This window comes from Vicinamibacterales bacterium (assembly GCA_036504215.1).
GTDB lineage: Bacteria > Acidobacteriota > Vicinamibacteria > Vicinamibacterales > Fen-181 > FEN-299.
This window is the reverse complement of the sequence record DASXVO010000046.1, coordinates 1-115,343: the sequence shown is the minus strand read 5'-3', so window position 1 is coordinate 115,343 and position 115,343 is coordinate 1. Positions and strand designations below refer to the sequence as shown.

The 115,343-nt window shown below is 66.8% G+C and carries 82 protein-coding genes (1 of these 82 running past the window's edge); 33 read left to right on the top strand and 49 right to left on the bottom strand.

What is annotated here, in order from left to right:
* Nucleotides 1-966: the 5' portion of an N-6 DNA methylase gene (locus VGK32_13815; GenBank protein HEY3382847.1), read on the bottom strand. 2,484 nt of this gene lie to the left of the window's left edge; the window shows 966 of its 3,450 coding nt (coding positions 1-966); its start codon is at nucleotides 964-966; its stop codon lies off the left edge, out of view.
* Between the two features lie 49 nt (nucleotides 967-1,015).
* Complete coding sequence (locus tag VGK32_13810; GenBank protein ID HEY3382846.1) at nucleotides 1,016-3,559, bottom strand: helicase-related protein; 2,544 nt, start codon at nucleotides 3,557-3,559, stop codon at nucleotides 1,016-1,018.
* 218 nt (nucleotides 3,560-3,777) lie between these two features.
* Here VGK32_13810 and VGK32_13805 point away from each other — a divergent pair, with 218 nt between their 5' ends.
* The 3 genes from VGK32_13805 (at nucleotide 3,778) to VGK32_13795 (ending at nucleotide 8,401) form a co-directional block, all read left to right on the top strand.
* A complete protein-coding gene (locus VGK32_13805) occupies nucleotides 3,778-5,853 on the top strand; it encodes a S9 family peptidase (GenBank protein ID HEY3382845.1) in 2,076 nt (691 codons plus the stop codon).
* A 72-nt stretch (nucleotides 5,854-5,925) separates the two neighbouring features.
* Nucleotides 5,926-6,993, top strand: coding sequence for a low-specificity L-threonine aldolase (ltaE, locus tag VGK32_13800; protein ID HEY3382844.1), 1,068 nt, complete (start codon nucleotides 5,926-5,928; stop codon nucleotides 6,991-6,993).
* A 124-nt stretch (nucleotides 6,994-7,117) separates the two neighbouring features.
* Nucleotides 7,118-8,401: a dipeptidase gene (locus VGK32_13795; protein ID HEY3382843.1), complete on the top strand. Its 1,284-nt coding sequence runs from the start codon at nucleotides 7,118-7,120 to the stop codon at nucleotides 8,399-8,401.
* Nucleotides 8,402-8,412: 11 nt separating this feature from the next.
* Here VGK32_13795 and VGK32_13790 read toward each other — a convergent pair whose 3' ends face one another.
* From VGK32_13790 to VGK32_13765, 6 genes are all read right to left on the bottom strand, one after another.
* Nucleotides 8,413-9,504: a HEAT repeat domain-containing protein gene (locus tag VGK32_13790; GenBank protein HEY3382842.1), complete on the bottom strand. Its 1,092-nt coding sequence runs from the start codon at nucleotides 9,502-9,504 to the stop codon at nucleotides 8,413-8,415.
* On the bottom strand, nucleotides 9,501-11,009 hold the full coding sequence (locus VGK32_13785) for a HEAT repeat domain-containing protein (GenBank protein ID HEY3382841.1): 1,509 nt from the start codon (nucleotides 11,007-11,009) through the stop codon (nucleotides 9,501-9,503). Before VGK32_13785 ends, VGK32_13790 begins: the two co-directional genes overlap by 4 nt.
* Complete coding sequence (locus tag VGK32_13780; protein ID HEY3382840.1) at nucleotides 11,006-11,821, bottom strand: hypothetical protein; 816 nt, start codon at nucleotides 11,819-11,821, stop codon at nucleotides 11,006-11,008. Before VGK32_13780 ends, VGK32_13785 begins: the two co-directional genes overlap by 4 nt.
* A gap of 34 nt (nucleotides 11,822-11,855) precedes the next feature.
* On the bottom strand, nucleotides 11,856-12,434 hold the full coding sequence (locus tag VGK32_13775; GenBank protein ID HEY3382839.1) for a sigma-70 family RNA polymerase sigma factor: 579 nt from the start codon (nucleotides 12,432-12,434) through the stop codon (nucleotides 11,856-11,858).
* Nucleotides 12,435-12,512: 78 nt separating this feature from the next.
* Nucleotides 12,513-15,113 carry a M14 metallopeptidase family protein gene (locus tag VGK32_13770; GenBank protein ID HEY3382838.1) on the bottom strand — a complete coding sequence of 867 codons (2,601 nt, stop codon included), beginning with the start codon at nucleotides 15,111-15,113 and terminating at the stop codon, nucleotides 12,513-12,515.
* Nucleotides 15,114-15,158: 45 nt separating this feature from the next.
* The gene (locus VGK32_13765; GenBank protein ID HEY3382837.1) at nucleotides 15,159-15,431 is read right to left on the bottom strand and encodes a Smr/MutS family protein; all 273 of its coding nucleotides are present in this window, start codon (nucleotides 15,429-15,431) and stop codon (nucleotides 15,159-15,161) included.
* A 244-nt stretch (nucleotides 15,432-15,675) separates the two neighbouring features.
* Here VGK32_13765 and VGK32_13760 point away from each other — a divergent pair, with 244 nt between their 5' ends.
* On the top strand, nucleotides 15,676-17,721 hold the full coding sequence (locus tag VGK32_13760; GenBank protein HEY3382836.1) for a tail fiber domain-containing protein: 2,046 nt from the start codon (nucleotides 15,676-15,678) through the stop codon (nucleotides 17,719-17,721).
* 6 nt (nucleotides 17,722-17,727) lie between these two features.
* On the opposite strand, the gene queF is transcribed toward VGK32_13760, so the two are convergent.
* On the bottom strand, nucleotides 17,728-18,084 hold the full coding sequence (queF, locus tag VGK32_13755; protein HEY3382835.1) for a preQ(1) synthase: 357 nt from the start codon (nucleotides 18,082-18,084) through the stop codon (nucleotides 17,728-17,730).
* 172 nt (nucleotides 18,085-18,256) lie between these two features.
* Here queF and VGK32_13750 point away from each other — a divergent pair, with 172 nt between their 5' ends.
* A complete protein-coding gene (locus tag VGK32_13750; protein ID HEY3382834.1) occupies nucleotides 18,257-18,556 on the top strand; it encodes an HU family DNA-binding protein in 300 nt (99 codons plus the stop codon).
* Between the two features lie 112 nt (nucleotides 18,557-18,668).
* Here the strand turns inward: VGK32_13750 and VGK32_13745 are convergent, their stop codons facing one another.
* On the bottom strand, nucleotides 18,669-20,057 hold the full coding sequence (locus VGK32_13745) for a sigma-54 dependent transcriptional regulator (GenBank protein HEY3382833.1): 1,389 nt from the start codon (nucleotides 20,055-20,057) through the stop codon (nucleotides 18,669-18,671).
* 125 nt (nucleotides 20,058-20,182) lie between these two features.
* Between VGK32_13745 and VGK32_13740 the strand changes: the two genes are divergently transcribed.
* Genes VGK32_13740 through lipB form a run of 4 tightly spaced genes read left to right on the top strand, consistent with a single transcriptional unit; the run spans nucleotide 20,183 to nucleotide 23,829 of the window.
* On the top strand, nucleotides 20,183-20,455 hold the full coding sequence (locus VGK32_13740; protein ID HEY3382832.1) for a hypothetical protein: 273 nt from the start codon (nucleotides 20,183-20,185) through the stop codon (nucleotides 20,453-20,455).
* Nucleotides 20,456-20,493: 38 nt separating this feature from the next.
* Entirely contained in the window at nucleotides 20,494-21,912 is a 1,419-nt protein-coding gene (gene lpdA, locus VGK32_13735) for a dihydrolipoyl dehydrogenase (GenBank protein HEY3382831.1), read from the top strand.
* A 4-nt stretch (nucleotides 21,913-21,916) separates the two neighbouring features.
* Nucleotides 21,917-23,155, top strand: coding sequence for a dihydrolipoamide acetyltransferase family protein (locus VGK32_13730; GenBank protein HEY3382830.1), 1,239 nt, complete (start codon nucleotides 21,917-21,919; stop codon nucleotides 23,153-23,155).
* Nucleotides 23,152-23,829, top strand: coding sequence for a lipoyl(octanoyl) transferase LipB (gene lipB, locus VGK32_13725; GenBank protein ID HEY3382829.1), 678 nt, complete (start codon nucleotides 23,152-23,154; stop codon nucleotides 23,827-23,829). Before VGK32_13730 ends, lipB begins: the two co-directional genes overlap by 4 nt.
* Before the next feature lie 23 nt (nucleotides 23,830-23,852).
* Here lipB and VGK32_13720 read toward each other — a convergent pair whose 3' ends face one another.
* Nucleotides 23,853-24,557, bottom strand: a complete 705-nt coding sequence (locus VGK32_13720) for an HAD-IA family hydrolase (GenBank protein HEY3382828.1) — start codon at nucleotides 24,555-24,557, stop codon at nucleotides 23,853-23,855.
* A gap of 55 nt (nucleotides 24,558-24,612) precedes the next feature.
* On the opposite strand from VGK32_13720, the gene VGK32_13715 reads away from it, so the two are divergent.
* The 4 genes from VGK32_13715 (at nucleotide 24,613) to VGK32_13700 (ending at nucleotide 30,114) form a co-directional block, all read left to right on the top strand.
* Nucleotides 24,613-25,254 (top strand): sigma-70 family RNA polymerase sigma factor, encoded by a 642-nt coding sequence (locus tag VGK32_13715; protein HEY3382827.1) that lies wholly within the window; start codon nucleotides 24,613-24,615, stop codon nucleotides 25,252-25,254.
* 159 nt (nucleotides 25,255-25,413) lie between these two features.
* Nucleotides 25,414-26,322, top strand: coding sequence for a sigma-70 family RNA polymerase sigma factor (locus VGK32_13710; protein HEY3382826.1), 909 nt, complete (start codon nucleotides 25,414-25,416; stop codon nucleotides 26,320-26,322).
* Nucleotides 26,309-27,412, top strand: coding sequence for a zf-HC2 domain-containing protein (locus VGK32_13705; protein HEY3382825.1), 1,104 nt, complete (start codon nucleotides 26,309-26,311; stop codon nucleotides 27,410-27,412). Before VGK32_13710 ends, VGK32_13705 begins: the two co-directional genes overlap by 14 nt.
* A gap of 104 nt (nucleotides 27,413-27,516) precedes the next feature.
* Nucleotides 27,517-30,114, top strand: a complete 2,598-nt coding sequence (locus VGK32_13700; protein ID HEY3382824.1) for a protein kinase — start codon at nucleotides 27,517-27,519, stop codon at nucleotides 30,112-30,114.
* A 30-nt stretch (nucleotides 30,115-30,144) separates the two neighbouring features.
* Here VGK32_13700 and VGK32_13695 read toward each other — a convergent pair whose 3' ends face one another.
* Nucleotides 30,145-31,128 carry a threonine/serine dehydratase gene (locus VGK32_13695; protein HEY3382823.1) on the bottom strand — a complete coding sequence of 328 codons (984 nt, stop codon included), beginning with the start codon at nucleotides 31,126-31,128 and terminating at the stop codon, nucleotides 30,145-30,147.
* Nucleotides 31,129-31,152: 24 nt separating this feature from the next.
* Between VGK32_13695 and VGK32_13690 the strand changes: the two genes are divergently transcribed.
* On the top strand, nucleotides 31,153-31,806 hold the full coding sequence (locus VGK32_13690; GenBank protein ID HEY3382822.1) for an MBL fold metallo-hydrolase: 654 nt from the start codon (nucleotides 31,153-31,155) through the stop codon (nucleotides 31,804-31,806).
* A gap of 1 nt (nucleotide 31,807) precedes the next feature.
* Here VGK32_13690 and VGK32_13685 read toward each other — a convergent pair whose 3' ends face one another.
* Nucleotides 31,808-32,116 (bottom strand): FHA domain-containing protein, encoded by a 309-nt coding sequence (locus VGK32_13685; GenBank protein HEY3382821.1) that lies wholly within the window; start codon nucleotides 32,114-32,116, stop codon nucleotides 31,808-31,810.
* Nucleotides 32,117-32,171: 55 nt separating this feature from the next.
* Nucleotides 32,172-33,830: an alpha/beta fold hydrolase gene (locus VGK32_13680; GenBank protein HEY3382820.1), complete on the bottom strand. Its 1,659-nt coding sequence runs from the start codon at nucleotides 33,828-33,830 to the stop codon at nucleotides 32,172-32,174.
* An 81-nt stretch (nucleotides 33,831-33,911) separates the two neighbouring features.
* Between VGK32_13680 and VGK32_13675 the strand changes: the two genes are divergently transcribed.
* A complete protein-coding gene (locus tag VGK32_13675) occupies nucleotides 33,912-34,943 on the top strand; it encodes a glycine cleavage T C-terminal barrel domain-containing protein (protein ID HEY3382819.1) in 1,032 nt (343 codons plus the stop codon).
* 50 nt (nucleotides 34,944-34,993) lie between these two features.
* Here VGK32_13675 and VGK32_13670 read toward each other — a convergent pair whose 3' ends face one another.
* Together VGK32_13670 and VGK32_13665 are read right to left on the bottom strand one after the other, a co-directional pair.
* Nucleotides 34,994-35,383, bottom strand: a complete 390-nt coding sequence (locus VGK32_13670; protein HEY3382818.1) for a (deoxy)nucleoside triphosphate pyrophosphohydrolase — start codon at nucleotides 35,381-35,383, stop codon at nucleotides 34,994-34,996.
* 13 nt (nucleotides 35,384-35,396) lie between these two features.
* Entirely contained in the window at nucleotides 35,397-36,062 is a 666-nt protein-coding gene (locus VGK32_13665) for an A/G-specific adenine glycosylase (protein ID HEY3382817.1), read from the bottom strand.
* A gap of 163 nt (nucleotides 36,063-36,225) precedes the next feature.
* Between VGK32_13665 and VGK32_13660 the strand changes: the two genes are divergently transcribed.
* From VGK32_13660 to thiI, 5 genes are all read left to right on the top strand, one after another.
* Nucleotides 36,226-36,765 (top strand): cob(I)yrinic acid a,c-diamide adenosyltransferase, encoded by a 540-nt coding sequence (locus VGK32_13660; protein HEY3382816.1) that lies wholly within the window; start codon nucleotides 36,226-36,228, stop codon nucleotides 36,763-36,765.
* The gene (gene hpnC / locus VGK32_13655; protein HEY3382815.1) at nucleotides 36,759-37,673 is read left to right on the top strand and encodes a squalene synthase HpnC; all 915 of its coding nucleotides are present in this window, start codon (nucleotides 36,759-36,761) and stop codon (nucleotides 37,671-37,673) included. The genes VGK32_13660 and hpnC overlap by 7 nt, the downstream gene beginning before the upstream one ends.
* The gene (gene hpnD / locus VGK32_13650; protein ID HEY3382814.1) at nucleotides 37,670-38,506 is read left to right on the top strand and encodes a presqualene diphosphate synthase HpnD; all 837 of its coding nucleotides are present in this window, start codon (nucleotides 37,670-37,672) and stop codon (nucleotides 38,504-38,506) included. Before hpnC ends, hpnD begins: the two co-directional genes overlap by 4 nt.
* A gap of 143 nt (nucleotides 38,507-38,649) precedes the next feature.
* Complete coding sequence (gene hpnE, locus VGK32_13645; GenBank protein ID HEY3382813.1) at nucleotides 38,650-40,005, top strand: hydroxysqualene dehydroxylase HpnE; 1,356 nt, start codon at nucleotides 38,650-38,652, stop codon at nucleotides 40,003-40,005.
* Nucleotides 40,002-41,189 carry a tRNA uracil 4-sulfurtransferase ThiI gene (gene thiI / locus VGK32_13640; protein ID HEY3382812.1) on the top strand — a complete coding sequence of 396 codons (1,188 nt, stop codon included), beginning with the start codon at nucleotides 40,002-40,004 and terminating at the stop codon, nucleotides 41,187-41,189. Before hpnE ends, thiI begins: the two co-directional genes overlap by 4 nt.
* A 30-nt stretch (nucleotides 41,190-41,219) precedes the next feature.
* Here thiI and VGK32_13635 read toward each other — a convergent pair whose 3' ends face one another.
* Complete coding sequence (locus tag VGK32_13635; protein ID HEY3382811.1) at nucleotides 41,220-41,477, bottom strand: NUDIX hydrolase; 258 nt, start codon at nucleotides 41,475-41,477, stop codon at nucleotides 41,220-41,222.
* A 21-nt stretch (nucleotides 41,478-41,498) separates the two neighbouring features.
* On the opposite strand from VGK32_13635, the gene def reads away from it, so the two are divergent.
* The 4 genes from def (at nucleotide 41,499) to VGK32_13615 (ending at nucleotide 46,130) form a co-directional block, all read left to right on the top strand.
* Complete coding sequence (def, locus tag VGK32_13630; protein HEY3382810.1) at nucleotides 41,499-42,029, top strand: peptide deformylase; 531 nt, start codon at nucleotides 41,499-41,501, stop codon at nucleotides 42,027-42,029.
* Nucleotides 42,030-43,232, top strand: coding sequence for an MFS transporter (locus tag VGK32_13625; protein HEY3382809.1), 1,203 nt, complete (start codon nucleotides 42,030-42,032; stop codon nucleotides 43,230-43,232). It begins immediately after the preceding gene.
* A 35-nt stretch (nucleotides 43,233-43,267) separates the two neighbouring features.
* Nucleotides 43,268-43,489, top strand: a complete 222-nt coding sequence (locus tag VGK32_13620; protein HEY3382808.1) for a UXX-star (seleno)protein family 1 — start codon at nucleotides 43,268-43,270, stop codon at nucleotides 43,487-43,489.
* Between the two features lie 154 nt (nucleotides 43,490-43,643).
* Nucleotides 43,644-46,130: a response regulator gene (locus VGK32_13615; protein HEY3382807.1), complete on the top strand. Its 2,487-nt coding sequence runs from the start codon at nucleotides 43,644-43,646 to the stop codon at nucleotides 46,128-46,130.
* Here the strand turns inward: VGK32_13615 and VGK32_13610 are convergent.
* From VGK32_13610 to VGK32_13585, 6 genes are all read right to left on the bottom strand, one after another.
* The gene (locus VGK32_13610) at nucleotides 46,066-47,286 is read right to left on the bottom strand and encodes an ABC transporter permease (protein ID HEY3382806.1); all 1,221 of its coding nucleotides are present in this window, start codon (nucleotides 47,284-47,286) and stop codon (nucleotides 46,066-46,068) included. The two genes, VGK32_13615 and VGK32_13610, sit on opposite strands and share 65 nt — an antisense overlap.
* Entirely contained in the window at nucleotides 47,283-48,473 is a 1,191-nt protein-coding gene (locus VGK32_13605) for an ABC transporter permease (GenBank protein ID HEY3382805.1), read from the bottom strand. The genes VGK32_13610 and VGK32_13605 overlap by 4 nt, the downstream gene beginning before the upstream one ends.
* A gap of 2 nt (nucleotides 48,474-48,475) precedes the next feature.
* Complete coding sequence (locus VGK32_13600) at nucleotides 48,476-49,465, bottom strand: efflux RND transporter periplasmic adaptor subunit (GenBank protein HEY3382804.1); 990 nt, start codon at nucleotides 49,463-49,465, stop codon at nucleotides 48,476-48,478.
* Between the two features lie 74 nt (nucleotides 49,466-49,539).
* Nucleotides 49,540-50,979 carry a TolC family protein gene (locus tag VGK32_13595; GenBank protein ID HEY3382803.1) on the bottom strand — a complete coding sequence of 480 codons (1,440 nt, stop codon included), beginning with the start codon at nucleotides 50,977-50,979 and terminating at the stop codon, nucleotides 49,540-49,542.
* Nucleotides 50,976-51,245 carry an STAS domain-containing protein gene (locus tag VGK32_13590; protein ID HEY3382802.1) on the bottom strand — a complete coding sequence of 90 codons (270 nt, stop codon included), beginning with the start codon at nucleotides 51,243-51,245 and terminating at the stop codon, nucleotides 50,976-50,978. The genes VGK32_13595 and VGK32_13590 overlap by 4 nt, the downstream gene beginning before the upstream one ends.
* Before the next feature lie 328 nt (nucleotides 51,246-51,573).
* The gene (locus tag VGK32_13585) at nucleotides 51,574-53,211 is read right to left on the bottom strand and encodes a sigma 54-interacting transcriptional regulator (GenBank protein HEY3382801.1); all 1,638 of its coding nucleotides are present in this window, start codon (nucleotides 53,209-53,211) and stop codon (nucleotides 51,574-51,576) included.
* Between the two features lie 65 nt (nucleotides 53,212-53,276).
* Here VGK32_13585 and VGK32_13580 point away from each other — a divergent pair, with 65 nt between their 5' ends.
* Nucleotides 53,277-54,533 (top strand): cation:dicarboxylase symporter family transporter, encoded by a 1,257-nt coding sequence (locus tag VGK32_13580; GenBank protein ID HEY3382800.1) that lies wholly within the window; start codon nucleotides 53,277-53,279, stop codon nucleotides 54,531-54,533.
* Between the two features lie 44 nt (nucleotides 54,534-54,577).
* On the top strand, nucleotides 54,578-55,951 hold the full coding sequence (locus VGK32_13575; protein ID HEY3382799.1) for a dipeptidase: 1,374 nt from the start codon (nucleotides 54,578-54,580) through the stop codon (nucleotides 55,949-55,951).
* Between the two features lie 111 nt (nucleotides 55,952-56,062).
* Here VGK32_13575 and VGK32_13570 read toward each other — a convergent pair whose 3' ends face one another.
* From VGK32_13570 to VGK32_13535, 8 genes are all read right to left on the bottom strand, one after another.
* Nucleotides 56,063-59,107 carry a TonB-dependent receptor gene (locus VGK32_13570; GenBank protein ID HEY3382798.1) on the bottom strand — a complete coding sequence of 1,015 codons (3,045 nt, stop codon included), beginning with the start codon at nucleotides 59,105-59,107 and terminating at the stop codon, nucleotides 56,063-56,065.
* A 672-nt stretch (nucleotides 59,108-59,779) separates the two neighbouring features.
* Nucleotides 59,780-62,809, bottom strand: coding sequence for a carboxypeptidase regulatory-like domain-containing protein (locus VGK32_13565; GenBank protein ID HEY3382797.1), 3,030 nt, complete (start codon nucleotides 62,807-62,809; stop codon nucleotides 59,780-59,782).
* 401 nt (nucleotides 62,810-63,210) lie between these two features.
* On the bottom strand, nucleotides 63,211-66,210 hold the full coding sequence (locus VGK32_13560; protein HEY3382796.1) for a prolyl oligopeptidase family serine peptidase: 3,000 nt from the start codon (nucleotides 66,208-66,210) through the stop codon (nucleotides 63,211-63,213).
* Between the two features lie 146 nt (nucleotides 66,211-66,356).
* The gene (locus VGK32_13555) at nucleotides 66,357-67,052 is read right to left on the bottom strand and encodes an HAD family phosphatase (GenBank protein HEY3382795.1); all 696 of its coding nucleotides are present in this window, start codon (nucleotides 67,050-67,052) and stop codon (nucleotides 66,357-66,359) included.
* Between the two features lie 102 nt (nucleotides 67,053-67,154).
* Entirely contained in the window at nucleotides 67,155-67,751 is a 597-nt protein-coding gene (locus VGK32_13550) for a DUF1684 domain-containing protein (GenBank protein HEY3382794.1), read from the bottom strand.
* Nucleotides 67,752-67,876: 125 nt separating this feature from the next.
* Nucleotides 67,877-68,539: an alpha/beta fold hydrolase gene (locus VGK32_13545; protein ID HEY3382793.1), complete on the bottom strand. Its 663-nt coding sequence runs from the start codon at nucleotides 68,537-68,539 to the stop codon at nucleotides 67,877-67,879.
* Between the two features lie 3 nt (nucleotides 68,540-68,542).
* The gene (locus tag VGK32_13540) at nucleotides 68,543-69,325 is read right to left on the bottom strand and encodes an alpha/beta hydrolase (GenBank protein HEY3382792.1); all 783 of its coding nucleotides are present in this window, start codon (nucleotides 69,323-69,325) and stop codon (nucleotides 68,543-68,545) included.
* A 340-nt stretch (nucleotides 69,326-69,665) separates the two neighbouring features.
* Nucleotides 69,666-70,487, bottom strand: a complete 822-nt coding sequence (locus VGK32_13535; protein ID HEY3382791.1) for a hypothetical protein — start codon at nucleotides 70,485-70,487, stop codon at nucleotides 69,666-69,668.
* A gap of 203 nt (nucleotides 70,488-70,690) precedes the next feature.
* Between VGK32_13535 and VGK32_13530 the strand changes: the two genes are divergently transcribed.
* Entirely contained in the window at nucleotides 70,691-72,160 is a 1,470-nt protein-coding gene (locus VGK32_13530) for an ATP-dependent Clp protease ATP-binding subunit (GenBank protein HEY3382790.1), read from the top strand.
* Here the strand turns inward: VGK32_13530 and VGK32_13525 are convergent.
* Nucleotides 72,144-77,897, bottom strand: a complete 5,754-nt coding sequence (locus tag VGK32_13525; GenBank protein ID HEY3382789.1) for a protein kinase — start codon at nucleotides 77,895-77,897, stop codon at nucleotides 72,144-72,146. The genes VGK32_13530 and VGK32_13525 overlap by 17 nt on opposite strands.
* 151 nt (nucleotides 77,898-78,048) lie before the next feature.
* Here VGK32_13525 and VGK32_13520 point away from each other — a divergent pair, with 151 nt between their 5' ends.
* A complete protein-coding gene (locus VGK32_13520) occupies nucleotides 78,049-78,555 on the top strand; it encodes a twin-arginine translocation signal domain-containing protein (protein ID HEY3382788.1) in 507 nt (168 codons plus the stop codon).
* 56 nt (nucleotides 78,556-78,611) lie between these two features.
* On the opposite strand, the gene VGK32_13515 is transcribed toward VGK32_13520, so the two are convergent.
* The 3 genes from VGK32_13515 to VGK32_13505 are packed head-to-tail and all read right to left on the bottom strand — an operon-like array spanning nucleotide 78,612 to nucleotide 81,013.
* On the bottom strand, nucleotides 78,612-78,869 hold the full coding sequence (locus VGK32_13515) for a PqqD family protein (protein ID HEY3382787.1): 258 nt from the start codon (nucleotides 78,867-78,869) through the stop codon (nucleotides 78,612-78,614).
* Complete coding sequence (locus tag VGK32_13510) at nucleotides 78,866-79,984, bottom strand: nucleotidyltransferase family protein (GenBank protein HEY3382786.1); 1,119 nt, start codon at nucleotides 79,982-79,984, stop codon at nucleotides 78,866-78,868. The genes VGK32_13515 and VGK32_13510 overlap by 4 nt, the downstream gene beginning before the upstream one ends.
* A 12-nt stretch (nucleotides 79,985-79,996) precedes the next feature.
* Entirely contained in the window at nucleotides 79,997-81,013 is a 1,017-nt protein-coding gene (locus tag VGK32_13505) for a P1 family peptidase (GenBank protein HEY3382785.1), read from the bottom strand.
* A gap of 455 nt (nucleotides 81,014-81,468) precedes the next feature.
* Here VGK32_13505 and VGK32_13500 point away from each other — a divergent pair, with 455 nt between their 5' ends.
* From VGK32_13500 to VGK32_13490, 3 genes are all read left to right on the top strand, one after another.
* Nucleotides 81,469-84,444 carry a TonB-dependent receptor gene (locus VGK32_13500; protein HEY3382784.1) on the top strand — a complete coding sequence of 992 codons (2,976 nt, stop codon included), beginning with the start codon at nucleotides 81,469-81,471 and terminating at the stop codon, nucleotides 84,442-84,444.
* A gap of 551 nt (nucleotides 84,445-84,995) precedes the next feature.
* Nucleotides 84,996-87,938: a carboxypeptidase regulatory-like domain-containing protein gene (locus VGK32_13495; protein HEY3382783.1), complete on the top strand. Its 2,943-nt coding sequence runs from the start codon at nucleotides 84,996-84,998 to the stop codon at nucleotides 87,936-87,938.
* Nucleotides 87,939-88,142: 204 nt separating this feature from the next.
* Nucleotides 88,143-89,114, top strand: a complete 972-nt coding sequence (locus VGK32_13490) for a carboxypeptidase regulatory-like domain-containing protein (protein HEY3382782.1) — start codon at nucleotides 88,143-88,145, stop codon at nucleotides 89,112-89,114.
* A gap of 72 nt (nucleotides 89,115-89,186) precedes the next feature.
* On the opposite strand, the gene VGK32_13485 is transcribed toward VGK32_13490, so the two are convergent.
* The 8 genes from VGK32_13485 to VGK32_13450 all read right to left on the bottom strand — a co-directional run bounded on the left by VGK32_13485 (nucleotide 89,187) and on the right by VGK32_13450 (nucleotide 104,266).
* Nucleotides 89,187-91,358: a VWA domain-containing protein gene (locus VGK32_13485; protein ID HEY3382781.1), complete on the bottom strand. Its 2,172-nt coding sequence runs from the start codon at nucleotides 91,356-91,358 to the stop codon at nucleotides 89,187-89,189.
* A gap of 23 nt (nucleotides 91,359-91,381) precedes the next feature.
* Entirely contained in the window at nucleotides 91,382-92,137 is a 756-nt protein-coding gene (locus tag VGK32_13480) for a hypothetical protein (GenBank protein ID HEY3382780.1), read from the bottom strand.
* Nucleotides 92,138-92,305: 168 nt separating this feature from the next.
* Complete coding sequence (locus VGK32_13475; GenBank protein ID HEY3382779.1) at nucleotides 92,306-93,091, bottom strand: hypothetical protein; 786 nt, start codon at nucleotides 93,089-93,091, stop codon at nucleotides 92,306-92,308.
* Nucleotides 93,091-95,595, bottom strand: coding sequence for a VWA domain-containing protein (locus VGK32_13470; GenBank protein ID HEY3382778.1), 2,505 nt, complete (start codon nucleotides 95,593-95,595; stop codon nucleotides 93,091-93,093). The genes VGK32_13475 and VGK32_13470 overlap by 1 nt, the downstream gene beginning before the upstream one ends.
* Nucleotides 95,596-95,765: 170 nt before the next feature.
* A complete protein-coding gene (locus VGK32_13465) occupies nucleotides 95,766-98,003 on the bottom strand; it encodes a sulfatase-like hydrolase/transferase (GenBank protein HEY3382777.1) in 2,238 nt (745 codons plus the stop codon).
* A gap of 65 nt (nucleotides 98,004-98,068) precedes the next feature.
* Complete coding sequence (locus VGK32_13460; GenBank protein ID HEY3382776.1) at nucleotides 98,069-100,231, bottom strand: sulfatase-like hydrolase/transferase; 2,163 nt, start codon at nucleotides 100,229-100,231, stop codon at nucleotides 98,069-98,071.
* A 176-nt stretch (nucleotides 100,232-100,407) separates the two neighbouring features.
* On the bottom strand, nucleotides 100,408-102,363 hold the full coding sequence (locus tag VGK32_13455) for a sulfatase-like hydrolase/transferase (GenBank protein HEY3382775.1): 1,956 nt from the start codon (nucleotides 102,361-102,363) through the stop codon (nucleotides 100,408-100,410).
* A gap of 85 nt (nucleotides 102,364-102,448) precedes the next feature.
* The gene (locus VGK32_13450) at nucleotides 102,449-104,266 is read right to left on the bottom strand and encodes a sulfatase-like hydrolase/transferase (GenBank protein ID HEY3382774.1); all 1,818 of its coding nucleotides are present in this window, start codon (nucleotides 104,264-104,266) and stop codon (nucleotides 102,449-102,451) included.
* Nucleotides 104,267-104,343: 77 nt separating this feature from the next.
* Here VGK32_13450 and VGK32_13445 point away from each other — a divergent pair, with 77 nt between their 5' ends.
* Nucleotides 104,344-106,752, top strand: a complete 2,409-nt coding sequence (locus tag VGK32_13445; protein ID HEY3382773.1) for an exo-beta-N-acetylmuramidase NamZ domain-containing protein — start codon at nucleotides 104,344-104,346, stop codon at nucleotides 106,750-106,752.
* Here VGK32_13445 and VGK32_13440 read toward each other — a convergent pair.
* From VGK32_13440 to VGK32_13420, 5 genes are all read right to left on the bottom strand, one after another.
* The gene (locus VGK32_13440; protein ID HEY3382772.1) at nucleotides 106,743-107,156 is read right to left on the bottom strand and encodes a DUF420 domain-containing protein; all 414 of its coding nucleotides are present in this window, start codon (nucleotides 107,154-107,156) and stop codon (nucleotides 106,743-106,745) included. The two genes, VGK32_13445 and VGK32_13440, sit on opposite strands and share 10 nt — an antisense overlap.
* A 37-nt stretch (nucleotides 107,157-107,193) precedes the next feature.
* Complete coding sequence (locus tag VGK32_13435; GenBank protein ID HEY3382771.1) at nucleotides 107,194-107,958, bottom strand: ABC transporter permease; 765 nt, start codon at nucleotides 107,956-107,958, stop codon at nucleotides 107,194-107,196.
* A 32-nt stretch (nucleotides 107,959-107,990) separates the two neighbouring features.
* Complete coding sequence (locus VGK32_13430) at nucleotides 107,991-108,881, bottom strand: ABC transporter ATP-binding protein (GenBank protein ID HEY3382770.1); 891 nt, start codon at nucleotides 108,879-108,881, stop codon at nucleotides 107,991-107,993.
* 116 nt (nucleotides 108,882-108,997) lie between these two features.
* Nucleotides 108,998-109,918: a heme o synthase gene (gene cyoE / locus VGK32_13425; protein HEY3382769.1), complete on the bottom strand. Its 921-nt coding sequence runs from the start codon at nucleotides 109,916-109,918 to the stop codon at nucleotides 108,998-109,000.
* Nucleotides 109,919-109,992: 74 nt separating this feature from the next.
* On the bottom strand, nucleotides 109,993-111,378 hold the full coding sequence (locus VGK32_13420; protein ID HEY3382768.1) for a M23 family metallopeptidase: 1,386 nt from the start codon (nucleotides 111,376-111,378) through the stop codon (nucleotides 109,993-109,995).
* 163 nt (nucleotides 111,379-111,541) lie between these two features.
* Here VGK32_13420 and secA2 point away from each other — a divergent pair, with 163 nt between their 5' ends.
* Complete coding sequence (secA2, locus tag VGK32_13415; protein HEY3382767.1) at nucleotides 111,542-113,968, top strand: accessory Sec system translocase SecA2; 2,427 nt, start codon at nucleotides 111,542-111,544, stop codon at nucleotides 113,966-113,968.
* 80 nt (nucleotides 113,969-114,048) lie between these two features.
* On the opposite strand, the gene VGK32_13410 is transcribed toward secA2, so the two are convergent.
* Entirely contained in the window at nucleotides 114,049-115,164 is a 1,116-nt protein-coding gene (locus VGK32_13410) for a sensor histidine kinase KdpD (GenBank protein ID HEY3382766.1), read from the bottom strand.
* Between the last annotated feature and the right edge of the window lie 179 nt (nucleotides 115,165-115,343).

The window sequence follows — 115,343 nt, the reverse complement described above, 5'->3', positions numbered from 1 at the left end:
AGCGCGGCACCCGTTGTGCGCGAGCCGGGAAATGGCCTGCAGCGTCTCCCACAGACCACGAGCGGGGCCGGGCCGCTCGGCGAGAGTTCGCGCCGCCTCGAGCGAGTAGCTGTCGCGGTACACCGGGTGCCACACCGGAACGAGGCTCCGCGATTCGGCGAACAGGAGGAACAGGATCCGGTAGACGACGGTCAATGCCTGTTCGTGAATGGCGTCGAGATCGGGTCCAGGTGTCGTGTGCGGGTTGCGGGTGCAGCCGGCAAAGTCCGACAGCAGCTCGCCAAGCGCCTCGAGGACCCCGCGTCTCAGCGACCGACAGACGCCAACCGTGTGGCGGGCCGACGCGGCAACGACCTGTTCGATCAGGGAGATGTCGCCGGACGACTCCGCTTCATCGATGCGGCGGTGGTCCGACGCACCGGTCTCCTGGACCAGGAAAGTGTCTGCGCCAAGCAGTGCCCAGAGCGCCGCCATGCTCCGCTCGTCGTCGATCGCAGCGTCGAGGTCGAACTGCACGAAACGGCGCGCGTGGGTGGCGCGCGCGTCAACGAGCCGCAGGCTGCGCCCGTTCGTGCAGACGCACCACCTGGTCCCGGCAGCCAGGCCATGACGAATACTCGTGCGCCAGATCTGTTCCAGGTCCTGTGACCACGCCGCTGTTACGAGCAGCAGGCGGATCGAGTCATCCGCCAGCAGCGGCGCGACGATGAGATCCGCGCGCGGAATCGGCGCTGCGGGGCCCGCGGTAAACCCAAGGGTCGCGGCCACAGGTATGGCGGCCGTGTCGAACACCACGCGTGCGCTGCTGACCGGCCCGAGCAGCCGGCCGCGGTCGCGTTGCCAGCGGACGAGGCTGCGCCAGCCGTGGGCACGCGTGCTCTCACCGAGGCGGCCCGCAAACAGCACGGGCAGGATCTCCTCGAGGAAGTACTCCGATACCAGCGTGCCGGAAACGCCAGGGAGCATAGGGCCACCAAGCCCGCAGAGGCCGCGGAGGTCGGAGGACCTCGGTGGCCTAGGTCACCACGGCCACCAGCAGCACGGCCGGTGGGCCGGCGAGGGAGAGGTCGGTCGCGCGCGTCAGGGCAGACAGCCGGGCGTCGTCGTCGGTTTCGCTCCGCCGGCGCAGCGCCTCATCGCGGTCGGCCGACTTCAGCGCGCGCCGATCGAACAGGCCGGGCTGGAGCGCGACCACCGGCGTCGCATCCGCGACGCGAGCGATCTCGATCTGTCGGGCGCACAACGGCGCGACCGCCAGACGAAGCGATTCACGTCCGGCGTCCAGGTACCGCTCGACCCACGCACGCGCGGCGGCCGACAGCGTGTCGCGCGCCGCATCGAGCAGCGCGCGGAGAGCACCGCGATTGACCGCAACCGTCCGAAGCGCGTCGATCGGAACATCGATACGGATCGGCACGAGGAGTCTTTCCGCGATCCGCCCCGCGCCGTCCACCACCTGCACGCGGTGCAGACAGAGCACACATGGCAGAAGACCCGCGACGAAGTCTCGGCGGCGCAGCACGGTCCACCACGCGCCCGACGGGCCGAGATCGGACAGCACGCCCTCGAGATCCGACACGCGGGACGGTTCGGGGCGCGGTCCTCGAGCCAACTCCCGAACCTGCTTCAGCCTCGCGACCTCGGCGCGTGCTTCGACCCGCAGGTCGAGACGGCGGACGCCGCCATGCGCCGAGGCGGCCCGGTCAGCGAACGGCGAACGAACGGTCGACGTCTCACCGACGTCGAGCCTGTCAGGCGGCGTTCCCGCGCCCGTCATGACGTGCTCGCCCACCTGGAATTCGGTCAGGTGGCCGAGGGGCGAACTTGCGGTGCCGAGCACCTCTCTCGCGCGGTGGAGTCGGACCACCAATCGCGCGAGGACCTGCTCTTCGCTCGTTCCCGCCGCGACCAGGTGCACGGCATGCACCGTCCGCGACTGGCCGATGCGATCGACGCGCCCGATCCGCTGCTCGAGACGTACCGGATTCCACGGCAACTCGAGGTTGACGACGAGCCGACACCGCGTATGGAGGTTCAGGCCGTGCGCCGCCGCGTCGGTTGCGAGGAGCACCCGCACCCGGCCCTCGGCAAATGCCCGCACCGCGTCGTTCCGCGCTCGCGCGTCGAGGCCGCCGTGGAGCACGGCCAAACTCGCGTGCTCCGACAGGACGCGTGCGAGCCGCTCCAGCGTGTCGCGGTACTCGGTGAAGACGACGGCTGGTTCGGTGATGCGCAGGAGGAGGCGGCCGAGCCGGCGTTCCTTGCTGTCGGACCGGACCGCCTCGCGGGCGAGATCGAGCAGCCGCTGGAGCATCCGCTTCTCGGCCTGCCGATCCGACAGCCCCGGCGCCGCGAGCACCGACGTCGGATCCTCGTCGGCCGTGCTGCAGTCTTCGTCCTCCGCCGCAAGAGGGAGGGACGGTTGCCAGCCGGCCGCATCAGGCCCGGACGACAGCGCCTGAAGACGACGATCGAGCGATATCGCGAGCGACGCCGCGCCGGATGATGCCCGCTTGCCGAGAACAATCATTGCCAGTCGCGCGTCGGGGTTGGCGCCTTGCCCGTCCGTCTCCCTCCAGACCTTCGAGCAGTACCGATGGAGAAGTGCATGCATTCGTGTCTCGACCGGCGACAGGCGAACCGACAGGATCCGCACGTGCCTGGCATTTGTGAACCCGAGGTCGAGCCGAGTCCGTCGGAACATCACCATCGGCTGATCGGCGGGCAGGCGGCCGATCTCCGCCAGGGCCTCGAACGCACCAGGCTCGCCGGGGTGTGGTGTCGCGGTCAGCAGCACGACCCGGCGCGCGCGCCGCGCGAGCCAGCGAACGGCGGCGGCCCGCTCCCGTGCCATCGCGGCCAGGTGCGCTTCGTCCACGACGAGCAGATCCCACCGCACGGCCGCGAGCCCGTGAAGCACTTCCGGCTGCTTCACGAAATCAATCGACACGACGGCCAGCGGGATCCGCGCCCACACACTGTCGTCCGGCGCCGCCAGTCGCGAGGCTCGTCGGAGTTCGCCGGCGTCAACGAGCACGGCCGGCAGGCGAAAGCGATCCTGCAGTTCCTCGACCCACTGCTGGCACAGGCCTGCGGGTGCCGCCACGAGTGCACGCGGAGAACTCGTGCGAGCCCAGATGTCGCCCAGGATCAAGCCAGCCTCGATCGTCTTCCCAAGGCCAACCTCATCGGCAATCAGGACGCGCGTGGCGCCGCGGGCGCACGCGAGCGCCGGCTCGAGCTGGTAGTCGATGAGCGTCAGCCGCGCGAACGCCGCACCCCGAAGACCTCCTCGCGCCTCGAAATCCACGCTCAGTGCGCGGAGCGCGAGCATCCAGCGGCGACGGCCGATCCGGCGAAGTCGCGCAGGGCGGTTGCCGGGTCGGAGGCGGTCGAATGGGAGCAGGAGCGACCGCTCGACGCCACGATTGGAGGCGGTCGTGCCCAGCACCCGGCAGACGGCGCAGTCGTCGTACCGATCCACGTCGATCACGCGCCAACGGTCCCCTCGTGCCTCAACTGCGCTGCCAGGCGACGCGTCGTGCAGTTCTTGCCACATCGTTCTCCGCCTCGGACGGCATTTCCAGCCACGCTTTGTCGTCCGCCGTTGGGCGCAAAGGCCCGTCGCGACTGTCAACCCGGTTGGAAAAGGCCAGCATTCTTGCGACGATCGCGCGACACACGTCGTGGACCGGGCGCAGAACCCACCTGCGCTGGCGCATCTCCCGTGCCGACACGCTATACTCCCCGTTTGTCGCCCTTCATCTGGAGGCTTTCATGCGAGTTCGTCCGCTCCTGGCGTCGGCAGTCCTGCTGGCCCTCGGTGCGCCTCTGGTCGCGGCGCAGTCGACCTCCGCGCCGCCCTTCAGCGTCGAGGAGATGTTGAAGCTCAGGCGCGTTTCCGATCCGCGCCTGTCTCCGGACGGCCGTCGCATCGCCTACGTGGTGACCGACGTCAGTCTCGAGAAGAACGCCCGGCGAAATCACATCTGGCTCGTGCCCGTTGCCGGAGGCGAGGCGATCTCGATCGTCCGCTCCGAGCAGGGCGAGGACACGCCGCGCTGGTCACCGGACGGCACGAAACTGGCGTTCATCTCCACGCGCGACGGCGGCTCTCAGATCTGGGTGGTGGACATGGGCCCGATCGGACCTGTCGGCGAGCCGCGCAAGCTGACCAGCCTGGGCACCGAAGCAGGCGGCGTCACGTGGTCGCCGGACGGCAAGTCGATGGCGTTCGGCTCGGACGTCTACCCGGAGTGCACGACCAACGAGTGCAACGCTCAGAAGGTGAAGGAATTCGACAACCGGAAGAGCCGGGCCCGCGTGGCCGACCGCCTGATGTTCCGGCACTGGGTGTCGTGGAAGGAAGGGAAGTTCAGCCATATCTTCCTCATCCCTTCGGATGGATCCGCCGCGCCCCGCGATGTGACGCCGGGCGAGGCGGATGTGCCTCCGTTCTCGCTCGGCGGCCCGGACGACTACGCCTTCTCGCCGGACTCGAAGGAACTGGCCTTCGCCCGCAAGACGGACCCGATGGAGTCGATCAGCACCAACAGCGACCTGTTCCTCCTGGACCTTGCCGATCCGGCGGCGAAGCCGAAGAAGATCACGACCAACCCGGCCGCCGACGGCGGTCCTGCCTACTCGCCTGATGGCCGCTACGTCGCCTACCGGGCTCAACAGCGACCGGGCTTCGAGGCGGACCGCTGGCAGTTGATGCTCTACGACCGCAAGACCGGCGAACACCGGTCGATCACCGCGTCGTGGGACCGATCGGCGGACAGTTACGTGTGGGCGCCGGACTCGAAGACGGTCTACCTGACCGCGGAGAACGAGGGGCGCAGTGACATCTTCCGGCTGGACCTGGCAGGCGGTGAACCCCTGCCGATCCTCCGTTCGGGGTCGAACGGCGACCTCCAGGTGTCGGGCGACGGGCGGACGCTCGTGTTCAGCCAGACGACCCTGGCGGCTCCCGCCGAGGTGTTCAGCGCACCGCTCACGGCCGCCAAAGGACAGGTCCTGCAGGGGGTCCGCCAGGTGACCTCCACCAATCCTGCTCTTGCCGCGTTCAGGCTTCGCCCGGGTGAGAATGTCTGGTTCGAGGGTGCTGGCGGAGCGAAGATCCAGGCGTGGGTGGTGAAGCCGGCCGGCTTCAAGGAGGGGCAGAAGTACCCTCTGCTCTACCTCGTGCACGGCGGGCCGCAGAACTCGTGGCACGACGGCTGGACGTTCCGCTGGAACGCACAGGTCTTTGCCGCCGCCGGCTACGTGGTGTTCATGCCGAACCCGCATGGGTCCACGAGTTTTGGCCAGCAGTTCACCGACGAGATCAGCGGCGACTGGGCGGGCATGGTCTACGAGGACCTGATGAAAGGCGCTGATTTCGCCGAGGCGCTGCCGTACGTCGAGAGGGGTCGGACGGGAGCAGCGGGCGCGTCATTCGGCGGCTACATGATGGACTGGTTCCTTGGTCACACGACACGCTTCAAAGCGATCGTCACGCACGCCGGCGTCTACAATCTGACGAGCATGTACGGCGTCACCGAGGAGCTGTGGTTCCCGGAATGGGATTTGAAAGGCACGCCCTGGACGAACCCGGATCTCTACGCCAGGCTCTCGCCGCACACCTACGCCAGGAACTTCAAGACGCCCACGCTGGTGACGCACGGCGAGCTCGACTTCCGCGTGCCGATCGGCGAGGGACTGCAGTTGTTCACCGCGTTGCAGCGGCAGGGCGTGCCGTCACGGCTCGTCTACCTCCCGGACGAGGGGCACTGGATCAACAGGCCTGCAAACAGCGCGTTGTGGTATCACGAGTTCATCACGTGGATGGACCGGTGGGTCAGGGAATAGTCGGTGGTGCTTGTCAGTCGGTGACGACTGCGGGGCGGTGGTCGTTCTACTTCATACTGCACGGAAAGGTTTATGCCAATCGATCTACGGAGTGATACGGTCACGCTGCCGACGCCGGCCATGCGGCAGGCGATGGCGACGGCGGAGCTTGGCGACGACGTTTTTGGCGAGGATCCGACGGTCAATCGTCTGGAATCCCTGGCGGCCCGGCTCACTGGGATGGAGGCCGGCCTCTTCGTCAGCAGCGGGACGATGGGGAATCTGGGGTCGCTGCTCGCGCACTGCGGTCGCGGCCAGGAAGTGATCCTGGGCGACGAATCGCACATCTACCAGTACGAGAACGGATCCGCGTCGGCACTCGGGGGCATGGTCATGCACCCGGTCCGGACCAACCTCGACGGCACGCTTCCGCTCGACGCCATCGAGGCGGCGATTCACCTGCCGTCGCACCACTACCATTTCTATCACTGGGCACCTCCCGGCGTGATCTGTCTGGAGAACACGCACAACCGATGCGGCGGCGCCATCCTCTCGCCCGAGTACTTCGCGGCCGTGGCGGCGATCGCCCGGCGCCACAACCTGCCCGTCCATCTGGACGGCGCACGCCTGTTCAACGCGGCGGTGGCCAGCGGCCGGCCGGTCTCCGACTGGACGCGTCACGTGTCGTCCGTGCAGCTCTGTGTGTCCAAGGGGCTGGCGGCGCCGGTTGGCTCGCTGATCTGCGGGTCGGCGGCCTTCGTCGATCGCGCGCGCCGGATGCGGAAGATTCTCGGCGGCGGCATGCGGCAGGCCGGTGTCATCGCGGCGCCCGGAATCGTTGCGCTCACCGAGATGGTCGACCGTCTGGCCGAGGACCATCAGAACGCCCGGATTCTGGCCGAAGGCATTGCCTCGCTCCCGGGCATCACGCTCGACCTCTCCACGGTCCAGACCAACATCGTCATCTTCGGGTTGCCCGGTGTGGCTGAAGCGGCGGCGCTGTCGGCGGCGCTGGAGAAGGAGGGAGTGCGCGTGTCGGACTTCGGCGGCGGGAGGCTCCGATTGGTGACGCACTACGGGATCAGCGAAGCCGACTGTTGGAAGGCGGTGGAGGTGATTGGCAGACTCTGGGCGCGATCGAGGGCAGGCATCGCCCAGTAGGCCGTGAGAGGTCGGCGGTAAGCGTTTCTTCGCCTGCCGGCGTATTCCAACTCTTGAAGGCCGTCTCTTGTCCGCGGCGGCCTCTTCTCGTGATATTCACCCAAACCCCCGAGAGTTGGCTGCCATGCAACGCCTCTTCCCAGTCGTTCTTGCCGCGACGTGCCTCGCTGGCGTCGGCCTCGCTGCCCGCCAGGCAGACCCCGACGCTGCCTTCATCAAGAAGGCGAAGGCCATCCACGAACGGATCCTGACCATCGACAGCCACGTCGACATCGGGGGGGCCACCTACGCCACGCCCGCGCTCGATCCCGGCGGGCCCACGTCGCTCAAGTGCGATCTGCCGAAGATGAAAGCCGGCGGCCTCGACGGCGTGTTCCTGGCCGTGTTCGTGGGCCAGAACCCGAACCTCGACGCGGCCGGCTACAAGACCGCCTACGACCAGGCAATTTCGAAGTTCGATGCGATCGCGCGGTTGACGAAGATGCACCCCGAACTCTGCGAACTGGCCCGGACACCCGCCGAGGTCGAGAGGGTTCAGAAGACCGGCAAGCGGATCATCCTCGTCGGGCTGGAGAACGGCTATCCGATCGGCGACGACCCGGCGAACGTGAAGACGTTCTTCGACCTCGGCGCGCGCTACATCACGCTCGTGCACACAGCGCACAACCAGGTGACCGATTCAGCCGGCCCGAGAGAGCCCATGCACAACGGGCTGTCGCCGTTTGGCGCGAGAGTCGTGGCCGAGATGAACCGGCTGGGAATCATGGTGGACGTCTCGCACGCCTCGAAGAAGTCGTTCTGGGATGTGATCAAGGTCTCGAAGGCGCCGATCATCGCGTCGCATTCCGGGTGCTCGGCGGTCAACGACAATCCCCGCAACCTGGACGATGAGCAGTTGAAGGCGCTGGCGAAGAACGGAGGCGTCATCCAGATCGTCGCGCTGGCCGAGTATCTCGAGGCAGCATCACCCGAGCGGCAGAAGGCCGTGCAGGCGTTGCGCGAGGAACTGGGACTTGGACGCCGGGCGGGCGGTCCAGGTGCGCCGGGTGGGCAGGCGGGGCAGGGCGCGCCACAGGTGACGCCCGAACAGCGCGGCGAGATGGAGAAGCGTCGGGACACGTACCGGGAGCGGATGAAGGCGATTGACGCGAAGTACCCCGGCGCCACGCTCAAGGACTTCGCCGATCATATCGACCACGCCGTGCAGGTGGCTGGCATCGACCACGTCGGCGTCGGCACGGATTTCGACGGTGGCGGCGGCATCCCCGGATTCAACGACCACTCGGAAGCCATGAACGTGACCGTCGAATTGTTGCGTCGCGGCTACACCGAGGACCAAATCGCCAAGATCTGGGGCGGCAACCTCATGCGCGTCTGGCGTGAAGTGGACAGGGCAGCCAAACGCTGAGCAGGCGGGGGTCACTTTCCCCGCAGGATCTCCTCGAAGAACGCCGTCGCCCGCGGGTCGCCCGACTGTCCCAGCCAGAACATCGCCTTCTTGCGAACGGCGGGGTTGCGGTTGGTGCGGGCCACCTCGATCAGTCGCGGCACGCCTTCTTCCTTCGGCAGTTGGCTCAGCCCGAAGACCGCGCGCGTCTTCACCTCGGTATCCGGGTCGTTGGCCACGGCGTCGGCCAGCGTGCCGGCCGCCTTGGCGCCCGCTTTCTGCGCAAGCCAGAAGAGCGCCTGGCTCCTGACGCCGCTCTGGCTGTCGTGCGCGAGCTGAATCAAGGCGTCGACGACGCCCGGCTCGTGGCTGATGGAAATCGGGAACACCAGTTCCCTTCGAAAGGCCACGTCGGACTCCACGCGCACGAGCCGCTGCAGTGTCTGGAAACCCTCCCGCCCGCGGGCGGCGGCGAGCCAGAACGCCGCGTGCTTGCGGATGTCCGCAGGCTGGCCCGCTGCGACGAACCGGTCGAGCGCCGCGGTGGCAGAGCCGTCGGCGTGCTGCGCAAGGGCCATCAGCGCCGCGTTGTCCGACGGGCTCGCGTTCGCCCGTTCGACCTTCGTCCTGACGAACGAGGAAAGCAGAGCGACGCTCTCAGCCTGGTTCACATCGGTGAGCCAGCGGACCGGAAGGCCCCCCGCATCCAGCTCGCACTCGGGCGAGAAGACGCGGATCTTCTGAACGGCCCCGTGCTCGACACGGAAGAAGACGTAGGCGACGCGCGGTGCTTCGAGCGCCACCTTGCCGCCGGTCGTGTCGATGGTGACGCCGGGCCTGCGACCCTCGAGGTACGTGCGACCGCAGCCGCCCGAGTCGTAGCAGTTGTCGCACATGTGGTGTTCACCGGGCACGGCCGCGATGCCGTACCCGATCCACGCCGGCGACTGCTGACCGGTCACGATGGTCCCGAACGCCTGTCCGAGCCCGGACGCGACCGCCTGCGTCTGCACCTGCGCGTCGACAAGCCTGGGCTTCGACTGCGCGTTCGCCGCCGGAACGGCGAGGGACAAGGAACAACAGAGGACACCAAGGGCCGAGACGAACGAGTAGGTGGAGTTCATTTCTTCAAGATCTCCATCATGTAGTCTGCCGCGTCCTTGCTCTGCATCAGCGACAGCTTCGAGACGAGGTCTTTCTTCAACTCGAAGTTCGTCTCCTGGCGTGCGAGCTGCACGAGTGCGGCGGCGTTCTGCTGCATGAAGAGACCCTGGATCGCGGTCTTCTTCACCGAGAGGTCCTTGTCCTCTCGATAGATCTGGACGAGCGCGTCGCCGGTCTTTGCGGCGTCGATCAGGCCGAGGTTGCGCACGGCCGTCTTCCGCAGCGCGGCGTCGGTTTCCGCGCGGGCAATCTGGAGGAGGCGGTCGCTGGCGCCTGCCATGAACAGCGATTGGAGCACCTGCTTCTTCACCTCGGCCGAGAGTTCGTTGGTGTAGAGTTCGCCGAGTTCCACGCGGGCGCCCATGATCCCGAGCTGACGAACGGCTTCCATCCGCAGGTCGGCGTTCTTCTCGGTGCGCGCCGCCTGCAGCAGTCTGTCGCGGTCACCGGCCAACATGAATGCCTGCAGCACCTGCCGACGCACGTCGACATCGCTGTTGGCGGTGTAGACGTCAGAGAGGATCTGCCGGCTCTCCTTGCCGCCGAACAGCGCGAGGAACCGAACGGCCTTGAGCTGCAGGTCGGGATTCCCCTGGCCGCGCGCGAGGCGACCGAGGATGTCGCGCGTCTGCGGCGACCCGGTCTGCGCGAGCACGAACAGCGCCCGCTCCTTCACGCGCGGCGATTCGTTGCTCTGGAGCATCTTCTCGAGCGTCGACAGCGCTCGAGAGGGGTCGCTGTGGAGCAGGCCCTGGAGCGCCATCAGTTTCAGCTCCTCGTCGCTCGCGGCGTCTGGCGACACCGACTGGCCGGACGCCTGGCGCACGTCGAGCTGCAACGCCTTTGCGTCGTTCGTCCAGCGGCTCGCCGGAAACTTCTTCAGGAGTTCGTCGATTGTCGCAAGCGCCTCGGTGCGTTTGCCGAGCCGATTCTGCGCATACGCCTTCCAGTACATCGCGCCGTCAACGCGCGTGCCGCCCTTCGCAATGACTCGATCGAAGGCGGTCACGGCCGATTCGTACCGGCCCGCGTCGAGCGCGGTCGTGCCGCGACTGTAGTCACTGTCCTGCGATCGGCCCGATCCGACGCCGAACGACGAGCCCCCGCCGACACCCGTCCCCTGCCACGACCGGACGGCGTCGAGCGCCTCGAGTCCCGCGAGACCCGACAAGCCCTCGAGGCCGGCCCCCCCCCCGCGGATCCCGGCTTCAACCGCGGAACCGATTACCGCATCGAGCCCATCGAGGTGCACATCGAGGTTTCCGATCGCGAAGCCCAAGTCATCGAGTTTCAGGTCGATCTCCGGCGGAATGACCGGCGAGCGGGGCAGCGCCGGCGCAACCGGCAGCTTCGGCGGCAGAGGAGGCTTGGGGCCTGTCTGGGCCGACACGAGGGCCGCCATCAGCACGAACGTCGCCACGAGAGAAGTGTTTCGCCACATGTTCTTGTCCTTGTCTATCGTCATCCGCGGATACTGGCGACCTTTGGGGCGGGCCGAACCTCCCGCTCGCGCACGTTGTCGCCCAACACGCGGACCTTGAAGATGATTCCCTGTGCTTCGATCCGCTCGCGCACCTTCTGGAACTCGGCCGTCGTCAGCGTCGAGGGGCTGTTGGCGACTTCCAGCAGCACGCGCTCGAGATCATCCAGCACGCTCGCCATCCCGTTCTCTCCGGCCGACACGGCCGTTGCCCGATAGAGGCGATTGGCTGACACGAGGTCGCGGGCCCGTATCTGTTCGGCCGAGATGTCGACCTTCGGACCGTCGCCGGTGTTGACGAGCTCGACGAGCGCCATCTGCGACCGCTCGAGGTGATCGCCCACGGCGACGAGGAGGATCCGCTCCCGGACCTGTTCCTGTGTCGCGGCCGGCTGGCCGCCATTCGCTTTCCCGGCGGCCACGGCCGGCGGCCGCGCCGGCTGCGTCGTGCCCGGCGAGAGACGCCCGGCTACGAACGCTGCAACGATCAGCACCGCCACGCCCCCCGCCAAAACGAGACGACGGGGCACGAAGAAGTCGGATGCCGTCTGCCACCACGGGCGGCGGGACGCGGCCAGGCGCGGCTCGATGCGCATCCAGATCTCGGTGCCGTAGCCATCGCCGCGTTCGGGGACGGGCGCCGATTGAACCGTGTCCAGCGTCCGTCGAATCGCCGCGAACTGCACCTGGCATGCCTCACAGCCGTGCAGGTGCTCTTCGATGGCGGCGTTTTCGGCGCGGTCACCAGCATCGCCGTAGTGGTAGAGGACGAGCTGTTCTTCGCTGAGGTGGTTCACGGTTCCTGCCCATGCGGACGTGAAGGTCCGCGCTCTAACTACACCCGACGATCGGCGCGAGCGCCCGCCGCATCTTCTGCACCGCGCGGAAGATGCTGTGCTTCGTCGCGCCGACCCGGAGGCCGAGGGCTTCGCCAATCTCTTCGAGCGAGCGTCCCTCGAAGTGCCGAAGCACGAAGGCGGTCCGCTCGGCCGGCGTCAGCAGGTCCATCGCCGTCCTGACCCGGCTCTGAACCTCGGCGCCAAACGCGAGACGATCCGGCCTGGACGTCTCGTCGGCCTCCGGCTCGATCCCGCCAACGCCGTCGCCCTCGTCCGCATTCAGGGACTCGGCCTTGTGCCGGGGCCGCTGACGCAGCAGGTCGTACGCGCAGTTGACGGTTATCCGGTGGATCCAGGTCCTGAAGCTCGACCGGGCCTCGAACCGCCGAAGCTCACGGTAGGCCTTCAGAAACGCCTCTTGCACGACGTCCTCGGCGTCCGGCTCGCTTCCGGTCAGGCGAAAGGCGAGCTGGAAGACACCCCGGCTGTGCCGCTCGACAAGCCGGCGGAAGGCCGGCTCGTCACCGGCCTGCGCCTGCGTGACATCCTGGGCGTCGTCGTGCACGTCCATCTGTTGGATTAGACGGAAGAGAACCCGGACGGTTAGCGTCGAAAAGGGGGGGGCGGGATCGGCCCCCAATTACACCGACTATCGCGAGGAACTGAGGAACAGGGCGTTCAGCAGCAGCCGGAATGTCGCCAGCGACTGGGCGCGGTGCTGCGGGCGAATCCCGTAGAGCACAACGCGGCCAGTGCCGAGAGCGACCTCCACGACGGCTGGCCGCCCGGCAATGGCCTGCTCCCCCTCCAGCCAGCCGCTCAGCAGCACATTCTTGTCGGCGTAGCGGGCCACGACGCGGACTCGGCCGGCGCCCGATCTGGCCGGATCGGACTCGAACGCAGAACCGCGGGCCATGAACGCCGCCGTCTCCCGTTTCATTCCGTAGGCGAGCGGTCTGGTCGTGTCCACCTGGAGTGCCAGCAGCGAACCCGGGCAGAAGAACTGTTCAGGCGGCACACCGCGCACGACGTCCTTCACGGGGAGACCGAGCGCGTCGATCGCGAGCTGACCCGACCCACCCAGGCACACGAGCGTCCCTCCGGATTCGACGAATGCCTTGAGCGCCGCAATTCCCTTTTCCGTCAGGCCTCCAGCGTACTCCGGCGGGACCGCTGTCGCCGACTGCCCGTTGAGCAGCCGCTGCGCCGACGCGTCGGGCAGGATGATGACGTCGAAGCCCGCCCGCAGGTTCCCCTGCCGGATCTCATCGTCGGCCATGCTGCGGAACGGGATCTTGTATTGCTCGAGCAGATAGCGCGTCCAGCCCTCGTCCGTGTTCTCGAACCAGGGTTTGTAGAGTCCGACGCGCGCTCCGCTGATCGCCGCCACAGCGTTGGCCGGGGGCACGCCCCGCATGCCGTCGGCGCGGAGGCCCAGTTCTCGCGCGAGTGCAGTCACAGCGTCCCGCACGCCAGGGCCGTCGCGGAGGACCAGCGCTCCGGCGGGGTACCAGTAGCCGTTGGTCTCGATGGCTGAGGTCAGCCACTCGGGCTTGAGGGAGAGGTCGACCAGTCGGTTGAGCGCGAGTATGCCGCTGATGCCCGGCGCATCGACCAGGAAGTAACCCGGACGTCGCTCGCCCCAGACCTGAGCAGGTGCGATACCTCCGCGCGCGAGCCGCGTCGTCATCGGTTGTTCGAACTTCGCCTCGATACGATCCACCTTCACGCCGAACTGCCACGGAAGCGTCCAGCCCGCGACGTCGTACGGACGCTCGGGTGTGGCGCCGCGCGCGAGCCGACGCGCCGGGTAATCCTGCTTCTCGAGGAGCGTCTTGGCGTAGGCCCGGTACGGCTGCGCCATCAGGATCAGCGCACTGCCGGCAGGGTACGTCGTGTCGCCAGCCCTGAACGGTTCCTGTGCCTGGCGCACGTCGACAGCGCCATCGATGAGCAGGTTCACCAGTCGAGCCGCAGCGCTCGGATCGGCCTGCTCGGGCGGGATGACGAAGGCGAACGGTCCGCCCGCCAGGCCTTGCTCCACGGCGCGCTTGCCCATGACATAGAAATCTTCGACGAGCTGCGGCCGGTAGAGCGAGGCCGCCTGCAGCAGGCCGTGCACCGCATCGAGTTCGTAGTCGACGATGTCGCGCAGGCGCCAGGTGCCGCCGGGCCATGGATTGGGGAACGTCACCTGCGGCTTGTACTCCGGCAGGCCGGGCGCGGACGACCTCGCGAGTTCCGCCGGCGTCACCGTCGCCGGCGCGGCGAGCCTGGCCGACGCCACCTCGGTGAGCAGGCACACGGTGTTGTGGCCGAGCGGCACCGAATCCTCGTAGCCGGGCCAGTAGTAGTCGTACAGCGCGTTCGAGACAACGCCCGCCCGGTTGTGGCGTTCGAGTTCGAGCGCCATCGCCTGCCCGAGCACTGCCGACTCACGCCAGATCAGCGGGTCGTAGTTCGGATGGACCGGGTCGTAGTTCGGCGGCACGAACATCCGCGCCCCGGTCTGTCCCATCTGATGCATGGCCAGGAAGACCTGCGGGTGCCACTCCGAGTAGAAGAACCGCGCCAGCGCGCGGTTCTCGGCGAGGTTCATCATGAACCCGTCGCGGTTGATGTCGTGGCCGGCGTACTTGTGGTAGAGCCACGGCATCGAGCCGCCCTCATACGCGGTGCCCTTCATCTTCTTGTGCCAATCCACCACCATCACGTGGCCGTCGGGGTTCAGCGACGGGAACAGCACGACCACGACGTCGCGGAGGATCGCGAGCGTGCGCGGATCGCTGGACGTGGCGAGCTCGTACAACAGCTCGTTGGCCATCTGCGTCGCGCCGATCTCCGACGCGTGGATGCTGGCGCCGATGGCGACGACGACCTTGTGACCCGCGAGGAGCGCGGCCGCATCCTGCTCGGTCAGCGCGCGAGGGTCGGCCAGCCGCTGGTTGGCGGCGCGGATCGCGTCGAGACGCTTCACGTTCTCCGGCGCGCTGATAATCGCCGCGATCAGGCGTCGCCCCTCGGTGCTCTTTCCCGCGTCCACGATCTTCACGCGGTCGCTGGCCGCGGCCGCGACCGTCTGGAAGTAACGCTCGATTTCCGGCCAGTCGGCCAGCCGTCCATCGGTGCCCATGCGGAACCCGAAGAAGGACTCGGGCGGCGGCACCTGCGCAAGGGCCGACAGGGGCGCCAGGACGACAACGAGGACAACGAGCGCGAGTCCGATCGAGCGCGGCAATCGTATGGTCATGTGAGTATCAGGGAACGAGGGGATTTTGGTGAATGATAGCACCCACTATCGCTCGCCGGCGTCGAGCCTGGCGATCGTTGCGCCGAGGTGGGCATCGGGAGCGTCCCAGAATTCCTCGACGAGCGGATGGTGCTCGAGCGCGGCCTGGACGAGACCACGCTGCACGCCGCGACCCCGACCGTGAATCAGCCGTACTTCGCGAAGCCCAGCACCATGCGCCGCGCGGAGATACTCGTCCACGACCGACACGACGTCGCGTGGGGCGAACGGATGCAGGTCGAGCGTGTCCTCGATCGGAATGCGAAATTCGTCGTCCATCTCGAGTCGCCGCCTGCCTGTTCCTCGCATCGGCGAGGAGCGGAACCTGCGTTCGGTGGGTATCTTAGCGCAGCCTCCCCGTCGTGCGCAGCCAGCTCGACAGCATGAGCGGGCGCAACCTCTGTCGACCAGGTTGCCGCGCTGCCCCCCTGCCCTCACGGAACTCTTGCGACCTGCCGATACACCACACGATCACCCGAGGTGTCCACTCGGGTGCGGATCAGCCGGATCAAGGAGATTTCTCATGGCTCGCTCACGCGCTCACGTCGCCGCCGTGACGTTGGCTCTTGTCATCGCATTCGCCGCGTCGGGTCGGGCGGCAACCGCCGCCGACCCGCCGGTTCCAGGGGTCATCAGGTTTGCCGGTTCCGTCGCCCCGGCGTCCGGCACGGTCACGGTTGTTTTCAGCCTGTATGCCGGGCAGTCCGACGAGATGCCGCTCTGGCACGAGGTGCAGACGCTCGTCGTGGACGGGGGGGGGCGGTACTCCGTCGCGCTGGGCGCCGCAACCCCAGGCGGCCTTCCAGCAGAGCTGTTCGCACGGGGTGAGGCGCGCTGGCTGGGTGCTCGGGTGGAAGGCCAGCCCGAGCAGCCGCGCGCCATGCTGGTGAGCGTGCCCTACGCCTTCAAGGCAGGCGATGCGGAGACCGTCGCGGGCAGGCCCCTGTCCGCCTTCGTCCTGGCCGGTAACACGACTGGCGTCGGCCCGGATGGCCTGACGTACGTGGACACGCGGGTGCTGAAGAGCGGCCTGGCCGCAGCGGCGCCGAGCCCGCAGGCGGCGACGACGGGGACGCAGAACTACCTCGCCCGGTTCATGGCGGACGGAGTGAGTCTGGGTGATTCGACGGTGTTCCAGGCGGGCGCCAGAGTGGGTGTGGGGACGACGACGCCGGCGGCGACGCTCCACGTGGTGTCGACCGAACCGCCGCTGACGGCGCCAGCGCTATTCTTCGACGTGGTGAACAACAGCCTGGGGGCGCTGCCGGCGATCTACCGGGCCGCGCGCGGCGTGCCTGGCGCGCTGTCGGCCGTGGGGACGGACGACATCCTGGGCGGGCTGGCGGTGCGTGGGTACGCCACAACGAAGTACTCGGATGGCGCTGGCCAGGTCATGTTCCGGGCGGCGCAGAACTGGACCGACACGGCGCAGGGGACGTACCTGCTGTTCTCGACGACCGCGCTCGGCACCGTGGGGTGGGTCGAGCGGCTCCGCGTCGAGCCTGGGGGGAACATCGGGATCGGCACCTCGACGCCGGCACAGAAACTGACTGTCAACGGAGCGGTCTGGAGCATGGCCGGCGGCTTCAGGTTCCCGGACGGGACCACGCAGACCACGGCATTGAGCCGCGATGCGAACACGTTTACGGCCACGCAGACGATCAGCAGCGGCAACCTGGAGCTGCCCGCAACCGGAGGGGCGACCACCGGGGTGCTGAAGATCGGCGGCCAGAGTTTCCTGCACGCCTATGGCGACCCGACGAATACCTTCGCGGGTGGTCAGGCGGGCGGCGGTTTCACGACATCGGGCGGCAGCAACACCGGCGTCGGCTACCAGGCGCTCTACACGAACAGCACCGGAGACTCGAACACGGCTGTCGGGTACGGGAGTCTCCTCCAGACGAGCGTCGGCGCCGGGAACACCGCGATTGGCACGCAGGCAGGGGCGCTGGTCGTCACGGGCTCGAACAACACCTTCGTCGGGTACCATGCGGCAACCGACGGCTACAACAGCGGCATCGTCAACGCGACGGCGATTGGTGCGAACGCGTTGGTCACGCAGAACAACTCATTGGTGCTGGGAGGGACCGGTGCCAACGCGGTGAGCGTCGGCATCGGGACGTCGGCGCCGAACACCACGCTGCAGGTGGTCGGCGACATCAGGGTGGGGACGAGCGGCACGAACGGTTGCCTCATGAACTACGCGGGCGCTGGCATGTTAGGCCTCTGCTCGTCGGATGCGAGGCTGAAGACCAATGTGAACCCCTTTGCGCCGGTGCTCGACCGCCTCGTGCGCCTGCAGCCGGTCCACTTCAACTGGAAGGTGAAGGAGTTTCCCGAGTATCACTTCGGTGAGGCGCTCAACTCCGGCCTCATCGCGCAGGATGTGGAGCGGGTCTTCCCTGAGATGGTCGCGACGGATGTGCGCGGCTACAAGATGGTGAACTACAGCGAGCTTCCCTACCTGACGCTGGCGGGCGTGCGCGAACTGAAGGCGGAAAACGACGCGCTGAAGGCGCGTCTCGAACGTCTCGAGGCGATCGTGGCGCAGTTGCAGAAGCAGAAGTAGTACTCGTCATCCGTTCCCGGCTCTCTCGTACTTCACCGTGACCACGGTCTTGATTCCACCGCGCGGCGTGAAGTCGCCGACGACGGTCATGCGGCGCGGGGAACAGACCGCGACGAGATCGTCGAGAATCTGGTTCGTGACCGATTCGTAGAAAATCCCCTTGTTTCTGAACTCGATCAGGTAATATTTGAGAGCCTTCAGTTCAATGCACCGTTGGTCCGGCACGTAGGTGATGCGGATCTCGCCGAAGTCGGGCAGTCCTGTCTTCGGGCAGACCGACGTGAACTCGGGACATTGGATCGCGATTTCGTAATCGCGGCCGGGGTTCGGGTTGGCGAACGTCTCGATGGATGGTGCGGGCATGCGAGCATTCTACCGCGGCGAAATCCGTGCGTGAACCACGCAATCGGAATTGACAAGCTCTGAAGGTGCGAGCTAGGATACGACGAAATTTAGGCCTGTTTCCGCACAGCCGCCTGCGCGCGCGGTTGGTAGCGGTCGAATGACAAGCGCGCCCAACGTGAGGGGGACGCCGATGGCTGACGCCCGCAGAATGGGCAAATCCGAGCTGTTCGCGCACTTTGCCGATCGCTTCGAAATGAAGCGTGCGCAGGCGCGTGAGTTCTTCGACGAGCTGACAGTGCTTGCCGAGAAAGAGCTCAAGCGGTCGGGCGAGTTCGTGCTGCCCGGTATGGTCAAGCTGGTGGTGCAGAAGCGCAAGGCGCGGATGGGCCGGAACCCGGCCACCGGCGAAGCGATCAAGATTCCCGCCAAGACCGTCGTCAAGGCAAAGATCGCAAAGCAGCTGAAGGACACCGTCCTTCCGCGCAAGTAGCGTCGTTCCTGAGCGCCGCTCGGTCGTCGACGGGCTCAGGGAACACGGCGTCGATCGCACTGAGCCGGCGGGTCGGCCATGCCGACCCGCTGGTGGCTCAACCCTCCTCCCCTCAGACGCCGCGCAGGCGTTTTGCGAGCGGTCGGATCTCCAGCCGATCCATCTTGTGCTTCATCGTGCTGAGCGGAATCCCCAGGTGGCGCGCCGCGCCGGTGACGTTCCAGCCCGTTCGCTCCAGCGCCTTGAGGATGAAGTTGCGCTCGAACGTCTCGCATGCCCGCTGCAGCAGCTTGCCGTCGTTCTGATCTTCGCGCTCGGGCGGCGGCACGGGAAGCTGGTACTCGAATGGCAGGTCCTCGTCCGTGATCCATTCGCCGTCGCTGATCGCGACGACGCGTTCGATGAGGTTCTCGAGCTCTCGAATGTTGCCGGGCCACCAGTGGGCCTGCAGCAGCCTCATGGCCTGCGGGGCCACGCCCTGCACGTTGCGCCGGAAGCGGGTCGCGTAGCGGGCCACGAAGCACGCGACGAGCGCGGGGATATCCTCGACCCGTTCGCGCAGCGGCGGCATGCGCACCGGGATGACGTTGAGCCGGTAGTAGAGATCCTCGCGAAACCGGGCCTCCTTCACGGCCTTCTCGAGATCGACGTTGGTGGCGGCAATCAGGCGGAAGTCGGTGTCGATCGGCCGGCCGCCGCCCACGCGCTCGATCTCGCCCTCCTGGATGGCGCGCAGCAGCTTCCCCTGCAACTCCAGCCCCATGTCGCCAATCTCGTCGAGGAAGAGCGTGCCACCGGAGGCCAGCTCGAACTTGCCGAGCTGCTGGCGAACCGCGCCGGTGAACGCCCCCTTCTCGTGGCCGAACAGCGTGCTCTCGACGAGATCGCGCGGAACAGCGGCAAGGTTCACGGGGATGAACGGACCGAGCGGCCGATCGCTCTGGCGGTGGATCAGCCTGGCGAGAAGCTCCTTGCCGGTGCCGCTCTCGCCGAGGACGAGAATCGTCGCAGACAGTTTCGCGATGCGCTGCACGAGGTCGACGACGCTCTGCATCGCGCGGCTCTCGCCAACCACGAACTCGCGATCGGAATCGGCGACCTGCGCGCTCAGCGCGAGCACCTGGCGGTTCAGGTCCTGATGATCGCTGGCGTTGCGGAGCACCGCCAGCAGTTCGTCGCTGTGGCAGTCCTTCGAAAGGAAGTGGTACGCGCCGAGCTTGATCGCCTGGACCGCAGTGTCCACGCGACCGTCGGCCGACATCATCACGATTTCGGGCAGCGCGTAGTTCTCCTTGACGATGCGGAGGAGATCCAGGCCGCTGATACCGGGCAGTTCGGCGTCGACCAGGAGGATGTCGGCCTCCTCCTGTGACAGTGTCGCGATGGCCGCCTCACCGGCTGCCACGGCCACCACGCGGTACTGGCGCTGGATCAGCGCACTGAACCCGAGGCGCGTTGACGCGTCATCGTCCACGATCAGCACGGTCTTCAGTTTGGTCATCGTCTCCGCCAGCCGGACCGATTGTAATCCCAGCCGGCCGGTAGTGTTGAGTTGACTGTGGCTGAGGCCTGGGCAACGATAGATCTACGCGCGTTTCCTGCCGAGAGTCCAGAGCCGGGAGCCCAATGCCTTGGTGGGTCGTTTCCGTTGTCGCCCTGTTGCTGGCGCTGTTTGCGGCGACATACGTCAGGAGCCTGTCGCGACGTGTGGACCGGCTGACGCAGAGATACTGGGAACTGCGGTACGAGCATGACCGCCTGCAGGCGCGCGTCGAGCCGTCGGCTGGCGCGGTTCGAACGGCCGACGGCGCCGGCGATCCCGGGGTGGCGAGTGCGTTCATCCCGCTGTCGTCTGTCCGCCGCGAGCCGAACACGCAGCGGTCGGGCACCGAGCGGTGATTCGGCAGATTCAGTTGCTTCATCATCGAGGAGTCACTGTGGCGAACGAGTACGACGTTGTCGTGGTGGGTGCGGGAACGGGCGGCTATCCGACGGCGATCCGCGCGGCGCAGCTTGGGCTGCGCGTCGCGGTCGTGGAGAAGCAGAAGGCGCTCGGCGGAACCTGCCTGATCTGGGGCTGCATCCCGACCAAGGCGCTGCTCGAGCACGCGCACGCGCTGAAGGTGGCGCGTGGTGCCAAGGAGTGGGGGCTCTCGATCGACGGCGCGTCGGTGACGATCGACATGAAGCAGGTGCAGGCGCGCAAGGACAAGGTCGTCACGACTCTCACCAAGGGCGTCGAGTTCCTCTTCAAGAAGAACAAGATCGACTGGATCAAGGGAACCGCGCGCCTGGCCGGCAACGGCAACGTGGAGGTGACCGGCGAGCAGCCGCAGATGCTCCACGCCACGAAGGAGATCGTCGTCGCCACCGGGTCGCAGCCGCGCAGCGTGCCGGGCGTCGAGATCGACCGCCGGCGAATCATCACCAGCGATGAGGCGATCGCGCTCCGCGAGGTGCCGAAGTCGATCGCGATTCTCGGCGCCGGCGCGGTGGGCGTCGAGTTCGGCTCGATCTTCAAGAGCTATGGCAGCGACGTGACAATCATCGAGTTGTTGCCGCGCCTCGTGCCGATCGAGGACGAGGCGGTGTCGGCCGAGTTGCAGAAGGCGTTCAAGAAACGCGGCATCAGGACGTACACCGGATCGAAGGTGACGACCGCGCGATCGGCGGAGGACGCCGTCGACCTCGAGGTGCAGCTGCCCGACGGCAAGGTCGAGAAGATCCACGCCGACTACCTGCTGGTCGCCACGGGCCGCGGGCCCGTGACCGAAGGACTTGGCGCTGCCGAAGCCGGGCTCCGCCTCGACCGCGGCTACATCGTCGTGGACGAGTTCTACCGGACCGGCGCCGCCGGCATCTCGGCAGTCGGAGACGTCATCTCCTTCGGGAAGCCGGGGCACCCACAGCTCGCTCACGTGTCCACAGCCGAAGGCATGGCGACCGCAGAGCGGATAGCCGGACAACCGCCGCGCACCGTCGATTACGACCAGGTGCCGGGCTGCACGTTCTGTGACCCGGAAATCGGCAGCATCGGCCTGACCGAGCAGCGTGCGAAGGACGCCGGCTACGATGTCCTCGTCGGTACCTTCCCGTTCATGGCGCTCGGCCGGGCGAAGATTGCCGGTGAGACAGAAGGGTTCGTCAAGATCGTTGCCGAGAAGAAGTACGACGAGGTGCTCGGCGTGCACATCATCGGCCCGCGTGCGACCGATCTGATTGCGGAGGCGTCGGTGGCCCTTCGCCTCGAGTGCACCGGCGAGGAACTGGTCCGGACCATTCACGCGCACCCGACGTTCGCCGAAGCGGTGGGCGAAGCCGCCCATGCCCTGCACGGCGGCGCCATTCACGTCTGAGCCTATGCCAACCAACGTTCTGATGCCGCAGATGGGCGAGTCGATTGCCGAGGGCACGATCGTCCGTTGGGTCAAACGGGTCGGCGACCACGTCGATCGCGACGAGCCGCTGTTCGAGATCTCGACCGACAAGGTGGACGCGGAGATTCCCTCTCCCGCGGCCGGCCTTCTCACCGAGATTCGATCGAAGGAAGGCGAGACCATCCCCGTCAACCAGGTCGTCGCAGTCATCGACGACGCCCCCGGCGCGACGGTGGTGGCGCAGGGCCAGGCGGGCCCGGTGGCCCGGGCCGTGCCGCCGGAGGCGGTGGCAGTCGCATCGGCTCCTGCAGCAAGCGCGGCGACTGCAGGCGCGCCGGCGCCAGACGCGCCGGCGCTGCGACAGAAGTCGTCACCACTCGTGCGCCGCATCGCGGCCGAGCATGGCGTGGACATCTCGCAGCTCCCGGGCTCAGGCATCGGCGGACGCGTGACCAAGCACGACATCCTTGGCTACATCGATAACAAGGAGGAGGCCGCGCCGCCGCCTGCCGTGCCCGGCGTCAGACCAGGCGCGCGAGACGAGGTCGTGCCATTGTCGATCATGCGCCGGCGCATCGCCGAGCACATGATCGCAAGCCGTCGCACGTCCGCGCACGTCCACTCGGTGTTCGAGATCGACTTCACCCGCGTGTCGAAGATCCGCGACGCGAAGAAGGCCGAATTCGAGCAGGCCGGCGCCAAGCTCACGTACCTGCCGTTCATCGTCAAGGCCGTGGTGGACGGCCTGCGCGCGGTACCGGTCATCAACTCGTCGATCGACGGCGAGAACATCATCTACCACAAGGACATCAACATCGGCATCGCGGTCGCGCTCGACTGGGGGCTGATTGTGCCCGTCGTCCGCCAGGCCGACGAGAAGAGCATCCTGGGCCTGAGCCGCGCGATGCACGATCTCGCCAGCCGCGCCCGGAGCAAACAGCTCAAGCCCGAGGAGGTCCAGGGCGGCACCTTCACGATCACGAACCCCGGCGTGTTCGGGGCGCTCTTCGGCACGCCGATCATCAGCCAGCCGCAGGTCGCCATCCTCGGCATCGGCGCGGTCGAGAAACGGCCCGTCGTCGTCGACGACGCGATTGCGATCAGGCCACGGGCGTACCTGGCACTTGGCTACGATCACCGGCTGATCGACGGCGCGGTCGCCGACCAGTTCATGTCGGTGGTGAAACAGCAGATCGAGAACTTCGACGCGGCATCGTTGTGAGGACCTTCGACGTCAGGCGGCTGGGACGCGTGCCGTACGGTGAGGCGCTCGCCCTGCAACGGCAGCTCACCGAGGACCGGCGCGCGGACCGTGTCGGCGATCTGTTGTTGTTGCTCGAGCATCCCCATGTGATCACGCTCGGCGTGCGCAGCGACCCGGCGCGCTCGAACGTGCTCGCCACACCGCAGCGCCTGGAGACGCTCGGCGTCCAACTCGTCGAAACGGGCCGAGGCGGCGACGTCACGTACCACGGTCCCGGCCAGCTCGTCGCCTATCCCATCATCGATCTCCGACCCGACCGGCAGGACGTGCACAGGTACGTCCGCGACCTGGAGGAGGTGATGATCCGGACCACGGCGGCATTCGGGATCGAGGCTGGCCGGATTGAGGGGCTGACCGGTTCGTGGGTCGGCGGAAGCAAGATTGGCGCGATTGGCGTCCGCATCTCGCGCTGGATCACGAGCCACGGCTTCGCCTACAACGTGACCACCAACCTCGACTACTTCAACCTGATTGTCCCCTGCGGCATCCGCGACCACGGCGTGACGTCGCTCGCGCGCCTCCTTCGCCGCGAGATCCCGATGCGCGAGGTCGAGGATGTCGTCGTCGACCAGTTCTGCGAGGTGTTCGGGGCAGTCGAGGATCCCAGTCAGCCGGCGGCTGCCATCGACTGACAAACGTCAGCCCCGACTTCCTCCTACAACTCTCTCAGGTCCGGTATGGAATCGATCCCCTGCATTCCGGTCCATCGTCCATCCCGGTCGAGAAGCAGCGCCTGCATGCCGGCCTCCACGGCGCCGCGGTAATCGTCCTCGAGTTCGTCACCGACAAACAGTGCGTCCGATGCATCCAGGCCATGACGCACAAGGGCGTGCGCGAAAATGGCAGCATCCGGTTTGGATGCACCGACGTCAGCGGGAATCGTGACCGAATCGAGGAGCGGCGACAGGCCAAGCGTGTCGAGCACGGCGTAAACGCGGGCATCGTAATTGGTGATGACGCCGACGATGAGCCCGCGCGCATGCAGACGGGTGAGCGCGGGAATGGCGTCCTGGTACGTCTGCCAGGCCTGTTCGGTTGTGAAGTGAGAGAACAGGTTCTCGAAGAAGAGGTCGAAGGTGGTGCCGGCGAGTGCCGGTGACAGACCGGCGTCGCCGATGACGGCGCGGACGAGTTGCTTCCACCACGCCCGTTCCAAAGCCTCGGCGTCTCGACGGGATCTGCCCGGAAACGCCATCCGCGGCGCGGCCAGCATGGCCCGCCGGAAGGCGGCCTCCAGCCGGTCCGGATCGGCTTCTTCCGCCCCAAACCGCCTCGCCCAGAACGCATACTGTTCCCCGATCGTCGTTCGCCCGTGGATGAGCGTTCCAACAAGGTCGAAGAAGACGCCAAGATTCGCCATGTATTCGCCAGGCAGTGTCGGGAATAATTGTGGACTACGACGGGTTACTAATCTCGTGGCACGAATTCTCGAAGAAACCACCGTTGAAGACACTCTGGTCGAGCGCCTTCGGGCGCGGGACCAGTCAGCGGTCTCGGACCTGGCCGTTCGATACTCGCCCCGAATCCGCCAGCTCGCGCTTCGCTACGTCAGGAACGAGGAAGACGCGGACGAGGTTGTGCAGGACGTGTTGCTCAAGGTATATCAGAAGATCGACGCGTTTCGCGGCGACGCTGCGCTGTCGTCCTGGATCTATCGCATCACCTTCAACACGGCGATGTCGCGGCTGCGCAGCGTAAGGGCCAGCCGGCGCGACACGACCGGGCCCCTGCTCACCGACCTCCAGAACGGCAAGCGCTCGACCTACCCGACCGACATCGCCGACTGGTCCTCGATGGCCGACGATGAGGTGATGCGGGCCGAGTTGCGCGAGAAGCTCGTCCGGGAGCTGTCCGTTCTCCCTTCAATCTACCGCCTGCCGGTCCTCCTGCGCGACGTCCACGGTTTGACGACCGAGGAAGCCAGCGCGGTGCTGCGCGTGAAGGACCAGACGCTCAAGTCACGCCTGCATCGCGGCCGCATGATCCTCCGAGACCGCCTGTCGGAGTTCTCCGGTGGCCTGGCGCTTCACCGGGCCCCGGCCGAATCGCTGAACTAGCCGTCGTGTGACCATCGGCCCGCAGCTTCCGGCGCGCGGCCCGTGGCCAGCACGCTTGCGGAGCAATCTCTCCCGGAGCCATTGTCCGGCGTTCGCGGGAGTGTTCTTCGCGGCGGGGGTCGTTTCTCTGTGCACGGCGTAGAATAGGGCTGGCAAAGGATGCCAGCGCCGCACACCGTCCCATCCCGTCTCGTCGACGAGCCGCTGTTGTCGCGCGCGTTTGCACGGTCGAACGCGCCGAGATGGGGTCTGTCCCGCGAGTCGTTTGCCCGTGCGCTCGAGCGGAGCATTGCCAGCCGTTTTGCCACCGAAGTCAAGACGCCCGTCGTCGTCCAGGAGTATGTGAACTCGCTGAACCTCGAGGAACTTGCGCTCGCGTGCGCCTGCGCCGAAGGCCAGGTGTCGGCGTGGGCGTATTTCATCGAGTGCCATCGCCCCGGGTTGCGTGCCGCGGCGCGTGCGATTGCCGGCGACAGCGACGGCACGGAACTCGCCGATTCGTTGTACGCGGAGCTGTACGGCCTCGAGGAACGCGACGGCTGCCGCCGATCGCTCTTCGACTATTTCCACGGTCGGAGCCGCCTGTCCACGTGGCTTCGCGCGATCCTCGCGCAGCGGAACGTCGATCGCATCCGGATGGCTCGTCGTCTGCGGCCGCTCGATGACGAGGCCGGCATCGCCGACGCCGGGCGCGGGCCGACGCCGCAAAGCGACGAGGGTGTACCCGATCCGGACCGGCGGCACTTCGCGATGCTCGCACAGCGTGCGGTGGCTGGCGCGATCGGCCGCCTCGAGGCGCACGACCGCCTGCGGCTGGCCTCCTACTACGTGCAGCGTCTGACGCTCGCGCAGATCGGTCGGCTGATGGGCGAGCACGAAGCGACGGTGTCGCGCAAGCTGGAGCGCATCCGGCGGCGCCTGAAGTCCGAAGTCGAGCGGACACTGCGCACGGACCATCACTTCGACGACCGCCAGGTGGCGGCGTGTCTCGACTACGCGTTGGACGATGTCGGCGTCGACCTCGAGCGGGCGATGGGACAGCAAGAAACGCCCGATGGATCGTTCTGAGAGAAGGAGCGAGGATGTGACGTCCACCGCCGGAGATCGGGAGCCCGCGTTCGACCGACTGGTCGCGGACAGCCTCGCGCGGCAGACCGCCGCGCCGGGGAACGCGTGTCCCGACACCGACCTGCTCGCCGCGTGGTTCGACCGGTCGCTGGTCCCGGTGGAGGCCGGGCGGATCGAGGCGCACGCCGCCGGGTGCGGCGAGTGCCAGCGGATTCTCGCCGACCTCGCACGGTCGGAGCCGGAGGTCACGCGGGCGGCACCTCTGCCATTGCCGCCGCGCCCCCTGTTCTGGCACTGGCGCTGGCTGGTGCCTGTGGCGGCCGCCGTCGTGCTCCTGGTGGTGGGGGGGCGGACGCTCGTCGCGCCCACACGCCCGCCGGAGTTGATCGCGACTGAAGGCCAGATGGCACAGTCCAAACCGGCACCCGCCGACGTGGTTCCGGCCGCGCCGCCAGCGGCGGCCGACCTGGCGCAGACGCGGTCATCCGCTCCGGCCTCTCAGGCAGAGAATGCCGCACGGGAGCCCGACCGCGCGGCGGCGCCGGCGCCTTCCGTGCGCCAGCTACCAGCAGCGGCGCCCTCAGCCGGTGGCGGTGCCTCTCCGGTGGCAGCGGACACCGCGCTTTCACCCCGGTTGACCGCCGTTGCCTCCCGCGCCGAGACCGCTGCTCCAGGGGTCGAGACGCGACAGGTCGGTGCGCAGAAATCGGCCATGCGCGCGGACCGCGAATCCAGTTCTTCGCTTCTCGTGACATCGGTGCCGGGCACGCCGGTCCTCTGGCGCTACGGCGACGCTGGCACCATCGAGCGGTCCGGGAATCACGGTCAGACCTGGCAGCGCCAATCGAGTGGTGCCGACGTTGCGCTGCTCGACGCTTCCGCGCCGAGCGCCAGCGTCTGCTGGATCGTCGGGGCCGCCGGCCTGGTCCTTCGCACCGTCGATGGCGAGACCTGGCAGCGCGTCGCGTCACCAACCAGCATCGACCTGGTTTCGGTCCGCGCGTGGAGCGGTACGGCGGCGACGATTGCGGCGAAGGACCGTACCGAGTACAGCACGACGGACGGCGGGGGGACGTGGGTGCGACGGTGAAACGTGCCGAGTGGGAGGTACCGGGTGCTGCGTGCGACTTGCTTGATTTCGGCCGATGAGCGGAACGCGGGGTATACTGTCGCTCCCGGCCTGGCAACGTTTTGATGGAAAGTTTCGGCCACTACAAAATTCTCGAGCGGCTCGGCTCCGGTGGCATCGGTGAGGTCTGCCGTGCGCGCGATGCGCGCATGGGACGCACGGTGGCGCTACGACTCGTTGCGCCCGCGATCGCCGGCGACCCTCTGCGCCGTGACGCACTGCTGGCCGACGCGGCGCTCGCCGCCGCCCTCTCACATCCCCACATCGCGGCCCTCTTCGATTTCGGTGAGGAAGACGGGCGCGTCTACCTCGCGCACGAATACGTTACCGGCGGCCCGCTGGAGGCGTTGCTGGCCGGCCGCCCGTTCGATGTCACACTCGCTCTCGAGTTTGCCGTCCAGCTTGCCGACGCCCTCGCCGAGGCCCATCGTCAGGGCATCGTGCACGGCGACCTCCGGCCATGGACCATCTTCGTGACGCCCGCCGAGCAGACGAAGGTCGTCGACTTTGGCCTCTCCAACTGGACGACTGGTGGCGTGGCGCGCAAGACGTTCGCGGAGAGGCTCGGGTCGGGACAGGCAGCGGACATCCCGGCCGGCCAACTGGCCGCGTACCTCTCGCCTGAGCAGGTTCTCGGCGGTCGTATCGATCACCGCACCGACATCTTCTCGCTGGGCGTCATCCTCTACCAGATGCTGACAGGCCGCTCGCCGTTCCTCGCATCCACGGCGACAGAGACGGCGATGAACGTTCTGCAGTTGATCCCGCCGGCACCAACTTGCGAGAACCCCGCGCTGCCTGCGGAGTTCGACCGAATCATCACCCGCGCGCTCGCCAAGAGCCTGGAGGGACGCTATCCTGACGCAGCCACCATGGCCGCGGACCTGCGGGCCATGGCCGCGCGACTGGACGTACCCGTGTCGGCCAGGACCATTCACTGGAAGAACAACCCGAAGGGCGAGCGACCTCGCCGCATGCGTCGCCGTCTGCTCGTCGCCGCCATCGTCCTCGCCGTTGTTGGCGGGCTCGGTGCGGCGGCCTGGTACGCCCGCACTGCGATCCGTCACCTCGTGTTCCCAGAGCCTCCAGCGCCGCGCACGGTCGTCGTCGTCCTGCCGTTTTCGACACCTCCCGGCGACACGAGCCGGCCGTACTACGGATACGGCTTTTCTGAAGATCTCGCAGGCCGTCTTGGCGAGGTCTCCGGGCTCAGAGTCGTCGGCCGGACGACGATTCGCGAGGCGCCCGGGCCCTCCGCGGCAGCGCTGGCGAAGCGGCTCGACGCGGCGGTCGTGCTGAAAGGAACCGTCCGTCCCGGGCCGTACTCACTGCGCGTGAGTGTGCAACTCGTGGACGCGGTGACCGGTCGGTCAATCTGGTCCGACGAGATGTCACGCGAGCCGCGGCAGGCGTTCGGCGTCCAGGCGGAGATTGCCCGGCAGGTGGCCGACCAACTGCGGCTCCCGATGCCGACCGGCAATCGCTGGGCGGCCGCGATGGCGCGGCAGATCGACCCGGCAGCATACGACATCTACCTGCAGGCGCGCGACGCCAACGCGCACCGTGACCGCAGCAGGGCCGTTGCCTTGTACCGGCAGGCGCTGCAACTCGATCACCGCCTGGTGGAAGCCCGAGTCGGGCTTTCGGAGTCTCTGTACCTGGACGACTTCTACGCCGGCGTCGATGCCAATACGGCAGACGAAGCACGGCAGCAGGCGGACGCCGCGCTGGCCGTGGACCCGGAGATGCCGCGCGCTCACCTCGTCGCGGCGCTGTCCGCGCCGACGCCGGTTGGCGCGGCCTCGGCGCTCTCTCGCGCGCTGGCGCTCGATCCCTCGTCCGGCGAGGCGTGGCACCACGCGGGCGACCTCGTTCTCGATCAGGATCCGGAGCGTGCCCTGTCGTTCTACCGCCACTCGCTGTCGCTCGAACCCGGCATCGACGCGACCCACCGCGACATCGCAGCCGCGCTCGAACTGCTCAACCGCCTGCCGGAAGCCGAACAGGCGGTGAATGCGGGACAGGCGGCGCGGCCGGACCGGCCCTGGTGGGCGCAGATGCGCGCCCGGTTCGCGATTCTCCAGCACCAGTACGACTCCGCGGTCAGACTGCTCGCGGACGACCCAGCCACCGAATCCAGCCCCATCGTGTGGCTCGTCGGACGCGTGATTCCGCTCCGCCTCGCGTCGCGCACCGAGGAGGCGCGGAAGGAGGCGACCGACCTCGTCACGGTGTACCCGTCGTACTGCGAAGGCCGGGCGGTGCTGGCGGGCCTCGAGTGGGACACGAACGCCAGACAGCAAGGTCGAACGACGGCGGATGCCGTGTTCAGCCAAGCCTCAGCCGCGAACGTTCTGTCCGTGACGCTACCGTGCGCGGCCATGGCCGCCGCGGCCGTCGGTGACGCCGCGCAGGCTGCCAACTACCTGTCGAGGACCGCGGCCGACGACCGCGCGTTGCGCCTGTGGACACGCCACGCCGTCTTCAGTCTTAATCTCGTCCTCCGGCGGCAGTGGTATCCGTGGGACAAGGTGGCGGGATCGGCGCCCGTACAGCAAGCGACAGCCGAGTTGGACCAGAGCCTGCAGAGAGTCCGCGCCGAAATCGCCCGACGCCTGCCGTCTCCCCCCGCAGCCGCTCCCGCCGCACAGCCCGCACGGTGACCTCGGTGAGCCCGATGGTCACGTCCTCAGTCACGCGAAATCCGCGCCCTCGAGAATCGTCCTGAGCCGCCGGCTGTCGATATTGGCGCCGGACACGACCACGGCAGTTCGACGGCCGGAGGCTGAGACCGCGCCACCGAGGATCGCTGCCACACCAGCAATTCCCGCGCCTTCCGCAATCAGGTGCTCGTGATGCACGAGGCCGCGGATGCCGTCCTCGAGCTGGCGCTCACCGACGATCGCCATGCGATCGACGAGCGCCTGCACGATCGGGAATGCGAGGTTGTCCGGGTCCATGTTCCCCGCCAGGCCGTCCGCGATCGTCGGTCCGACCTCCACCTCGACGATCCGTCCGGCGGCGAGCGATGCCGCGAACGGATGCGATGCCTCGACCTCGACGCCGACGACCTCGGTTGCCGGCGCGACCGCATCGAGCGCGGCCGCCAGTCCCGCGAGGAGGCCGCCGCCGCCCGTCGGCACGATCACCTGATCGACGCCTGGCAGATCCTCGACGACCTCGAGGGCAATCGTTCCGATCGCGGCCAGGAGGTCGGGATGGCTGTAGGCGGAGATGAACGGGCAACCGCTCACCCGCGCATGCTCCTTGGCGAGCCGTTCGGATTCCTCGTAGGTCTCAGCCACCGCTCGCAGGTCGGCGCCATGGCGTCGGATTGCGTCGAGCTTGGTTGCCGGCGCGCGTCGTGGGGTGTAGATCACGACCGGTATCCCGACCTGTTGCGCCGCCCACGCGAGGGCGCGGCCGTGATTGCCCGCCGACGCCGTGACGATGGCAGTCGGCGCCGCGGCCGCGCTGGAGTGCTCGACGATCGCCAGCAGCGCGTTCAGAGCGCCGCGGGCCTTGAACGAGTTGGTGATCTGGAGCGACTCGAGCTTGAGGAAGACATCGCCGCCGCCGATGTCGGACAGCCAATCGGAGCGGACGAGCGGCGTCCGGCGGACACGCCCGGCGATCCGCGAGCGCGCTGCCTGGACGTCGACGAGTGTTGGTGTCATGAGCCTATCTAGTATCATATCGCCATGCTGCTCGAGAGCCGCGATTCGCCCCCCTTCTACAAGAACGGCTACGTGCTCGGCTGCCAGCAGACCCGGGAGGCGGTCATCATCGATCCCGGCGACGAGATCGAGCAGTTGCTGCGCGTACGCGACGAGCACCAGTTGCGCGTGACGCACATTCTCCTGACGCACGCCCACGTGGATCACGTGGCGGGCACCGCGCGGGCCCGCGCAGCCTGCAACGCGCCGGTGTGCCTTCACCGCGACGATCTACCGCTTTATGAGGCGGCGCCACAGCAGGCCGCGTTCTTCGGCCTCGAGATCGAGCCGCCGCCGCCCGTCGATCAGTTCTACGATCTGTCGGCGCCCATCGCCTTCGGCCGGTACGAGGTGCGAGTGCTCCACACGCCGGGGCACACGCCCGGCGGCGTGTGCCTGCTCGTCGGCCGCGCGGGCGAGGCCGGGAAGAAGGTGTTCGTCGGGGACACGCTGTTCGCCGGGTCGATCGGAAGGACGGACCTGCCGGGTGGTGACTATGACACGCTCATTGGTTCGATTCGAGGTGTCCTCTTCAAGCTGGCCGACGACGTGGAGGTCTACTCGGGACACGGTCCGAAGACGATGATCGGCCAGGAACGACGGACGAACCCGTTCCTGACCGGCACGCGCGGGCGGTAGGTCAAGCCTCCGCCTTCCGTTCCACCACCAGTTCCATCCGCCCAACCCTCACGCGATCGCCGGCCTCGAGCGGGGCTCTCTTCACCCGACGGTCGTTCACGAACGTGCCGTTCGTGCTCTTCAAGTCCTCCACTTCGAGCGTGCCGGCATCGCCCGCGATGAAACGGCAGTGCACGCGCGACACGAGCGCGGCATCGAGGATGAAATCCGCGCGCGTCGCCCTCCCCATCGTCTTCGTCGAGCCCGGCATCACGCGGAACGTCGCCCGCTCCTCATCGTCGGACCCGACCTTCGTTCGAAGGATCCACATCCTGCCGACTCCTCCTGACAAGATCGAAAGACCGAAATCACGCCCAAAGTGATCTTCAGCGGAGTGATTTCAGCCACGCGTCGATCGCCGGCACCACGGCTGGGCTCACCGGCGCGTTCGCCAGTTGGGCGTACTCGTCAGATTCTCCGGTGGTCGCAGGCAGCAGCAGGTGATTGACCCCTGGAATCTTCACGAGCGTCACGGCCAGGCCGGCTTCGCCCTTGCGCGCCCTGGCCATGGCGGCGAGGATGTCGGCATTCGACGGGTCGATCTGGCGATCGCGTTCACCATGGAGAATGAGAATCGGCTGGCGCAGTTTGGGCATGAGCTTCCCCGGGTCGAACGCCAGGAACGTCTGGAACCAAGGAGTCTCAGCCTGTCGCCGCACGTCGGGTGGGATGCCCTCCCAACCCTTGCCGGTCAGCGCCGCCAGATGAATCTTCCGCTGTAGCCCGATCTTTGCCTGCTTTTCCGCCGCGGGGATGTTCATCGCGGCGAGGGAGCGAACCTGCTGGTCGAGGATCGCCTCGCTGCCGCTCCTGCCGGCGGCGGCAACGAGCACCAGCGCTCTGATCTCCTTGTCGCGCATCGCGGCGGTCATCGCCACGGCGGCGCCCTCCGCGTAACCCAGCACGACGATTCGATTGTCCTGCACGTCCTTGCGGTTCTTCAGGAACTTGACGACTGCCCGCAGATCCTCGGCGTAGTCGGACACGGTAGCCGTTTCCGATCGCCCGCCGCTCTGGCCGATTCCGCGCTTGTCATACCGAATCACCAGGAAGCCGGCGTCCGCCAGTGCGGAGGCGAGTTGGCCGAACACCGGAACACCGCCCGTCGTCTCTTCCCGGTCGCCTTCGTCCAACTTGCCGACGAGGACGACCGCGGGGAAGCGCCACCCCGGGCTGGGCTGGGTCGCGGGCCTCGACAACGTCCCGGCAACCGTGAAGCCATCGGCCGGGACGCGCACCTGCTCGTCGTTCGGGCGGGCCACCGGCTCGCGGCGCGCGGCGACCGACGCGATATCGGTGCGGACGACGTCCAGACCCTGGCTCATCACACTGAACCGCAACAGCCGGCCGCTCGTCTCGGCCCAGATTTCGACCTCGCTCGGCTTTCCCGGATTGAGGAACCGCAGCCGGTAGCGCCGCACCTGCAGTGCGCCGGCCGTGGTCCGGATGCGATCGTCGGCCACGCTGAGGATCTGAACGCCGATCTGGGCTTGCGGCGGGATGTAGGCCTTGAGCTCGTCGCCGGGTTTCGCCGACACGAGACGCGCGGCCAAGCCCTCGTAGCCCGCAAAAAAGGCATTCGGCAGCAGGACGGCGTCCGCTGCAATCTCGTCATTCTTCTGACCGGAGGCCTGGCCCTGCGTCGTGTTGGTCGTGGCGGTGGTGCCTGACACCACGGTATGGATGATGAGCAGTTGTTCGCGGAGACTGCCTTCGATCCGGCATTCGAGCGGGTGTCCGCTGCCGTCGTACCGAATCTCGGCCTTGCGGATCGTCATGTTGACTGGTGCGCCGAGGCGTTCCGACCCGGTAATGCTCACCCCGTCGGCCGTTCGGGTGACCGTCACCTGGTCGGTGCCGATGGGAACGCCCTTGAGGAAGATGGCGAACTCTGCCGACTGCGGGGCCGCTGCGGTCGGGCTCTGGGCGGCGGACGTCAGCGATGCGAGAAGCACCAGTGCAACGGTACAATGAGCAATACGCATGGCTTCAAGAGCATAGCATCGGGTGGTCGGACTCATACAGTATCAAGACGTCAGTCGCCGGGCGATGGTCGGGAGGGGGAAATGGAGACAGGTGACGCGTATCGGGCTGCCAGGGAGACAGCGGCAGTGTTCGACCGATCGGCGCGCGGCAAGATCGCGGTCGCGGGGAACGACCGGCGCACGTATCTCCACGCGATGCTGACCAACGACGTGGCCACGTTGCAGGCGGGCGGCGGGTGCTACGCGGCCTATCTGACGCCCCAGGGCCGGATGATGGCGGATGTGCGGCTGCTCGAACTTGGTGACCTGATCCTGATGGACCTGGAGCCGTCGGTGACAGGGGCCATCCTCGAGAAGCTCGACCAGTTCGTGTTCGCCGAGGATGTCCGGCTCGGTAATCTCACCGACTCGTTCGGTGAACTGTCGGTCGTAGGCCCCAGGGCTGCGCACGTGGTGGCGGTGTCGCTGGCCGACGGCGGTGGTTCGGGCGCCGCGACGCTCGGAGAAGCCGAGTTGCGCGGCTGGCGCGAATTCCAGAATGCTCGGGCCACGCATGGCGGAGAAATGGTGCTCGTCGCGGCGTCGACCGAGGTGGGATCCCCAGGCTTCGACCTCTACATCGAGCGGCCGCACGTCGAGGCGCTGCACCGCGCGCTGATCGCTGCGGGGGCGACGCCGGGCGACGCCGCGGTTGCCGAGACGCTGCGGATCGAGGCCGGCCGTCCCGCATTTGGCATCGACCTGGACGCCGAGACGATCCCGCTCGAGGCCGGGATTGAGGGCCGCGCGATCAGCTTCACGAAGGGATGCTATCCGGGACAGGAAGTCGTCATCCGCGTCCTGCACCGCGGCCACGGGCGCGTGGCGAGGAGGCTCGTGGGCCTGCTGGTCGATGGGGCGGATCTGCCCGCGCGGGGGGATGCGCTACGGGCAGGCGATCGTGACGCGGGCCGGGTGACCAGCGCGTGCGTGTCGCCGCTCGTCGGGCAGCCGATCGCGCTCGCGTACGTGCACCGAGACTTCATCGAACCCGGCACGTCGGTCGTCATCGCACGTGGCGACCAGCGGTTGACGGCTCGCGTCGCGACACTGCCATTCGTCCGCCAGGAGTAGCGACTCCTGAGATGGCGGCAGGCCGCTCGGGCGCGGAGGCTGGCTGGCTTTCAGACCCGCCAATCCGAGGCGAGCCGCGCGACGAGTTCCGTGTCGGCGGGGGGGAACGAGAGCGTGGGGAGCTCGGAGCGCGTCACCCACCGAATCTCCTGGCCGAGCAGCGGTTGCGGGTCACCGTCGATGCGGCAGGAGAAGAAGCGCAGGTCGAGCACACGGTCGTCGTAGGCGTAGGTCGTGCGGTAGATTTCCTCGCCGATCGCGGCCGCCACGCCGAGTTCCTCGACCAACTCGCGGGCCAGCGCCTCCTCGGCTGTCTCCCCCGGTTCGCACTTGCCGCCAGGGAACTCCCAGCATCCGGCCAGGTGCGAGCCCGTGACGCGCCGCGCCACGAGCAGGCGCCCGTCCCGTTCGACAACGGCGGCGGTCACAATCGTCGGCATTGTCCCCTGGTCCCTACAACCTGCTCTTGCAGAACGCCGCCATCGGGCACAGGCTGCACCTTGGCTTTCGGGCCACGCACACCATGGCGCCCAGATCCATCAAGGCCTGGTTGAAGTCGAACACGCGCTTGTGCGGCAGCAGCGCGCGCGAGATATCCCAGAGCCGGTTCCGCATCGCGTGCGCCTTGAGATCGCCGTTTCCGACGAACACACGAAACAGCACGCGCGCGACGTTGGTGTCGAGAATGGCCGAGCGCTGGCCGAACGCGAAGCTCCGGATGGCGCCGGCGGTGTAACGTCCGATACCCTTGAACTGCAGCAGGGTCTCCTCATCTGCCGGCAGTTCGCCTCCGTATCGAGCGACCGCTTCTCGAGCGATCGAATGCAGGCGCCGCGGGCGGATGTTGTAGCCGAGCGGGTACCACGTCTTCACCGCATCTTCGACGGAGGCGTCGGCGAGCGCGGCAAGGGACGGAAACCGCCCGAGCCATTCGTGGTACTTGGGCAGCACGCGGTCGACCTGCGTCTGCTGGAGCATAATCTCCGATACGAGGATCTGGTACGGAGTATCGGCCTTTCGCCAGGGCAGATCGCGGCCGTGCACGTCGTACCATCCCAGCAGCCGCCGCCGAAACCGCTGCCTGGCACCCGCCGCGGGCAGCGCGGGCACTTTCTTCATCCGTCCGCCCTCCTCCTTCCTACTTCATCCTTCATCCTTCCTACTTCATCCTTCCTCCTTTCCTCCTTGATCCTGATTATCCTCGCTGACGCCATCGGCCGTCACCCCAGGCACCTTCCCGCGCACATAGCACTTTTCCCGTTTCTCCCTGTAGAATCCCCCTGTGAAGATCTACACGCGCACCGGGGACGGCGGCGAAACGGCGTTGTTCGACGGCCGCCGGGTGTCCAAAGCGGCGCTCCGCGTGGACGCGTACGGTGAGATTGACGAGCTGAACGCGGCAGTGGGCGTCGTCCTGGCCGAAGGGATAGACGCCGACCTGGCCGCGATGCTGCAGGCCGTCCAGCGGGATCTGTTTGCGGTCGGCGGGCGGCTCGCCGACCCCGAGCGACACATTGCCGAGCGTGTGGACAAGGCCGCGATCGCCGACACCGACATTGCCCGCCTCGAGGCGTGGATCGATCGCCTCGAGTCCGAACTCGAGGCGTTGCGGCGCTTCATTCTTCCCGGCGGCTCGCCGCCCGGTGCGCATCTCCACGTGGCCCGCACGATCTGCCGCCGTGCCGAACGGCGCATCGTCGCGCTCGGCGCCGACTCGGTTGAGCCCCGACTCCTGGCCTATGTGAACCGGCTGTCGGACTTCCTCTTCGTACTGGCCCGCGCCGTGAACCGGCGTGCTGGTGTTCCAGAAGTCGAATGGTGACGCCTTCGCCCGCGGCCGATCGGCCGGACAGGGCCTACGCGACGTGCGCCAGGTTCGCGCGCGAGCACTACGAGAACTTCCCCGTGGCGTCCCGCCTGCTGCCCGCGCGGATGCGGCCGCACGTGGCAGCGGTCTATGCCTTCGCTCGTGTGGCGGACGACTTTGCCGACGAGGGGCAACGGACCGCGGCGGAACGGTTCGCACTACTCGACGCCTGGCTCGGGCGCCTGCGAGGCTGTGGGCCCACCGTATCCACGCCCGAGTCCGACGGCCCGGCCGAATTGCCGGCGGAAACCAACGACATCTTCACCGCGCTCGGCTGTACAATCCGCGAGTGCCGGCTGCCGCTCCAGTTGTTCGAGGATCTGCTGAGTGCTTTCCGGCAGGACGTGGCAACCGTGCGGTATCGGACGTGGGACGAACTGCTCGACTACTGCCGACGATCGGCGAACCCGGTCGGCCGGCTCGTCCTGCGGATAGCCGGGCATGAGGACGAATCGCTCGATCGCTCGTCGGATGCGGTCTGCTCGGCGCTCCAGTTGACGAACTTCTGGCAGGACGTCGAGCGCGACTGGCGCAGGGGTCGGTTCTACATGCCGCTCGACGAGTGTCGGCGCGCCCACGCCGATTTCTCGGATCTCGATGACGGGCATCTCACGCCGGAGTGGCAACGCGCGCTTGCAGCGGCGGCCGATCGCACGGCCACGCTGTTCGACGACGGCAGGCTCGTGTGCGACCGCGTTGGCGGCCGGCTCGGCCTCGAACTGCGGCTCACGTGGCTGGGGGGCCGGCGGATACTCTCGCGGATCGTGCGCAACGACTTCGACGTCTTCCATCAACGGCCCACGCTCGGAGCGACAGACGTCCCTGCGCTGCTCTGGCAGGCGCTCACGTGGCGGACCCGATGAGTGGTCGCGACACCAACTTCTATTACTCCTTCCTCGTGCTTCCCGCCGAGAAGCGCCACGCCATTGTCGCCGTATGGGATTTCTGCCGCGCGGTGGACGATGCGGTGGACGAAGCGCCCGCAGGTCTGGCGCCGGACGACGAGGGGAGCGGGCGCGCCCAGTTGGCGCGGTGGCGTCGGGAGTTGGCCGCGAGCTACGGCGCCGGCACGCCCGAAACGCGGCAGGGGCGCGCGCTGGTGCCGTTCATTGCCAGGTTCGGCCTGCCGCGCGAGTCGTTCGAAGCGGTGATCGATGGCGTTGCGATGGATCTCGAGCGGACGAGGTATCGCACGTTCGACGACCTGCGCGAGTACTGTCTGCACGTGGCGTCTGCTGTCGGCCTCTTGTGCATCGAGATCTTCGGCTACCGCGAACCGGGCACGCGTCAGTACGCGGTGGATCTCGGCATCGCGCTGCAGTTGACGAACATCATCCGCGACGTGGAGACCGACCGGTCGCGCGGCCGGATCTACCTGCCGCTCGAGGATCTGGCGCGGTTCCGGTGCACCGAAGCCGATCTGGAGAAAGGCCTCAGCGGGGCCGGGGTGCGTGAACTGCTGCGCTATGAGAGCCAGCGCGCCCGCCACTACTACGAAACGGCCGAGCGAGAGTTGCCTCGCCACGACCGGCGCCGAATGGTCGCCGCCCGGATCATGGGCGGGATCTACCGCGCGATCCTGGATCGGGTCGAAGCGTCCGGCTACGATGTCTTCTCCGGCAAGATCCGCGTTCCCAGGCCCCGTCGGGCAGTGATTGCAGCGACCTTGTGGATCCGCGCGATGCTGGGCCTCTAAACCCTGAGCTCACGTGTGTGTACCATGCTTCGCGCCCTGCGCACCCTGTGAAACGGGCGTTCCCTGCGCGAGACGCTGGTCAACACAACTGGGTCGAAGGGTAGGGCCGCCGAGGGCATGGAAACACGACGACGCCAAGTGCCGTGACTGATCACTCCTACGACGTCATCGTGATCGGCGCCGGCTTTGCCGGCCTCAGCTGCGCGGCCGCGCTGGCTGATGGCGGGGCTCGCGTGCTGGTGCTCGAATCGCGCGCCACGCTTGGTGGACGCGCGTCGACCTTCGTCGACGCGGCGACTGGCGAAGAGGTGGACAACGGCCAGCACCTGATGCTTGGCTGCTACCACGAGACGTTCGCGTTCCTGGACCTCGTGGGCGCACGGGACCTCGTGCGAGTTCAGTCGAGTCTCGAGGTCCCATTCGTTGATGAGTCGGGGCGGATGAGCGTGTTGGTCTGTCCGACCCTGCCATCGCCGCTCCACTTGCTTGGCGGCCTGCTCGAGTGGGAGGCCCTGGGCTGGCGCGACCGCCTCTCGGCATTCAATCTTGCCGCGCCGATTCGTCGCACGCAGCGGTTTCTCAGGACGGGCAAGGGCTGGCTGCCGGCATCAGGTGGCGAGACGGTCGAGAACTGGTTGATCCGGAACGGACAGGCACGCCGGCTGCGCGACATGCTCTGGGAGCCACTCGGCCTGGCGGCGCTCAACCAACCCATCAGCGAGGCGGCCGCACCGCCGTTTGTCAGGGTGCTCGCCCGGATGCTCGGCCCGGACCCGCGCGACGCTGCGGTGGCTGTCCCGCTACGGCCGTTGACTGCGATGTACGCCGAACCCGCGCGCCGGTTCGTCGAAGGTCGGGGAGGCACGGTGCGGGTGTCGAGTCCCGCGAAAGTCGCCGTCGAGGCGGGCCGGGTCGTCGGCGTGGACGTGCGCGCCGACCGGACGTGCGCACCGGCAGTCGTTGTCGCAGTGCCCTGGTTCGCGCTCCCGGAGCTCTTCACAGGCGAGGTGGCCCCTCTCGACACGCTGCTGTCGGCTGCGCGTGCGGTCACGGCCTCGCCGATCGTCACCGTCAACCTCTGGCTGGATCGCCCGGTGCTGCCCGGAGAATTCGTCGGACTCCCGGGCCGGACGTTCCAGTGGGTGTTCGACAAGCGGCAGGTGCTCGGCGATTCCGCCTCGCACCTGTCGTTCGTGTCGAGCGGCGCGGCGTCTGTTGTCGCCGAATCGAACGACGCCCTGGCGCAGCGCGCCCATGAGGAACTCGTCGCCGCGTTTCCGTCTGCGCGCGCGGCCGCCGTGCTTCGCAGCGTGGTCGTCCGCGAACGGCGGGCCACGTTCTCCCTGGCCCCGAGCCAGCCGCCGCGCCCGGTCACGCGCACGCCGATATCGGGGCTGTGGCTCGCCGGCGATTGGGTCGACACCGAGCTCCCGGCCTCCATCGAAGGAGCCGTCCTGAGCGGACACCAGGCCGCGCAGGCTGTATGCTCTCAGGGATGACTTCCATCGTTGTCCACTACCAGGAGATTGCGCTCAAGGGGCGGAACCGTCCGTGGTTCATCGCGCGCCTCGTCCAGAATCTCCGCACCGCGACCTCCGACCTCGACGTCCGCGCCGTTCGCCCCCTGATGGGGCGCATCGAACTCGTCCTCGGTCCCGGGTCCAGCTACGAACAGGTGAAAGAACGCCTCGCCCGGGTGTTCGGCATCGCGAACTTCTCGCGGGCGGCGCGCGCGTCGCTCGACATCGACCAGATTGCGGCGGCCATCCTGCACGACCTCGGCGACACCGAGACGCCGTCGTTCCGCGTGAGCGTGAAAAGGTCCGACAAGCGGTTCCCGATGAAGTCGCCCGACGCCGAACGGGAGATCGGCGGGCGGATCAAGCTGGCCAAGGGGTGGCGCGTCGATCTCGGCGATCCCGCATTGACGATTACCGTCGAGATGCTGGCCGATCACGCATTCTATTTCTTCGCGAAAGACCGGGGGGCCGGCGGCCTGCCGACGGGCGTGAGCGGACGCGTGGCCTGTCTGCTCTCGGGCGGAATCGATTCACCGGTCGCCGCATGGCGGATGATGAAGCGGGGCTGCAGCGTCATGCTCGTCCACTTCCACAGCTACCCGTTCCTGTCGCGCGCGTCGCAGGAGAAGGTGCGCGAGCTGGCCGGGTTGCTCACGGGCTACCAGTTGCGGAGCCGGCTCTTCATGGTGGCGTTCGGCGAGATCCAGCGCCAGGTGGTGTTGTCGGTCCCGTCGCCGCTGCGCGTCGTGGTCTACCGCCGGCTGATGATGCGCATCGCGGATCGGATCGCCCGCCAGCACGGTGCGGGCGCGCTGGTGACTGGCGAGGTGATTGGCCAGGTCGCGTCGCAGACCCTCGAGAACATGGCGGTGATCGCTTCGGCGACGACTTTGCCGGTGCTGCGGCCGCTCGTCGGCATGGACAAGGAAGAGATTGTCGCGCAGGCGCAGCGCATCGGCTCGTACGACATCTCGATCGTGCCCGACCAGGATTGCTGCCAGTTGTTCACGCCCAAGCACCCGGCCACGCGCGCCACGCGCTGGGCGGTCGAGGAGGCCGAACGGGTCTTGCCGATCGAGGAGCTCGTGTCGAAGGCCGCTGCCGCGGCGGAACTCGAGCACTTCGAATTCCCCCCCGCGCCTCGAGAGATTCCTGGTCGATAGCCATGACGCCACCTGTGATTGTCGCGGCGTTCACCACCACGACCGGCGTCCGCCGGGGAAAACCCAGGGGCCATAGCCCGGCTCGATCGCCCGCCTGACGAGCAGGATCTTGCCGCCCTCGAGCGCGATGATCGTGCCAACGGCCGGCTTGGGGTCGAAGTAGTGGATGAAACCGCAGGTGGGGCACACGAGCCGCTCGGGCTCGCCAGCCTTCAGCCGGCGCAGTGCGGCGGGGGCGCCACACACCGGGCAGAAACGAAAACGATGTTGATCGTCTCGTGTCGACATAGCCTTGTATAATTAGCGGATATGTCCATTCTGAAGATTGCGCGCATGGGACACCCCGTGCTGCGGCAGGTTGCGCGCAAGGTTGACGCATCCGAGTTCAAGTCGCCGGCGTTCCAGAAACTCGTGGACGATCTGATCGAGACGATGAGGGAGTACGACGGGATCGGCCTCGCGGCGCCGCAGGTGCACGAGGGACTGAGACTGGCGATCATCGGGATCGAAGAAGGTCAGGACGAGGATCGGTCGATCCGCGTGCTGCCCGTGGTGAATCCGGAGGTCACGCCGATCGGCAAGGAGACCGCGGAGGACTGGGAGGGGTGTCTGAGCCTTCCGAGACTCCGCGGGAAGGTCGTGCGGCCCACCCGTGTCGAGGTGCGGGCGCTCGACCGCCGTGGCAACCGCGTCGAACTGGAGCTGAGGGGCTACCCGGCGCGTGTCGCTCAGCACGAGATCGATCATCTCGACGGCGTGCTGTTCATCGACAAGATGAAGTCGTTCGACACCCTGTGCTTCCTGGACGAGTACGCGAAATTCTGGGCGAATGACGACTAGGTGAGCCGCTTGTCCCCACTCGCGATCATCTTCCTCACGGTCTTCATCGACCTGCTCGGCTTCGGGATCATCATCCCGTTGCTGCCGTTCTACGCCGAGCGATTCGGCGGGAGCGCGCAGACGGTGGCGATGCTGTCGGCGTCCTTCTCGCTGATGCAGTTCATCTTCATGCCGATCTGGGGGCGGCTGTCGGACCGTGTCGGCAGACGGCCCATCCTGCTGCTGGGCCTGTTCGGCTCGTTCGGATCGTACCTGGTATTCGGCCTGGCGGGCTCGCTGCCGCTGCTGTTCGTGTCGAGGATCTTCGCGGGGATCGCCGGGGCGACGGTCTCGACGGCCCAGGCGTACATCGCCGACATCACGACGCCCGAGAACCGCGCGAAGGGCATGGGTCTCGTCGGCGCGGCGTTCGGGCTGGGCTTCATCTTCGGCCCGGCGATAGGGGGCGTTCTCAGCCGCTGGGGCCACATGGCGCCGCCGCTGTTCGCCTCGGCGCTGGCGCTCGTGAACTTCGCGGCCGCGTGGTTCCTCTTGTCCGAGTCTCGGCCGGCCCACATCCCGGCCACGGCGAGGGTGTCAACCTCGCGGCTCGACGCACTGAGGAAGGCATTGACTCGGCCGACGCTTCCGGCGCTGATGCTCATCTACTTCACGGTCGTTGCGGCGTTCTCCGGCTTCGAGACGACGTTCGCCCTGTTCGCCGAACGGCGGTTCCGCTTCAACGAAGAGACCATCGGCTACCTGTTCGCCTACGTGGGCATCGTGCTGTCGTTCGTGCAGGGCGGCCTGGTGGGACGCCTCGTTCGCCGATTCGGTGAGCGGCGGCTGGTGCCTGTGGGCATCCTCTGCCAGGCGACCGGACTCGCGTCGATTGCCTTCTCGCGCTCGGTCCCGGCCCTCTTCGTCGCCAATGGAATCCTCGCGTTCGGGATGGGCCTCAACAGCCCCGCGCTGACGTCGCTGATCTCTCGAGCGTCCGACCCTGAAGATCAGGGCGGAATCCTCGGTTTGTCGCAAGGGCTCGCGAGCCTCGCGCGGATTCTCGGACCGGCCTGGAGCGGCTTCCTCTTCGATCGCTGGGGCATGACATCGCCATACCTCAGCTCTGCGGCGCTCATGGTGGCGGCGTTCGCGGTGAGCATCGGCGGCCTTCACCAGGCGAGGCAGGGCCCGGACCCGGTGGCCACTGCCACAAAGTGGTAGCGACGCCACCCGCGCCCGCGACAGGGGTGGCGAACATGCGGGAGGACATCATGGTCTACATCTTCGGGAAGGACACCTGACCCTACACGCAAGCCGCCCGTGATGACTTCAGTCGGCGGCACGTCCCGTTCGAGTACGTCAACGTCAAGAAGGATCGTGCATCGCTCGATCGCATGCTCACCTTCACCAAAGGGAGCCGCGACGTTCCCGTCATCGTGGACGGTGACAAGGTCACGATCGGTTTCGGCGGCACCTGAGGCGTGTAGGCGCTGCCGTGCGCAGCGCGAGTGCGAAGCCTGGCCCCGGAGTCTCGGCCCTGCAAGTTCTGTCTGGACGATCGGCCGCCGACCTGTACAATGGCGGCGGCTGGTGGTCTGTGCACCTGCCGGTGTCTCCAACTGAGTGCCGCCGATGGAAATCGTCCAACAATCAGGTCCAACCGCCGCGTTGTGGGCCGGCGAACAGGCACTGCACGCCCTGTTTCTCGCTTCGCCGCAGCCATGCCTCCTCGTCCGCGATCTGGCGTTCGTGGATTGCAACGCCGCCGCCGTCGCCCTCGCCGGCCGACCACACGATGCGATCGCGGGCCGCGCGGCACACGATCTCTCGCCCGCACTTCAACCCGACGGCTGCGCATCGGCGGACCGGGCGAGGATCATGTTCGCCGAGGCGTTGGCCACAGGCGCTGGCCAGGGCGAGTGGCTGTACCTCCGCCCGGACGGGTCCGAGTTCTGGGCGGATGTCGTCCTCGTACGTGTTGCGCTCGGTGACGACGCGGCGCTGTTCGTGACCTGGCGGGACATCACGGCGCAGAAGCGCGCAGAGGCCAGCCTCGCCGCCGAGCGCAACCTGCTGCGCTCGCTCGTCAACACCCTGCCCGATCGCATCTACGTCAAGGACACGCACAGCCGGTTCATCCTCAACAATTCGGCGCACATCGCCGCGCTCGGCGCACTGACCCAGGAGGAGGTGCTGGGGAAGACGGATGCGGACTTCCGGCCGGCCGTGATCGCCGAGCGCTCGCTGGCCGACGACCAGCAGGTGCTCGACACCGGGCAGCCGATCGTGAACCGCGACGAAGTGAGCGTCTACCTCGACGGATCGCCGGCCTACCTGCTGGTGACCAAGGCCCCGCTCGCCGACGCCGAGGGACGGATCGTCGGACTGGTGGGCGTCAGCCGGGACATCACGCGGCGGCACCGGGCGGAACTCGAAGTGGAACTGACGAACCGGCGTCTCCAGGAGGCGACGCTCGAGGCGCAGCGACTCGCCCGCGAAGCCGAGCAGGCCAGCATCGCCAAGAGCGAGTTCCTGGCGAACATGAGCCACGAGATCCGGACGCCGATGAACGGCGTGATCGGCATGATCGACCTGCTGTCAGACACGGGACTGACAGCCGAGCAGCAGCAGTACGCGGACATCGTGCACGTGAGCGCCGATGCGCTGCTGGCCCTCATCAACGACATCCTCGACTTCTCGAAGATCGAAGCGCGGCGACTCGAACTCGAGCACATCGACTTCGATCTGCAGGTCACGCTCGAGAACACGGCCGAACTCCTCTCGCCGAAGGCTCACGAGAAAGGGATCCGCATCACCTGCCTGGTGGCCCAGGACATCCCGAACCTGTTATGTGGCGATCCGGGACGCCTCCGTCAGGTGCTCGTGAACCTGGCCGGCAACGCGGTGAAGTTCACCGACGCCGGCGAGGTCGTCCTCCGCGCCGACCTCGAGCGTGACGACGATGAGTGCGTCGTGATTCGCTTCTCGGTGACCGACACCGGCATCGGCATCCCGGCCGACCGCCTCGCATTCCTGTTCAATCCGTTCACGCAAGTGGATGGGTCGACGACCCGCCGGTACGGCGGCACCGGTCTCGGCCTCGCCATCTCGAAACAGCTCGTCGAGTTGATGCAGGGCCGGATTGGCGCGGAGAGCGCGGAGGGCCGTGGGTCGACGTTCTGGTTCACTGCGACTTTCGACAAGCAGTCGGCCAGATCGATGCGGGTTGCCGAGCCGCCCGCGGGCCTGTCGGGCGCGCGCGTGCTCGTCATCGACGACTACGCGACGAATCGGCTGCTCGTGATGCGGTTGCTCGCGGCATGGGGATGTCACGCGGTGGAGGCGGGAGATGCCGATGAGGCGTGGGCGCTGCTGCGCGGCGCGGCCGAGGCAGGGACTCCCTTCGACGCGGCGATTGTCGACATGCTGCTGTCCGAGACCAGCGGCCTCGAGCTGGGACGGCGGATCAAGGCGGATCCGATCACGGCGCGCACGGCGCTCGTCATGATGACCTCGCTCGGGCAGAAGGGCGAGGCCCGAGCGCTCGAAGATGCCGGCTTCTCGGCGTACCTGACCAAGCCGATCCGCCGCCGGCATCTGCACGACTGCCTGGCTCTCGCCCTCGGCCGCCAGGCGCAGCCGCAGTCAGACGGGCGCCAGCCGATCATCACGCGCCACACGCTGGCCGAGTCCGAAGCGCAGCGAAAGCGCGTGCGCGTGCTGCTGGCGGAGGACAACCCGGTCAACCAGCGCGTGGCCCTCGCCATGCTGCTGAAGATCGGATTCCAGGGACACGCCGTCCGGACGGGCAGGGAAGCGCTGAACGAGGTTCAGGCCAACCCCTACGACGTGGTGTTGATGGACTGCCAGATGCCGGACATGGATGGATATGAAGCCGCCCGGGAGATTCGAAAGCTGCCCGCTCCCGTCGGCATCATTCCGATCGTTGCGCTGACCGCCAACGCGATGCAGGGCGACCGTGAGCATTGTCTGGCCGCCGGCATGAACGGCTACATTCCCAAGCCGGTGACCGCGCTCGCGATTGCAGAAGCCATCAGTCGGTGCCTTGAAGAGGCCGCCGCCAGGCGATCGGCGCGCGGAGACTCCACCACTGCGTGATCCACGCCAGGACGAAGTAGGCGCCGCACAGCACCCACAGCGTGAGCCACTCGTCCCGCACGTCCGACAGCACCGCGCCCATCTGCGTGAGCCGCAGGAATCCGGCGATGCCCGTGGTACTGGGCAGGGCGTCTGCACACGTGGCCAGCCAGCGGGGGAGCGCTTCGACCGGCCACGAAAAGCCCGCGAGGAACAATGCGGGGAGCGACGTGAACAGCAGCACCTGGAGGGCCATCTCTCTCGACCGGAACAGCACTCGCGTGGTGAGGCCCAGGAAGATCACCGACAGCAGGAACGGCGTGACGAACCACAGGAGCGTCAGCGCGTCGGCCCGTTGCTGGAACCCGAACAACTTGTAGACGATGCCGAAGTAGAAGAGCGAGTGGACGAGATAGAGCGCGAAGTAGGCGACTGCCTTGCCGAGAAGGATTGAGAGCGCGCTTCCAGACGGGCCGGACGCCCGTCCCACTCCGTCCTGTCGAGCGGCACGGGCGTCCCGCCCGTGTTTCCCCCCCCGCTCACGCTCGGTTCCGCCCACGAGCCCGATTCCCACCAACAACGTCTGTTGCAGGATCAGCACGAGCACGGCCGGCACGATGTAGGTGCCGTAGCCCTCCGTCGGGTTGAACAGCGGCCTCATCGTCAGCGGTAGTGGATCCCGCGCCTTCATCGCCTGGTCGATCGGCATGCCCGTCGCCTGCAGGCGGCGGATCTCGATGCCAGCCGACAGGGTACCCGTCGCCTCGAGCGCTCCCGTCAGCACCTGCCGATAGACCAGGAAGTAACTGGCGTCCGCGTAGGCGGCAACCTGCGCCTGGTCGCCCCGCCGCACCTTGCGCTCGAATTGCTGGGGAATCACCAGTACGCCGTCGGCCTTTCCGGCGCGAACGATGTCCTCGGCCTCGCAGAGGCTCCTGGCGTCCGCCGCCACGTGCGTCAGTTCGTGCGCGTCGATCATGCGCACGAGCTTTCGGCTCAACTCGCTCTGGTCGAGATCGACCACGACGACCGGCACGTGCTTGAGCACTTCCGGCAGGTAGGGAATCGGATAGAAGAACGCGTAGAGCACCAGCGCGGCCACCAAGACCAGCACCGCACCCGCGTCGAGGAAGATGCGCCGGTATTCGTCGAGGATGGCGCGAAAGAAGGACGTCACAGGCGCCCCCAGTGGCGCGGATCGCGGGCAACCTCGCCCATGCGCCAGACGGAGATGAGTGGGGCGACGCAGACGAACACGAGCAGCGCGCCGAGCGAGGCCATGGAATTGGCCGGCGCTGTACCGCGCATGGCCTGGTCCACGAGGATCTTCAGGTAGTGCGTCAGCGGCAGGACGGCGCCCCACACACGCCCGAGCACGGGCATCGCCATCGTGGGGAACGTGATGCCGACGAAAGCAAACGCGGGGGTGCAATAGAAGGCCGCAACGCTCGTGGCGAAGCGAAGATTCGCAATCCAGGCCACAACCAGCAGGGCAACCGCTTGGTAGGCGAGCACGAACAGCAGCGTGCCGGCGACGATCACCTGCATGCTGCCGCGCATCGGCACTCCCATGTAGCGGAACAGCACGACGAGCATGAACAGGCTGAGGACGCTGAAATGCGCCGTGTACGGCAGGAGCTTTCCGACGACCGCGCGCCACGCGCTTCCACCGGCGGCCTCCATCCACGCGCCGGCCGTTCCTTCCTTCAGCTCCACGCCGAGAGCGTGCACCGTGCCGACGGTCACGAAGATCTGCAGCATCGTCGGCAGGAGCGCGGCGACCAGGTAGTACAGGTAGCTCAGTTGCGGGTTGAAGAGCGTGTGGTAGTCGAGGCGGATCGGCTCGAGGTGCGCCATTGCCGCGCGCGGCGGCTCGCCATGAGCCTCCCGCACCTTCAGTTCTGCCACGGCCGAGAGCGTGCCGACGGCCATCCGAAGATCGCGGCGGATGAGACTCGCGGGCAGCAGTAGTTGCGCGTTGTAGTACGCGACCACCGCCGGCGCCTCGCCGCGCCGAACATCGCGCTCCATGTCCGACGGGATGACGATGAAGCCGTAGACCTTGTTTCGAAGAATCAGCGAGCGGGCAGCCTCGAGGTCCGGGACCTGAACGGCGACGCTGAGGCTTGGTGTCGCATCCACCATTCGCGTGAGCTGCCGGGACAGAGCCGAGTGATCCTGATCGACGACCGCCAGGGGGAGATCCCGTGGCACGCCGTCGCCGAAGATCGTCCACAGGATCGCGAACGACGCAATCGGCAGCACGACGAGGAGGATGAGGTAGTACCAGCTCGCGAAGATCCGGCCGAACTCGCGTTTCGTGACGCGGAACACGCCGCCCGTTCGAGCTGCAAAGATGGCCATGCTCACCGCCCGGCGCTGTTCACGAGGATGACGCTCATGCCTGGCCGGAGCCCGTCGACGGCCTGCAGCGGTCGCGCCCGAACCTCGAAGGTCTTGAGGTCGAAACCGCCCTGCGCGTTCGTCGCACGCCACGTCGCGAAGTCGCCGGCTGGTGCGACGTAGGACACCTGCAGTTCGACCCGGCGATCGGAGAGGGCGGGGACGCGCACCGTCAGGTGGCCGCCGATCTTCAGGCCCGCCAGCTTGTCCTCGCGGAGCTGGAACGTGGCCCACGTGTCGGTCGGGTCGAGGATGGTGAGAATCGGGTAGCCGGCGGCGACGATCTCGCCGGGTTCCGCGTTCCGCTTGTAGACCTCGCCGGCAATTGGCGCCGACACCTTCGTTTCGCCGAGGTACGCCTGCACCTCGGAGATGGCGCCACGTGCCCGGCTGACGAGCGCGGTGGCTGTGGCTTTGTCTTCCGCGCGTGCGCCGCTCGCCGCCATGTCGTAGGCGGCCTTCGCGACGGCCTCGGCGTCGCGCGCCGTCTTCAGCTGCGCCTCGGCCTCGTCGCGCCGCTGGGCCGGGACGACGCCGTCCTTGTTCAGCCGGTCAACCCTGCGGAACGTCTTCTCAGCGAGTTCGGTCCCATGCTGTGCCCGCTCCCACATGTTCTCCGCCTGGCGGATTTCCTCCTCGCGCGCGCCGTTGAATGCCTTGTCTCGCTGCGCGGACGCCGCCTGGCGGGCCGCCTCGGCCTGATCGAGCCTGGCCTGGATTTCAGGACTCTCGAGCGTCACGAGCGGGTCCGCTTTCCGGACGGTCTGGCCTTCCCGAACGAGGATGGAGGAGACGCGGCCGGGGATCTTCGCGGACACATTGACGACCGTCGCCTCCATCTGGCCCTGCAAGACCTCCGGCAATGGCTGCGACAGCTTCCACGCCCATCGCCAAAGACCGGCAACGACGGTGAGAACGACGAGGAGCGTGAGGATGATTCGAAGTGCTTTCATGTCTGTGCGCTCTCATGGCACCGGCCAGGTGGCCGGCCAATCGACAGCGCCGGCCTCCAGGCCGGCTCGTGTGATCAGTTGCCGATCTGCGTGACGGGTGTGCCGGCCGCCAGGAACTGCTCGAACCGATCGCTCTGGCCGCTCGCCTCGAGCAGGTCGGCGAGCGCGACATCGACGTCGTACGCCGCGGCGAGCCGCTCGAGCTGGACGCGCGAGAGCGAGAGGCGCGCATCCACGACCTCGATCGACGTGGCGAAGCCCTCCTCGAACGCCCGGGTCCGCACGCGTAGGTTCTCTTCGCCCAGTTCGAGTGCGCTTCGAAGCGCGGTAAACTGCTCGCGGGCCTTGGCCACCTCGCGGTATCGCTTCTCGACCAGCGTGGCGATGTCGCGGCGGGTGCGCTGCTCGAGGTCGGTGACGCGCTGCTGCTGGAGCTTCGCGGCAGCCACGCGGTGCGACCGGTCGAACCCGTCGAAGAGCGTCACCGTCGCGCCGATGCCGGCAGCCCACTTCGGGTCGAGAATGGTCAGGTCCCCGGTGTGCAGCTCGCGCATCCCGAAGAGGTAGACATCCGGGAGAAGGCGGCCGCGCTCGGCCCCGAGGGCCTGGTCGGCGAGCTGGTGTTGGGCGGCGAAGCGACCGAACGCGGGATGTTTCTCCTGGGCTTGGCGCTGGAACCCATCGAGGCTCTCGAGGTCCGGTGCCAGAAAGAGCGGGGAAGTCGGGTCGCCTGCTTGTTCCAGCGAGAGGATATTGGCCAGGCCGGCCCGGGTGATGGCGACGTCCTGTTCGGCCCGCTTCAACTGTCGATCGGCGTCGGCGCGCGCGACCTCGGCGTGCAGCCGTTCGGCGCGTGAGATCATGCCTTCCTCTTCGAGCCGCTTCGCCTCGTGGAGATGCCGATCGAGACCGGCCAGCACCTGCGCGCGCACGTCTCTCGCGCTCGTCGCGAGGCGGAGGCCGAAATACCGCCGCACCAACTCGCTCGTCAGCGACTCTTCGGCCAACCGCCGCTCTTGCTCGACGTCCTTCACCTGCGCTTCGGCGGCGCGGTTCGCGGCCGTGACCTTGCCGCCCGTGTAGATGGGCCACGTCGCGCGGACATCCGCCGTCCAGAACGACTTGTCCTGCACCCGCTCGACGAACGGCGGGATGCGCGAGGCGGGCACCTGCGGGTGCAGCGTGAGGATCACCTGGCGGATGGGATCGAGGTCGATTTCAATCGGTCGATCGATGCGGGTGTAGCGTGCGTTGGCGTCGACTTTCGGCCAGTAGAGAGACCGGGTGGCCTTCCGCTCCTCCTCACGCTGCGCGCGCTCCTTGTCGATGGCCTGCAGGGCCTGGTGCGAGTCGCGCATCCGCTTGGAAGCCTCGCTGAACGACAGGGGCGTCGCGGGCGAATCGGCCGACGGCTGTTGCGCCGTCGCGACCGGCGCCAGCAGGCCGATCGCGGCAAGCACGACGATGGCCGTGCAAAGACCCGACGGCGGGCGGACATGATCTCTGATGCTCATTGACGACCTTCGGATTCGAGCCACTGCTCCAGATACGTCGGGCAGCCGACCAGGCGCGCGCGGCGGCCGGAACCGCTGACGAAGAACGCAACCGCGTCGCGGTCCACGAGACGCACCTGTGAGAGGTCGAACGCGATCGGCCGCCCGGCGGCCGACGCGTGCTCGACCACCTGTTCGAGGGCCGGGAGATGTTCGGCGTCGATGGTCCCGGTCAACGCCACGACCAGGTCCGGCGACGCGTCTTGGGGTGATTCGATCTTCAACATATCGGTGGGGTGAACCCGGAACGCGGGTCGCGCCCTGCCGATGGGAACATCAACAGTCGTGCCGAGTGGGAAATGACAATTACACGCGGGATTTCTAGTGTGAGGCTGAACAGCCGATGCGGAATCTTCGCGAATTCACGAAGGAGCGTGAGGCGCCTGCGAGTCCCGCACGGGCGGGACGCCCGTGCCACTCGCTCCACCTTGCCCGTGCCACTCGCTCCAGCTTGCCCGTGCCACTCGCTCCACCTTGCCCGTGCCACTTGCTCCACTTTGCCCGTGATTCCCGGTGGCTGCGTCCTCTCGGGGCTCTGTGTAATGCCGTGATCCGCTACCTGGTGCTCTTGAAGCGGAACTTGTCGATCCCGTGCTTCTTGATCTTGGACTCGAGTGTCGTGGCGGGAAGGCCGAGACGCGCGGCGGCACCGGAAGGGCCGGATACCCGGCCGCGTGTCGCGGCCAGCGCCTCCTCGATGACGCGGATCTCCTCGTCCTGTAGCGTGCCGGCTGGACGCGCAGGTGGTTCGGCGGGGTCGTCATGCCTTCGCCGAGCGGCGGCGTCGGCGACGCGGGCCGTGACCGCCGGTAGCATGCCTTCGTCGAGCCTGAAGACATCCCCTTCGGACAGGATCGCCGCGCGTTCGATCACGTTCTCCAGCTCGCGGATGTTGCCGGGCCACGAGTAGGCCGCAAGCTGGTCGATGGTCCGCCGATCGACGCTCCGGAACCGGCGCCGCAGCCTGGCCCCATGGCGGGCGACGAAGTACTCGACGAGGATCGGGATGTCGTCCCGGCGATCCCGCAGCGGCGGCACCGCAATCGGAAAGACGTTCAGCCGGAAGAACAGATCGCTGCGGAACCGTCCTTCCGCGATGGCGGCCTGGAGATCCCGGTTGGTGGCGGCAATCACCCGGGCGTCGGTTCGAATCGTCTGGTTGCCGCCGACACGCTCGAACTCTCCCTCCTGCAGGACGCGCAACAGCGCAACCTGCACGTCGGCCGGCACCTCGCCGACTTCATCCAGGAAGATCGTCCCTCCGTTCGCCAGCTCGAATCGACCGATCCGGCGCTGCAGCGCGCCGGTGAATGCACCCTTCTCGTGGCCGAACAGCTCCGACGCCATCAGCGTATCCGGCAGCGCCGCCAGGTTGACCTTGATCATCGCCCGCGATGCGCGCGCCGACCGGCGATGGATCGCACGGGCGATCAGTTCCTTGCCGGTTCCGGTCTCACCGGTGATGAGCACCGTGGAACCCGTGCGGGCCACCTTCTCGACTTCCCGGATCACCTTTCTGAGCGGTGCGGAGGACCCGACGATCTCCTCGAACATCGACTGCTCGTCGAGTTCCTGCCGGAGCACCAGGTTCTCGTCGTGCAGGCGGTTCTTCAGGCGGGAGATCTCCTCGTAGGCGAGCGCGTTGGAGACCGCGCCGGCGATCAGCCGGGAAATGTCCTCGAGCAGGCCGATCTCCTCGGCGGTGAAGGGTCGCGCCGCGAAGCGTCCGAAGGTGATCGATCCCACGAGCCGGTCGCGGAAGATCAGCGGCGTGCGGACGTACGCCTGGACGCCAAACGACAGGAGCCGCTCGTCCTCCGGGAACCGCCGCACGCTGCCGAGGTCCTGGCAGACGTCGGCGCGGCCCGTGCGGCCCACCAGTTCGGTTCCCGATCCCGGCAACGACATCGGCCGTCCGTACCGCGCCTCGTACTCCTCCATCGAGAGATCCAGCGCCCGCGCGACACGGCCGTCGAACGTCTCGCCATGCTTCGGCGCCATGCCGCGCACGTGAATCGCATGGGGTCGCAGTTCCTCGCCGTTCACGGTGACGATCCCGATGCCGTCGAGCGCGACGAGCGGCACGAGCGCGGCGTCCACTTCCTCGAGCACTCCGAACAGGTCGAGGTGGGCGTTGGCCGCCTCGGCGACGTGGAGCAGAAGCCGGTACTTGTCCTCGGGGCTGACGATCACGCGATGATTCTACTTCAGCCTGGCCTCTTACCCTCCCCGGCACCGTATACTCTCCCCGACAGCCTATGCCTTCCATTCCGATGCCTGTTGCCAGTCGTTCCCCGGCCCTGCTGGGCCTCGGCGCTCTCGTGGTCGGGCTCGCGGCGGGGATTGGCGTCTCCGCCTCCGGCTCCGCCGGGCTGCAGGCGGCCGCGGTGGCCCTCGAGCCGATCGGCGCGTTGTGGGTCAATGCGATTCGCATGACGCTGGTGCCGCTCGTGGTCTCGCTGCTGGTCACCAGCGTGTCGAACTTCTCCGATGCGCGCTCCCTGGGTACGCTCGGGGCGCGGTCGGTCGCGCTCTTCCTGGCGCTGCTGGCTGGCGCCGCGGTCTTCAGCGCGCTCGTGGGGCCGCCTCTCTTCGCGCAGCTGTCGATCGACCCGGCGGCTGCGGCCACGCTGCGGGCCCAGGCCCAGGCCGCGGCAGAGTCCGGTCGGGCCGAACTGCCAACGCTTCGCGGCTTCGTCGTGGGGCTCGTGCCCACCAATCCTCTTCGCGCGGCCACCGATGGCGCCATGCTGCCGCTCATTGTCTTCACGCTGCTGTTCGGCCTGGCGACCACGCACCTGTCGCCGGGTTCGCGCGGGTCGATCACCGGCTTCTTCCGCGCGGCCAGCGAGGCGATGCTGATCATGGTCGAGTGGATTCTCCGCCTCACGCCGATCGGTGTATTCGCGCTCGCGCTCGGCATGGGAAAGGACCTCGGCCTCGCCGCGGCCGGTGCGGTCGGCTACTACGTGGTCGTGCTCTGTGCCATGCTGGCCGTGGTGACGATCTGCCTCTACCCGGTCGTCGCCCTCATCGGCCGGACATCCCTGGCCGCCTTCGCGCGTGCGGCCGCCCCTGCGCAGGCGGTGGCCGCCGGGACGCGATCGTCGCTGGCGTCGTTGCCCGCGCTCATCGAGAGCACCCGCCGGTCGTTCGGCGACCGTCCGTCGCTCACGGGGTTCGTCCTGCCGCTCGCGGTCTCGACATTCAAACTCAACACGCCGGTGTCGGATCTGGTCGGGCCGCTCTTCCTGGCCCAGCTCTACGGGATCCACCTCTCCGGAATCCAGATTGCAACGATGACGCTCGTCACCATTGCGATGAGTTTCAGCAACCCCGGGATTCCGAGCGGTGGCCTCTTCGTCGTCACCGCGCCGGTGATGCTCAGTGCCGGGATGCCTCTCGACGGCATCGGTCTCCTCATTGCCGCGGACTCGATTCCGGACATCTTCGCCACCGTGACCAACGTCACCGGCGACCTCGCGGTCGCCACGATCGTGGCGGATCGGAAATAATGGACGTGACCGTCCACCTTCAGACAGGAGTTGCCAGAGCACCCATGAATCCTGCGATCATCGACTTCATCAACACCAGCCGCGACCGGTATCTCGCCGAGTTGACCGACTTCATCGCCATTCCCAGCGTCAGCTCGTCGCCCGAACACGGGGCCGACATGCGGCGCTGCGCGGAGTGGACGGCGGATCAGCTTCGAACGGCCGGCCTGCAGAACGTCCGGGTGATCGACACGCCCGGCCACCCGGTCGTCTACGCCGACTGGCTGAACGCTCCAGGCGCGCCGACCGTGTTGTTCTACGGTCACTACGACGTGCAGCCGGTCGATCCACTGGACCTGTGGCAGTCTCCGCCGTTCCAGGCGACGATCCGGGACAACGAACTGTTCGCGCGCGGAGCCTCCGACGACAAGGGGCAACTGTTCATCCACATCAAGGCGCTCGAGGCGTATTTGAAGCAGACGGGCACGCTTCCCATCAACGTCCGCGTCATCTTCGAGGGCGAAGAGGAGATCGGGAGCCCGAACCTCGACCAGTTCATCCGCGACCACAAGGACGAACTCGCCTGCGACGTCGTCGTCATCTCGGACTCGGCGATGTTCGAGCACGGCGTGCCGTCGCTCTGCTACGGCCTGCGCGGCCTGTGCTACTTCCAGATCGACATGCGCGGCACCGCCAGCGACCTCCACTCGGGTTCGTTCGGCGGCGCGGTCGCCAACCCGGGGTTCGTGCTCGCGCAGGTCCTCTCGCAGATGAAGGACCGCGGCGGGCACGTGAAGGTCCCTGGGTTCTACGATGACGTGCGTGAACTGACCGAGCGGGAGCGCGAGGAGTTCAAGCGGCTGCCGTTCAACGAGAAGCAGTACCGCAAGTCGCTCGGCGCGCCGAAGCTGCACGGCGAAACGGGGTACTCGACGTTGGAGAGGACCTGGGCGAGGCCGACGTTCGAGGTGAACGGCATCCTGACCGGCTTCACCGGCGAGGGCAGCAAGACCGTGATCCCGGCCACGGCGATGGCGAAGATCAGCATGCGCCTGGTGCCGAACCAGGATCCGGACAAGATCGCGCAACTCTTCGAAGACTACGTGAGGAAGGTGACGCCGAAGAGCGTCGAGCTGAAAGTCACGCGCATGCACGGCGGCAAGCCGTGGATGACGGAACTGGACAACGTCTACATCCAGGCGGCAGCCCGCGCCATCGAGTTGGGCTTCGGCAAGGCGCCGGTCTACACGCGGGAGGGCGGATCGATTCCGGTCGTCTCGACCTTCCAGTCCGAACTGAACGCGCCGACCGTCCTGTACGGCATCGGCCTGCCGGACGAGAACGCCCACGCGCCCAACGAGAAGCTGGATCTCGGCAACTTCTTCAACGGGATCATCGCATCGGCGTACCTGTACGACGAGATTGGATCACGGAAATAGGGTGGTACAAAAGAAGGGGCGCAGCATCGCGCTGCGCCCCCCAGGATTCCTACCTTCCTGAACCCTGAATCCTGAACCCAGACTCCTGGATTCTGGCTCCTGACTCCCGATCTAGAAGGTCACCCTGAATCCGAACCGCATGACGCGCGGCGCCAGGATGCTCTTGATCAGGTCGCCGTTGGGCGCGTTCATCGTCCGGCTCTTGGCCAGTGTCGTGTTGCCGTTGAGCAGGTTGAACACGTCCATGCTCGCCATGATGCGAACACGGTTGAACTTGAACGTCTTGTCCACGCGGAAATCCACCGTGCTGAAGTTCGGCAGGCGGTTGTCGCCGACCTTGTCCAGGATGACGGTGGCCGTGCCGGCGCGGTTCAAACGGCTCGGCGTGAGGATCGCGGCTTCGAACGGGTAGCCGTTGCGCGCGTTGAAGAAGCCCGCCACGCCGATGTCCCACAGCGGCAGCGTGTAGGCGCCCGACAGCTTGAACGTCCATTTGGCGTTGACGAACACGTTGTCGAGACCGCTCGAGGTCGATTCCTCGGCGAACTGCGCGCCGTTCAGCATGCTGATGTTGGTCGGGTCCTGGTAGGCCGCCGCCGAATCGTAGTGCAGGATCGCGTTGTTGTAGGCGAACCCGCCGTTCATCATCCAGCGGTTGGACATCCGTTTCCGCACGCTCAGCTCGAATCCCTGATAGCTACGGTTGTAGTCGGGGAGGTTTCCGTAAACGTACGACGACGGATAGTTGACGTTCGGCTGGTAGTACGTCACCGCCTCGCAGCGGGCTCCCGGGTTCACGCAGGCAGAGGCCGGCGGCGTGTAGACGAGCGCCGCGTAGTTGGCAGACGTGAAGTCGCCAGGGGTGGTGGTGAACCGTCGGCTCGAGAAGAAGTTCCCGTACTTGCGCCAGATGTACGAGAAGCCGACCCCGAAGTCCGGACCGATCTGGCGGTCGATGCCGACGATGATCTCGTGGGTGTACCCGTTCTTGGCGTTCGGGTCGTTCTTGTTCGTGACGCCCACGAAGTTCGGGTTGTCGGGATTGTAGTTGCCGCCCGAGGACAGGACGTTGACCGCACCCGTCGTCGGGTTGAGCGGGAAGATCTCGTTGGCGGTTGCGATCCCGTCGCCGTTGAGGTCCTTCCACGGGAAGCGGACGTAGGTCGAGCCGACCGGGTTGTAGGTGCTCGAGAAGTCGCCCGTGCCGCGCTGGCTGGCATACATCGCGTAGTTGAACTTCGCGACCGTCTTGCCGTTGCCGAGCAGGTCGTAGGTGAGACCGACGCGCGGCGTGATGTCCTTGAGTTGCACGTCGGAGTCGATCGACGGATAGGAAATTGCCGGCAGCCACGTGAACGGCACGCCCGAACCGGTCATCTGTCCCTGGAACGGATGCGCCTTCATCGCGGCCGGGTTCGACTGGTCGTTCTGGTAGTCGAAGCGGAAGCCGAGGTTGAGCGTCAGTTTCTTGCGGCTGTAGGTGTCCTGGAAGTACAGCCCGCGGTTCATTTCCTTGTACTCGACCTGGTACGGCCGGTACATCTGCGCTTCGGTCGTCGTGCCGATGACGTTCTTCGACGCGTTGTAGCGCACGTAGCCGCTGCCACCCCACTGGTTCTCGGTGTGGGCGATGTCGTTGCGGACCTTGCCGCCGAACTTGAACGTGTGGTCGCCGCCCAGGAAGCCGGGCAGGAAGTAGTTGGCCGACACGTCGATCGAGTCGGTCGGGCGCACGTAGACCGTCTGCTGATACGAACGGCCCCAGACGCCGGTCGGGACATCGTAGCTGGGCTGCACGGACGCGAGCGACGGGTCGTGGAAGTCGAGCACGAAGTTGTTGCCGACGTGCGTATACGAGAACTCGACCATGAACTTGTCGCTCAGGATCTGCCGGTCCGACCACTTGTAGGTCTTCGGCATGCCGGTCTTCCAATACGGCGAGCCAAGCGCGTCGTTCTGCACGCCCTGCTGGATGTAGGTGGTCTCGCCCGGGCGGGTGTCGGACGCATCACGCGCGTTGCGGTACTTCTGGTTCCCGTTGAAGTAGAACGAGAACTGGTTGTTCTTGAACGTCTGGACCGCCACCTTCGCGTTGTAGGTGGTCAGCACGGTCTGGTCGGTGTTCAAGCAACTGCGAATTTGGTCGATCGTGTAGTTGAGCGGAGCGGCCTTGACCGCCAGGCACGCGGTGTCGGTCAGGTAGAACCCGTTGATCCCGACCTTGACGTCCTGCTTGCCGTAGCTGCCCCAGAACCACGCGCGTCCCGTCTTGATCGGGCCGCCGGCTTCGATCCCGTAGTCCCTGATGTCCTGGATCGGGTTTCCGGAGGTGGCGCCGCTCCTGCGGAGAGCGTCGGTCAGGTTGTTCGACTCGAACTTCTCAGGGGTGACATAGAAACGGCCCGAGCCCTTCAGCTTGTCCGTGCCGCTCTTGGTGATCAGGTTCACGCTGACGCCCGGCGACATCATCGACACGTCGCTGCCGCCCGCCGTGACCTGCATCTCTTCGAAGGCGTCGAAGTCGAAGTACACCGGCGAGCCGCCCGTCGCGGAGAGGTCGGTGATGTCGATGCCGTCGAGGTTCCACTTCTGCTGCGACATCGCGGAGCCGCGAGCCACGAAGTTCGACTGCTGGCCCGACGCGCTGCCGCCGACGTTCTGGCGGTCCATCGCCACGCCCGGCGACTGCTCGATGATGACCCACGGGTCGCGCGCCGACGGGATGTTCTGCAGCGCTTCCTGCGTGAAGCGCGCCGTCTTCGACGTGTCGCGCAGGTCGACGACCGGCGTCTCGCCGGTGACCGTCACGGTTTCCTGCAACTGCGAAATCTCGAGCGCGGAGTTGATCTGGACGCTCGCGCCGCTTTCGAGCCGGACCGCATCGCGAACAAAGATCTTGAACCCGGTCAACTCGAACCTGATCGTGTAGACACCGACGCCGAGACCCGGGAAGCGGTAAGTGCCGGTCGCGCCGGTGGTGGCGACCATCGGCTGCAGAAGTGAGGCGCCAGTCAGTGTGACGGTCACGCCCGGCATCACGCCGCCAGACGTGTCAGTGGCCTTCCCGAAAATCTCACCGGGCCGCTGCGCGAAGCCGGTGGCCGCCGTGGCCAGAGCAAACACCACGGCAAGCAGAAGAACCGAACGAAGCCTCATATTCCCTCCTGGAATGACAACAACACCGCCCGGGCGTATGCAGGTGCACCGACAGCGACGCGCACGCGCCCTGCGGACCACACGCCGACGCCAAGGATGACGACGAACGCCGCGACGAACGAGTCACCTAAGGGTCGGGGGCCTTACACTTGGCTTCTGGAATCTGGAAGGATTGTAGTCAGCTCGGCCGAAATGTCCAGCCCCGAACCGAAATCCCTCCGCCGAACGACGAGCCAGCGACGACACACTCACCGAACGCCAACCGAACGCCGAGGGAACGCCGAGAAGACGCCGAGAGAACGCCGAGGAAACGCCGACCGAATGGTAAGGAAGTTGGGAACTGCGACTGACGTGCTACGCCGCACGTTTCAGAGCACGCCGCATGCCACGGGCGAGCTCGAAAAACCGACCGTTCGGCCGGTCGCTTTCGCTGGGATTTCGGTGATCTGTCTCATTCGGACGGCTGACAGCACGCCGCCAAGGGGTAGCTGATTTCGGCGCAGTTGGATCTGGCGATCCAACGGTTTGGATATCCAGGCTTTCGTCGGACCACATGCGGATGTCTTCGGTCCGGAAGGCCAACAAAAAAGGGGGCACGGCGCCGGCCGTGCCCCCCCAACACTCTCGCTGGTTCTACGTTCCGCCTTCAGGCTTCTGGCTCCTGACTCTGGCCTAGAAAGTCACCCGGAATCCGAAACGCAGGACCCGCGGCGACACGATGTTCGCGATCGTGTTCGCGTTGTTGGCGTTCTGCGTCCGGCGTTCCGCCAGCGTGGTGTTGGTGTTCAACAGGTTGAACAGGTCCATGCTGGCGACGACCCGCAGCCGGTTGAACAGCAGGAACGGACGGTCGATCTTCACATCGAGCTGCTGCATGGTCGGCAGTCGCACCTCGCCCACGTTGTCGAGGATCACCACGACCGCGCCCGCGCCGTTCCGCAAGCTGGAAGGCACGTTGACGCCCGCCAGGAACGGATAGCCGCTCCGCGCGTTGAAGAAGCCGGCGACGCCCATCTTCACCACCGGCACCGTGTAGGCGCCGGACATGCGGAAGATCCACTTGGCGTTCACGAACACGTTGTCCAGGCCGCTCGACGTCGACTCCTCGGCGAACTGGGCGCCGTTGTACGTGGCCACGTTCGTCGGGTCGAGGTACGCCGCCGGACCGTACGATGCGGCCGTCGGATAGTGCTGCGGCGCCGCGTTGTACGAGAAGCTGCTGTTGAACATCCAGTTGTGCGACATCCGTTTTCGCACGGTCAACTCGACACCTTCGTAGGTGCGGTAGTAGTCCGGACGGTTGCCGAGCACGGTCGTGACCGGATAGGACGTCGGCGAGAAGTAGGTCACGGGCACCACGCGAGCGTCAGCCGGGTACGTCGGCAGCACCGACGGCGTGAAGGTCTTCTGCACCCAGTTGCTGCTGTCCATGCCGGCGCGCTTGGTCACGGTGAAGTTCGAGTACTTGCGGTAGATGAACGAGCCGGTCACCGCGAAGTCCGTCGTCAGTTGCCGGTCGTAGCTGGCGATGAACTCGTTGGTGACGGGCGCAGTCAGGTTCGGGTCGATCGTGCCGGTGGTCCTCGCCAGGCCGCCCGGGTTGTTGTAGTCGTACCCGCTCGTCGCGTACAGCGGCTTCCCGCGCATATCGATCTCGTTTGCCTGGACGATCTTGTCCCCGTTCAGATCGGTCCAGGGATAGTCGACTTCGGTCACGACCACCGGGTTGTAGACGTAGGCGATACCGCCCGACCCGAGCTGGTTGGCGTAGCGCGAGTAGTTGAACTTCACGACGTTCCTGCCGTCCTTCGTCATGTCGTAGCTGAGGCCGAGCCGCGGCGAGAAGTTCTTCCACGGCACGCCCGCCTCGGCGCCGGAGAAGTCGACACCCGGCAGTTGGTTGAACACCTGGCCGTAGCGCGTCGCCTGGCCGAAGAACGGCACGGCGCTGATGCTGGCTGGAACCACGGCATCGGTCTGGTAGTCGTAGCGCAGGCCGAGCGTGATGGTCAGGTTCTTCCGGGCGTAGCTGTCCTGGATGTAGAAGGACCGGTTGTGCAGCCGGTAGTCGCTGCTGCCGTCACGGTAGATCCACGCTTCGGTCGGGACGCCGTTGGTCAGCACCGAGTACGCGTTGCCGCCGTAGTGCGTGAGCGTCAGCGCGCCATCGTTGCGGTATTTGAAGCCGACCTTGAACGAATTGTCACCACCCAGGAATGCCGGGAGGAAGTAGTTGCCGGTGATGTCGATGCTGTCGGTCGGTCGGACGATGCTCTGCGCGTAGAACGAGCGCGCGTACATGCCCGTGTTCTGGTCGTAGAGCGTCTGGACGGCCGCCAGGCTCGGATCGTGGAAGTCCAGCACGAAGTTGTTGCCGATGTGCGCGTACTGGTACTCCATCATGAAGCGGTCGCTGAAGATGTGGCGGTCGCTCCACTTGTACGTCTTCGGCATGCCGGTCTTCCAGAAGGTCGAACCGAGGCTCGTATCTGCGACGCCGCCCTGGCGCCAGGTGGTCTCAATCGGGTGCGTGTCGGACGCGTTCCGCGCGTTGCGGACCTTCTCGGCGCCGTTGAAGTAGAAGGAGAACTGGTTGTTCTTGAACAGCTCGACCGCCACCTTCGCGTTGTAGTTGTTCAACGTCGTCAGGTCGGTGTTGAGGCAGCCCCAAATGTCCTCCACGGCGTGGCTCAAGGGGTTGCTCTTCATGTCGGCCTTGAGCGTCTGGCACTGATCGCTGGCCTTGTAGAAGCCGTTGACGCCGACGTTGATGTCCTGCTTGCCGTAGCTGCCCCAGAACCACGCCTTGCCCTTCTTGATGGGGCCGCCGACCTCGAACCCGTAGTCGGTGATCTTCTGAATGGGGTTGCCAGACGTCGCGCCCTGCTTGCGAATGGTGTCATTCAGGTTGACCGACTCGAACTTCTGGTCGGTGATGTAGTAGCGCCCGGAGCCACGCAGTTTGTCGGTGCCGCTCTTGGTGACGAGGTTGACCGAGACGCCCGGCGACTGCATCGTGACGTCGTTGCCGCCCGTCGAAATCTGCATCTCTTCGAAGGCGTCGAAGTCGAAGTACACCGGCGAGCCTCCCGTGGCGTTCATGTCGGTCACGTCGACGCCATCGAGGTTCCACTTCTGCTGGCTCATGAGCGCGCCGCGCGCCACGAAGTTCGACTGCTGCCCCGACGCGCTGCCGCCAACGTTCGACCGGTCCATCGCCACGCCCGCCGACTGCTCGATGATGACCCACGGGTCGCGGGCCGAGGGGATGCTCTGGAGCGCTTCCTGGGTGAAGCGGCTGGTCTTGCCGGTCTCGCGCAGGTCCACAATTGGCGTTTCGCCGGAGACGGTCACCGTCTCCTGAACCGTCGAGATCTCGAGCGCCGCGTTGATCTGCAGATTCGCGCCGATTTCCATGCGGACCGCGTCGCGAACGTACGTCTTGAACCCGGGGATCTCGAATCTCACCGAATAGACGCCGACGGCAAGGCCCGGAAATCGATACCCGCCGCTCGCGCTGCTCGTTGCCACCATGGGCTGCAGCAGTACCGTCCCGGTCAGTGTGACCGTGACGCCCGGCATGACGGCGCCGCTTGCGTCCGCCACCTTCCCGTAGATCTCTCCCGGCTGCTGCGCGAAGCCGGATGCGGCCAGGGCCAGCACGAATGCCGTGGCCAGCAACAACGCCGAACGAACCTTCATACGACCTCCTGATTGGGAAACGCCGCCGAAACGACGCCGAAACGACGCACACTTCAGGCGTCTACGTCTGCACCACGGCGGCTTCAAACGGGGGGTTGCCGGACCGGATGGGGGGAATTACCTGAAGCGACGTCCGTCCGATCGACAGCACGCGGCATGCCATGAATCCGCTCGTGAACCGATCGCGCCGGACCGCGATCCGTCCACGCTGGAGGTCTGGTTTCTTGCGGGATTACCTGGGGTCCGGTCGCGATGTTCCCGGAGCCTGACGAAGGTCCACGAATTCTCTACGCGGTACCTGTCGGGCGTTTGGATCGCCCGATTCAAAGGATTGGATGTGGCGGGGTGAAGATGGGGGCGCAGCCTCAAAGCCGCGCCCCCCATGGCTCTGGGAATGGGCCCTACTTCCCCTTGAACTGACCGCTGACGTCCCGCTTTCCCTTCTCGAGATACGGCACGCCCTTGTCCATCCACTCCGGCCGCGGCGCGTCCTTCAGGTGATGATCGAAGAACTCGCAGAGGTGCACGGTCCAGTGCTTCTGGTTGTCGCGCTCACGCAGCCCGTGCTTCTCGCCGTTGTACACAAACATGTACGCCTCTTTCCCCAGCCGCCGCAGGGCGCTGAAGAACTCGATCCCCTGATACCACGGCACCGCGTCGTCTTCGTCGTTGTGGATCGTCAGGTAGGGCGTCTTGACCTTCTCGACCCAGAAGATGGGCGAGTTCTCGATGAACTGGAGCGGCCGTTCCCACGGCGGGGCGCCTATCCGGCTCTGGGTCTTCTCGTACTGGAACGCGCGCGACATCCCGGTGCCCCACCGGATGCCGCCGTACGCGCTGACCATGTTGCTCACCGACGCGCCGGCTTCGACCGCGCGGAACATGTTGGTCTGCGTGATGAGATAGGTGATCTGATAGCCGCCCCAGCTATGTCCCTGGATGCCGACGCGCTTCGGATCGACGAACCCCATCGAGACGACGCGCTGCACGGCCGGCAGCACGCACTTGAGCGCGCTCTGCCCCGGATAGCCGGTGTCGTAGATGATGTCCGGCCGCAGGACGATATAGCCGTTGCTGACGAAGCGGGAGACGTTGATGCTGGTGCCGGGCGCCGGCGGGACAAAGCGGTGCAGCCCGTCGGTCAGTTCCTCGTAGATGTAGACCAACAGGGGGTACTTCTTCGACGGGTCGAAATTCTCGGGCTTCGTCAGAATGGCCCGCAGCGTGACGTTGTCGGCGTTGACGTACTCGATCAACTCGGATCGGCCCCAGACGTAGGTGCCCTGCTGCGGATTGGCGTCGGTGACCTTCCGAGGGTTCGCGAGTGAGAGATCGGTCACCCAGAGGTTTGGAAATTCCTCGAACCGCTGCTCGGTGATGACGACCGTGTCGGCTCCCTTCGCCTTGATGAAGCCGCCGACCATCTTGTCGAGCATCAGAAGCTTCGTCGGATCCTGGAGAGCCGGACCGGAGCCAGGCCCCGTCGAGGCGGCACTGGCGCTTTCCGCTCCCGCGCCACCTTGACGCGAAGCTTTCTTCGCCGTCCTGGCGTCGGCGGCCACCGCTGCCGGGACCGGAGGCACGGTGACGCGGTAGAAGCCGCTGGCCTTCGTCGTGTCGTCGGTTGCCTGCAGGAGAAGCGGTTTGTCGAGTTTGATCGGCTGCTCGTCAACGGCGACCCGGCGGCCACGCGGCACGGCAGCCTCGTCCGCCTCGGGGCGCTGGTACCGGAAGACGAGCTTCTGTTTCCGGCCGACGCCATTGGTGATCGTTCGCGGCGCGGTGCCATCCGGCCGCAGTTCCCAGATGTCGTAGCGGTCGTAGACCAACAGAGAGCGATCGCCTTCGGTCCACCCGGCGACGCCCCACGGACGCGGTGGTTCCGGCGTGTTCGACGTCTCGTCGTCGAACCGCACGCCAAGCGACTTGTCGGTGAGCTTGATCACCTTGCCGTCCGTGTTGCGGACGACGTACCAGTTGGTGTCGCGGTAGTCGAAGTAGAGGACGTAGGCACCGGCGGGCGAGAGCGTGGCGCCGAAGTGCGCCTTCTCGATGATCTTCTTGCGCGATCCGTCGAGCGGATTCACGGCGTAGAAGTCGGCGTACTCACCGTCCCACGACACGAGCTGCCTGTAGGGGACGTCCGACTGCCCGAGCGCCCTCGTGGCGTCCTCCGACAGGCGGATATCGGGCATGTCGGAATCCGCGAGCTGGACGAACTTCCTGTTCTTCAGCGACACCGCGGCTCGGAAGCTGCGCTTCTTCTCCTCTTCGAGGCGCACCTTCTGCATCGGTTGGAGTTCCGGGTCCTTCCAGGTCCAGATGTCCACCTTCGCGGGATCGGGAGCGCCTTCCGGAACCGCCTTCGGGGCGGGCGCCGTGCCGAACAACAGGCGGCTGCCATCCTTCGAGAACTCGAGCTTGCCGTACTCGCTGACGGCAGCGCCCGCGGGCATGCCCGGCGATGCGGCGGACACGAGTTCAATCGCCTTGTCCCCGGGAGAGGACCAGGCATAGAGCCTGAATGCCGGCGCCTCCGCCTTGTAGTCGTCACGGTCGCTCACGAACGCCAGTTGGCCTCCCGCGTCGTCGAACGCGATGCCCTTGTAGTTCCCGAGTCCGGTGAGCACCGATCGGACGCTGCCGTCGGCCGTCTTGCGGACGAACGCGCCGTCGCTCTCGGGCTTCTTCGACGAGACGGTGTACGCGAGAAGGTCTCCCGACTTCGCCCATTCGTAGTCGGTCACCTCCGCGATCTTCACTTCACCGCCGTCGGCGAGGTTCCGCACGACCAGATCGGTACCCGGCTCCTTCTTCTTCTCGTTCTTCTTCTTGCCGTCCCTCTTCTCTTCAGGTTTTGCCTCTACCTTCTTGTCCTTGTCGTCGCTGGCGTCGGCCTTCTTCTCCGGCGCCTCGAACAAGAAGGCGACAACGGCGGCGGACTCCTCGGGCACCTTGAAGCTCTTCACTCGATCGAACGTGACGGCCTTTCCAGTGGAGAGATCGAGGATGCCGAAACCGGACTTCGGCATCTCGTCTGCCTTCTTCTTGTCCTTCTTGGCCTTGTCCACGTCGGCGCGGGGCGGTGCAATGCCATAGAGGACGTACTTGCCGTTCGCCGTGATGACGGGATCCTTGCCGCGCGGCTGCCGAATCTCGGCGTCGGTCTTCAGATTCCTGGCGACGAGTTCGCCATCGCCCTCCTGGGCGGCGAGCGCGTAGACCAGCCAGCCGCCATCGCGGGACAGCTTCGTCCCCTGGATGGACCGCCAGGTGTCATACACGTCGTGGGTGATCGGCTTCTTCTGCGCGAACGCAGAGTCCGCGTTCAGTGCGATGGCCCACAAGGCCAGCGCCGCAAGAACGAGACTCCATCGTCGCGCAGGCGTTCGTATGCGCATGAACTACTCCTTCTGGGGCAGGGCGAGGATCGGCGATCGGGGGCGGGCTGCGGGGGCGGGGACCGTGAACACTCGCCGAGGCGTCGGTCCCGCATGGTCGCCGTATTATGCGCCGGGACGGGCCTGTTTGAAACGGCTTCCCCGCGTCACGACCGCGCGGCCACGTCGTTCAACAGGTCGAGCGAGAGGTCTTCGAAGGACCGGACGAGGTGGTGAGCGTCGAAGAGTCGATCGGACGAGCAACTGGTTGTCAGGGCGACGACCTTCATGCGGGCCTCGCGGGCGGAGGTGATGCCCCATGGTGAATCCTCGATCGCGACGCATCGGCCGGGAGTCAGATTGGGGCCGAGCAGTTCGAGCGCCCGCAGGTAAGGTTCGGGTTCGGGCTTGTGGCGCGTGGTTTCACCGGCGCCGACGATGGTGCGCACCATCCCGGAGAGTCCGGCCGAGTCGAGCACCATGACGATCTCGTCGCGGAATGCACCGGACGCAATGCCCATCGGCACGTGTGCCGACCACTCGCGCAGCCGCTCGGCGACGCCGGCGAACAGCACCGGCGTTTCCGCCGCGAGCCTGCGGAATATCTGGCCCTTCGACTGGACGAGAGCGTCGATCTCGCGCGCATCCCACGCCAGGCCCCGGTCGCGCGCCACGGCTCGGAACACCCCGGCATCGTCGTACCCGAGGTAGCGTTCACCGTATTCCTCGAAGGACAGCGGAACGCCACGCGCCTCGAGCGTGGCTCGGATGGTCGAGAAATGGAGCGGCTCGGTATCGGCCAGCACTCCATCGAAGTCGAACACGACCGCTTCGAGCACCCGCGAGCCGCCTTCCTGCTTCATTCCTCGTCCTTCATCCCTCATCCTTCCTCCTTCCCCTTTCCTCCTTCATCCTTCCTCCTTTTCTAATGCCTCCTTCCTCCTTCATCCTTCCTCCTTCATCCTTTACTTGACCTTCTCCCCCGCCCTGATGGCCACCGCCAGTCGATTCTCCTTCGGCGGGTACGGGCAGTCGTAGGTCGGGTTGTAGTAGCAGTAGGGATTGAACGCGCGGTTGAAGTCCACGACGTAGATGCCCGTGGACGAGCGGCCGATCTCGAGATACCGGCCGGCCCGATAGGTCTCGCTTCCCGTCGTGGCGTCGGTGAACGGCACGAACAGGCGGTCGTCCGACTGCCCGACCTCGGCGAAGGCCGACAGCCGGAGCGGCGTGCCCTGGAGCGTGAACTCGAGCACGCCCAGGAGTTCCATCAACCGCGGCTCGTGTGCCGAGGTGTCCATCTGCATCCGCGGTCGGGCAGTGGGCGGGTTCTCCCTGAACGCCGCGGGGACCGCATACGACGGGTCGACAGGAAAGTAGGCGAGCGGCAGGAACTGCGACCTCTTGTCCGCCGAGATCGGCGAGCCAGACGCGCGCATCATCGTATCGTTCGCCGCGCGCACGGCCGCGATCTCCTTCAGATAGCCGGACTCATCGGGCGGGCGCGAACTGCACGCGGCGATCGCCAAGATTACCGCGAGGAGGCCGACAGTTCGAAGCATACGTCCATTCTAAACGTACCATTCGAGAACCGCCCTTGTCCTTCACGTTCAACGCAGAGCCCGAAAAGGGCGCGCGGTCTCTGCGAACGCTCGGTAACCCTGTGATCCCCGATGCCGCGTGCGAGTCAGGACGATGCGGGCGCCAGCAGGTCTTCGATCGCTTCCGCGACTTCGTGCAGGCGTCCGTCGAACAGATGATTGGCTGCTTCGATCACGACGAGTTCCTTCGGTTCGACGGCCGTCGCGTACATCGCGCGCACCGCTCGAAGCGGGCAGATCGCGTCGTGCTCGCCGTGGATCACGAACTTGGGCTTGGGTGACCGCGCGGCGGCTGAAAAGTCGTAGAGGTTCGCCGGCAGCGCGAGGCCGATCAGCGTCTTGATGCGTTCGTCTTTGGCGCCGGCGGTCATCGCCACCCACGATCCGAACGACGCTCCGGCGGCCCAGGCTTCGATTCCCGGGTATCGCGCGGTCGCGAAATCAACGGCTGCGTTGAAGTCCTCGATCTCGCCGGCGCCTTCCCCAAACGTGCCATCGCTCAGTCCGACACCGCGGAAATTGAACCGTAGCACCGCGCATCCGAGCCGACAGAACGCCTTGGCCACCTGGAAGACGATCTTTGTGTGCATCGTGCCGCCGTGAAGCGGATGCGGGTGCGCGATGACCACCACTGCGCGAGGGGGCCGCAACGGATCGCTCGCGCCGGGCGTGCCGGTGGTGCAGAGCGCCGACGGATCGTCGACGAGCGCCTCGAGCCGGCCACTCGGGCCGGGGATGTGATGAACCATGGTTCAACGGCTCCGCGTTGAGACGGAAAAGTCGTGGAGAACCGCCGCGAACAGCTCCGGCTTCGTAATCAGGCCGATGTGGCCGGTGTGCTCCAGCGTGCGGCCCACCGCGCCGGGGATGAGCCCCAGGTACTCGCGGGTGCCGGCCACAGGAACCACGCGGTCGAGTTCCGGTTCCCCGGTCACGACGAGCGTCGGGACCGCGATCGACGCGGCGTCGGCGCGAAGGTCGCAATTCGCGACCAGTTGCACGCGTCTCGCCATTCGAACCCCGGAAGCGGGCGCGGACAGGATCGCGGCGAGGTATCCGGCAGCGGTCCGCCACCGTTCGGCGGGTCCGGGAAGCGCCGCGTGGATTTCCCGCCACAACCGTCCAGGCGCGCCCCCGACGAACTTGATGACCGACGTCCGAGGCGCGTGGACGTACGCCTGCTGCCGCTCGGTCGGCTTCCAGCCCGGCCCCGGTGTGGATACGAGGACGAGCCCCGCCACGCGCTCGGGACGAACCGCCGCGTAGCGCAGGGCGATCAAGCCTCCGAAGGACACGCCGCAGAGCAGCGTGCGCTCGACTCCAGCCTGCGCGAGGATTCCATCGAGTTGATCGACGTGGCTGTCGAAGCCGACCGCCTCGTCCAGCGCCATGCCGCTCCGGCGTTCACCGACGAGCGAGAAGGTGATGACCCGGAAGTGCCGCGCGAGCGCGTCCACAGCCGGCCGCATCCACTCCCAGCGGCCCTGGACGCCGGGCACCAGCACGAGCGGAGGCCCCGATCCGATCGCCTTCATCCTCGTTCCGGACGTATGAGGTAGGCGGTCCCTGACGCTACGCCGGCCGCCCGCGCGATATCGGCCACCCGGGCATTGAAGAAGCCGCACCGCGCGAAGGTCTGGCTCGCGCCTCGGAGCCTGGCTTCCCGTTTGTCGCCTTGTTCACGGGAGGCGTCGCGGCGCCGGAAACGCTTTGCGACCGTCTGAGTGGCGCGGGCTGCTTCTACAGGCATCATGGGCAGAGGCTGAATGGCCGTTCGTTCATTGTAACGAGGATTGGGTTCGGGACTGTCTCCCAGGCACCGATCACGCAACTGCAAGCACTCACGCCTGGAGCCTGGAGACCAGGAGAACCCCCTCAGGGCAGCAGGCAGAGCAGTTCGCCCTCCACCTGGCTGAAGCTCGAATACGCGGCGCGGTACGCTGGAACCTGGCGGGCGAGAGCCGCCACCTCCGGAAAGCCGTGCGCGCGCAGGTTGCGAGCGTTAATGAGCCCCTCCATCAGGTGAAGACCGGCTTGCGCGGGCGACAGCCGGATCAGCTCACCGGGCGATGCCGCCTCGTACTGCGGAAAGACGATGAGCGCGAGATCAGATCGACCGATGCCGACGGTCGACCGAAGTGCGGCCGGCAGGATGAGATCGAAGGCCGAACCCACCTGAACGGCCTCGGCCGGCAGTGGGCCGATCAGGTTCTCGATCACCGGGCGCGACGCACGTCGGAGCTGGAGCGGTCGGCTGAACGCGTCGATGGCCGTTCCGCCGGAAGGCACGAAGACCATCTCGTCGGTGAGGTAATCGAAACCCTTCGCCGCAAGCCACGCGACGAGCGTCGTCTTTCCGCTTCGGGACTTGCCGGGCAGGAGGACGCTTTGACCGTGGTGGGCCAGCGCGGCCGCGTGGAAGAGCAACCCCCCACGGCTTCGGCAGGCGATCTGGTACATCACCTCGCCAACGAACACGCTGCCAGCCGTCCCGTCATCCGCGCCCTCGAAGCAGACGGCATCGTCGATCGACAGCGAGAGACCGCCCACGGCCTCCGACAGTTCGAACCTGGCGTGCGGCTTCGCCCCGGGATCACGCGGCACCTGGTGGAACAGGAAATCCATCAGCGCCACGGCCCGCGGGCCGTGGGCGCAGACCTCCACCGCGCTGCCGGCAAAGGAGAGAACAGCCTTCATCCTGCCCGGAATGATACGGGTTCGTCGGCAGGGACCGCCAGTCCCTCGCGTCTCCATCCGTCTCGACGCCGCGTGCTCCCGCAGACTTCGAGTACCGATACGGCCTCGACGCCCCGCGATCGATCGTGGTCGTGCCGGCCTTGACGCCCGCGAGCCGCCGTGGGTACTGATGGCGGAGGCTGATGTGGCGAGCACCGTGACCCTTGTGGCAATCAGAGGGCCGCTCGACGGACAGCGGCCGGCTCTTCACCGGCCACCGCAGCCGGCGCACGCGCGAGGTCTTCGCGGAAGCGGAAGCCGTCGGCGGCTGCGCCATGGACGCGGCGAACCTGCTCAAGCCGGCGCTGGCCCGCCGCGCCATCCGCGTGATCGGGGCGACCACGACGACAGAGTACCGGCGCTACATCGAGAAGGACGGCGCGCTCGAGCGGCGGTTCCAACCGGTCTGGGTCGAGGAGCCATCGCGCGACCAGGCCGTCGCGATCCTCGAGGCCCTCAAGCCAGGGTTCGAGGCGCATCACCGCGTGACGATCTCGACGGATGCCATCGGACGGGCAGTCGATCTCTCCATTCGATACCTGCCCGACATGCGGTTGCCCGACAAGGCCATCGACATCCTCGATCAGGCATGTTCACGCGTGATGCTTCCGACGGCCAGGTTCGGGCCGGGTGCGGCCCGTGACGACCGGCACGGCGGCGCCACGGTCGGCCTCGAGGAGGTGGCGTCGGTGATTGCGGAGCGATGCCGCGTGCCGCTCGATCGGCTCTCGCTCTCCGAAGGCGAACGCCTGCTCCAGATGGAGGACCTCTTCCTCGGTCCGACCGGCACCGGTAAGACGGAACTCGCCAAGGCGCTCGCGCAGTTCCTGTTCGAGGAAGAGGACCGGCTGATCCGGATCGACATGTCGGAATACGCGGAAGAATCGCCCAGCCTGAAACTGATCGGCGCGCCGCCCGGCTACGTCGGCCACGAAGAGGGCGGGCAGTTGACCGATGCGGTCCGGACGCACCCGTATTCGGTCGTCCTGTTCGACGAGATCGAGAAAACGCACCCGAAGGTGTTCGACCTCTTCCTCCAGATCTTCGACGATGGGCGCCTGACCGACAGTCGCGGCCGGCACGTGGCGTTCGGCGAGACGGTGATCATCCTCACGTCGAACCTCGGCGCCGGGCGGGACGCGCCTCCCGAGGGGATCTCCATCGGGATCGTCTCCCAGCCGGGTCCGCCGCCGCGACCTGCGCGCGCGACGGCTGTCGACGAGCAGTGGGCCGAGTACGAGCGCCGTTACCGCGGAGCCGTGGCGGCTGCGCTCCGGCCCGAACTGATCAATCGGATTCAGCGGATCGTGTGCTTCAGGCCGCTCGGACCAGAGACCGTGCGGCGCATCATCGGGAAGATTCTCGATGGCGTGTCAGCACAACTGGCCGATCGCCAGGTGACGCTGTCGCTTTCGCCCGACGCGTTCGACGTGCTGATGGAGCGAGGGTTCGACCCGGCCATGGGCGCCCGCCAGATGGAGCGAACGATCGACCGGCTGATCGTCCAGCCTCTCGGGCGCAGCATCCTGGCGGGGCGCTGCCCGCCGGGGACGGTCGTCATGGTGCACGCGCGCGACGGGGCGATCGCCCTGGTGCACCAGGGCGGCGCCCCCGGACTCATTGGCCAGAAATGATTCGCGCTGCCGTCCTCGTCAGGTTCACCGCCTTGAAGACGGTCACGAACTGCGACGGGCAGGAGTGCATCACGATGCCGAGCACATTGTTCGATAGCATCGTGCCGCAACTGTTCTGCACGGCCTCGGCCGTGCCACGAATCACCTCGGCCTCCGTATTGCCGGTCAGTTGGCCAGGGAACCCCTTGAGGAGGATCACGAAGAAGTTCAGAAACACGCCCGAGTCCATTCCCTGATCGTTCAACGGGAATGGCCGCTCGGGCTGTTTGAAGATCGCTTCGAGCGCCGCCGCCGCTCCGCTCAGCGTCTCGGCCAGCGCGGCGCGCGCAGCAGGTGCGAGCGGGTCTCCCATCATGTGGCGCGACAGCCGGCGGACCTCTGGCATCAGCGTCCGGAGCTGCGCCGGGCACTCTCCGAGCGTCTCGACGAGCCGGTCCTCCATCATGTCGACGTTGTCGCGCAAGAGAAGGCCGACGAGGTACGGCGTGGCCCGGGCGCCGTCCGCCATGACGCCGGTCTCGATTGCATCGGGAAGAGTGTCCCAGAACGTCGCGAATTCGTTGACCACGGGCGGCATGCGAGCGATCTGGCGGCTGGCGGCTCGGAGCCGATCGGCCGCTCGCTTCAGGATCGGACCGGGACGGTACCGCGCGAACAGCAGTCCGCAACTTCGGCACTCCGCGCCCTGCTGGCCCGTTGCGCCGCATTTCGGACACTCGATCCCAACGGCAGCCGGTGCCGGAGGCGCAGGCGCGGCGGACGGCTGACCGGGCGGAGTCGGCTGGGGAACGGCCGCTGGCACCGCAGGCGCGATCGCGGTGGCGCTCACCTGGGCCTCCATCAACTCGGCCAGTTCCGCGAGGTTGCCCAGCGTGCCCCAAATGTTCACGAGTCTGGCGCCGAAGGAGGCGCCGATGACCTGGCGGAAATGGTCGGTCCTGCTGTTCCGGACGATCTCGGCCAGCAGATGCGCGAGCGTCAACCTCGAGGCCGGCTGCCCCTGCTGATCGACGCCGCCCGCGAGGCATTCGGTGAATTCGCGAAATGCACCAACGAGTTGGCGCAGCACCTTCTCCATGTCGATCGGCGCGGTGGGCAGAGGCTGTCCGGGCGAGAGGAACGCGGCTTCGAGCTGGTCGGCCGCGTCGCGGATCTTCCGGGAGTAGAAGACGGTCGTCTCCGGCAGGGAGGCGGCCGGCATCAACTCGATAGCCAGGCGTCGCACGCTCGCGATGTGCTCGAGCACGTGCGGCGGGCAGTTGCCCGTCGCCCGAAGCACCGAGCCAATCTGCGAGGTGTTGCCGAAGACGGTCACGGCGATCTCCGGAACCGAAGGCGGCAGACCGCCGGCGCCCATGCCCGTTTCCAGGGTGTCCGCCAGCGCTCGCCAGAGGCCGGCGATCATCTGCCCGGCCTGGTACATGTCCCCGCCGTCCGTGGGAAGCGTCGCCAGCAACGGGAGCACGTCCGATTCCAGCCGGTCCGCGCCCTTTCGCAGCGCCCGCGCCGCGTCTGGGTGAGCGGAGCCTGACGCCGGCACCGCCGCGTCCATACCTGCGGCCAGAGCAACGAGCTTCGCCAGGACACCCTCCCGTCTGACGTGGCCGTGACCCGACTGTCCGAGCCGGCGCATCAGATCGTCGACATCACCCGTCGTCCAGTCGGGCGCCCCGCGTCGCGTCAGCGCCAACGCGATCTCCTCGTCGAAAGGCGCCCTGCCCTGGGGCAACTCCGCCGCGGGCGCGCGGTGGCGTCGCAGGAACGCCTCGAGGTGTGGCTGCGCCGCGTCATCCCAGTTCGACCGCGGGCGTACGGCCAGTTCCCAATCGAGCGCCCACACCTGCACGCTGCCGTCGGTGCAGCCCATCACGAGATGGCCGCCATCCGGCGCCATCGCGAGCGCTACGACCGGATGGACGAAGCCCTCCAACACGCGCGCGGCAGCGCCAGTCGACAGGTCCCACACGCGCACCGTGCCGTCGCGGCTGGCCGTGAACAGCCAGCGGCTGTCTGGCGCAAACGCCGTCGCGGTGATGGGCCCGACATGGCCGCCCAGGAGGAACTGCTGAGTGCGAGAATGCAGCGCCCAGATGACCACCTTCTGGACGCCCGCGTCCAGACCGACGGCGGCAAGCAACCGCCCGTCAGGGCTGGCCGTCAGCGGCCCGCAGTTGTCCATGCTGCCGATCTTCCGGCCACCCGCCAGCTCGAACACTTGCGTCTTGTAGTCGAGCGTGGATGCCGCGGCCAGTTCGCCGTCCGGCAGCAGGATCACGCTGTCCATCAGCATCCCGGAAGGGGCCGGGAAGCTTCGCACCTGTCGCCCGGTCGAGAATTCCCACAAGCCGATCCGGGGCCCGTTGGCGCGGAGAAGCCAACGTTGGTCGTCACTGATTGCCAGGCCTTGGCCGTTCGGCTCGAAGCCGTCGACGACGCGCTCGCACGCACCGCTGTCCAGATCCCACAGGCAAAGTCGGCCGTCGCCGCCGACCGAGGCGAGGTGGTGGCCGTCAGGGCAGGCGGCAATGGCTGACACGCCGTGAGTGTGCCCTTCGAGCGTCCGAATCGCGCGGCCGGTGGCCAATTCGCGGACGCGCACCGTACCCTCTGGTCCGGTGCTGGCGACCATCCGCCCGTCCGGCGTCACGGCAAGGCCCTTGACCTCGGTGGTATGGCCGGACATCACGCGGACGCACCACGCCGCGCTCAGCCCGACGCGTTGGCAGCGACAGCTGAGATCCGTCCACAGCCCGAGTGCCTCACCGTCCCTGTTTCGCCCGGGCAGCGAGCGCACGGCGCGGGCCACCGCCAGCGCCTCGTCGGCCCTGTCGGCCGACAGGGCTTCTCGGCCGTTGCCAAGGAGCGCCAGGAAGCGAGCCTCCGCCTCGAGGGAGGCTTCGGCCGATGTGACGCGGCTCAGCGCGGGTGGAGCCGGCAGCGGGTGGTGGCACAGACCGCGGGTGTTCCACAACCGGAGGCTGCAGTCCACGCTGGCGGTCACGGCGAGCGATGCGTCGGTGCTGACCGCCACGGCGGTGATCTCCCGCACGTGCCCCTGGAACGTCCGCAGGCAGCGACCGGAGGACGTATCCCAGAGCCGCACCGTGTGATCCGCGCTGCCGCTGAGTGCGAAACGGCCGTCGGCAGAGAGGTCAACCGACGTGATTTCGCCGGCATGGCCTTGGAGGACTCGGACACACTTTCCGTTGGGCACGTCCCAGAGGCGCAGGCTGCGGTCGGCGCCGCCGGATATCGCCCATCGGGCGTCCGCGGACGCCGCGACCGTGGTCACGCGGCCCTGATGACCCTGAAGGACGTGGAGACAGCCGCCGGTCGGTGCGTCCCACACGCGGAGCGTGCCATCGTAGCTGGCCGATACGACGGTCCGACTGTCGCGGCCGAGCGCGACGGCCGACACCCAGTTCGTGTGCCCCTCGAGCAACCGGAGGCACTGGCCGGTCGGAAACTCCCATACCCGGACCGTGTGATCGTACGCCCCCGAGACTCCCCAGCGCCCCGCCGCCTGCACGGCCACCGAGCTGACGTCATCCGTGTGCCCTTCGAGCGTAGACAGGCACTGGCCGGTCGCCACGTTCCAGACTCGCACCGTGTCGTCCACGCTGCCCGACAACGCCAGGCGGCCGTCCGCAGTCAGGGCGAGGCACGTCACCCACGCCTGATGGCCGAAGAAGCTCCTGAGCACCGATCCTGAGACCGCGTCCCACACGTGGACCATGTTATCGAGGCCGCCTCCGAGGACGACCCGGCCGTCGGCGCTGACGGCGACAGCTCTCAGCGCCGCAGCGAGCGGCTCGATGACGCGAAGGGCACGCGCCGCGTGAGGGCGTAGCGACTCGGCGCGTTGACGGATCGACTGGTCGGACGATCCGGGCGCGCTTCCGGCCACGCTGTCTATCGCCGCGAGCGCGGACTCGGCGTCGTGCCTCTCGATGTGCAGCAGGCCGACGAGATCGGCGGCGGCGCGCGGATCGTTCGCGCCCTTTGCGACCTCGGCCACCTCGGCGACGACTGCCTGATCGGTCGCGAGGCCGCCCCGCCACCGCATTAGTGCGCGGTTGAAACTCGCCTCGACGTGTCCCCCATCCGCCGCCAGGGCCTCGTCGAAGAGCCGCTCCGCGTCAGCGGCCCGGCCGATGTCGAGCAACGACACGGCTCGGTTGTTCAGCCCGTCGGCCAGCATCGTGGCGGGTTCGGGCCGGCGCCTCGGGTACGGCTGTCCGGCCACGTGCGCGTAGGCGGTCCTCAAGGGCTCCACCACGTCGAGCAACGTGGCTGGCCGGCCGGTCGGGTCGAGCGAGAAGCACCGCCCGAGCAGTTCCGCCACCGCCTCCGGCATCGGCGGCAGGCTCGAATCGTCCGGACCGTTCTCGAGGTAGTGCTCGAGCGCGGCCGCCGCTGCCTGGCCGCCCATCCAGGTCACGCCCCCGGTGAACATCTCGAGCACGCTGACAGCCCACGACCAGATATCGGTGCGTCTGGTCAACGGTGGCAACGCGTCGCGCGGCGTGCCGGCGCGGCGTGCCGCGAGCATCGCCGCCTGTTCCGGCGAGCAATAGGCCGGCGTCATGCCGCCGAAGGTCGCGACGAGGCTGACGTCCGCAGGCGAGTCGGCGCCAGGCCTCTCGACGCTCGATCGGGCGTGCGCCAGGCCGAAGTCCGTCACCTTGGCGATGCCGGCCGTGGTGACGAGCACATTCCCCGGCTTGACGTCCTGATGGATCAGTCCCTGATCGTGCGCGAAGTGCAGGCCCCAGGCGAACTGGATGGCCAGGTCGAGCGCCCGCAGCAGGGCCGCATGCGGATCGTCCGCGTACAGGCGCCGGCTCGAGATCCAGTCCTGGAGGCTGCCGCCATCCACGTACTCCGCGAACACGCGAGGCACGCCGCCGAGCCGGCGGACGTAGTAGCAGCTCACGATGTGCGGATAGAGTCCAAGGTTGATCCAGGTTTCGCACTCACGCTCGAACGTCGCGACGTCGGTCTCGGTTCGGAAGAACTCCGGCCGCGGGGCCTTGACGGCCAGATCGGTCTGCCAGCCCCGGTGCCGGACGCGGTAGACCAAGCCCATTCCGCCCGACTGGTGGACCTTCGTCACCTCGTAAAAGCCGAGAATCACATCGCCGGCGTTCCATACCAGCGGGACCGTGGACGCCTGGTCCGGTGCCATGTCGGTGCCGTCGCGCGGCCGACTGTCGCCCTGCCGACTGTCGCCAGACGCCACCGCATCGGCCTCATTGAGCACCCGTGCCAGGCTCGTCGCGAGGACATCGAGCGGCCGCGGCGCGAACGCCGCGTCGCCGTGCAGAACAGCCCACGTGCCCTGATCGACGAGGATTCCCGGGCACGAGTGGACGAGATGTGCCAGGAAGTTCCGGAAGGAGACGGCCAGGGTCTCGCCGAGCACGCCTGAGAACTCGCGGAAAGCGATGTGAAGTGCCGAGACCAGAAATGGGCGGGGCTGCCCTTGGACGAAGAGCAGCAGCACCGGCGCGTCCTTGGGTGCGTGATGGTCGTGACACGCGGCGATCAGGCGGATCGCGCCGAAGGGAACGTCGAGGGGAACGGCGCGGTGGAACACAAGGCCGCGGGGTGACGCCGTCAGTTTCTGGCAGGTCACCGGCGCGCGCGCCAGAGAGACATCTTTGAGAATCGGGTTGACAACGCGGGGCGCATCGGCGGAAACCGCGGTCGCGGCACGAGAATCGAGTGAAGTCATGGCCCGTCTCGCCCGGCGGGACAACCGGGCTTTTTCCAGCTTATCGGCACATCAGCGGCTGGAGAGGAGGGAAGCGACACCAGACTCGCCCGTCATTGTGGACAACGGCTGAGGTGTGTATACTCCGTCTGGACCCCAGGAGGCCGTGCCCATGGACGAAGATGCCAAGAGCGTCTCTCGGCGGAACCTGTTGCGTGCGCTGACGATCGCAGGCGGTGCGGCGGCCACGCGCGCGCTGCCCGAGCGCTGGACCCGTCCCGTTGTCGATAGCGTCGAGATCCCGGTCCACGCGCAGTCATCCGGCACGTTCACGCTGGCGTTCACCACGCCAACCGCGTCCACGGTGATCTCGCCCGGTGCGACCCAGCAGCCGTTCGTCGTGGCCACTACGCCGCCAACTCCCGGGGTCTCTGTGACGGTGTCTTCACCGGAAGCGGCGCTGATCCAGGTGGACGTCGTGCAGGGGATCATCCCGTCCGTCACCGGCATCACCAATGGATCGGGCACCTATTCTGGAAGGTTTCACGCGCTCCAGGCCGTGCCAACCCTTCGGCAGAAAGGTGTCGGGCCGACGCAGGCCGTGCACCTGGTCGCCACGGCCAACGGAGGCGCGATCTCGGCGACGGTGACCTTCTCCCTGACGCTGCTGCCGGTGTAGAAGGCTCTCGGCGCGGCAAGGGCTGGTGGCGAGTGGCCATCAGCCACCGGCCTCCGTCAGACGTAGCTGATCGCCCCGTGCTCCTCGAACGCCTCGAGCGTCAACCCCACGTCCTCCGCCACGGGCTCCTCCGGGTACTGCTCCGTCAGCAAGTCCACGATCTCGTCAACCGTGCGCGTGCCGTCGCACAACTGCCAGATCAACGCTGCTGTGTCGTTGCAGTACAGCGTTGTCGTGCGTCCCGGGTGATACAGCAACAACTCATCGTCGAGTTGCTCGATGCGGTAGTCCTTCACGCGCTGTGGATGATTCATAGCGAAGTCGATGCGCGGGCCTTGACGCGGCGCGCGGCGGCGCCGCAGATGGCGCGGGCGTGGCGCAGCATCAGCCGCCAGCGGCTGGCCGCCACGTCAGCATCATAGTACAGCCGGAGCCACCACTCCGGAGGCCGCAGGGTGTCCCTGACGCGGTCCGTCAGTCGGCCCGCGCAGCCGGCGCGGGCGATCCGGCGCGGCCATCCAGTGTAGTCCACGCCCACGTCGCGCGACCGTCCCGGTCTTCTCGCCCGCGCGTGCGGTGCGACGGACGGAGGCAGCGGCACCAACTCGTCGAGGAGCGCCAGCGTGCCGGCGACAACCGGGTAGTCGTTGGCGATCCGGCGCCAGTCGAGGACCTCCGCAAACCGTTCTGCCGAGGCGACCACATCCACCACCGAAATCAGGCGGATTGGTTGATACAAATCGACCAGATGATGGCAGAGGTGCCACAGCATCTGCGCGGGGCCGAGGGCCCGCGCGCGCATGCCGTGGGCGTCGAACGTCAGCCACTCCTCGTGTGCCGTCTCTTCGAGCTCCAGCGTCGCCCGGTTGATGTCGCCGAAAACCTGCCGATGGATCTCGACGACCACGTGGACGCCCTCGCTCTCGGTGGACAGCGGCGTCAGGTGGTGATCCAGCGGCACTGCTCCGCGACACTCCTCGACGATCGCGAAGTCGTGCTGCTGGAGGACGCTCTGCGCGCGATCCGCGTCACGTCTCGGCACCAGGAGATCGAGGTCGCGCATCGGACGCAGACCGACGTCGCCGTACACCAGCGCCGCCAGCGACGGCCCCTTGAGGACGACGACGGGGATGCGCGCCGATTCGAGGATGCGCAGGATCTGGCCGAGCACGCGGAAGCGCACCTCGTTGGTGAGCCGGTGCCGCGCCGTGCAGGCGCCGAGCGCACGTGCGACCCGCTTCGGGAGATGCGCATCCGCGGCGTCGAGATGCCGGCGTACGAGCGGCGTCAAGCCGTGCAGTTCGGCCTGGCGGATGAGGTCGTCCCAGTCGTCGCAGGCCTTCGCCAGGCGGTCGGTCTCTTCCGCGTCTTCAGCCCGCGGCCGAAGCCGTGCACAGCGGACGAGCAGGGGATGCCAGGCGCCTCTCATGGCAGGCCGCCGCTACCTCCGCTTCGCGAGGTCGGACGCGCACGGGTATCCCGGGATTCCCCGTGCGGCCCGGACGGCGCGCACGATGGCCTGAGATGTCACCTCGGCGGCCAGCGCACCGACGACGAGAAGGTCCGTCGCGCCGGGCCTCGCGCCGGTCGCCAGCGTGAAGATCGTGTCGCCGTCGAACGGCGTGTGGGCGGGCGAGACCGCGCGCGCCACGCCGTCGTGCGCCATCTGTGCAACCTTCGTGGCCTGTGCCTTCGTCAGCAACGCGTTGGTGGCCACAACACCGATCGTGGTATTCCCTCCGAGCGGCGTGCGCGGACTGAGGGCGCCGGACCGCAGCAGTTGCCGCGCATCGGCGAGGCCCTGACCATCAGGCGTGCGTGCGCCGGCGATCACGGTTCCATTCAGGGGATCGATCACGTCGCCGGCGGCATTCACCACGACGAGCGCAGCCACGATGAGGCCATCCGGCATGGTGATCGAGGCGGTGCCAATCCCGCCCTTCATCGCTCGCTCATTGCCTGCAAGCTTGCCGACCGTGGCCCCCGCACCGGCGCCGACGTTGCCTTCGACGATAGGTCCGGTCGTCGCGCCCGCGGCGGCGCGGTACCCGCAGTCGGCCGTTGGCCGGATCTTCGCGTCGCCCACATTGAGATCGAACAGGATCGCCGCAGGGACGATTGGGACCTTGCCGTACTGAGTCGGAAACCCCACGCCGCGTTCATCGAGGTACCGGACGACGCCCGTCGCAGCGTCGAGGCCGAACGCGCTGCCGCCGGCCAGCACCACCGCATTCACGCGATCGACGAGGTTGACGGGATTCAGCAGATCCGTTTCGCGCGTTCCTGGCGCCGAACCGCGCACATCCACGCCGCCGACGGCGCCGGCCTCGGCGAGGACGACGGTGCAGCCGGTGAGGCGCTCGGTCAGCGTGTGATGGCCGACCTTGATGCCCGGGACGTCGGTGAGGCCCGAGCCCTGTGGCACCTGGGGGGCGGTTGCGGACAGATCTGCGTCCATATGGAAGAGGCTCAACGCTGTGGCAAGACAGACGAAGCTCGCAACTACCGTCGAGGTGATTCGTGCCGACGAGACCATGCGAGACATCATACGCCGAGGCCACACCGCCCGCCGAGACCAGGCGACCTATCGTCGCGATCTCCGGTTTCGGATTCCTCGATCCCGATTGCTGGATCGCGCGCCTCGTCGAAAACTCATCCGCGCAGCCCTGGTGTGGCCAAGCACAGCCGCGACGAATTGCGCGTTTTCAGGCGCATTCTGCTATCTTCCCGCACTCAGCCCGATTGCGCCACCGGTCGCCTCCATCGACGCCAGGTGTCGCCAAAACGGTCCGAAGGTTGCAAAGCTACTGGCGAACTCCACGCACACCGATACGAGGACTTCCTCGCGTGCGATCGTGATGAGTTCGATGCTCAACTGAGCAACGACGGACACCAAACAAGGAGTTGGAGAGAATGCGCCCCCGAACACTCGTGCTAGCAGCAGTTCTGCTGATGGCCGGCGCCCCGGCCCTCTTCGCGCAGACCACGGCCACCATTGCGGGCCGCATCGTGGACGGCCAGGGCCTTCCGGTGCCCGGCGTGAGCGTCGTCGCAACCGGTCCGCAAGGTGCGAAGACCGCGGTCACCGGCGCCGACGGTCGCTACCAACTGTCGTATCTCACGCCCGGCCAGTACACGGTCCGGGCCGAACTTCAGGGATTCAAGACCGTTGAGCAGGGCGCGGTGATGCTGCGCCTGGGCCAGACGGTCGACCTGTCGCTCACGATGCAGGTGGGCGGTCTGAACGAAACCGTCAACGTGAGCGGCACGACGCCGGTCGTCGACACCTCGACGACGACGATCGGTGCTGCGCTCGACAGTCAACTACTCGAACGTGTGCCGATTGGACGCCGATTCAGCGACACGCTGTACATCGCACCAGGCGTGAGCACCGGTGGGTCGGTCGGAACCGCCAACCCGTCGATCAGCGGCGCCAGCGGCCTCGAGAACCAGTACATCGTCGATGGTGTGAACATCACCAACGGCGGGTACGGTGCGCTCGGCTCCTACTCGATCATCTTCGGATCGCTCGGCAACGGCACGCCGTACGACTTCATGCAGGAAGTGCAGGTGAAGACGGGCGGCTACGAGGCCGAGTACGGCCAGTCCACCGGCGGCGTGGTCAACGTGATCACCAAGAGCGGCTCGAACAAGCTGGCCGGGAGCGTGTTCGGGTACGCCCGCCCGAGTCGTCTCGAAGGGAACTTCACGCAGGTGCAGACGGCCAACGGCACGGTGAACACCGACTCGACCGAGCTCAGTGACGCGGGCGTCACGGTCGGTGGTCCCGTGATGCGCGACCGGCTCTTCTTCTTCGGTGCGTTCGATCCGAGCTGGGAACGCACGACGCTCACCGCGCCGCAGAACAAGACCGACGGCGTGAACTTCGACTTCCCGCTGGCAGCCCTCGGCCCGTTGGATCGCCTGCGCCGCGTGTATTCCTACGCGGCCAAGGGCACGTACCAGGCCACGTCGAATCATCGCCTCGACGTCTCGGTGTTCGGCGACCCGGCGAACGCCCCGAACGGGCCGCAGCGCACCAGCGCCCTGCTGGGGACGACGACATCGGGTTTCAGCGAGATCACGAAGTACGGTGGTCACAACCAGTCGGTCCACTACAACGGCGTCATCTCGCCCCGGTTCCTGGTGGAAGCGTCGTTCGGACACGCGTTGAACCAGATCCAGGAGACACCGTCGGTCAACACCTGGAGAGTGCAGGATCGCACCGTGGTTCCGAATATCACGAGTGGCGGCATCGGCAGCTACGAGGCAGGGAACCAGAGCAAGGCCTACCAGTACAAGGCCACCGCCACCAACATCCTCGGCGATCACCAGATTCGGTACGGCGGGATGTTCGAACACCTCAATTACGACCAGATCAACCAGCGCACCGGCCCGACCTTCGTCACTCCGGTTGGTGACACGACGGCGACCGGCGCGCAGATCCAGATCCTGGCGGATCCCAACTTCGGGAAGATCTACCGGGTCACCAGGGCGAACCTGAACACGGCGAGAAAGACGACGCAGAACTACGCCGCGTTCTTCGTTGAAGACACCTGGAAGGTCGGGAACCGGCTCACGATCAAGCCGGGACTGCGGTACGAACAGGAGACGATGTCGGGAACGCTGGTCCAGGACTTCAAGTTGAACAAGAACTGGGCTCCGAGAGTCGGCGTGACCTACGACATGGTGGGTGACGGCCGCAGCAAGATCTACGGCAGTTACGGGATCTTCTACGCGCGGGTGCCCAACGACCTGGCCGCCCGTGCGCTGTCGGCAGATGCGGGCATCGGCGCGGACTACTTCGATGCCAACCTGACCCAGCCGATCCCGAACGGCACCCTCGCCGGTCCCGTCGGCCAGCAGACGGCGACCCACTACTCGATCGCCGGAGCCGGTGCGGACGTCATCGACCCGAACGTCAAGATGAGCTACATGCAGGAGTTCATCGCGGGGTTCGAGCACCAGTTGATGCCGAGCATGAGCGTTGGCGTGCGCTACGTGCACCGCACCATCCCGCGGGTGCTCGAGGACGTCCAGCCGTTCCCGATCGTGGCAGCCGATCTCGGGCTTCCTGGAGCCGCGAGCGTGGACTACGTGCTGACCAATCCGGGGCCGAGCACGACAACCGCCGGCGGTCTCGGCGCGGCGTTCGAGAGTCCCGTCCATCGTTACGATGCGGTGGAGCTCACTGTCGACCGCCGGTTCTCCAGGAACTGGTCGATGCAGGCGTCGTATCGCTGGTCGCGCCTGTGGGGTACCTATGAGGGCTTCTACCGGGACGACAACGGGCAGTCCGATCCCGGCATCACGTCCCTCTACGACTTCCCGACCAACGACCCGAGCTACACCGCGATTGGCGTTCCTCAGTTCGGCTACAAGGGTGACGTACGCTATCTGGGAAGCCTCGGCGAAGGCCCGTTGCCGCTCGACCGTCCGCACCAGATCAAGGTCTACGGCAACTACTCGTTCCCGATGGGCCTGAACGTCGGCGCCGGCGTGTTCCTCGGTTCGGGCGCGCCGCTGACCGGGCTGGCGGCCAACCCCAACCCGAACTACCAGAACGGCGGCGAGATTCCAACCGGGCCGCGAGGGTCGGGGATTCAGACGGTCGATGGATTCAAGGATCGGGCGCCGTTCCAGACCGATGTCAATGCGCACGTCGACTACACGCTGCGGCTGAGCGGGACCCGTCACGTCGTGTTGATGATGGACGTCTTCAACCTGATCAACCGGAAGACGGTGCTCGGCTACGACACGTGGGTGGAGTCGACGTTCGGATCCGCCAATCCGAATTTCGGCCAGCCGACGACGAGCGTACTCGGCGGCAACCCGCCGCAGATTCAGGCGCCGTTCCAGTTCCGCATTGGCGCGAGGCTCGAGTTCTAGGAACGGAATTCAGGAGTCGAAGTGGGGCGCGGCGTGTCGCGCCCCTTTTTTTGTCTGATTCTTCTCACCAGTGGACGGGTCGGCTGCTGATTGTGCGTTTTTGTGGACCACCCCACTCTCTCAGTCCACTTTCCACCTGCTCACTCGTGGCTCCAGCCTCCGGATTCCTTGTCCATTGATCCACCGTATCAAATCTGTCATGATTCCGGCTCAGCTGAAAAAGTCGATGGCAGTGTCCGCCTGACCGGAACCGCTCACTTGAATCTCCGGTTGGCTGGATCGCAAATCCGGTGTTCCGGATCTGTATACCGATTCGGCACGGCTCCAGTCGTATTTTCCGCCTGAATCATCGGGCGATGATCTGGCACCGGCTGTGCTCATACGCGTGAACTGGGTAAGTCTCTCGTCGTCACGTTCTCATAGATTCGAATTCCTGGGCTCACACGAATTCGAATTTCTGGGTTTGCACGGAAAGGAGGAGCTGGCTCCCGAGTTGCCGTTTTCGTGTACGAGATCGGACCCCGAGTTTCTCTTGAGGAGGACAAGAGGCTATGCGACTTCGAATCACACGGTTGCTGGCGGTCGTTGCCATGGTGGCGGCCCTCGTCAGCGTCGGTTCACCCGCCGCGGCCCAGCAGTACACGGGCCGTATCGACCTGACCGTTGAAGACAGCACCGGCGGCCGCCTGCCGGGCGTCACGGTCGAACTCACCGGGCAGATGATCCAGTCGGCTGTGACGGATGCGCGTGGTGAGGCTCACTTCCTGAACCTCACGGTCGGCAAGTACAACGTGAGGGCGACGCTCACCGGCTTCAACGACTGGAAGAGCACAGGAGTGCCGGTCGCGGCCGGCGTCTCGGTTCCTCTCAACATCAAGTTGGGTGTGGCCGGTGCGAAGGAAGAAGTCGTGGTCACGGCCGAAGCGCCGGTCCTCGACAACAAGAAGCAGACGACGTCGACCAGCGTCAGCCTCGAGGAACTGCAGAACGTCCCGACTGCCCGCGACCCGTGGGTCGTCATGTCGTCGGTCCCCGGCATCGTCATGGACCGCGTGAACGTCGGCGGTTCGGAATCCGGTCAGCAGTCCGGCTTCATGGGCAAGGGCGCCGGATCCGGTGACACCACGTGGAACGTGGACGGCATGCCGATTACCGACATGTCCTCGCTGTCGTCGCCGTTCTACTTCGACTTCGACATGTTCCAGGAGATGAGCATCACCACCGGCGGTTCCGACCCGAAGAGCGGCACCGGCGGCGTGCAGATGAACTTCATGCTGCGGTCGGGCACCAACTCGTTCCACGGGAACGCGAAGGGCTATGCGTCGACCGAGGGCATGCAGAGCGAGAACATGCCGGCCGACCTGAAGGCCTCCCTCGGCGGCAAGACGGGCAAGGGCGACCGGACCCACCTGTTCCAGGACTGGGGCGGTGACGTCGGCGGCCCGATCCTGAAGGACAAGTGGTGGTTCTGGGTCGCGCGCGGCGACCAGGACATCCGCATCATCAAGTCCGTTACGGCGGCGACCGACCGCACGGTCCTCCAGAACTCGTCGCTCAAGACGAATGCGCAGCTCACCAAGTCGCTCCGCGCCTCCTTCACGTTCTTCCAGGCAGCCAAGAAGAAGTGGGGACGCAACGCCAGCGCCACGGTGTCGCAGCCGTCGACGGTGGACCAGGACGGCGTCGGCGGGCCGAATCGGATGTTCAAGGCCGAGGTGAACTATAACCTCGGGAGCTCGCTCTTCTTCGTCGGCCGGTACGCGCACGTCAGGGGCGGGTTCCAGCTGATCCCAGAGGGCGGCATCAACACCCTCACGTACATCGATGCGGGCTCGATCCAGCGCGGGTCGGCCAGCACGTACATCACCAGCCGGCCGCAGGATTCGTTCATCGTTGACGGCAACTATTTCAAGGGAAACCACGAAATCAAGTTCGGCTTCGGCTGGAGGAAGGCTGAAGTCCACAGCACGTCGGTCTATGGCCAGGACTACTACAGCCAGGCCGACGCGCCGGGCTACGTGCTCGGCGACGGGAACCTGGGCGTCAACGTCAACGCGCCGTTCGCATCGGACGTGTCGGCCAAGTACATGAACTTCTACATTGGCGACACGATTACGCTGAAGCGGATGACGATCAACGCGGGCGTCAGGTTCGACAACCAGGTCGCGTCGGTTCTCCCCTCCATCGAGGCGGCACCGGCGAACGTGAACAACATCCTGCCGTCCGTCACGGCGCCCGGTGTTGAGAACGCGCTGACCTTCAACCTGCTCCAGCCACGCGTCGGGATCACGTACTCGGTCACCGAGAACCGGAAGACGCAGCTGCGCGCGACCTATGCGATGTTCACGTCGCAGATCGGCGCTGGCCAGGCGAGCTTCATGTCGGTGGCTCAGTACCGCGGGTTCTACCTCGACGCGAAGGACCTGAACCACGACGGCATCGCGCAGCCGAACGAGTTCCTCTGGACGGGTCCGTACGGGTACGCCGCACACATCGCCAACGGCGACTACTGGGGCTACGACCCGGCCAATCCGAGCAAGATCAGCACGACCTCGATCAACAAGATTGGCAACTACGGCAACCCGAAGACCCACGAGATCATCATCGGGGTGGACCACGAACTGATCCCGAACTTCGGGGTCAGCGCGAGCTTCACCTACCGGAAGATCGTGGACTTCAACTGGCGTCCGACCATTCAGAATGGCGGCAACGGCGTGATCGACGGCGGCGACTACACTCTCAAGGGCAACGTGACCGGGAACCTGCCGACCGGTGTCCCGGGGTCGCCGAGTGGCACCTACAGCGTGCCGTACTACGGCCTGACGTCTGGCATCGTCTTCGATCCGTCGAAGGGCGGTCTCTACCAGACGCGTCCGGACTACAACCAGGTCTACAAGGGCTTCGAGATTTCGGCGACCAAGCGGATGTCCAGCCACTGGATGGCCCGCTTCGGCTTCTCGACGAACTCGTGGCGTGAGTATTTCGCCAGCCCGGCGGGGCGGTTCAACCCGACCCCGACGCTGACCAACCCGAACATCGACGGCGGCTACGTCGTGTCGGCGGCCGGCGGCTCGGGCAAGAGCTCGATCTACATGGTGCAGCCCTCGTACCAGATCATCGCCAACGGCGCCTACCAGCTGCCGTACGACGTCGACCTGGGCGCGAACTTCATCTATCGGCAGGGCTACCCGATGCCGTGGAACCGCTCGACGTCGGGCGGCTTCAGCGACGCGTTGGGCTCCAGCAAGACGTTGTTGCTGCCGAGCGACTTCGGGATGGCGCGCCTGCCGGCGATCAGCTCTCTCGACCTCCGCATCGGCAAGCGGCAGAAGATCAGCAAGGTCACCCTCAACTTCGACCTTGACATCTTCAACATCACGAACAACGCCACGGTGCTCGGACGTGAGTACAAGTACACGTCCGGCAACTACACCCTGGTGCGCGAGATCATGCAGCCGCGCATTCTGCGGCTGGGTCTCCGCGTGCAGTTCTAGCCCTTCGACTCCGCTCAGGGCGAGCCCTTCGACTCGTCCTGGGCGGGCTTCGGTTCAGCCTGGATCGATCGAGCGATCGAGCGCCGGCTCGGTCTGGCGCGGGCTGAACGATCTGCGATAGACTGGCCCCTGGGGTGCGTTCGCGCCCCAGGGGCCTTTTTTTCGGCCCCAGCGGTGGCAATCCTCATTCGCGGAAGGTCAGCAATGGTGAAGAGACTTGTGGCTCTGTTTGCGGTGCTCGCCCTGGTGGCTGTCGCGGGGACCGCGTCGGCACAGATGTGGCGAGGGACAGGACGTGTCGCCGGAAAAGTGATGGACGAGGCCGGCAAGCCGATCGATGGCGTCAAGGTGAGGGCGTATCTTCCCGCAGGCAACGGCGGGACAGACACCACGACCAACAAGAAGGGCGAATTCGGCATCGGCGGGATCAACAGCGGTGCCTGGCAGCTCGACTTCGTCAAGGAAGGGTTTGAGACCCGTCGCGTGACGATCGACATCGAGCAGATAACCCCGAAGCCGCCGATGGACATCGTGATGAAGAAGGCGGCGCCGGATCCCAACCAGATCGTCGCCGGTGAGATGAAGAAAGCCGCCGGATTCCTCGGCGAGAAGAAGTTTGCCGAAGCCCAGGCGGTCTACGCCGACCTGCTCGCGAAGTTCCCACAGGCCTTCCAGATCGAACTTGCGATTGCCCGCGCCTATCACGCTGAGGGCGTGACCGACAAAACGGCCTTCGCAAAAGAGATCGAGCACCTGAAGAAGTACCTCGAGAAGGATCCGACCAACCTGGAGGTCAAGCTGCTCACGGGCGCCGAGATGATCCAGGTGGGCAATCCTGAAGAAGGCAAGGCCATGCTCGCGTCGGTCGACGATGCCGCCGTCAAGGACCCGATGCTGTTCGTCAACGTCGGGATCAACCTGATGAACCAGAACAAGGCGAAGGACGCGCTGCCGTTCTTCGAGAGGGCGATCGCGCGCTTCCCGGAGTCGCCCGACGCCTACTACTATCGCGGCCTGACCAACGTGCAGTTTGGAACCACGCTCCGGCCGGACAACCCGACCGAAGGCGACAAGTTGCTGGCGGCCGGAAAGGCCGATCTGGCGAAGTTCGTCCAGATGGCGCCCAACGCCCCGGAAGCAGCCGCCGCGCAGAAGATGCTCGAGGCGCTCAAGTAAGGACTCGGGATTCGGGATTCAGGATTCGGGGCCGGCCCTGAATCCTGAATCCTGAATCCTGGTCCCTGAATCCTATTCCTGCCCCAGCCTCTTCAGCCCGTCCCTTGCCGCCTCGACCAGTGGTCCTCCAAGCGCTACCACCCTCTGATAGTAGGCAATCGCGTTCATGCGATCTTCGAGCACTGACGACTGGTTGATCGAACCCGGGCCAATCTTGCGCAGCCGTTCCGACCGGACCCACCGAACCTCGTAGGTCTTTGCCAGGTTGTAGCAGACGTTCGCGTCCTTGCCGTTGAGCGTCACGCCCTTCATGAACGTGGCAATCGCATCGTCCACGGCGCCGCGCGCGAGCTGGATGACGCCGAGCGCGCTATAGACCTCGACGTCCTTCGGCCACCGGCCCTCAGCGTCGCGGAGGACGGCGATGGCCTTCGAGAAGTCGCCCTGCTGCTGATACGCGTCGGCCAGATCGAAGTAGACCGGCTCGAACTGCGGAACCGCGCCGCGCACCTTCTCCCAACTGGCAGCGGCCGGAGCGGTCTCGCCGAGCGCCAAGTGCGACCAGCCGAGGACGTACATCGTCCAGGGTGGCGCCGCGGGCTGTGCTGCGACGTCGGCGAGCAACGCCTTCGCCTTCCTGACATCGCCGTGCTGATACGCCTCCCAGCCGTCCGACGCCTGCTTCCTGAGGGTCGGGGTCAGCGACGACTCCGACTTCGGCGCGACCGCGCCTCCGCCGATCGACACGATCTCCTCCGCGGTTCTGGGCTTGGCCCGCACGGCACCCGGCATGGCCTTACCGCCAGGCTCAGTGACAACGGCGCCGGCTGCGACTGGCGCGGCAGCGGGTGGGGGAGGAGACAGCGGCGTGACCGGCGGTACCGGTGCCGCCGAAGGCGCGGGGGCGGCCGCGACCTTGTTCTCAGGCGCGGCTGGCGACGCTCCCGCGCCGGCCTTCGAAGCCTCCGTGTCCGTGTACGCCACATATCCCTTGCGCGCACGCACAGTCACGCCGCTTCGCGTCGTCCTGACGGTCAGTTGATGGAATTTCCCGTCGGGCGGCTTCGACGTCAGGAAGCCGATGACGTAGTAGCTGCTGGTGTCGCGATCGATCTCCGCGAACGCCTTGCCGAAGTCGTTCTCGTTGCGAATCACGTACCCGCCCGTGTCAACAGCCAGGCTGTTGGGGCCGTCGGCGTTCGTGTCGCCCGACGACATGGCCGACATCTCGGGTTGCGAAGGGTTTGCGTTGGTGAAGATGTCACTGCCCGCTGATCCGCGGTTCAGGCCGCGGGTGTCGAGGGAGTAGATGCGAACCGATGCACGTGCGGCGCGGCCAACGACGCCGCGCAGATCCGCCCAGGTGTCTTCGGTGAAGAATCCGTCGCTCAACAGGATCAGCGTCTTGCGACCCGGCAGCCGCGCAAGGCCGTTGGACACGGCGGCGACCGTGTCGAGCGTCTGTCTGCCCGTGAGGCGTGCGTGGTCCACGAGTTGGGTGGCCTTCATTTCGGCCTCGTGCGCGGCGTCCTGGCACGATTCGGGCTGATCGCGGCACGCCCGCGCGACCACATCGTCGAGCAACAGGGGGCCGGGGTTGTAGCCTGGCTCCCTTCGCGTGACCCGCAGCGCCTCGGTGATGTCCACGAATCGCGGAGCCGTGCGAAGCGCGCGCAGGACCTCGGACGCCTCCGGGAATGGTTTGATTCCCCGCACCGCAGCCTCGAGTTCCTCGCGCGAACTGGTCAGGCGGTTGTTCACCATCGAACTGCCATTGACGATGCCGGCGACATCGCCCTCGCGAAACTCCTTCTGCAGGAACCCGAGCGCAGCCTTCCGCGCACGGTCGAATCCGCCAGGCTGGAGGTGCGCCTGGTCGAAGTACAGGATCAGTACGCGCTGGACTTGCTGCGGCGGCGGCGCCGGCAACGGCACCTGCGGAGCCACGGTCGATGGGGCGGCCTGCTCGCCCGGACCGATGACCTGGTAGAGCGCCGAGATATCCTGGGGAACACCGTCGTCGAGCACCTCGAAGTCACTGGCACGGAGGTCGGCCACGAACTGGTGGTTCTTGTCGCGGACGATGACATCCACTTCGACGACGGTCGTGCCGCCGCGGAAGGAGGGAACCGCCTGAGTCTGCGGGGGCGCCTGGGCAGACAGAATCGCCGGGCGCGGCGCAAGGACCGCAACGCAGGCGAGGAAGCCGACGACGAGGGGCAGGGCAACGCGACAGACAGTCATAGGCTCTGGGCTCCGGGCGGGGTCTACTGCACGTCCACGGCCATGAGCGTGTACTTCTTCCTGTCCTGCTTCCGGAGGAAGAGGATTCGCTTTCCGTCCGATGTCCAGCACGGAAGGAGCACATTGCTGGCACCCTCGACTTCCTTCGTCTGGCCGTTCCTGTCCATCAGGATTAGCCGCTTCTTGGCATCGACGAAGGCGATGGCGCCGAGCGGATTCGGCGCCCACCCGAAGCCGATCCCGGGTGCAAAGGGCGCGTTCTGCGTTTGCGAGATCAGCTGCCCCTTCAGCTTCACGGTCGTCGTCACGACCTTCTGGTAGGAACTCCAGTCCTTCCCGGCCTGCGACTGCGATGGGTCGGACCGGTACGGGTTGTCCGGCGTATTGACGGTCGAGCCGGTTGCCAGCTTTCCGACCTGCGTGACCTCGACGTCCAGCTTGAACGACGGTTGCCCAGGGGCCGACGGGCCGGATTTCCAGCTCCAGTACAGTGCCGCCCACGGTGGTTCCTCGTCGACCGCCGCGAACTCCTTTTCGCTGGGCTTGATGACGTAGTTCTTCCCGCGCTCGTTCCCGAAGCGATCGCGTTCCACGGTTCGCAGGAACGTGCTGCCGTCGTCGGAAGGCGCCAAGCGCGCCGGCTCACCCTTCAAGCGACCGGTATCGATCTCGATGATTGCCGTTGGAAGAGACACGCTCGCACGTGATGCATCGAACGCCGCCGGGGCCTGAGATGAAGCTCCAAAGACGAGGTCGAGGATCAGCAGCAGGTTGATCATTGGGCGCTCTCCGATCAGGGTTCCTTCGGCGCAACCATGATACCTCTGCCAAATCCATTCCAGTGCTTCCGGCCTGAATTGTGCGGGGAATTCGAATGTACAGATCCACTCCGGCCGCTTGGCGTCCCCCCTGGGTCACGGCGGGGCTACGGCAAGGGTCCGGCGCCTTTATCGACTCGAAATCGAGGAGATCTTCAACGCGTATCGGCCGCGGCCCTGCTGTTCGATCCACGCGAGGCGGGTTCCGTCCGGCGACCAGGCCGGAAGGAGCACGCCTTTCGTGCCAAAGACCTCGTGCCGTTTGCCGTGTCGATCCATGATCACCAGCACCCGCTTGGCGTTGGCGTAGGCAAGGGCTCCGAGGCCTTCCGGTCCCCAGCCGTAGAACAGTCCGGCCTGGAGCAGGGTGTTCACGAACTCGGAAACCATCTGGCCGTTCAGGCGCATGGTCGTGGTCGTGACGTTCTGCGACTGTTGGGCGTTTTGGACGATCGCCTGGCCCTGGGGACCCAATTCCGACCCCGCGCCGTAGGGATCGCCGGAATTCTGGGCCAGAGAGCCCCCGGCACCGGAGTTGGTGGCCGACACTCGCTGGACGCGCGTCTCGATGTCCAGTTTCATCTCTCGATCCCCGGGGCACTCGAAGCCGGACTTGGCGGCCCAGTAGGCGCTGGACCAACCCGGCTCGGCATCGACGGGAGCCAGTTTCCCGTTTCCCACGGTCACGACGTAGTGCCAGTCCTTCTCATTGCCCCACCGGTCGCGTTGCACGATGCGGAGGTGCAACTGGCGGCCGTCAGGCGACCATGACATGCGCCACGGAAACCCGTGGAGGTCAGCGCCAGAGAACGTCGAGATCGTGGCGGGCAGAGACACTTCGACCTTGGCCGCAGCCAGAGGGGCCGCGGCCGCCTGGCTCGAGGCCACGGCCAAGACGATGAGCGAGCACAACATCAGCGGTGTTCCACGGAGGCGAGCTTACTCTGCAGTTCGGTGGACGTCGGGAGCGCCCTGAGGCCGTCCCTCAACACCTGCACGGCCAACTCCGGGTGCGACAGGCGGAGGTACGTGTCCGCCAGTGCCAGGTATGCCGACGTCATCGCCGGGTCGAGTCGGACGGCGTTGCGCCAGGCTGTGACGGCGTCCGACGACTTCCCCGCGTTCGAACGAACCCAGCCAAGCAGAAACGCCGTCGGAGCCGAGTTCGGATTGAGAGTCAGCGCTGCCTGGAGCGACTCGGCGGAAGCGTCGTACCGTTCGTCCGCGAACTGCGCGAGGCCGAGCAGCACGTGATACTCCGCAGGCTTGACGGCCGGGGATGGGACCCGGCCGAGCACCGCGGAGACGTTGCTCCATGCTCCGAGTTCCGCCTGCGCGGCCGCTGCCTTCAGCGCCGGGTCGGCGGTGGTCCTCGCCACGGTCGAGACGAACCTCCGGGCCAGATCGCCCCCGAGGATCATCTTCGGCGTGACGCGCTCGGGGGGCGGCGGCGGCGGACCGGCCGGGGGTGCGCCGCCTGCCACCTCGACCTGCCGCATCACCTCGGTCACGGTTTCTCCCCGGGCCCGCACCCGCGCCCGCGCCACGTAGTCGCCGGGCTTCACGCCGTCCAGAGGAATCGAGACCTGAGCCTGGCGGCCGGCGCCGTTGCCGATCCGATGAGCGTCCAGGAGATCGGCCTTGACCGAGCGCACGGCCTCCTCGCCGTCCACAGGCACGAGGTCGACCGTCACGTCCACGGCTTCGAGATCGGTCAGCGTCCTGGCGTAAATCTCCATCCCGCCCGAAATCCCTTCCGCGACATAGCTGCGGGCGCGAACCGGCAGGGCATCGGTGCGCCGGCCGATGATCAGATCGCTTGCGGTAATGTCCACGCCGTCCAGCGCGCGCACCTCGAACCGTCGATCCACCGTTCCGGTGGCCCCGCCAGGTTCTCGGACCGCGGCGCGCATCAGGTACTCCCCGGCGGGCAGATCGAACTGCACGTGGAACTGTCCGCGCGCCGTCCGCTGGCCGGGGGTGACTGCCCGCGGCAGGACAATCACGTCGGTGCCGCTCGCGCGCACGCGGCCGTCCCGCGCATCCCGCGCGACAAAGACGACGTCCGCTGGCTTCGCGGTTCCATCGGTTCCGATCGGAAGGTCGGCCTGGAGGCTCATGATGACGCGCTGTGCACCAACGCTGGAACCGCGCATGACGTAGGTTGTCATCTCCAGGGGCAGCCCCTGCTGCGGGAACGGCGCACCGAGCGCCGTGTCGATCGCCCGGCGTCGATCCGCCGCACCGACCGGGTCCCGCAACACGTAACCCGACCGCGTCTCGACCCGCACGCCGGGTCGCGTCACCTTCACCTTCACTCGTCGGTAGCGTTCGCGATCGCTCAACGCAGCCGCTGGAGGTTCGAAGCCGACGATGTAGTAGTCCTGCGAGGCGGTGGCGATGCGGTTCAACACCTGGTCGCCGCGGCCCGACGCGTCGAGAACGAGTTCGCCCGAGGTCTCCGCCGCGAGCGTGCCGAGCGGCTCGAGTCGACTCTGGACTTCCATGAACGGGTCGGCACCGGTGGACGCCTCCGCGTTGAAGTCGATCCCGCGCCGGTTGATGTCGAGCGAGTAGATGACCGCGTACGCCTCTGACGCGGCCGCGGCCACGCGGTCGACGTCAGTCGCGACGTTGTCGGCGAAGAAGCCCTCCGACACCAGGATGACGCTCTTCCGCCCCTCGATGGCCGCCAACTGTCGAATCACGTCGGAGAGGGTCACGAGGAACGAATGCGTGTCAGCGTCCGCACGGGCGATGACCGTTTTGGCGGCGGATCTGGCCACCTCGATCGCCATTGGCGACGCGTCGATCGTGGTGCCCGACGTCCGGGTGGCTGCCGTCGCCGTGGCATCGACACCGCCAACGTCCGCGCCTGGAGCGTTGACGGCGCTGGCGCGCGTCAAGGCGCGCTGCAGCATGGCGTCGTTGCCGCGGGCGATCTGATAGGCCTCGTAGTCACTCAGGTTGCCGCCCGCGCTGAAGCCCTGGCGGCCCATCTCTCCCCGCACCTTCGGCAGTTCGGCCAGGGCGATGTTGATGTTGCTCGTGAACGGAATCTGCGGTCCCGGCCCAGGCAGGGCGTACAGGGCCACCCGATCCCCCGGCTTCACCCGCGTGTGCAGGAAGCGGTCGACCGCCTGGCGTGCCCGAATCTCGTTCCCCGGCGAGATGTGACTCTGATCGAACACGAAGACATACAGGTGGCCGCGGGGCGACCCCTGGTTGGTGGAGACCTCGGCGCCGATCGTGCGGCGTGCGACCTCGAGATACGAGCCCACGGGCTCGGCGATGTGCTGGAACAGCACGACGGGCCGTTCGGTCGCGCCCTCGAAGACCTGCACCTCCTCGGCTCTCAGGTCCTTGACCGGCAATCCCTGATCGTCCACGATCCGCACGTCCAGCCGGACGAGTTCCACACCGGCCCTGAAGATGGCTTGTGGAGCCGGAGGGTCAGGTGGTTTCTGCGGCCCAAGCGCTTGTGAGGACAGGAACACAGGAACGGCGAGGGGGACGACAACCGCAGCGAGCCAGGATCCATTCATGCCACACCTGCGTGAGGGTAGATCTGAATCATCGTAGCACGCGGCTACCGCCCCAACCGCACGAGAGCCTCGCGCACGCGCTGGATGTCCTTCGCATAGAAGGCAGGGGGGGCGGTTCGAATGAAACGCTCGAGGTAAGGTCTCGCCGTCTCCAGTTGTCCGTCGTTGACCAGCTCGGTCGCCGCGTTGTACATGGCGTCGTAGTTCCCGGGATCGCCGTCCACGGCCCGTCGGAAGTAGTCGATGGCCGCCTTGCGGTTGCCGGCTTTCAGTTCGACCACGCCGAGCCCGTTGTTGGCCTGCGAGGACAGCGGATCGATCCGCAACGCCTCGGTGAACCGCCGCCGTGCGTCATCCATCCGCTTCTCGCCGAGGGCAATCGTCCCGAGGTTCTCGAGCGCGATCGTGTTGCCCGGGTTGAGCTGGAGAATCCGACGGAAGACCTCGCCGGCCTGCGCCGACCGGCCAGACCGTCCGAGCGCGATGCCGAGCGCATTCAGCGCGTCGAGATCAGGCTCGCCCCGTGACGTCGCCTGCTGCAACAACGGGATCGCGTCCTTGACGTTGCCGCTTTCCGCCATGTAGATGCCCAGCTTGGTCTGGATGGCGACGCTCGCTGCTCCCATCTTCACCGCCGACTGGAGGGTGTCGATCGCGTCGCCAGGCTGGCCCATCTCCCACTGCAGCATCGCAAGCTGTGCATACGCCACTTCCATCGTCGGGCGCTCCGCAATCACCTGGCGGTAGATCGGGATCGCCTCGACGGGGCGCTGGTGCTCGTAGAGTTCAATCGCGTGGCGGAGTTGCTGATCGACGCCCACGAGGCGCTTTGGATCATCGGCGTCGGCATACTTCGCTTTGGCGGGCGCCGATCCCGCCACGTAGCCGAGCGCCTGCAGCCGCGCCTGCGACTCGGTGTCCTCGGTTCGGCGGCCGGTCGCCACCGCCGCGCCGTACGCACGCAGGCGGTTGTCCAGCACTCGTCGTCGCTCGGACTGGCGCCCGGCAAGGTTGTTCGCCTCTGCCTGATCGGCCCGGAGGTCGTAGAGCTCGGGAATCGGAAGCTCGATGTACTTGTCGCGGTCCATGAGGACGCCGGTGAGCGGCGCCCAACCTCGATTGAAGGACGCAGACAGCGCCTCGAAGTAGGACGTGCGCTGATCCGACCCGCTGCCAGTGCCGGAACCGGGGAGCAGCGACCGACCAGGCAGGCCCGCGGGCGGCGGAACTCCGAGCGCATCGAACACAGTAGGGACGATGTCCACGTGTCGGGCCTCGACCGATGAGGCTCTCGTCGGGGGGGCGGGGGCGGTGACGCCGGCACTCCAGGCTGCCGTGTCGCGCGACACTTGCGCGAGGATCAGGGGGATGCGCAGCGTCGCCTCGTAGGCGAACAGCCCGTGCGTCTGCTCGCCATGGTCGCCCAGGCCCTCGCCGTGATCGCCCGTGACGACGACGAGCGTGGGGCGTCCGGACGGGTCCCGGGCCGCGTCGAGCAGCGGTGCCAGCGCGGCATCGGTGAACGCGACCTCGCCGTAGTACGGCTGTTCGGCATACTGCTGATCGAACGGCGCCGGCGGTCGATACGGCGCGTGCGGATCGAAGACGTGCACCCAGGCGAACCAACGCCCTTTCTGCGCGCCAAGCCACGCCCGTGCCGCCGCGACCACGGCGTCCGCGCGCCGTTCCGGCATGTTGAAGCCTGAGGCGGTGTTCGACTTGCCGTAGCGCTCGTCGTACACATCGAAGCCTCTGTTCAGACCGAAACGCGAGTCGAGCGCGAACGAGCCGATGAAAGCGCCTGTGGCCATCCCATGCGGCTTCAAGAGGGACGCAAGCGTCGGCACGGTCTCCGGCAACCGGAAGCCCGCGTTGTCGTGGATGCCGTGCTCGAACGGATAACGGCCGGTGAGGATGCTGGCGTGCGACGGCAGCGTCACGACGGCGTGCGCGTGCGCGAAGTCGAAGCGGACGCCCAAGGCTGCCAGGCGATCAAGATTGGGCGTCGCGGCACGGCCGCCGTAGCAGCCGAGGGCGTCCGCGCGCAACGTGTCGATGGTGATCAGGAGGACGTTCTGCTCGCCCGTGCGCGTGAACGTCACAGGTCCGGGGTGCGCGAAGAAGAGCCACGCGCCCGCCGCACCGAGCACGACGAGCGCGGCCGCGCCGAACGTGAGGCCCCACATGCGAGGCGATCCAGGCGGGGCCTTCGCCGCGCCGGTTGCGCCCTTTGCCGGTGCTGCCTGCGGCCCGGCCGGGCCTGCGTTCTTCGTCCTGGCCACGTGTCAACCTCTCAAACGAATTCGACCACAAGAGACGCACAGGAGGCGGAGGAGGCGAAGGTGGTTCACTTCTTGGCGAATCGTCTCGCCGCTTCCGCGCGCACCGCGTTGGCGCGGCCGGTCTCGCCGAAGATGGACCATGTCTTGGCGGCCATGGCGTAGCCCTCGGGCGTTGGCACCGAGCGCACCAGCGCGTCGATCTCCCTTTCCGCATCGGCGTTGCGCCCGCCGGCGCGGTACAGCATCGCCAGGCTCGTCCGCGCTCGGGCGTTCAGCGGGAACAGCCGCAGCTCTTCCCGGAATGCCGCAATCGCCTCTTCTTCGCGGCCCAGGTTGGCAAACGTGTCACCGAGATAGAAGTAGAGCTCCGGAATCGCAAACGCCTGCCCCTGCACGCGCCGGGCCGTGTCCTGGAACCGGGGTAGAGCCTGTTCGAACTCGCGGCTCGAGTGGAGGATGGCGCCTTCAACGAAGCTCTGAAGCGGAAACGCCGGGTCCGCCTGCTGCGACAGCGTGGCTGCTCGCCGGGCGGCGCCGAGATCCTTCCGCTCCAGTGCCACTTTGACCAGCAGCTCGTACGCCGAGGTCTTCGCACGCCGATCCGACGCGAGCGATTTGCTCAGCGCCATCTCGGCGTTCGCCTGCGCCTCGCCCAGGCGACCGAGCGACAAGAGGACGCCGCCCGTGCTGACGAAACTGTTGGCGTCGGCCGGATCGGCTTCAACCAGCCGCTTGAACGCGTCGAGCGCCTCGGAAAGCCGGCCCGAACGCACGAGTGACACCCCGAGCTGCAGCCACCCGTCCTTCATCGTCGGGCTGTCGGCGAGGACCTCGCGCATCAGGAGGATCGACTGGTCGTAGTCGCGCGAGGCAGACGCCGTAATGGCCTTGCGGAACTTCTCCAGGGTTGGCGCCTTGTCTTTGGGGTCGGGGAGCGAGTCACCCGGGCTGTCGAGCGGGATGGTGGCGTGTGTCCCGACGTAGCCCAGCGCCTGCAGCCGCTCGAGGTCCTCGTTCGACACGATTCCGGGCGCCTGGACCTTGGCCCCGGCCAGCAGCCGGTCGAGCGCGGCGCGCGTGGCCGTGACGACCTGCGGCCTCGCGGCCGCGAGGTTCCGCGTTTCGCCGCGATCGTTCTGAAGATCATAGAGCTCGGGATGAGGAGCCTTGATGAACCGAAAGCGCGCATCGGTCAGCGAGTACAGCTCACTCCAGCCGAAATGGTAGCGACCGTAGAAGGCTTCGGCGTAGAACCCGCCCTCGGCCGGCATCGAATGGCTGCCGGCCAGGAGCGGCCGCAGTGACCGCCCGCGAAGCGAGCGCGACGGCGCGATGCCAAGCCAGTCGAGCACCGTCGGCACGAGGTCGATGTGCTGCACGGGCACAGGAATGCGCCGCCCCCGCGCGGCGCCGCCCGGCATCTTGACGATGAGCGGCACACGGATCGTGGAGTCGTAGAGGAACAGGCCGTGCTCGAGCTCGCCATGATCGCCCAAGCCTTCGCCGTGATCGGACAGGAAGACGATCAGCGCCGGGTCGTACCAGCCACGTGCCTTCAGCCAGGCGACGAGTTGGCCGACGACCTCATCGGTGTAGGCAATCTCGCCGTCGTAGGGCGCGTACCGCGCAAAACGCTCGGGCGGCGAATACGGGGTGTGGGGGTCGTAGACGTGAAAGAAGAGAAAGAACCTCGAGGACGACAGGTTCTGCATCCAGCGCTCCGCGACCCCCAGCGAATCGCTCCCGCTGCGCTGCACCATGCCCATCGGCATATCCGGGGCTGCCGGCGGCATGTCGCCGTCGAAGAAGTCGAAGCCGCGCGCGATGCCAGTCTCCTTCCGGAGCACAAAGGCCGAGACCACGCCGCCCGTCGCGTAACCGCGATCTCGCAGCATGGCGGCAAGCGTCGGCTGATCGTCTCGAAGCGTGAACCCGATGTTGTCGCGCACGCCGGTTTCGAACGGCAACTGGCCGGTCAGGATGGCCGCGTGGGACGGCAACGTCTGCGGTGAGTGCGCGTAGGCATGCTCGAACAGGACGCCGTCGGCCGCGAGCGCATCGATCGCCGGCGTCTTCACCTTGGTATAACCATAGGCAGGCAGGTGGTCCGCCCGCAGCGTGTCGATGGAGATCAGGATGATTGGTGCAGGAGGTTCCGAACGCGGCCCGCGGAACCAGAGCACGATTGCGACGATCGGAAGCAGCACGCCGGCAACGAGGGCAATCAACCATCGTCGCGTCGGCCGATGCGCTGTTCCGGCTTCTGCCAGACGCGCAGCCGTCTGTTGTCGGGAACCGGCACGGGACATGAGATTCCGCCGCAACCCTATCCGTTCAAGCGGATCGGACGATCACGTTTCAGTATATGTCCGGCCGATGACGGGGACCAACCGATGGGCGCGGCCTACCGTTTCCGGACTCGGGCCAGCGCGTCTCGCGCGATGGTCAGGCCTGGGTCGATCTGAAGGGCCTGGCGGTATTCGGTGCCGGCCTTCGTCGTGTCGCCCTGAGCTTCGGCGACGCGTCCGAGGCCGAAGTGCGAACGCGCTGGCTCATAGCCAAGTTGGAGGAGTGCGGTGAACTGCGCGGCGGCCACATCGTACCGTCTCTGACGCATGGCGAGATTGGCGAGCCTGGTTCGCGGGCGGGGGTCTGAGGCGTTGGCCTGCACCGCCGCCTCGTACTGCACCATGGCCTCGCCGTCCTGTCCACGCTGTTCGGCGAGACGACCGCGGGTGAACGGAATCTCCGGTGAGCGGGGCTCGATGAGCGCGGCCTGGTCGAGGCGCTGCTTCGCCTTGTCGAGTTTTCCCTGGCCCATGAGCGCCAGCGCTGCGGAGACGGGCGGATCCGCGGTGGCGGGATTGAGCAGCGCGGCCGCGTCGTACTCGCCGATCGCCTGTTCGAAGAGGCGTTGTTCCTGATAGGCGTCTCCCAGGGCGAGATGAACGTCGTACGCGCGGTCGTTGATGGCGAGCGCCCGCTTCAGTTTCGCGACCGCCGCCGCCGGTTGATTACGCTGCAGATCCGCGGACGCGGCGGTCATGAGCAGCCTGAATTGTCGCAACCTTGGCGCCATGTCCTTCGGATCCGGACCGCGTCCCGTCAGCGCTCCAGGTGCGACGAACCCGACGTAGCCCAGGCTTCGCAGTCGTGCGATGGTTTCGGCGTCTGGCGTCGCCGCCTGCGGTGTCGTCCCGCCTCCGAAGCCGTCGGCCACCTTGCGGACCTCGGTGCTCAGCCGGCCCGCGACATTGGCCTGGCGCTCGATGACATTCGTTCGCTCGACCTTGTCGACCCGGAGGTCGTACAGCTCGGGCTTCGGAGCCTCGACGAACTTCCACTCGCCGACGCGCGCCGAGCGGAGCTCGCTCCAGCCGAAGTGGAGCTTTGGATACCAGGTTTCCGCGTACGAAAGCGGCGGATTCGAACGAGGGCGTCCCTTTGCGACCGGCAACACGCTCTCGCCGTCGAGTTTGGCTGGAGCGGCAATGCCGAGCACATCGAGAACCGTCGGCATCACATCGATCGCCCGCACCTGTTCCCTCACGACCGTACCGGCCCGCTCGCGGCCGGGCATCCGCATGATCCACGGGATGCGCAGCACCGAGTCGTAGAGGAAGAAGCCGTGATCCTCTTCGCCGTGTTCGCCGAGGCTTTCACCGTGGTCCGCGACAGCGACGACGATCGTCTGCTCGAGCACGTTCATCGCTTCGAGCCTGGTGATCAGGCGACCGACGGCGCTGTCCACGTACGCGATCTCGCCGTCGTACGGCCGATCTTTGAAGCGAACGTTGAACGGTGCAGGAGGAGCATAGGGCGCGTGCGCATCGTACAGGTGCACCCACGCGAAGAAGGGCTGGTTGCGCCGGATACGGCTCAGCCACCCGAGTGCCGGACCCACGACCTGATCGGCTGTTCGCTCGGCCTTCAACTTGTCGCCCGCGACGAACCGGTCGAAGCGGGAATCGAATTCGTCGAAACCCTGGTCGAATCCGAACGCCCGATCGAGGATGAAGGCGCCGATGAATCCCCCGGTCTGATAGCCAGCCCTCTTCAACACCGTGGCGAGCGTGACGGCCTCGAGCGGTAACGGCGTCGTGCCGTTGTCGAGCACGCCGTACCGGCCCGGATAGATCCCCGTCAGCAGGGCCGCGTGCGCCGGGCCGGTGAGCGGCGCCTGCGTGGTCGCGTCAGCGAATCGGACACCTTCGCGCGCGAGGCGGTCGAGCGTCGGCGTGACGGCCCTCGCATCACCGTAGCTGCCGAGATGGTCCGCGCGGATGGTATCGAGCGTGATCAGCAGCAGGTTCTTGCGGGGCGCCTGCGCGGCTGCTCCAGAGAGCAACAATGTGGCCATGACCAACGCTGTCGCGAGACCGCACCGCCGAACGACGCCCGCCTCGAAGATCACGTGGGTTGTCTCCTGACCCCGACCCGCAACTCTACTTCGCAGGTTTCTGGATGGCTTCAGCTCTGCGGAGCGCAGCCACGCCGACGGCCTTGCGCCCTCGAGTGCGAAGATCAGCCGCCTCGTCTCTGTCGCCGCTTGCCAACCAGACGCGAATCGCGAGAGCGTAGCGATCCGCGGTGGGAGACTCCTTCAGGAGATCGCGGACGAGCGCCTCGGCGGTCTGGGCGCGGCCAGCGTCGGGCGCCTGTCTCGTGAAGCGTTCGAGCGCCACACCTGCATCCGCGAACTGGCCCTCTGTGACGAGCAGCGTACCCAGGCGCTCCCAGGCCTGGCCGGCGCCGGGATCGATCCTCACCACCTCGCGCCAGGCGGAAATCGCTCGCGCCATGTCGCCCCTGGCCTCCAAGCGCAGTGCCTCGCGGTACTTCTCGACGACGCCACGCCGGTCCTTCGGGTCCGGCAGTTGTTCAGATGGCACATCCGCCGCGACGTCTGCCGTGATGGTGATCGTGCCGAGCGACTCGATACGGCGCAAAACCTCTGGTTCGGGCATCGAGCGCGCGGGGCCAGGCGCTTCCTGGGGGGGCGCCTGCCCGGCGGCGAGGAGGCGGTCGAGCGCGGCGCGAAGCGACGAGGCCGCCGCAACCTGGCTCTCGATGATGTTCCGCTGGTCGTTCCGGTCCTGCAGCATGTCGTACAGCTCCGGCCGCGGTGCCTTGACGTAGCGGTAGCGTCCGCTGCTCAGTGACGTCAGCTCGCTCCATCCGAAGTGGAATCGGCCGTACCACGACTCCGCGTACACCTCCCGGTCCGGCATCGTGGCGTCAGCCGAATCGAGCACGTGCCGCACCGATCGGCCGCGGACCGACGGGGCACGCGGGGCGCCCATCATATCCAGAATCGTCGGCACCAGATCGACATGCTGAACGAGAACGTTGCTGCGCCGGCCGGCGCCCGCCTGAGTCGGCATCTTCACGATGAGCGGAGTGTGGATGGTCGAGTCGTACAGAAACAGGCCGTGTTCCTGCTCACCGTGGTCGCCCAGTTCCTCGCCGTGGTCCGACAGGACGACAATGACCGCCGGGTCGTAGAGATCGCGATCCTTCAGGAACTGAATCAGCCGACCGAGGCTCTCGTCCGCGTGCGCAATCTCGCCGTCGTACCCCCGGTATCTCGCGAATCGCTGCGGCGGCGTATAGGGTGCCTGCGGACCGTTGATCTGCAGGAAGAGGAAGAAGCGCTGTGTCTTGATCAAATCCACCCAGCGCTCGGCCACCTTCACCGACTCGATGCCGTCTCTGACGACCGGGGCCGGCGCGTCGGTGGCTGTCCTCGAGAACTCGTCGTCGAAGAATCCAAATGCCTGGCCCAGGCCGGTGTCGCGGCGCAGGAGAAATGTCGAAACCACGCCGCCGGTCTTGAATCCGCGCCGGCGCAGGAGCTGCGGCAGCAGCGCCACATTCGACGGCAGCGTGAACCCCACGTCGTCCCGCACGCCGGTCTGGAACGGCAACTGGCCGGACAGGATGGACACGTGCGACGGCAGCGTCAGCGGCGAGTGAGCGAAGGCGCGCTCGAACACGATCCCGTCCGCAGCGAGTGCGTCGAGCGCCGGTGTCTTGACCTTCGCGTAACCGTAGGCCGGCAGATGGTCGGCACGCACCGAATCGATCGTGACGATGATGACCGGACCGAAGGCGGGCGTGGACGATCGCGCGTACCACCAGCCGGCCGCCGCCGCACCGACGATGGCGAGAACGATCAGCCCGACGACGATCCGGTAACGCCAGTGCGCGCGCCGTGGCGGGGCAGTGTCGGCTCGTCGAACGGCCTCGGGTGTGGGTGGCATGGTTCGTAATTCTGTCGGAGCGATCGCCGAGATGCAGTCGAACATCATATTATAGAGCGCCTCGGAAGGAGAGACCCGTGAGACACCGCCTCATCACCGTCGTGGCTGTTGTGGTCGGGTCGGTCGCGTCGTTCACCGTCCCTGCGCGTGCGCAGGCCAGGCCGGCGGCGCCGGGCCTGGATGTCAAGCGCCTGGCGCTCATCGCCGGTCTCGTGAACGAGGCCATCGAGGCGAAGCAGACCCCGGGCGCGGTCGTCGTCGTCGGGCGCGGCAATCGGGTCTACTACCAGAAGGCGTTTGGACATCGGTCGCTTCAGCCGACGGTCGAAGCGATGACGCTCGACACCGTGTTCGACCTTGCCTCGCTCACCAAGGTCGTCGCGACGACGACCAGCATCATGATGCTCGTCGAAGACGGACGGCTCAGGTTGAGCGACCGCGTGGCGGCCTACATTCCCGGCTTCGAGCGGTACGGCAAGGCCGACATCACGATCAGGCACCTGCTCACGCACGTCTCCGGGCTGCGCCCGGACCTCGACATGTCGATGGAATTCGCGAGCTACGACGAAGCCATCGCGCGGGCCATCGAGGAGGTGCCCACCGCTTCGCCGGGACGACGGTTCGCCTACAGCGATATCAACTTCTTCCTGCTCGGTGAAGTGGTCCACCGGGTCAGCGGCCAGTCGCTCGACCAGTTCGCCAGAACGCGCATCTTCGAACCGCTTGGCATGCGCGACACGATGTTCAAGCCACCCGCGGCTCTCGCCCCGAGGATAGCGCCGACGGAACGTTGCTCGCAGTACGGCTGGCCGTGCGATCAGCCCGGTGGCGTGATCCTGCGCGGCGTCGTCCACGACCCGACGGCGCGTCGGATGCTGGGCGTGGCGGGCCATGCGGGCCTGTTCAGTACTGCGGCCGACCTGGCGATCTTCTGCCAGACACTAATCAACGGCGGGCGGTTCGGGGCGACGCAGGTTCTGTCGCCGCTGACCGTTGCCAGGATGACGAGCCCGATCGTCCTGCCCGGCGACCAGTTCCGGGGCCTCGGCTGGGACATGGACTCGCCGTACTCCTCGAACCGAGGCGAGCTGCTGCCGCCCGGTTCCTACGGGCACACGGGGTTCACCGGAACGTCGCTGTGGATCGATCCGACGAGCGGGACCTGGGTGATCTTCCTGTCCAATCGGGTGCACCCCGACGGCAAGGGGGATGTCACCCCCCTGCGCGGGAAGGTGGCCAGCGTCGTGGGATCGGCCATCGTCGATCGTCCCGGCGAGGCCGTCCGCCAGCCACGCCTGGCCGGTGGCGACTTCGGCGCGGCGGGAACGGCGCCGGCGCGGCCAGCCTGGACCGGGCCGGTCCTCAACGGCATCGACGTGCTGAAAGCCGACGGCTTCGCGGCGTTGAAGGGACGGAGCATTGGCCTGGTCACCAATCACACCGGCCGCACGCTCGGCGGCGAGTCGACGATCGACCTTCTCGCCAGAGCACCGGCCGTGAAGCTCGTGGCGCTGTTCTCGCCGGAGCACGGCATTCGTGGCGCCGTGGATGCGGAGGTTTCGTCGTCCAAGGACGAGAAGACCGGTCTGCCAATCTACTCGCTGTACGGCGAGACGCTGCGGCCGACGCCCCAGATGCTGGAAGGCATCGACACGATGGTCTTCGACATCCAGGACGTCGGCGTTCGCTTCTACACGTACGAGACGACGATGGCGTACGTGATGGAGGAGGCCGCGAAGCGGAAGATCCGGATGGTGGTGCTCGACCGGGTGAACCCGATCGAGGGGTTCAGGATCGAGGGGCCGGCGCTCGACAAGGCGCTGGCCAGCTTTGTCGGCTACTTCCCGACGATGCCCGTGCGACACGGCATGACGATGGGCGAACTTGCGCGGCTGTTCAATGGAGAGAACAAGATCGGGGCGGACCTGACCGTCATCCAGGTCAAAGGCTACCATCGCGAGCAGTGGTTCGACGAGACCGGGCAGCCATGGATCAACCCGTCACCGAACATGCGGACGATGAACCAGGCCACGCTGTATCCGGGGGTCTGCCTGATTGAAGGCGCGAACGTGTCGGTTGGCCGCGGAACGGATACGCCGTTCGAGCAGATCGGCGCGCCCTGGATCGACGGGCCGAAGCTCGCCTCGGATCTGAATGCGCGGCGTCTGCCCGGCATCCGGTTCTACCCGACGTCGTTCACGCCTTCGACGAGCAAGTACAAGGACGAGCGGTGCCAGGGTGTGTTCATGCTGGTGACCGATCGCGAGGCGATGAGGCCGGTGCGTGTGGGCATCGAGCTCCTCGCCGCCGTTCGGAGGTTGCACGGCGACCGGTTCGAGATCGACAAGACACTGCGCCTGGTTGGATCCGCGCGCGTGGTCGAGCGAATCAAGCTTGGTGACGACCCAGCCGCCATCGCCCAGTCGTGGGCCAACGAAGAAGGCCAGTGGCGCCTGCTGCGGGCGAAGTACCTGATTTATCGGTGATACAGCATCAGGTACACCACCACGCCCGTGACGCTGACGTAGAGCCAGATTGGCAGCGTCCAACGCGCGATGCGGACGTGGCGCGCGAACTGGCTCGCCAGGCCTCGGGCGAGCGTCACGACCGCCAGCGGGAGCACGGCGGCGGCAAGCAGGACATGTGAGATCAGAATCGCGAAGTAGACAATCCTGACGGGTCCCGTTCCCGCAAATGGGTGCGATCCTGCCTGCACGTGATACGCCGTGTAGGACGCCAGGAACAGCATCGACGTGAGGAAGGCGGCGATCATGCACGCGCGGTGCACCGAGATCCGACGGCGTCGGATCATCGCGTAGCCGGTCGCGAGCAGCACGCCGGAGAGGCCGTTCAGCGTCGCATTCAGCGTTGGCAGATCGGAAACCTGCATCGCGCAATCTCCTCGACATGAGCCCGAGCCCGTTTCCCTATTTCTGTCTGCGAACGGCCACTCCGCCCGCGCCCAGCATTACGACCGCAAACAGCGTGACCACTCCCATCGAGACGGCCAGCGAAGGTTCCGCGCCGAGCGGCTGATCGTAGAACATCCGGCGCAGGGCCGACACTCCGTATGTCAGGGGGTTCGCGAACATCAGCCAGCGCACCCACGCGGCGGCACCCGACGCCGGGAACAGCGCGCCAGATAGAATCCAAAGCGGGATCAGGAAGATGTTCATGATCGCGTGAAAGCCCTGCGTCGAGTCGAGCCACCAGGCGACGAGGAATCCGAGACCGGACAGCCCGAAGGACACGAGGAACATCACGCCGACGAGCGCCGGCACATCCGCCAGGTGAATCGTGACGTGTGCGAGCGGGGCAAGCGCGAGAAAGATCACGCCCTGGCCGAGAGCCAGCGTCGTGCTGCCGAGAATCTTGCCCAGCACGATGGCCGTCCGCGGCACCGGCGCGACGAGCACGCCCTGCAGGAATCCCTCCTGCCGGTCCTCGACGATGGAGATCGTCGAGAAGATGGCCGTGAAGAGCAGAATCAGCGCGAGCGTGCCCGGATAGAAATACTCGAGATATCCGCCCTGTAGCGGCATCGCCGGTCCGCCCTGGAACGATCGGTTCAGCCCGGAGCCAATCAGGAACCAGAACACCAGTGGCGAGCCGAGCGCGCCGACAATACGGCTGCGTTGCCGGCAGAAGCGAACGACCTCACGCAGCCAGAGCGTATAGGAAGCGAGGAGCATGGTAACCAACAGCGCAAACAAGAAGCGACCTGCTAGTCGAGCCGCTTGCCCGTATAGTGCACGAACACGTCTTCGAGCGTCGGCCTGCCAAAGCTGATGGCGTCGATCTCGCCCGGGAAACTCTCCACGAGCTCCGTGACGAACGCATGCGCCCGGTCCCGCTCGATCCGCACCTTGTCACCAACCAGATCGGCGCCGACGCCGAATCGATCGCGGATCCGCGGCGCCAAGCCAGCGGCATTCCGGGCGGTCACGAGGACGACGTCGCCTCCAATTGCGTCGGTCAGCGAGGTTGGCGTACCAAGCGCCACGAGGCGTCCCTCGTCCAGAATGCCAACGCGGTCGCAGCCAGCAGCCTCGTCCATGAGATGCGTGGTCAGGAGCACGGTCGTTCCTTCCTGATCGCGCAGGCGCTCGAGATCGTCCCAGATGTCACGGCGGACCGACGGGTCGAGGCCGGTACTCGGCTCGTCGAGCACGAGCGCTCGCGGCTCGTGGAGGAGCGCTTTTGCCACCTCGGCGCGCCGCTGCAGGCCACCCGACAGTGTGCCAACGAGATCACGGCCGCGGTCGGAGAGCCCGACTCGCGCGAGGACGCCGGCGATCCGCCTGGCGAGCCGATCGCCACGAAGACCGTAGAGGTGCCCCTGGTGGCGCAGATTCTCGCTGACGGTCAACCGGCCGTCGAGAGCGGGCTTCTGAAAGACCACGCCCAGGTGTCGGCGGACGGCCGCGGCGTCGCGGACAACGTCGTCGCCAAACACCTGCACGGAGCCTTCGGATGGAGCGAGCAGCGTCGAGACGATCTTGAACAGCGTGGACTTGCCACCGCCGTTCGGGCCCAGGAGGCCGAAGATCTCGCCGGCCGCGACCTGCAAGGTCACGCCATCGAGCGCCATGCGCGATTCGTAACGGTGGCGCACGGCGGAGATGTCCACCGCAGGCGAGACGCCTGCGCCACTCGGCCGGGCAGCTTCGTCGACGGAGTGGGACGGGCGTCCCGCCCGTTCTGGCGCGCCACTCGGCCGGTCGCCCGCCGTCACAAGTGATTCCCCAGCATCAGTGCCCACAGCAGCGGCAGGTAGGAGATGGAGCCGAGGAACAGGCGACGCGCCCCCTCGTTGGTGCGGCGTCCCGCGAACTGCACGGCGAGCGCGAGGAAGCCGAGCCCGAGGATGGCGGCCACCACGAAATAGACGCGGCCGGTCAGGCCCGTGAGCGTGGGCATCAGGCTCACCGGCACGAGAACGGCGGCGTACAGAACTGCCTGCAGCCCGGTACTGCGACCGTCCGGTTCGACGACGGGCAGCATCGGCAGACCGGCGCGCGCGTAATCCTCGCGGCACAGCCAGGCGATGGCCAGGAAATGCGGCATCTGCCAGAAGAACACGATCGCGAACAGCACCCACGCGTCGACCGACAGGCTGCCGCGGGCCGCCGCCCAGCCAATCATCGGCGGCAGGCCGCCCGGAATGCCGCCGACCAGCGTGGCCAGCGACGTGCGGCCCTTGAGCGGCGTGTAGACGAGCGTATAGGAGATCAGCGTCACCGCCGCGATTCCCGCGGCGAGCAGGTTCGCGCCGAGCACCAGTTGAACGAGGCCGATCGCGGAAATCGCCACCGCGAACCACGCGGCGGTGGACACCCGCATGCGGCCGCCCGGCAGCGGGCGGTTCCGTGTCCGCCGCATCAGGCCGTCGGTGTCGCGTTCGAAGATCTCGTTGAAGGCCGCCGCGCCGCCGGCCACGAGCGCGGTGCCGACGACGGTATGCAGGAGCAGGACCGGACTGAACTGGTCAGCGGCCAGGTAGTAGCCCGACAGCGTGGTGGCGACAACCAGGAAGTTGAGGCGAGGCTTCGTCAGGGCCAGAAAGTCCGACGCCCGGCTCGACACGCGTGGAACGGGCAGCGACAGCGCAATCGCGCGCGGTCGGACAGACGGCGACGCCGGATCGTTCATGCAGGGGTGCCTCTCGATCGCCCGAGATCGTCTCGAACCTACCACACCCACGAAGGGCAGGCAATTCGCGCGGGTTACTTCGCTGTGCCCGACGACGCCTCGCGCAGCTTCCGCGTCACGCGATCCTCGATCCAGTGCCGATCCCACCACTCCACGGGGTTGACCGGCCGTCCCTGCAGCTGAATCGAGAAGTGCAGGTGGTCGCCCCCGGCCAGGCCCGTCATGCCGCTCCGCGCAATCCGCTGGTCCTTCTTCACCGTGTCCCCAGCCTTCACTTCGATCGACGAGAGATGACCGTACAGCGACTGCACGCCCATCCCGTGGTCGACTACGACGCAGTTGCCGTAGATGCCGAGGTAATCCGCGAACACGACCTTGCCGTCGTTGCCCGCGAGGACCGGGATGTTGACCGTGACCGCGAGGTCGAAGCCCAGGTGCACCTGCTGATCGACTTCCTTGCCCTGGTAGAAATAGGTGCGGTGGTCGGCGAACTTCGATTCGATCTGCGCGTTGCCGAGCGGCCGGAACGACCCCTGCCACAGCGTCCGCGGCGCCGACTCTTTCGCCATCGCCGCGATCTTCTCGGCGTCGATCCGCCGCAGGTCGTTGTTGACCTTCAGGAACGCCGGAAGATAGCTCTCGCCGGGCGCCACGGCGATCTTCAGCTCGGGGGAATGCTCGAGGATCTCGGGAACGACGCGCTGGAGGAAACCGTCGGTGAGCTCGATGCGGCTCTTCAGGAACGGCTTCGGGAACACCTTGTAGTCGAACTGCGCGTGCGCCTGGTTGCCCGCCTCGTCCCTCGCGAAGAGGCGGATCGGCGTCCCGAGGTCCTGGTCGTAGAGCAGTGCGAAGAACGCGACCTTGAGATCCGGATTGGCTCCGGCGACTCCGGCCCCGGAGGCGGGGAAACCCGGGTAGATGGCGTCGCCGACCTGCACGCCAGACTCGACGTCCGGCGGTGTCACGCTGTAGACCACCATCTCCGATCCGCCGAGATTGACGTAGTGGTGGGTCGAAACAACGGCGATGCGCGGTGGATTGAACCTCGCCTGGAAGTCCTTGCTGGCGGAGGCCTCCTTCGTCCGATATCCGAAGAGTGTCGTCCGCGCGGCCGTCACCACGACGCGCGCCGGGCCCGCCTGGAGGTCGGGAAGCGCGCGCTTGCCAATCGGCCTGGTGATACGGATGCGATCGGGCGACTCCTGCTTCACGCTCGCCGCGGCCGCCGAGGTCAGGGAGAAGAGTGGTGTCGACTTCCCGCCCTGTTCGAGCAGGATGTCGATACGCGAGAATTTGCCTTTCGGCGTTTCAACGGTGACGTCGAGATTCGAGTCGACGCCTATCGCCTTGGCAGGCTGAAGGAAGATGATTGTCGGCGCATCCCCCCGGCCAGCCACGACAAAGACCGCGGCCGCCGCGAGCGCGAGAACGAGCAGCACTCCCAACAGGATTCGCATGTCTCCATGATACCGTCCCCGGGGAAATCGGGGTCGGGACTAATCATGATTCTGTGCGGCGCTTTCAGTAATTGGCCCCGACGCCAATTTCGTACAATGGCGACGAGCAGCGCGCTCGGCGATCCAGCAGAGCGGGTGGCTCTGGAGCAGCCAGAGGACAAACGTGCAATCGACCGATTCCGGCCCGCTCCACCGCCTCTACCTGCGGCTCGCGGGAATTCCGATCGAATACGACCTCCGACCATATGCCGCCGTCGTCCGTGCGGTCGAGGCCGTTGACGTCCGCGGCCTGACGGATGCGGCCCTCGGAGAACGTGCACGACGGGCGCGGAACGCCGCCCGGGCAGGCGCCGATCTCGACGATCTGTTGCCCGAGGTCTTCGCGGTGGCACGGGAAGCTTCCGCACGACTGCTGGGGTTGCGGCCGTTCGACGTCCAGGTGGCGGCTGCCGTGGCCCTCCACCGCCAGCGGCTCGCCCAGTTGGCGACGGGCGAGGGCAAGACGCTCGTCGCCGTCATGCCGGCCATCCTCAACGCACTGACGGGTCGTGGCGTCCACGTCTTCACCGCGAACGACTACCTCGCCGAACGCGATGCCGGGTGGATGGGCGCGGTGTTTCGGTGCTTCGGTCTCGAGCCGGCGTTCGTGAGCCAGCACTTGTCGACGGGAGCCAGACGCGACGCGTACGCGGCGGACGTCACCTACGTCACCGCGAAGGAGGCCGGCTTCGACTTTCTTCGCGACCACACCGCTACGGATCCAGCAGGGCTCGTCCAGCGCCCATTTCACTTCGTCATCGTGGATGAAGCCGATTTCATCCTGATCGACGAGGCCCGCGTCCCGCTGGTGATTGCCGGCACCGCTCCGAGTCTGGGAGTCGAGCACTCCACGCTCGCGGCGGTTGTGCGCCAACTGCGGCGGGAAGAGGACTACACCGCGGATGAGTACGAGCGGGCGGTCGTGCTGACCGAGGCCGGGTTCCGTCACGCCGGAGCGCTGCTTGGCGGAATCGTCCTCTCGGCATCAGAGCACCACCTCACGCTGAGCGCGCTGCACGTCGCGCTTCACGCGCAGGCACTGCTGGCGCGTGACCGCGACTACATCATCCGGGACGGCCGGGTGGAGCTGGTGGATGAGTTCACCGGCCGGGTGGCGGACAACCGGCGCTGGCCGCACGGGATCCAGGCGGCAGTCGAAGCGAAGGAAGGCGTCCCCGTGCGACCGGAGGGACGAATCCTCGGTTCGATTCCCGTTCAGCACTTCGTCGGGCTCTATCCGAGGATCGCGGGGATGACCGCGACAGCGGTGCCGGCCGCAGAGGAGCTGCACGAGTTCTTCGGCCTGAGGACCGCCGTCTTTCTGCCACACCGCGCGTGCGTCCGCGACGACGAGGACGATGTGGTGTTCACGCACCGGACGGCAAAGAGGCGCGGCCTGGTCGAGGAGATCGTGAGGACGCACGAAGCCGGCCGGCCAGTCCTCGTCGGAACGGCAAGCGTGGGCGAATCGGAGGCGCTGGCGGCCGAGCTTGGTACGCACGGCGTCAGCTGTCAGGTGCTGAATGCGCGCCACGACGCGCGCGAAGCGGCCATCGTGGGGCGTGCGGCCGCACCGGGCGCGGTGACGATCTCGACCAACATGGCCGGCCGCGGCACGGACATCGTGCTCGGCGCGGGTGACGCCGGCGCGCGCGAGCAGGTCCTGTCGCTTGGCGGCCTCTACGTCATCGGCACCAATCGTCACGAGAGCCGCCGCGTGGACGACCAGTTGAGAGGACGCGCCGGGAGACAGGGCGACCCGGGGACGTCACGGTTCTTCATCAGTCTCGAGGACGATCTCATCCGGCGCTACGGCGTGATGAACCAGATTCCCAAGGCCCACCGGCCCGCGGTGCAGGAAGCGCCGGTCGACGACCCGATCGTGACGCTCGAGATCGCACGCGCCCAGCGGATCATCGAGGGCCAGAACTTCGGGATCAGGAAGACGCTGTGGCGCTACTCGGCGATGGTCGAGCAGCAGCGCCGGATGATCGACGAGCGGCGCCAGGCGTACCTGCTCGGGCAGGCAGAGCCTGGCGTGTGTCGGGAGGAGTTGCCGGAGCATTTCGAGGACCTGGCCGCGAAGGCCGGCGAGGAGGCGGTCGTCCGCGCGGAGCAGCGCATCGCCGTGCATGCCTTCGACGTGGCCTGGGCCGACCACCTGGCCCTGATCGAGGACATCCGCGAGGGCATCCATCTCCAACGCTACGGCGGCATCGACCCGCTCACCGAGTTCCAGCGGCAGATCATCAAGGCGTTCGACGAGATGATGACGAGGGTGGACGGGGACATCGTCGATCGCTTCTCGCGTCTCGCGGTGGTGGACGGGGAGATCGATCTGTCGCGCGCGGGACTCGGTGACTCGACCGCCACCTGGACCTATCTGGTCGACGACAATCCGTTCTCTCCGCTCGCGTCATCGCTGCTCGCCAGCCGCGCGCTGACGAACGCCGTCGGCATCCTCGCGATCGTCAACTGGCCCATCACGCTCCTCGCGGTCGTCGTGGTCTTCTACCGCCGGTGGCGCAAGAGACGGAGGGGGCGGGACTGAGCTCGATGCGGCAGTCCGGCTTGCGCCCTGCGGCGAGCGGCCAGCCGGTAGCCGCGGGTCGAATGACGCATCGAGACTGGTTACGGCAATTGGTCCCGACCCCGGTCCTCGACGAGGCGGGAAGCGACGACGATGACCTGGAGATCTCGAGCGCGGCGGATGACGCGCGCGGCGAGTCCGTGTCCGGCAAGACGCCGCCACCGCGATGGCCTGGGCCTCAGCAGGAGAATCTGCGTCACCTGGTGCACGCGGGCAAACTCCACGAGCACGGCAGCAGGATCGGGACCATAGAGGACGCGCGTTTCGATGTGCAGACGCCGCGCGAACTCGAGGTGGCGCTCGACCGCCGCCCGCCGGATATCGGGGAGTTCCGAGAGCGCGGCCCCCGGGTGCACGTAGACCGCGAAACTGTCGGCGTGCAGGAAATCCGCCAACCGTCGACCGCGGCGGATCACCAGGGCCGTGGCCGGATCGGCCGTCAGGTGCAGGAGCAGGCGCTGCGGGCCGTCCGGCAGTTGTGTGTCAGGACCCGCGTGGTGCGTTTCGACCTCATGCGCCGTCTGGCGAAGCGCCAGCTCGCGCAGCGCCACGAGCGTCGACTCCTTGAAGAAGTGGTCGAGTGCGCGGCCGACTCCATCTGGTGGGTAGATGACGCCCCGCCGTAATCGGTTCAACAGGGAGTGCGGTGTCAGATCGACCATCACGACATCGTCCGCCTGCGCAACGAGCCAATCCGGGACGGTTTCGCGGACTCGGACGCCGGTGATGGCCGCCACCTGATCGTTCAGGCTCTCGAGGTGCTGGATGTTCATCGTCGTCCACACGGAGATTCCGGCATCCAGCAATTCGAGGACTTCCTCCCACCTCTTCCCATGTCGGGCATCGGGTGTATTGGTGTGAGGGAGTTCGTCCACCAGGCAGACCGCCGGCGCACGCGCCAGGACCCGTTCGATATCCATCTCCGTGAGCGTGATGCCCCGATAGGCCACGCGGCGGCACGGGACGTCGGGCAGCCCCTTCGCTCGCGCGGTCGTGTCGGGACGCCCATGGGGCTCGATGTAGCCGATGACGAGGTCCACCCCGCTTGCGAGGACCCGGTGCGCGTCCTCGAGCATGCGGTACGTCTTCCCGACCCCGGCCGCGTAACCGAGGTAGAGCTTCAGGCGACCACGGGGAGTGACGGCAGTCTCGCTCATCTCAATGTGGAAAGACGCGAACGTCGATGGCCTCGGCCTGCGCGATCAGCCGGTCGATGGGACCGCCGAACACGCGGTCGCGCCAGCGCTCACGCAGGCTGTGGCCGATGAAGAGTTGCGTGATGCCGTGAAGGCGCGCGAACTGCAAGATCGCGGCGATCGGGTCGTGGCCGTCCACG

What these genes read in the sequence shown, in the direction of transcription:
- VGK32_13495 (HEY3382783.1), top strand. Translation starts at nt 84,996, where the DNA reads ATGCGACTTCGAATCACACGGTTGCTGGCGGTCGTTGCCATGGTGGCG.
- VGK32_13765 (HEY3382837.1), bottom strand. Translation starts at nt 15,431, where the DNA reads ATGGACGACGAATTTCGCATTCCGATCGAGGACACGCTCGACCTGCAT.
- VGK32_13785 (HEY3382841.1), bottom strand. Translation starts at nt 11,009, where the DNA reads ATGACGATAGACAAGGACAAGAACATGTGGCGAAACACTTCTCTCGTG.
- VGK32_13720 (HEY3382828.1), bottom strand. Translation starts at nt 24,557, where the DNA reads ATGGCGAATCTTGGCGTCTTCTTCGACCTTGTTGGAACGCTCATCCAC.
- VGK32_13410 (HEY3382766.1), bottom strand. Translation starts at nt 115,164, where the DNA reads ATGAGCGAGACTGCCGTCACTCCCCGTGGTCGCCTGAAGCTCTACCTC.
- VGK32_13480 (HEY3382780.1), bottom strand. Translation starts at nt 92,137, where the DNA reads ATGATCAACCTGCTGCTGATCCTCGACCTCGTCTTTGGAGCTTCATCT.
- queF (HEY3382835.1), bottom strand. Translation starts at nt 18,084, where the DNA reads ATGCCCGCACCATCCATCGAGACGTTCGCCAACCCGAACCCCGGCCGC.
- VGK32_13490 (HEY3382782.1), top strand. Translation starts at nt 88,143, where the DNA reads ATGGTGAAGAGACTTGTGGCTCTGTTTGCGGTGCTCGCCCTGGTGGCT.
- ltaE (HEY3382844.1), top strand. Translation starts at nt 5,926, where the DNA reads ATGCCAATCGATCTACGGAGTGATACGGTCACGCTGCCGACGCCGGCC.
- VGK32_13605 (HEY3382805.1), bottom strand. Translation starts at nt 48,473, where the DNA reads ATGGCCATCTTTGCAGCTCGAACGGGCGGCGTGTTCCGCGTCACGAAA.
- VGK32_13525 (HEY3382789.1), bottom strand. Translation starts at nt 77,897, where the DNA reads ATGACTTCACTCGATTCTCGTGCCGCGACCGCGGTTTCCGCCGATGCG.
- VGK32_13535 (HEY3382791.1), bottom strand. Translation starts at nt 70,487, where the DNA reads ATGAAGGCTGTTCTCTCCTTTGCCGGCAGCGCGGTGGAGGTCTGCGCC.
- VGK32_13515 (HEY3382787.1), bottom strand. Translation starts at nt 78,869, where the DNA reads ATGAATCATCCACAGCGCGTGAAGGACTACCGCATCGAGCAACTCGAC.
- VGK32_13775 (HEY3382839.1), bottom strand. Translation starts at nt 12,434, where the DNA reads ATGGACGTGCACGACGACGCCCAGGATGTCACGCAGGCGCAGGCCGGT.
- thiI (HEY3382812.1), top strand. Translation starts at nt 40,002, where the DNA reads ATGACTTCCATCGTTGTCCACTACCAGGAGATTGCGCTCAAGGGGCGG.
- VGK32_13685 (HEY3382821.1), bottom strand. Translation starts at nt 32,116, where the DNA reads ATGTGGATCCTTCGAACGAAGGTCGGGTCCGACGATGAGGAGCGGGCG.
- VGK32_13505 (HEY3382785.1), bottom strand. Translation starts at nt 81,013, where the DNA reads ATGGACGCAGATCTGTCCGCAACCGCCCCCCAGGTGCCACAGGGCTCG.
- VGK32_13575 (HEY3382799.1), top strand. Translation starts at nt 54,578, where the DNA reads ATGAATCCTGCGATCATCGACTTCATCAACACCAGCCGCGACCGGTAT.
- VGK32_13560 (HEY3382796.1), bottom strand. Translation starts at nt 66,210, where the DNA reads ATGCGCATACGAACGCCTGCGCGACGATGGAGTCTCGTTCTTGCGGCG.
- VGK32_13760 (HEY3382836.1), top strand. Translation starts at nt 15,676, where the DNA reads ATGGCTCGCTCACGCGCTCACGTCGCCGCCGTGACGTTGGCTCTTGTC.
- VGK32_13810 (HEY3382846.1), bottom strand. Translation starts at nt 3,559, where the DNA reads ATGTGGCAAGAACTGCACGACGCGTCGCCTGGCAGCGCAGTTGAGGCA.
- VGK32_13435 (HEY3382771.1), bottom strand. Translation starts at nt 107,958, where the DNA reads ATGCTCCTCGCTTCCTATACGCTCTGGCTGCGTGAGGTCGTTCGCTTC.
- VGK32_13520 (HEY3382788.1), top strand. Translation starts at nt 78,049, where the DNA reads ATGGACGAAGATGCCAAGAGCGTCTCTCGGCGGAACCTGTTGCGTGCG.
- VGK32_13770 (HEY3382838.1), bottom strand. Translation starts at nt 15,113, where the DNA reads ATGACCATACGATTGCCGCGCTCGATCGGACTCGCGCTCGTTGTCCTC.
- VGK32_13555 (HEY3382795.1), bottom strand. Translation starts at nt 67,052, where the DNA reads ATGAAGCAGGAAGGCGGCTCGCGGGTGCTCGAAGCGGTCGTGTTCGAC.
- VGK32_13675 (HEY3382819.1), top strand. Translation starts at nt 33,912, where the DNA reads ATGGAGACAGGTGACGCGTATCGGGCTGCCAGGGAGACAGCGGCAGTG.
- VGK32_13600 (HEY3382804.1), bottom strand. Translation starts at nt 49,465, where the DNA reads ATGAAAGCACTTCGAATCATCCTCACGCTCCTCGTCGTTCTCACCGTC.
- VGK32_13750 (HEY3382834.1), top strand. Translation starts at nt 18,257, where the DNA reads ATGGCTGACGCCCGCAGAATGGGCAAATCCGAGCTGTTCGCGCACTTT.
- VGK32_13795 (HEY3382843.1), top strand. Translation starts at nt 7,118, where the DNA reads ATGCAACGCCTCTTCCCAGTCGTTCTTGCCGCGACGTGCCTCGCTGGC.
- VGK32_13570 (HEY3382798.1), bottom strand. Translation starts at nt 59,107, where the DNA reads ATGAGGCTTCGTTCGGTTCTTCTGCTTGCCGTGGTGTTTGCTCTGGCC.
- VGK32_13510 (HEY3382786.1), bottom strand. Translation starts at nt 79,984, where the DNA reads ATGAGAGGCGCCTGGCATCCCCTGCTCGTCCGCTGTGCACGGCTTCGG.
- VGK32_13440 (HEY3382772.1), bottom strand. Translation starts at nt 107,156, where the DNA reads ATGCAGGTTTCCGATCTGCCAACGCTGAATGCGACGCTGAACGGCCTC.
- cyoE (HEY3382769.1), bottom strand. Translation starts at nt 109,918, where the DNA reads ATGAACGATCCGGCGTCGCCGTCTGTCCGACCGCGCGCGATTGCGCTG.
- VGK32_13475 (HEY3382779.1), bottom strand. Translation starts at nt 93,091, where the DNA reads ATGTTGTGCTCGCTCATCGTCTTGGCCGTGGCCTCGAGCCAGGCGGCC.
- VGK32_13635 (HEY3382811.1), bottom strand. Translation starts at nt 41,477, where the DNA reads ATGTCGACACGAGACGATCAACATCGTTTTCGTTTCTGCCCGGTGTGT.
- VGK32_13545 (HEY3382793.1), bottom strand. Translation starts at nt 68,539, where the DNA reads ATGGTTCATCACATCCCCGGCCCGAGTGGCCGGCTCGAGGCGCTCGTC.
- VGK32_13550 (HEY3382794.1), bottom strand. Translation starts at nt 67,751, where the DNA reads ATGCTTCGAACTGTCGGCCTCCTCGCGGTAATCTTGGCGATCGCCGCG.
- VGK32_13565 (HEY3382797.1), bottom strand. Translation starts at nt 62,809, where the DNA reads ATGAAGGTTCGTTCGGCGTTGTTGCTGGCCACGGCATTCGTGCTGGCC.
- VGK32_13670 (HEY3382818.1), bottom strand. Translation starts at nt 35,383, where the DNA reads ATGCCGACGATTGTGACCGCCGCCGTTGTCGAACGGGACGGGCGCCTG.
- VGK32_13615 (HEY3382807.1), top strand. Translation starts at nt 43,644, where the DNA reads ATGGAAATCGTCCAACAATCAGGTCCAACCGCCGCGTTGTGGGCCGGC.
- VGK32_13740 (HEY3382832.1), top strand. Translation starts at nt 20,183, where the DNA reads ATGCCTTGGTGGGTCGTTTCCGTTGTCGCCCTGTTGCTGGCGCTGTTT.
- VGK32_13580 (HEY3382800.1), top strand. Translation starts at nt 53,277, where the DNA reads ATGCCTTCCATTCCGATGCCTGTTGCCAGTCGTTCCCCGGCCCTGCTG.
- VGK32_13730 (HEY3382830.1), top strand. Translation starts at nt 21,917, where the DNA reads ATGCCAACCAACGTTCTGATGCCGCAGATGGGCGAGTCGATTGCCGAG.
- VGK32_13485 (HEY3382781.1), bottom strand. Translation starts at nt 91,358, where the DNA reads ATGACTGTCTGTCGCGTTGCCCTGCCCCTCGTCGTCGGCTTCCTCGCC.
- VGK32_13420 (HEY3382768.1), bottom strand. Translation starts at nt 111,378, where the DNA reads ATGCGAATCCTGTTGGGAGTGCTGCTCGTTCTCGCGCTCGCGGCGGCC.
- VGK32_13450 (HEY3382774.1), bottom strand. Translation starts at nt 104,266, where the DNA reads ATGCCACCCACACCCGAGGCCGTTCGACGAGCCGACACTGCCCCGCCA.
- VGK32_13500 (HEY3382784.1), top strand. Translation starts at nt 81,469, where the DNA reads ATGCGCCCCCGAACACTCGTGCTAGCAGCAGTTCTGCTGATGGCCGGC.
- VGK32_13695 (HEY3382823.1), bottom strand. Translation starts at nt 31,128, where the DNA reads ATGACACCAACACTCGTCGACGTCCAGGCAGCGCGCTCGCGGATCGCC.
- VGK32_13700 (HEY3382824.1), top strand. Translation starts at nt 27,517, where the DNA reads ATGGAAAGTTTCGGCCACTACAAAATTCTCGAGCGGCTCGGCTCCGGT.
- VGK32_13680 (HEY3382820.1), bottom strand. Translation starts at nt 33,830, where the DNA reads ATGCGTATTGCTCATTGTACCGTTGCACTGGTGCTTCTCGCATCGCTG.
- VGK32_13705 (HEY3382825.1), top strand. Translation starts at nt 26,309, where the DNA reads ATGGATCGTTCTGAGAGAAGGAGCGAGGATGTGACGTCCACCGCCGGA.
- VGK32_13805 (HEY3382845.1), top strand. Translation starts at nt 3,778, where the DNA reads ATGCGAGTTCGTCCGCTCCTGGCGTCGGCAGTCCTGCTGGCCCTCGGT.
- VGK32_13790 (HEY3382842.1), bottom strand. Translation starts at nt 9,504, where the DNA reads ATGAACTCCACCTACTCGTTCGTCTCGGCCCTTGGTGTCCTCTGTTGT.
- VGK32_13745 (HEY3382833.1), bottom strand. Translation starts at nt 20,057, where the DNA reads ATGACCAAACTGAAGACCGTGCTGATCGTGGACGATGACGCGTCAACG.
- hpnD (HEY3382814.1), top strand. Translation starts at nt 37,670, where the DNA reads ATGAGTGGTCGCGACACCAACTTCTATTACTCCTTCCTCGTGCTTCCC.
- VGK32_13590 (HEY3382802.1), bottom strand. Translation starts at nt 51,245, where the DNA reads ATGTTGAAGATCGAATCACCCCAAGACGCGTCGCCGGACCTGGTCGTG.
- def (HEY3382810.1), top strand. Translation starts at nt 41,499, where the DNA reads ATGTCCATTCTGAAGATTGCGCGCATGGGACACCCCGTGCTGCGGCAG.
- VGK32_13540 (HEY3382792.1), bottom strand. Translation starts at nt 69,325, where the DNA reads ATGAAGGCGATCGGATCGGGGCCTCCGCTCGTGCTGGTGCCCGGCGTC.
- hpnC (HEY3382815.1), top strand. Translation starts at nt 36,759, where the DNA reads ATGGTGACGCCTTCGCCCGCGGCCGATCGGCCGGACAGGGCCTACGCG.
- VGK32_13455 (HEY3382775.1), bottom strand. Translation starts at nt 102,363, where the DNA reads ATGGCCACATTGTTGCTCTCTGGAGCAGCCGCGCAGGCGCCCCGCAAG.
- VGK32_13595 (HEY3382803.1), bottom strand. Translation starts at nt 50,979, where the DNA reads ATGAGCATCAGAGATCATGTCCGCCCGCCGTCGGGTCTTTGCACGGCC.
- VGK32_13710 (HEY3382826.1), top strand. Translation starts at nt 25,414, where the DNA reads ATGCCAGCGCCGCACACCGTCCCATCCCGTCTCGTCGACGAGCCGCTG.
- VGK32_13690 (HEY3382822.1), top strand. Translation starts at nt 31,153, where the DNA reads ATGCTGCTCGAGAGCCGCGATTCGCCCCCCTTCTACAAGAACGGCTAC.
- VGK32_13665 (HEY3382817.1), bottom strand. Translation starts at nt 36,062, where the DNA reads ATGAAGAAAGTGCCCGCGCTGCCCGCGGCGGGTGCCAGGCAGCGGTTT.